This is a genomic window from Serratia sp. CC22-02, assembly GCF_900182895.1.
Lineage (GTDB): Bacteria > Pseudomonadota > Gammaproteobacteria > Enterobacterales > Enterobacteriaceae > Serratia > Serratia nevei.
Window position 1 is genome coordinate 857,608 of the sequence record NZ_FXUD01000002.1, and the last position, 115,343, is coordinate 972,950.

The 115,343-nt window shown below is 59.8% G+C and carries 91 protein-coding genes (2 of these 91 only partly in view); 49 read left to right on the top strand and 42 right to left on the bottom strand.

Annotated elements, in window-relative coordinates:
- On the bottom strand, positions 1 to 801 hold the 5' portion of the coding sequence (locus tag QOL81_RS10995) for a DUF3300 domain-containing protein (RefSeq protein ID WP_283439824.1). The gene continues 726 nt to the left of window position 1, outside the view; 801 of the gene's 1,527 nt are visible here — the first part of the coding sequence; the start codon lies at positions 799 to 801; the stop codon falls past the left edge of the window.
- A gap of 187 nt (positions 802 to 988) precedes the next feature.
- Between QOL81_RS10995 and QOL81_RS11000 the strand changes: the two genes are divergently transcribed.
- Positions 989 to 1,825 carry an N-acetylmuramoyl-L-alanine amidase gene (locus QOL81_RS11000; RefSeq protein ID WP_100396489.1) on the top strand — a complete coding sequence of 279 codons (837 nt, stop codon included), beginning with the start codon at positions 989 to 991 and terminating at the stop codon, positions 1,823 to 1,825.
- On the opposite strand, the gene QOL81_RS11005 is transcribed toward QOL81_RS11000, so the two are convergent.
- On the bottom strand, positions 1,826 to 2,836 hold the full coding sequence (locus tag QOL81_RS11005; protein ID WP_060440301.1) for a 3-beta-hydroxysteroid dehydrogenase: 1,011 nt from the start codon (positions 2,834 to 2,836) through the stop codon (positions 1,826 to 1,828). It lies immediately after the preceding gene.
- A gap of 158 nt (positions 2,837 to 2,994) precedes the next feature.
- Positions 2,995 to 4,434 carry a DUF2867 domain-containing protein gene (locus tag QOL81_RS11010; RefSeq protein ID WP_180548343.1) on the bottom strand — a complete coding sequence of 480 codons (1,440 nt, stop codon included), beginning with the start codon at positions 4,432 to 4,434 and terminating at the stop codon, positions 2,995 to 2,997.
- Between the two features lie 151 nt (positions 4,435 to 4,585).
- Here QOL81_RS11010 and QOL81_RS11015 point away from each other — a divergent pair, with 151 nt between their 5' ends.
- Positions 4,586 to 4,933 carry a DUF1294 domain-containing protein gene (locus tag QOL81_RS11015; RefSeq protein WP_033647462.1) on the top strand — a complete coding sequence of 116 codons (348 nt, stop codon included), beginning with the start codon at positions 4,586 to 4,588 and terminating at the stop codon, positions 4,931 to 4,933.
- Here QOL81_RS11015 and QOL81_RS11020 read toward each other — a convergent pair whose 3' ends face one another.
- On the bottom strand, positions 4,934 to 5,761 hold the full coding sequence (locus QOL81_RS11020) for a MurR/RpiR family transcriptional regulator (RefSeq protein ID WP_060421676.1): 828 nt from the start codon (positions 5,759 to 5,761) through the stop codon (positions 4,934 to 4,936). It lies immediately after the preceding gene.
- A 167-nt stretch (positions 5,762 to 5,928) separates the two neighbouring features.
- On the opposite strand from QOL81_RS11020, the gene QOL81_RS11025 reads away from it, so the two are divergent.
- On the top strand, positions 5,929 to 7,485 hold the full coding sequence (locus QOL81_RS11025; RefSeq protein WP_060421679.1) for a PTS transporter subunit EIIC: 1,557 nt from the start codon (positions 5,929 to 5,931) through the stop codon (positions 7,483 to 7,485).
- Positions 7,482 to 8,177 (top strand): N-acetylmannosamine-6-phosphate 2-epimerase, encoded by a 696-nt coding sequence (locus QOL81_RS11030; protein ID WP_049202202.1) that lies wholly within the window; start codon positions 7,482 to 7,484, stop codon positions 8,175 to 8,177. The genes QOL81_RS11025 and QOL81_RS11030 overlap by 4 nt, the downstream gene beginning before the upstream one ends.
- Before the next feature lie 30 nt (positions 8,178 to 8,207).
- On the opposite strand, the gene ltaE is transcribed toward QOL81_RS11030, so the two are convergent.
- The 5 genes from ltaE to QOL81_RS11055 form a co-directional block, all read right to left on the bottom strand.
- Positions 8,208 to 9,224 (bottom strand): low-specificity L-threonine aldolase, encoded by a 1,017-nt coding sequence (gene ltaE, locus QOL81_RS11035; protein ID WP_060440297.1) that lies wholly within the window; start codon positions 9,222 to 9,224, stop codon positions 8,208 to 8,210.
- A 75-nt stretch (positions 9,225 to 9,299) separates the two neighbouring features.
- Positions 9,300 to 11,021, bottom strand: a complete 1,722-nt coding sequence (poxB, locus tag QOL81_RS11040) for a ubiquinone-dependent pyruvate dehydrogenase (protein WP_049202200.1) — start codon at positions 11,019 to 11,021, stop codon at positions 9,300 to 9,302.
- Positions 11,022 to 11,220: 199 nt separating this feature from the next.
- Positions 11,221 to 12,222 (bottom strand): NADH oxidoreductase, encoded by a 1,002-nt coding sequence (gene hcr, locus QOL81_RS11045; protein WP_070913965.1) that lies wholly within the window; start codon positions 12,220 to 12,222, stop codon positions 11,221 to 11,223.
- A gap of 56 nt (positions 12,223 to 12,278) precedes the next feature.
- Positions 12,279 to 13,928 (bottom strand): hydroxylamine reductase, encoded by a 1,650-nt coding sequence (hcp, locus tag QOL81_RS11050; protein ID WP_060421649.1) that lies wholly within the window; start codon positions 13,926 to 13,928, stop codon positions 12,279 to 12,281.
- Between the two features lie 180 nt (positions 13,929 to 14,108).
- The gene (locus QOL81_RS11055; protein ID WP_060421699.1) at positions 14,109 to 15,005 is read right to left on the bottom strand and encodes a LysO family transporter; all 897 of its coding nucleotides are present in this window, start codon (positions 15,003 to 15,005) and stop codon (positions 14,109 to 14,111) included.
- Positions 15,006 to 15,192: 187 nt separating this feature from the next.
- On the opposite strand from QOL81_RS11055, the gene QOL81_RS11060 reads away from it, so the two are divergent.
- Complete coding sequence (locus QOL81_RS11060) at positions 15,193 to 16,851, top strand: ATP-dependent endonuclease (protein ID WP_038880734.1); 1,659 nt, start codon at positions 15,193 to 15,195, stop codon at positions 16,849 to 16,851.
- Between the two features lie 14 nt (positions 16,852 to 16,865).
- On the opposite strand, the gene QOL81_RS11065 is transcribed toward QOL81_RS11060, so the two are convergent.
- Positions 16,866 to 17,819 (bottom strand): VirK/YbjX family protein, encoded by a 954-nt coding sequence (locus QOL81_RS11065; RefSeq protein ID WP_060421702.1) that lies wholly within the window; start codon positions 17,817 to 17,819, stop codon positions 16,866 to 16,868.
- 194 nt (positions 17,820 to 18,013) lie between these two features.
- On the opposite strand from QOL81_RS11065, the gene macA reads away from it, so the two are divergent.
- Positions 18,014 to 19,129, top strand: a complete 1,116-nt coding sequence (macA, locus tag QOL81_RS11070; protein ID WP_070913962.1) for a macrolide transporter subunit MacA — start codon at positions 18,014 to 18,016, stop codon at positions 19,127 to 19,129.
- Positions 19,129 to 21,075 (top strand): macrolide ABC transporter ATP-binding protein/permease MacB, encoded by a 1,947-nt coding sequence (gene macB, locus QOL81_RS11075; protein WP_047727959.1) that lies wholly within the window; start codon positions 19,129 to 19,131, stop codon positions 21,073 to 21,075. Before macA ends, macB begins: the two co-directional genes overlap by 1 nt.
- 87 nt (positions 21,076 to 21,162) lie before the next feature.
- Here macB and cspD read toward each other — a convergent pair whose 3' ends face one another.
- Positions 21,163 to 21,384 carry a cold shock-like protein CspD gene (gene cspD / locus QOL81_RS11080; protein ID WP_004928349.1) on the bottom strand — a complete coding sequence of 74 codons (222 nt, stop codon included), beginning with the start codon at positions 21,382 to 21,384 and terminating at the stop codon, positions 21,163 to 21,165.
- A gap of 356 nt (positions 21,385 to 21,740) precedes the next feature.
- Here cspD and clpS point away from each other — a divergent pair, with 356 nt between their 5' ends.
- Together clpS and clpA are read left to right on the top strand one after the other, a co-directional pair.
- Complete coding sequence (gene clpS / locus QOL81_RS11085; protein WP_004928347.1) at positions 21,741 to 22,061, top strand: ATP-dependent Clp protease adapter ClpS; 321 nt, start codon at positions 21,741 to 21,743, stop codon at positions 22,059 to 22,061.
- A 27-nt stretch (positions 22,062 to 22,088) separates the two neighbouring features.
- Positions 22,089 to 24,368, top strand: coding sequence for an ATP-dependent Clp protease ATP-binding subunit ClpA (clpA, locus tag QOL81_RS11090; RefSeq protein WP_004928343.1), 2,280 nt, complete (start codon positions 22,089 to 22,091; stop codon positions 24,366 to 24,368).
- 205 nt (positions 24,369 to 24,573) lie between these two features.
- On the opposite strand, the gene infA is transcribed toward clpA, so the two are convergent.
- From infA to trxB, 7 genes are all read right to left on the bottom strand, one after another.
- Positions 24,574 to 24,792, bottom strand: coding sequence for a translation initiation factor IF-1 (infA, locus tag QOL81_RS11095; RefSeq protein WP_002211347.1), 219 nt, complete (start codon positions 24,790 to 24,792; stop codon positions 24,574 to 24,576).
- 105 nt (positions 24,793 to 24,897) lie between these two features.
- Positions 24,898 to 25,623, bottom strand: a complete 726-nt coding sequence (aat, locus tag QOL81_RS11100) for a leucyl/phenylalanyl-tRNA--protein transferase (RefSeq protein WP_197757528.1) — start codon at positions 25,621 to 25,623, stop codon at positions 24,898 to 24,900.
- Between the two features lie 29 nt (positions 25,624 to 25,652).
- Entirely contained in the window at positions 25,653 to 27,392 is a 1,740-nt protein-coding gene (gene cydC, locus QOL81_RS11105; protein ID WP_197757526.1) for a heme ABC transporter ATP-binding protein/permease CydC, read from the bottom strand.
- A 2-nt stretch (positions 27,393 to 27,394) separates the two neighbouring features.
- A complete protein-coding gene (gene cydD / locus QOL81_RS11110; RefSeq protein WP_060421717.1) occupies positions 27,395 to 29,161 on the bottom strand; it encodes a heme ABC transporter permease/ATP-binding protein CydD in 1,767 nt (588 codons plus the stop codon).
- A 175-nt stretch (positions 29,162 to 29,336) separates the two neighbouring features.
- Entirely contained in the window at positions 29,337 to 29,954 is a 618-nt protein-coding gene (gene gstA, locus QOL81_RS11115; RefSeq protein WP_060421720.1) for a glutathione transferase GstA, read from the bottom strand.
- A 93-nt stretch (positions 29,955 to 30,047) separates the two neighbouring features.
- On the bottom strand, positions 30,048 to 30,935 hold the full coding sequence (locus QOL81_RS11120) for a LysR family transcriptional regulator (protein WP_060421725.1): 888 nt from the start codon (positions 30,933 to 30,935) through the stop codon (positions 30,048 to 30,050).
- Between the two features lie 75 nt (positions 30,936 to 31,010).
- Positions 31,011 to 31,982 carry a thioredoxin-disulfide reductase gene (gene trxB, locus QOL81_RS11125; RefSeq protein ID WP_047727946.1) on the bottom strand — a complete coding sequence of 324 codons (972 nt, stop codon included), beginning with the start codon at positions 31,980 to 31,982 and terminating at the stop codon, positions 31,011 to 31,013.
- 654 nt (positions 31,983 to 32,636) lie between these two features.
- On the opposite strand from trxB, the gene lrp reads away from it, so the two are divergent.
- From lrp to serS, 5 genes are all read left to right on the top strand, one after another.
- Positions 32,637 to 33,131, top strand: coding sequence for a leucine-responsive transcriptional regulator Lrp (gene lrp / locus QOL81_RS11130; protein WP_004928318.1), 495 nt, complete (start codon positions 32,637 to 32,639; stop codon positions 33,129 to 33,131).
- A 120-nt stretch (positions 33,132 to 33,251) separates the two neighbouring features.
- Entirely contained in the window at positions 33,252 to 36,893 is a 3,642-nt protein-coding gene (locus QOL81_RS11135; protein WP_060421728.1) for a DNA translocase FtsK 4TM domain-containing protein, read from the top strand.
- A gap of 198 nt (positions 36,894 to 37,091) precedes the next feature.
- Complete coding sequence (gene lolA / locus QOL81_RS11140) at positions 37,092 to 37,703, top strand: outer membrane lipoprotein periplasmic chaperone LolA (protein WP_019454555.1); 612 nt, start codon at positions 37,092 to 37,094, stop codon at positions 37,701 to 37,703.
- A 67-nt stretch (positions 37,704 to 37,770) separates the two neighbouring features.
- Entirely contained in the window at positions 37,771 to 39,057 is a 1,287-nt protein-coding gene (locus tag QOL81_RS11145) for a replication-associated recombination protein A (protein ID WP_060440717.1), read from the top strand.
- Positions 39,058 to 39,166: 109 nt separating this feature from the next.
- Positions 39,167 to 40,459 (top strand): serine--tRNA ligase, encoded by a 1,293-nt coding sequence (gene serS, locus QOL81_RS11150; RefSeq protein ID WP_038880767.1) that lies wholly within the window; start codon positions 39,167 to 39,169, stop codon positions 40,457 to 40,459.
- Positions 40,460 to 40,510: 51 nt separating this feature from the next.
- Here the strand turns inward: serS and QOL81_RS11155 are convergent, their stop codons facing one another.
- A complete protein-coding gene (locus QOL81_RS11155) occupies positions 40,511 to 40,876 on the bottom strand; it encodes a DUF1801 domain-containing protein (RefSeq protein WP_060421731.1) in 366 nt (121 codons plus the stop codon).
- Between the two features lie 163 nt (positions 40,877 to 41,039).
- Here QOL81_RS11155 and QOL81_RS11160 point away from each other — a divergent pair, with 163 nt between their 5' ends.
- Positions 41,040 to 42,191: an MFS transporter gene (locus QOL81_RS11160; protein WP_033637849.1), complete on the top strand. Its 1,152-nt coding sequence runs from the start codon at positions 41,040 to 41,042 to the stop codon at positions 42,189 to 42,191.
- 48 nt (positions 42,192 to 42,239) lie between these two features.
- Here QOL81_RS11160 and pflA read toward each other — a convergent pair whose 3' ends face one another.
- The 4 genes from pflA to ycaO form a co-directional block, all read right to left on the bottom strand.
- On the bottom strand, positions 42,240 to 42,980 hold the full coding sequence (gene pflA / locus QOL81_RS11165) for a pyruvate formate lyase 1-activating protein (RefSeq protein WP_015377324.1): 741 nt from the start codon (positions 42,978 to 42,980) through the stop codon (positions 42,240 to 42,242).
- Between the two features lie 281 nt (positions 42,981 to 43,261).
- Entirely contained in the window at positions 43,262 to 45,544 is a 2,283-nt protein-coding gene (pflB, locus tag QOL81_RS11170) for a formate C-acetyltransferase (RefSeq protein ID WP_016928324.1), read from the bottom strand.
- Positions 45,545 to 45,598: 54 nt separating this feature from the next.
- Entirely contained in the window at positions 45,599 to 46,459 is an 861-nt protein-coding gene (gene focA, locus QOL81_RS11175; RefSeq protein ID WP_019454548.1) for a formate transporter FocA, read from the bottom strand.
- A gap of 461 nt (positions 46,460 to 46,920) precedes the next feature.
- On the bottom strand, positions 46,921 to 48,684 hold the full coding sequence (ycaO, locus tag QOL81_RS11180) for a 30S ribosomal protein S12 methylthiotransferase accessory factor YcaO (RefSeq protein ID WP_060421733.1): 1,764 nt from the start codon (positions 48,682 to 48,684) through the stop codon (positions 46,921 to 46,923).
- Positions 48,685 to 48,832: 148 nt separating this feature from the next.
- Here ycaO and ansB point away from each other — a divergent pair, with 148 nt between their 5' ends.
- The 9 genes from ansB to lpxK all read left to right on the top strand — a co-directional run bounded on the left by ansB (position 48,833) and on the right by lpxK (position 61,139).
- Positions 48,833 to 49,879: an L-asparaginase 2 gene (gene ansB, locus QOL81_RS11185; protein ID WP_060421737.1), complete on the top strand. Its 1,047-nt coding sequence runs from the start codon at positions 48,833 to 48,835 to the stop codon at positions 49,877 to 49,879.
- A 302-nt stretch (positions 49,880 to 50,181) separates the two neighbouring features.
- A complete protein-coding gene (gene serC / locus QOL81_RS11190) occupies positions 50,182 to 51,267 on the top strand; it encodes a 3-phosphoserine/phosphohydroxythreonine transaminase (RefSeq protein WP_033637853.1) in 1,086 nt (361 codons plus the stop codon).
- Positions 51,268 to 51,380: 113 nt separating this feature from the next.
- Complete coding sequence (gene aroA / locus QOL81_RS11195; RefSeq protein WP_060421740.1) at positions 51,381 to 52,667, top strand: 3-phosphoshikimate 1-carboxyvinyltransferase; 1,287 nt, start codon at positions 51,381 to 51,383, stop codon at positions 52,665 to 52,667.
- Positions 52,668 to 52,933: 266 nt separating this feature from the next.
- Positions 52,934 to 53,623, top strand: coding sequence for a (d)CMP kinase (gene cmk / locus QOL81_RS11200; RefSeq protein ID WP_004928270.1), 690 nt, complete (start codon positions 52,934 to 52,936; stop codon positions 53,621 to 53,623).
- A gap of 184 nt (positions 53,624 to 53,807) precedes the next feature.
- Positions 53,808 to 55,481: a 30S ribosomal protein S1 gene (gene rpsA / locus QOL81_RS11205; RefSeq protein ID WP_004928267.1), complete on the top strand. Its 1,674-nt coding sequence runs from the start codon at positions 53,808 to 53,810 to the stop codon at positions 55,479 to 55,481.
- A gap of 62 nt (positions 55,482 to 55,543) precedes the next feature.
- A complete protein-coding gene (ihfB, locus tag QOL81_RS11210) occupies positions 55,544 to 55,828 on the top strand; it encodes an integration host factor subunit beta (protein ID WP_004928264.1) in 285 nt (94 codons plus the stop codon).
- A gap of 276 nt (positions 55,829 to 56,104) precedes the next feature.
- A complete protein-coding gene (locus QOL81_RS11215; protein ID WP_080432942.1) occupies positions 56,105 to 58,375 on the top strand; it encodes a ComEC family protein in 2,271 nt (756 codons plus the stop codon).
- Between the two features lie 35 nt (positions 58,376 to 58,410).
- A complete protein-coding gene (msbA, locus tag QOL81_RS11220; RefSeq protein ID WP_047727931.1) occupies positions 58,411 to 60,159 on the top strand; it encodes a lipid A ABC transporter ATP-binding protein/permease MsbA in 1,749 nt (582 codons plus the stop codon).
- Complete coding sequence (lpxK, locus tag QOL81_RS11225; RefSeq protein WP_060421751.1) at positions 60,159 to 61,139, top strand: tetraacyldisaccharide 4'-kinase; 981 nt, start codon at positions 60,159 to 60,161, stop codon at positions 61,137 to 61,139. The genes msbA and lpxK overlap by 1 nt, the downstream gene beginning before the upstream one ends.
- Positions 61,140 to 61,141: 2 nt before the next feature.
- On the opposite strand, the gene hglS is transcribed toward lpxK, so the two are convergent.
- Positions 61,142 to 62,548, bottom strand: a complete 1,407-nt coding sequence (hglS, locus tag QOL81_RS11230) for a 2-oxoadipate dioxygenase/decarboxylase HglS (protein ID WP_060421754.1) — start codon at positions 62,546 to 62,548, stop codon at positions 61,142 to 61,144.
- 525 nt (positions 62,549 to 63,073) lie between these two features.
- On the opposite strand from hglS, the gene cspE reads away from it, so the two are divergent.
- From cspE to QOL81_RS11260, 6 genes are all read left to right on the top strand, one after another.
- A complete protein-coding gene (cspE, locus tag QOL81_RS11235) occupies positions 63,074 to 63,283 on the top strand; it encodes a transcription antiterminator/RNA stability regulator CspE (RefSeq protein WP_019454537.1) in 210 nt (69 codons plus the stop codon).
- Positions 63,284 to 63,506: 223 nt separating this feature from the next.
- Entirely contained in the window at positions 63,507 to 63,728 is a 222-nt protein-coding gene (locus QOL81_RS11240; protein ID WP_004928241.1) for a cold-shock protein, read from the top strand.
- Positions 63,729 to 63,841: 113 nt separating this feature from the next.
- Positions 63,842 to 65,068 (top strand): winged helix-turn-helix domain-containing protein, encoded by a 1,227-nt coding sequence (locus tag QOL81_RS11245; RefSeq protein WP_197757520.1) that lies wholly within the window; start codon positions 63,842 to 63,844, stop codon positions 65,066 to 65,068.
- A 295-nt stretch (positions 65,069 to 65,363) separates the two neighbouring features.
- The gene (locus QOL81_RS11250) at positions 65,364 to 65,546 is read left to right on the top strand and encodes a Trm112 family protein (protein ID WP_004928237.1); all 183 of its coding nucleotides are present in this window, start codon (positions 65,364 to 65,366) and stop codon (positions 65,544 to 65,546) included.
- Positions 65,543 to 66,292, top strand: a complete 750-nt coding sequence (gene kdsB, locus QOL81_RS11255) for a 3-deoxy-manno-octulosonate cytidylyltransferase (protein WP_004928235.1) — start codon at positions 65,543 to 65,545, stop codon at positions 66,290 to 66,292. Before QOL81_RS11250 ends, kdsB begins: the two co-directional genes overlap by 4 nt.
- A gap of 149 nt (positions 66,293 to 66,441) precedes the next feature.
- Complete coding sequence (locus QOL81_RS11260; protein WP_060421759.1) at positions 66,442 to 67,338, top strand: YcbJ family phosphotransferase; 897 nt, start codon at positions 66,442 to 66,444, stop codon at positions 67,336 to 67,338.
- Positions 67,339 to 67,345: 7 nt separating this feature from the next.
- On the opposite strand, the gene elyC is transcribed toward QOL81_RS11260, so the two are convergent.
- Positions 67,346 to 68,119: an envelope biogenesis factor ElyC gene (gene elyC, locus QOL81_RS11265; RefSeq protein WP_038880809.1), complete on the bottom strand. Its 774-nt coding sequence runs from the start codon at positions 68,117 to 68,119 to the stop codon at positions 67,346 to 67,348.
- Between the two features lie 152 nt (positions 68,120 to 68,271).
- On the opposite strand from elyC, the gene cmoM reads away from it, so the two are divergent.
- From cmoM to QOL81_RS11300, 7 genes are all read left to right on the top strand, one after another.
- Positions 68,272 to 69,057 carry a tRNA uridine 5-oxyacetic acid(34) methyltransferase CmoM gene (gene cmoM, locus QOL81_RS11270; protein WP_015377334.1) on the top strand — a complete coding sequence of 262 codons (786 nt, stop codon included), beginning with the start codon at positions 68,272 to 68,274 and terminating at the stop codon, positions 69,055 to 69,057.
- Positions 69,054 to 70,376 (top strand): chromosome partition protein MukF, encoded by a 1,323-nt coding sequence (gene mukF / locus QOL81_RS11275; RefSeq protein WP_004928228.1) that lies wholly within the window; start codon positions 69,054 to 69,056, stop codon positions 70,374 to 70,376. Before cmoM ends, mukF begins: the two co-directional genes overlap by 4 nt.
- Positions 70,357 to 71,085 (top strand): chromosome partition protein MukE, encoded by a 729-nt coding sequence (gene mukE / locus QOL81_RS11280; RefSeq protein ID WP_033637863.1) that lies wholly within the window; start codon positions 70,357 to 70,359, stop codon positions 71,083 to 71,085. Before mukF ends, mukE begins: the two co-directional genes overlap by 20 nt.
- The gene (gene mukB, locus QOL81_RS11285) at positions 71,082 to 75,530 is read left to right on the top strand and encodes a chromosome partition protein MukB (RefSeq protein WP_060440277.1); all 4,449 of its coding nucleotides are present in this window, start codon (positions 71,082 to 71,084) and stop codon (positions 75,528 to 75,530) included. The genes mukE and mukB overlap by 4 nt, the downstream gene beginning before the upstream one ends.
- Before the next feature lie 220 nt (positions 75,531 to 75,750).
- Positions 75,751 to 77,559: a L,D-transpeptidase gene (gene ldtD / locus QOL81_RS11290; RefSeq protein ID WP_071605332.1), complete on the top strand. Its 1,809-nt coding sequence runs from the start codon at positions 75,751 to 75,753 to the stop codon at positions 77,557 to 77,559.
- Positions 77,560 to 77,739: 180 nt separating this feature from the next.
- Positions 77,740 to 78,288: a peptidoglycan L,D-endopeptidase MepK gene (mepK, locus tag QOL81_RS11295; protein ID WP_025302289.1), complete on the top strand. Its 549-nt coding sequence runs from the start codon at positions 77,740 to 77,742 to the stop codon at positions 78,286 to 78,288.
- A 64-nt stretch (positions 78,289 to 78,352) separates the two neighbouring features.
- A complete protein-coding gene (locus tag QOL81_RS11300; protein ID WP_197757518.1) occupies positions 78,353 to 79,000 on the top strand; it encodes an MBL fold metallo-hydrolase in 648 nt (215 codons plus the stop codon).
- Between the two features lie 72 nt (positions 79,001 to 79,072).
- On the opposite strand, the gene QOL81_RS11305 is transcribed toward QOL81_RS11300, so the two are convergent.
- From QOL81_RS11305 to QOL81_RS11325, 5 genes are all read right to left on the bottom strand, one after another.
- Positions 79,073 to 80,263, bottom strand: a complete 1,191-nt coding sequence (locus QOL81_RS11305; protein ID WP_060440276.1) for an amino acid aminotransferase — start codon at positions 80,261 to 80,263, stop codon at positions 79,073 to 79,075.
- Between the two features lie 245 nt (positions 80,264 to 80,508).
- Complete coding sequence (gene ompC, locus QOL81_RS11310; protein ID WP_060421783.1) at positions 80,509 to 81,633, bottom strand: porin OmpC; 1,125 nt, start codon at positions 81,631 to 81,633, stop codon at positions 80,509 to 80,511.
- A 301-nt stretch (positions 81,634 to 81,934) separates the two neighbouring features.
- Entirely contained in the window at positions 81,935 to 83,335 is a 1,401-nt protein-coding gene (gene asnS, locus QOL81_RS11315; protein ID WP_038874233.1) for an asparagine--tRNA ligase, read from the bottom strand.
- A gap of 213 nt (positions 83,336 to 83,548) precedes the next feature.
- Positions 83,549 to 84,754 carry a nicotinate phosphoribosyltransferase gene (gene pncB / locus QOL81_RS11320; protein ID WP_060421786.1) on the bottom strand — a complete coding sequence of 402 codons (1,206 nt, stop codon included), beginning with the start codon at positions 84,752 to 84,754 and terminating at the stop codon, positions 83,549 to 83,551.
- A gap of 255 nt (positions 84,755 to 85,009) precedes the next feature.
- Positions 85,010 to 86,710 (bottom strand): GGDEF domain-containing protein, encoded by a 1,701-nt coding sequence (locus QOL81_RS11325; protein WP_070913946.1) that lies wholly within the window; start codon positions 86,708 to 86,710, stop codon positions 85,010 to 85,012.
- Between the two features lie 335 nt (positions 86,711 to 87,045).
- On the opposite strand from QOL81_RS11325, the gene pepN reads away from it, so the two are divergent.
- Positions 87,046 to 89,664 (top strand): aminopeptidase N, encoded by a 2,619-nt coding sequence (gene pepN / locus QOL81_RS11330; protein ID WP_060421793.1) that lies wholly within the window; start codon positions 87,046 to 87,048, stop codon positions 89,662 to 89,664.
- 55 nt (positions 89,665 to 89,719) lie between these two features.
- Here the strand turns inward: pepN and ssuB are convergent, their stop codons facing one another.
- The 5 genes from ssuB to ssuE are packed head-to-tail and all read right to left on the bottom strand — an operon-like array spanning position 89,720 to position 94,033.
- The gene (ssuB, locus tag QOL81_RS11335; RefSeq protein WP_060421797.1) at positions 89,720 to 90,493 is read right to left on the bottom strand and encodes an aliphatic sulfonates ABC transporter ATP-binding protein; all 774 of its coding nucleotides are present in this window, start codon (positions 90,491 to 90,493) and stop codon (positions 89,720 to 89,722) included.
- Positions 90,490 to 91,284 (bottom strand): aliphatic sulfonate ABC transporter permease SsuC, encoded by a 795-nt coding sequence (gene ssuC / locus QOL81_RS11340; protein WP_060421801.1) that lies wholly within the window; start codon positions 91,282 to 91,284, stop codon positions 90,490 to 90,492. Before ssuC ends, ssuB begins: the two co-directional genes overlap by 4 nt.
- Positions 91,285 to 91,295: 11 nt before the next feature.
- Entirely contained in the window at positions 91,296 to 92,444 is a 1,149-nt protein-coding gene (gene ssuD / locus QOL81_RS11345; RefSeq protein ID WP_283439825.1) for an FMNH2-dependent alkanesulfonate monooxygenase, read from the bottom strand.
- Between the two features lie 20 nt (positions 92,445 to 92,464).
- On the bottom strand, positions 92,465 to 93,430 hold the full coding sequence (locus QOL81_RS11350; RefSeq protein ID WP_060421805.1) for a sulfonate ABC transporter substrate-binding protein: 966 nt from the start codon (positions 93,428 to 93,430) through the stop codon (positions 92,465 to 92,467).
- Positions 93,431 to 93,454: 24 nt separating this feature from the next.
- A complete protein-coding gene (ssuE, locus tag QOL81_RS11355; RefSeq protein WP_060421808.1) occupies positions 93,455 to 94,033 on the bottom strand; it encodes an NADPH-dependent FMN reductase in 579 nt (192 codons plus the stop codon).
- Between the two features lie 258 nt (positions 94,034 to 94,291).
- On the opposite strand from ssuE, the gene pyrD reads away from it, so the two are divergent.
- Positions 94,292 to 95,302, top strand: a complete 1,011-nt coding sequence (gene pyrD, locus QOL81_RS11360) for a quinone-dependent dihydroorotate dehydrogenase (protein ID WP_060421813.1) — start codon at positions 94,292 to 94,294, stop codon at positions 95,300 to 95,302.
- A gap of 176 nt (positions 95,303 to 95,478) precedes the next feature.
- Positions 95,479 to 96,027 carry a cell division protein ZapC gene (locus QOL81_RS11365; RefSeq protein WP_004928171.1) on the top strand — a complete coding sequence of 183 codons (549 nt, stop codon included), beginning with the start codon at positions 95,479 to 95,481 and terminating at the stop codon, positions 96,025 to 96,027.
- Between the two features lie 6 nt (positions 96,028 to 96,033).
- Here the strand turns inward: QOL81_RS11365 and QOL81_RS11370 are convergent, their stop codons facing one another.
- On the bottom strand, positions 96,034 to 97,137 hold the full coding sequence (locus QOL81_RS11370) for a YcbX family protein (protein ID WP_060421817.1): 1,104 nt from the start codon (positions 97,135 to 97,137) through the stop codon (positions 96,034 to 96,036).
- Between the two features lie 103 nt (positions 97,138 to 97,240).
- On the opposite strand from QOL81_RS11370, the gene rlmKL reads away from it, so the two are divergent.
- From rlmKL to rmf, 6 genes are all read left to right on the top strand, one after another.
- A complete protein-coding gene (rlmKL, locus tag QOL81_RS11375) occupies positions 97,241 to 99,367 on the top strand; it encodes a bifunctional 23S rRNA (guanine(2069)-N(7))-methyltransferase RlmK/23S rRNA (guanine(2445)-N(2))-methyltransferase RlmL (RefSeq protein WP_087762369.1) in 2,127 nt (708 codons plus the stop codon).
- A gap of 5 nt (positions 99,368 to 99,372) precedes the next feature.
- Positions 99,373 to 101,277, top strand: coding sequence for an ABC transporter ATP-binding protein (locus QOL81_RS11380; protein WP_046686785.1), 1,905 nt, complete (start codon positions 99,373 to 99,375; stop codon positions 101,275 to 101,277).
- Between the two features lie 73 nt (positions 101,278 to 101,350).
- Positions 101,351 to 102,667 (top strand): membrane integrity-associated transporter subunit PqiA, encoded by a 1,317-nt coding sequence (pqiA, locus tag QOL81_RS11385; protein ID WP_197757932.1) that lies wholly within the window; start codon positions 101,351 to 101,353, stop codon positions 102,665 to 102,667.
- Positions 102,654 to 104,300 (top strand): intermembrane transport protein PqiB, encoded by a 1,647-nt coding sequence (gene pqiB / locus QOL81_RS11390; RefSeq protein WP_060440264.1) that lies wholly within the window; start codon positions 102,654 to 102,656, stop codon positions 104,298 to 104,300. The genes pqiA and pqiB overlap by 14 nt, the downstream gene beginning before the upstream one ends.
- Positions 104,297 to 104,857 carry a membrane integrity-associated transporter subunit PqiC gene (pqiC, locus tag QOL81_RS11395; protein WP_049272921.1) on the top strand — a complete coding sequence of 187 codons (561 nt, stop codon included), beginning with the start codon at positions 104,297 to 104,299 and terminating at the stop codon, positions 104,855 to 104,857. The genes pqiB and pqiC overlap by 4 nt, the downstream gene beginning before the upstream one ends.
- A 269-nt stretch (positions 104,858 to 105,126) precedes the next feature.
- The gene (gene rmf / locus QOL81_RS11400) at positions 105,127 to 105,297 is read left to right on the top strand and encodes a ribosome modulation factor (RefSeq protein ID WP_004928150.1); all 171 of its coding nucleotides are present in this window, start codon (positions 105,127 to 105,129) and stop codon (positions 105,295 to 105,297) included.
- Between the two features lie 316 nt (positions 105,298 to 105,613).
- On the opposite strand, the gene fabA is transcribed toward rmf, so the two are convergent.
- Positions 105,614 to 106,132, bottom strand: coding sequence for a bifunctional 3-hydroxydecanoyl-ACP dehydratase/trans-2-decenoyl-ACP isomerase (gene fabA / locus QOL81_RS11405; protein ID WP_049200448.1), 519 nt, complete (start codon positions 106,130 to 106,132; stop codon positions 105,614 to 105,616).
- Positions 106,133 to 106,200: 68 nt separating this feature from the next.
- Positions 106,201 to 107,949: an AAA family ATPase gene (locus QOL81_RS11410; protein ID WP_070913943.1), complete on the bottom strand. Its 1,749-nt coding sequence runs from the start codon at positions 107,947 to 107,949 to the stop codon at positions 106,201 to 106,203.
- A gap of 210 nt (positions 107,950 to 108,159) precedes the next feature.
- Between QOL81_RS11410 and matP the strand changes: the two genes are divergently transcribed.
- Entirely contained in the window at positions 108,160 to 108,618 is a 459-nt protein-coding gene (gene matP, locus QOL81_RS11415) for a macrodomain Ter protein MatP (protein ID WP_019454505.1), read from the top strand.
- A 101-nt stretch (positions 108,619 to 108,719) separates the two neighbouring features.
- Here the strand turns inward: matP and ompA are convergent, their stop codons facing one another.
- Together ompA and sulA are read right to left on the bottom strand one after the other, a co-directional pair.
- On the bottom strand, positions 108,720 to 109,799 hold the full coding sequence (ompA, locus tag QOL81_RS11420; RefSeq protein ID WP_060419786.1) for a porin OmpA: 1,080 nt from the start codon (positions 109,797 to 109,799) through the stop codon (positions 108,720 to 108,722).
- 357 nt (positions 109,800 to 110,156) lie between these two features.
- The gene (sulA, locus tag QOL81_RS11425; protein ID WP_047727899.1) at positions 110,157 to 110,663 is read right to left on the bottom strand and encodes an SOS-induced cell division inhibitor SulA; all 507 of its coding nucleotides are present in this window, start codon (positions 110,661 to 110,663) and stop codon (positions 110,157 to 110,159) included.
- A 229-nt stretch (positions 110,664 to 110,892) separates the two neighbouring features.
- Here sulA and QOL81_RS11430 point away from each other — a divergent pair, with 229 nt between their 5' ends.
- Positions 110,893 to 111,549, top strand: a complete 657-nt coding sequence (locus QOL81_RS11430) for a TfoX/Sxy family DNA transformation protein (RefSeq protein WP_060419667.1) — start codon at positions 110,893 to 110,895, stop codon at positions 111,547 to 111,549.
- Between the two features lie 4 nt (positions 111,550 to 111,553).
- Here the strand turns inward: QOL81_RS11430 and yccS are convergent, their stop codons facing one another.
- Complete coding sequence (yccS, locus tag QOL81_RS11435; protein ID WP_060419663.1) at positions 111,554 to 113,689, bottom strand: YccS family putative transporter; 2,136 nt, start codon at positions 113,687 to 113,689, stop codon at positions 111,554 to 111,556.
- A gap of 26 nt (positions 113,690 to 113,715) precedes the next feature.
- Positions 113,716 to 114,168 (bottom strand): YccF domain-containing protein, encoded by a 453-nt coding sequence (locus QOL81_RS11440; protein ID WP_004928120.1) that lies wholly within the window; start codon positions 114,166 to 114,168, stop codon positions 113,716 to 113,718.
- 166 nt (positions 114,169 to 114,334) lie between these two features.
- On the opposite strand from QOL81_RS11440, the gene helD reads away from it, so the two are divergent.
- Positions 114,335 to 115,343, top strand: partial view of a DNA helicase IV gene (helD, locus tag QOL81_RS11445; RefSeq protein ID WP_283439826.1) — the 5' portion only. The gene runs 1,046 nt beyond the window's last position; 1,009 of the gene's 2,055 nt are visible here — the first part of the coding sequence; the start codon lies at positions 114,335 to 114,337; the stop codon falls past the right edge of the window.

Here is a 115,343-nt window from a genome sequence, read left to right on the forward strand (position 1 = left end):
GCTGTTGTGCTGATTGAACAATGAGGCGACCGTGATGCCGACGCCGAAGCTGATCACGCCGGCCGCCAACATGTCGCCGCCGCTGTAGCCCGAAGGCTGATACTGATAGCTGGGGTAGGCGGGGATCGGCGTGCCGTAGGCCACCCAGGGATCGTAATGCGGGACGTAAACCGTATCCGGCTGGCTGGGCTCGATGACGATGGTTTCGCCCGGCGCCGCCACCACGCTCTGACGATAAGACTGTTGCTCCACGTAGCGGGTGGTGGGCGCCACGACGATGCGCTGCTGCGGGGTGTTTTTCAGCGTACCCTGGCTGGCCGCCCGCTGGCGCATCACCTGAATGGCGTTCATCACGTCGGTGGGATCGTTGAGGTAGGCGCTGCCCAGGGCGGTGGTCCAGGGGATGTTCTTCGCCATCTGATCGAGCACGTCGGGGAATTGTACCAGGCCGCGCACGCTGGCATCCCAGGGCTGAGCGTCGGCCGCCGAGCTGAGCGCCGCCGGTTGCAATCCGCGGTTTTGCGCCAGCCAGGCATCCGCGGCGCTGATTTGGTCAGGGTAACCCGCGCCGGCCAACACTTGCGCCAGCAGTTTGTCGGGGAACAGCGCCACCGGGCTGACCAATTGGTAAAGCTGATCGGCGGTCAGCGGCGTATAGGCCGGCGCACTTGCAGTGGCGGCGGGAGCGGCCGGGGGCGGTGTGCTCCCGCCCATCGCACCGGCGACTTTTTGCTGATCGCAGCCGCTGAGCGGCAGCATGGCGGCACAGAGCAACCAGGACAGATAGCGTGGCGTGAACATGTTCGACTCCGCTCTTTCAGCGCAGATGATACTTTGAGACTATCATGGGCGGGAGAGGCCGCCAGCCGGGAGCAACACTCGCTTGCACATCGGCGCTATCTGTCATCATTTCTCGATGAGCGTGATGATTGGATACAGGTTAATCGCGTTACGTTACATCTTTCACGGACGATAATCAGGAGGATAAATGAAAATTTGGCCAGGGATTATCGCCGCCGCGCTGTTGGCGGGGTGCCAAAATCCACAGCAGGATACGCTCGTCGATCGCGGCGCTTACCAGCTCGAAACCCTGCATCAGGCACAGGGCGCCGATCAGCGCATCCGGTTTTTGGTGATGCACTACACGGCGGAAGACTTCCATTCATCGCTGAAAACGCTGACCGACGAGCACGTCAGCGCCCATTATCTGCTGCCGGCGCACCCGCAGCGCGAGCACGGCAAACCGACGGTGTATCGGCTGGTGCCGGAAGCGATGCGCGCCTGGCATGCCGGCGCCAGCGCCTGGCGCGGCCGCAGCAACCTCAACGACACCTCGATCGGCATCGAAATCGTCAACAAGGGCTTCACCCGCAGCATGCTGTTCACCCACTGGCAACCCTATACGGCGGAGCAGATCGCCGTGCTGATCCCGCTGAGCCGCGACATTATCCAACGTTATGGCATCCAGCCGCAGGACGTGGTGGGGCACAGCGATATCGCGCCGCAGCGCAAACAGGATCCCGGCCCGCTGTTCCCCTGGCGGCAGCTGGCCCAGGCCGGCATCGGCGCCTGGCCGGACGAACGAGACGTGCAGCGTTTGCTGGCGGGGCGCGATCGTCATGCGCCGGTACCGATGACGCCGCTGCTCGAAAAGCTGGCGCGTTACGGCTATGCGATCGAGCCGTCATGGGATGCGCGGCAGCAGCGCAACGTGGTAGCGGCGTTTCAGATGCACTTCCGGCCCGACGATGTGCGCGGCGAGCCGGATGCAGAGAGTGAAGCGATTGTCGATGCGCTGCTGGTGAAGTACGGCGCGGCGCGTTGATTACAGGCCGTGCAGCTTACCGTGATCTTTCAGCCAGCGGGCGGTGCGCGCGATGCCTTCTTCCAGCGAGACGATCGGCTGATAGCCCAGCTCTTGCTGCGCGCGGGTGGTATCGAGCGTGAGGTCGAAGTTGAGTTTAGCGACGCCGTAGTGGGTCAGCACCGGCTCCTTCTCGCTTTTGCTGCCGAGGCGTTCCATGCCGCGCGCCATCATATCGAGCATCGGATAGGGGACGGAGCGGATATGGCACTTCATGCCCAGATCGTCGATCAGCTGCTGCACCACGGTGCGTAGCGGGCGCGGCTGCTGGTTAGTGATGTTGTAGGCGCGGCCGGACGGGGTATCTTCTTTTAGCGTCGCCAGCCACATGGCGTGCACCGCATTCTCCAGATAGGTCATGTCCACCATCGCCGCGCCGCCGCGCGGCAGCAGCAGGTTGCCGTAGCGTTTGATCATCTGCAACAGCCGCGGCAGCATCACTTTGTCGTGCGGCCCGAACAATCCCTGCGGGCGCAGAATGGTGAAATGAGTCTGCGGATTGGACAGCGCTAACTGCTGGATCACCTGCTCGCCGGCGGCCTTGCTGCGCGCGAATTCGTTGGCGTAGCGCTGCGGGCGGAAGTCTTCGGTCACGTTGCGGTGATGGTGGTAATCGAAATAGATCGCCGGGGAGGAGATGTGAATGAACTGCGCTACGCCGTAGGCCGCCGCCCATTCGCCGAGGCGGCGGGTGGCGCGGACGTTGGCCAGTTCGAAGGCCTCTTCGGTGCCCCAGGGCGAGGTAAAGCTGGAGCAGTGCCACAGCACGTCAACGTCCGCCAGCATCGCCTTGGCCTGCGAAGAGATCAGATTGGTGAGATCGGCATGAATAAACTCCGCGCCCATTTTTTCCAGCAGGCCGCCCATCGCCTGGTTGCGGCCGGTGGCGCGCACTTTGATGCCCTGGCGGCGCAGATATTCAACGGCGTTACGGCCTAACCCACTGGTGGCACCGGTGACCAATACCTTCATAACGGACTCTATTCTCACCCAAAATCGGAATACCGGCGGGCGCTTGCGGCGCTCCCAGCAAATAAGATGCCATTCTTCCGTGATTTCGTGCGCTATGCAATCGGAAAGCCCCGAAGCACAGCGGCAAACTGTGCGGTTGATCGACAAATGAACGGCGTTCAGCGCTGTTGGCGATCCCGGCTCTCAGCAAGCTCGGCGATGCGCTTCGCCATGCCGCGAAAAATGAACAGGTGTGCGGGCATCATGGCGAACCAATACAGCAGCCCGCTGAAGCCGGCCGGATGCCACCAGGCGCGCACGTCCAGCGTGCGGCGATCGCCGTGATCGGTGATGCTGAAGCTCAGCCGCCCCAGCCCCGGTGCCTTCATGCCGAACAGCAGCGCCAGTTGCCGCAGCGGCTTCAGCGTGATGACTTTCCAGCCGTCGATCTCGTCGCCCAGCGCCAGGGTCGCGCGCGCCGGGCGGCCGTAGACCACCCCGTTGCCGATCATGTCGTCCATGCGAGCGCGGAGCCGCCACAGAATATTGGCGTAGAAATAGCCTTCTTCGCCCCCCAGCTGCTGCACCGTTTGCCACAGGGCCTCGCGGGTGGCGGCGGTGTCCAGCGAACAACCGGCCTGTTTTGGATAGTAACCGTAGCCGGGGCGCCAGCGGGCCCGCGCCGCCGGATCGTAGCCCCAGTCGGCGGAATCGACCACCTCCTGTTCGCGCTGCAGCGTGGTGGCGACCGCCTGATCAAAGGTGTGCAGCCGCTGCGGGATCAGGGCCTGCAGCGGCCGGCCGTCGGCGGGCAGATCGTGCTTCAGCCCCTGGATCAGCGCGCGGGCGATCGGCGGCGGCACCGAGGTGATCAGGCTGATGAACCACACCGAAATCAGCCGCGTCGGCAAAGGGATCGGGATCAGCCAGCGCCGCTTGCCGCTGAGGGCGATAAAGCGTTTGAACATATCCTGATAGCTGAGGTACTCCGGCCCGGCAACGTCGAAGATGCGGTGTTCCTGCGCCGGGTGCGCCAGCAGATCGGCCAGATAAACCAGCAGGTTCTCCAGCGCCACCGGCGACGACTTCGAACGCACCCAGCGCGGCGGCGTCAGCACCGGCAGGTTATAGACCATGTCGCGCATCACTTCGAACGCCGCCGAGCCGGGGCCGACGATGATGCCGGCGCGCAGCTCGGTCACCGGCACGCCGCTCTGGCGCAAGATCTCGCCGGTCAGGCGGCGGGCCGCCAGGTGCGGTGAGCTGTCGTCGTTCGGCTGCAGCGCGCCGAGAAAGATCACCTGTTTGACGCCGGCATTGCGCAGCGCGTCGCGCAGGTTTTCCGCCGCCTGGCGCTCCTTCTCGATAAAATCGTCGCCGTCGCCCATCGCGTGTACCAGATAGTAAAGCGTATCGATCTCCCACAGCGCCGCGCTCAGGGTCTCCGGGCGATACAGATCGGCATACAGGCAGTTGACCTGCGGCCAGTTCCGCTCCTGCAGCCACTCGATGCGCCGCGCGGCGGCGGTAATCTGGTGCCCCTGTTCGATCAGGTGCGGGATCAGGTTCTGGCCTATATAGCCGCTGGCTCCAAGAACCAGTACGCGTTGGGGTGTCATCGGGCCGCCTTGTGCGGTAGAGGATTGGCAGAACGACAGGATGCCAAATTCAGGGTTTAAATGCACTTTTTGTATGGGCATAAGCCGGTTGCATCCATCCTGGCGCAGGTTCACACTACGCGCCCCCTTACCGAACGAAAAACCGGATGTCATGAAGCTCAATGTGATTTGTTACGCCCTGCTGGGCCTGGCGCTGGTCGCCAGCCTGTTCTCGCTGCATCCGGTGTGGATGTGGTTGCTGCTGGCCAACCTGCTGACGTTTCTGATCTACGGCGGCGATAAGCTGGCGGCGCGCAAAGGGTGGCGGCGGGTACCGGAGGCGACGCTGTTGCTGTTCGGCGCGCTGGGCGGATGGTTGGGCGCACTGGTGGCACAGCAGCTGTTTCGCCACAAAACCCAGAAGCAGCCGTTTAAAACCTGGTTCATCCTCAGCGTGGCGCTCAACCTGGTGGCGGTGCTGGGGCTGTGGTACTGGGTTTATGGCCGCTGGATCTTCTGATTACAACAGCAGCGGCAGGGTAGCGCTGGCGGTGGCCTGCATCGCCTGAGCGTAGGCGGGATCGCGCTGAGCCAGTTCGGCGATCATCAACTCCACCAGCAGCATGGCGCCGACCTTGGCCGGCAGGGCGCCGGCGGTCAGCGGCCCTTCCGGTTTGGCCGCCACCAACAGCGTATCCGCCATTTTAGCCAGCGGGCTGCGTTGGGTGTTGCTGATTGCGATCACGCGTGCGCCGCGCCCTTTGGCCAACGCCACCGCATGCAGTACGTCCTTGGTGGAGCCGGAGCTGGAGATGACGATCAGCAGATCCCGCTCACTCAGCGAGGCGGCATTCATCGCCGCCCGGTGCATGTCGCTGAACAGCTGCGCCGGTTTGCCGAGGCGCAACAGTTTGTAGTGCAGAAAATCGCCGATGATGGCGCTGGCGGCGACGCCGTAAATCTGTACCGAAGCGCAACGCTGCAGGCTGTCCGCCGCCTGTTGCAGCGCCTGAGGATCCAACAGCGCGCCGGTATCCCGCAGCGCCTGCACGCTCTCTTCCACCAAATTTTCCGTTGCGCTTTGCCGCGTCGTCGCCTCCGGCTGGTTTTGTTGCAGGCTGAGGGCCAGCGCCATTTTAAATTCGGTATAGCCTTTACAGCCCAGATGGCGGCACAGCCGCGTGACGCTGGCTTCGCTGGTGGCGCTTTCACGCGCCAGTTCGGTGATGGTTAGGTAAACGGCGCGGGAGGGCTCCGCAAGAAGATAGTTGCCGAGCTTTTGCAGCGTGGGGCTGTACCCCGCCAAATCCTGCCGCAGCCGCAATAACAAGTTGCCTGTATTCATCACGTTACCTTTCTGAGTATGCCCGTTTCTATTGTGGCGGAAAGACGCCGCCGCTCGCCAGCAAAATCGACGGATTGTGAAGCCGATCATCGTTATGAATAAAATTTTCATTAAATAAATTTTAATGTGGTAAAAATTTTCATCATAAAAATGATAGCGGGGAAAAATTTATGTCAACACCAGAATTGTCACGCTCCGGCGGCTGGTTCGAAAAAGCCCAGCTGTTCGGCAAATCGTTCATGCTGCCGATCGCCGTACTGCCGGCGGCCGGCCTGCTGCTGGGGATCGGCGGTGCGCTGTCCAACCCCAATACCGTCGAGGCGTATCCCTGGCTCGACGTCGGCTGGCTGCAAAGCGTATTTACGGTGATGGCCAGCGCCGGCGCCATCGTGTTCGCCAACCTGGCGGTCCTGTTCGCGGTCGGCGTGGCGGTGGGGTTGGCCAAAAGCGACAAGGGCACGGCGGGGCTGGCCTCGCTGATCGCCTATCTGGTGATGAACGCCACCATCAATGCGCTGTTGAAAATCAACGGCACGCTGGCCACGCAGAACGCCGGCGCGGTGGGGCAGGGAACGATTCTCGGGATCCAGACGCTGGAGACCGGGGTGTTCGGCGGGGTAGTCATCGGTCTGGTGACCTGGTATCTGCACGGCCGCTACAACAAAATAGCGCTGCCGCCGTTCCTGGGCTTTTTCGGCGGCTCGCGCTTTGTGCCGATTGTCAGTTCACTGGCGGCGATGGCGGTCGGCGCCCTGATGACCGTGGTGTGGCCGCCTTTCCAACGGCTGATCTTCGGCATGGGCGGCCTGGTGGACGCCAGCGGCTATCTCGGCACCTTTATCTACGGCTTCGTGCTGCGCATGCTTGGGCCGTTCGGCCTGCATCACATCTTCTACCTGCCGTTCTGGACCACCGCGCTCGGCGGCAGCGAAGTGATCAACGGACAGCTGGTGGAAGGCACGCAGCGCATTTTCTTCGCCCAGTTGGCCGACCCGAATACGCAGCAGTTCTACATCGGCACGGCGCGTTTCATGTCCGGCCGCTTTATCACCATGATGTTTGGCCTGGTCGGCGCCTGCCTGGCGATGTACCAAAGCGCGCGCCCGGAGAACCGCAAGCGCGTCGGCGGGCTGCTGCTGTCGGCGGCGCTGACCTCTTTCCTGACCGGCATCACTGAGCCTATCGAATTCTCGTTCCTGTTCATCGCGCCGGCGCTGTACGTGGTGCACGCGCTGTTCGACGGCCTGGCGTTCGCGATCGCACACATTCTGCATATCACCATCGGCCAGACGTTCTCCGGCGGTTTTATCGATTTCATGCTGTTCGGCGTGCTGCAGGGCGAAGCGAAAACCCATTGGATGTATGTGCCGCTGGTCGGGGTGCCCTGGTTCTTCCTGTACTACTTCACGTTCCGTTTCCTGATCCTGCGCTTCAATTTCAAAACGCCGGGGCGCGAGGTGGAAACCGTGCCGGAAGCGGTGATGAGCGGCACCGAACGCTCGCAGCAGGTGCTGGCGGCGCTGGGTGGCAAAGAGAATATCGTCGAACTGGATTGTTGCGCCACGCGGCTGCGCGTGACGTTAAAACAGAGCCGGTTGCTGGACGAGGGCGGGCTGAAGGACAGCGGCGCGCGGGCGGTGATCGTTCGCGGCAACGGCGTTCAGGTGATCTATGGCCCGCACGTGACCATTATTAAAAACGAAGTCGAGGAGTTGTTGGATTTATGACGCTTTCCATTTTGCAGCAGATTAAGGGTCGGCTGGTGGTGTCTTGCCAGGCGCTGGACGACGAGCCGCTGCACAGCGATTTTATCATGGCACGCATGGCGCTGGCGGCCGAGCAAGGCGGTGCGGCAGCGATCCGCGCCAACGGCGTCGAAGACGTTAAAGCCATCATGCGCACGGTGGCGCTGCCGGTGATCGGCATTATCAAGCGCGATTATGCCGGTAGCGATGTCTATATCACGCCGACCCTGCGTGAAATCGATGAGCTGATGGCTGCGGCGCCACAGATGATTGCGCTGGACGCGACCGGCCACCCTCGGCCAGGGGAGCTGCAGCTGGCGGCGTTGGTTGCCGCGATCCGCGCCAGGTATCCCCGGCTGCTGCTGATGGCGGACATCGCCACCGTGGAAGAGGCGCAAGAGGCTGCCAGGTTGGGGTTCGACTGCGTGGGCACCACGCTGCACGGCTATACCGCCGAAAGCCGGGGCGCCCGACTGGCGGAGGACGATTTCGGTTTTCTGCGCGCGGTGCTGGCGGCGGTGCCGGTGCCGGTCATCGCCGAGGGCAATGTCGAAACGCCGGCGATGGCCGCACGCTGCCTGACGTTGGGGGCGCATGCGGTCGTGGTGGGCGGCGCCATTACGCGCCCGCAGCAGATCACTCGCCGTTTTGTCGAGGCCATCGGCGGGCGGTGAAGGGCTCCCCGGCGCGCCGGGGAGGAGGGATCAGGCGTGTTGCTGGAGGAACTCCCGCCACAGCTCGACCACCCGCTGCAGATCCTGACGGCTGACGTCGAGGTGGGTCAGAATGCGCGTCAGCGGGCCGCTGCTGATCAGCACGCCGCGTTCGCGCATCCACGGGCCGAATTTGGCCGCCAGCGCCGGCGATTGGCGCAGGTACAGCACGTTGGTCTGTGCGCCGGGTTCGGCGATCTCTACGCCGATCTGCCGCAGCTGTTGCTCCAGCCAGACCGCGTTGTCATGGTCTTCGCGCAGCCGCGCGACGTTATGCTCCAGCGCGTAGAGGCCGGCTGCCGCCAGGATGCCGGCCTGACGCAGCCCGCCGCCGGTCATCTTGCGCCAGCGCAGCGCGCGCTGAATGAAGGCCTCGCTGCCGCACAGCAGCGATCCGACCGGCGCGCCCAATCCTTTTGACAGGCAAATGGTGAAGGTGTCGCAGTATTGCACGATCTCTTTCAGCGGCAGGTTCAGCGCCACGGCGGCGTTGAAGATGCGCGCGCCGTCGATATGCAGCGCCAGCTGCCGCTCGCGGCTAAACTGCCACGCCTGCTGCAGGTAGGCCTGCGGCAGAACTCGGCCGCTGATGGTGTTTTCCAGGCTCAGCAGCCGGGTGCGGGCGAAGTGGATATCGTCGGGTTTGATGGCGGCGGCGAGCTTATCCAGCGGCAGCGTGCCGTCCGCGTCGGCCTCGATCGGCTGCGGCTGGATGCTGCCCAGCACCGCCGCGCCGCCGGCCTCGTATTTATAGTTGTGCGCCTGTTGGCCGACCAGATACTCGTCGCCGCGCTGGCAGTGGCTCAGCAGCGCCACCAGGTTGGCCTGGGTGCCGCTGGGCAAAAACAGCGCCGCTTCTTTACCTGACAGGCGTACCGCCTCGGCCTCCAGCGCGTTGACCGTCGGGTCATCGCCGTAGACGTCGTCGCCGACCTCTGCCTGAGCCATCGCCTGGCGCATGGCGGCGCTGGGGCGGGTGACGGTGTCGCTGCGTAGATCGATAAGCATAGGGTTCCTGGAATGTAAGGGAGAGGAAAAGGGTACATGGCATCATATACCCTTATTTTACCGGGGGCAGCTTGCTTAGCGCAGCCAGTTGGTCTTCGCCAGCTCGACCACTTCGTCGCCGCGGCCGTTGATGATGGCGCGCAGCATGTACAGGCTGAAGCCTTTCGCCTGTTCGAACTTGATCTGCGGCGGCATCGCCAGCTCTTGCTTGGCGGTGACCACGTCCAGCAGCGCCGGGCCGGGGTGCGCCAACATCTCCTGCAGCGCCCCGTCCAGCTCCGAGGCTTTTTCCACGCGGATGCCTTTGATGCCGGCGGCGTTGGCGATCGCCGCGAAGTCCGGGTTATGCAGGTCGGTGCCGTCGGTCAGGTAGCCGCCGGCCTTCATCTCCATCGCCACGAACCCCAGCACGCTGTTGTTGAACACCACGATTTTCACCGGCAGCTTGAGCTGCGCCAGCGACAGGAAATCCCCCATCAGCATGGTGAAGCCGCCGTCGCCGCACATGGCGATCACCTGTTTATCCGGCGCGGTGGCCTGGGCGCCGATCGCCTGCGGCATGGCGTTGGCCATCGAACCGTGGTTGAACGAACCGAGCAGGCGGCGCTTGCCGTTCATTTTCACGTAGCGGGCGGCCCACACCGTCGGCGTGCCGACGTCGCAGGTAAAGATGGCATCGTCGCTGGCGTACTGGCTGAGCTGCTGCGCCAGATACTGCGGGTGGATCGGCTGGTCGTCGTTGGCGGTCGCCAGCCCGTCGAGATCCTTACGGGCGTTGCGGTAATGCTCCAGCGCCTTGTCGAGGAACGCCCGGTCGCGCTTGGGCTCCAACTGCGGCAGAAGGGCGGTGAGGGTGGTGTGGATATCGCCCACCAGCGCCATGTTGACCGGGCAGTGCGCGCCGATGCTGCCGGGGTTGATGTCGATCTGAATGATATTGGCGTTGGTGGGGTAGAACGCGCGGTAGGGGAACTGGGTGCCGAGCAGCACCAGCGTGTCGGCGTTCATCATCGCGTGATAGCCGGAGGAGAAGCCGATCAGCCCGGTCATGCCGACGCTGTAGGGGTTATCCCATTCGATGTGCTCCTTGCCGCGCAGCGCGTGCACCACCGGCGCCTGCAGCAGCTCGGCCAGCTTGACGACCTCATCGTGCGCGCCGGCGCAGCCGCTGCCGCACATCAGGGTGATGTTCTTCGCCTGATTCAGCGTCTCCGCCAGCTTGTTCAGCTCGCTCATCGGCGGCTGCACCAGCGGCAGCGCCGGGGTATGCCAGGTCAGGGTCGCGTCTTCCGGCGCCATGCGCAGCGCCACGTCGCCCGGCAAGACTACCACCGAGACGCCGCGGTTGAGGATCGCTTTGCGCATGGCGATCTCCAGCACGCGCGGCAGCTGTTCCGGGTTGGAAACCAGCTCGCAATAGTGGCTGCATTCGCGGAACAGCTCCTGCGGATGCGTTTCCTGGAAGTAGCCGCTGCCGATTTCGCTGGAAGGAATGTGTGCGGCGATCGCCAGCACCGGCACATGGTTGCGGTGGCAGTCGAACAGCCCGTTGATCAGGTGCAGGTTGCCGGGGCCGCAGGAACCGGCGCACACCGCCAGCTGGCCGGTGAGCTGGGCTTCGGCGCCGGCGGCGAAGGCGGCCACCTCTTCATGGCGGGTGCCCAGCCATTCGATGGTGCCCATGCGGTGCAGGCTGTCGCTCAGGCCGTTGAGCGAATCGCCGGTCACGCCCCAAATGCGTTTTACGCCGGCTTGATCCAGCGTTTTGGCGATCAGTGTGGCTACGGTTTGCTTCATGGTTCCCCCAAACATGGTTTGAAAAACGATGTGTACTCGATCCGGTGAGTGGCAGCAGAACAACTGCAAGCATAGCTTACCGGCTGTGGACGAGATGCGGTCAGGAAGGGTAAAGAGCGTAGGACGGAGGAAAGTGTAACCGGGCGGGGATGAGGGAGCTTGCCGATAAATGCCCCATCGCGGCGATGGGGCCAGGGGATCACGCCAGCGTGACGTCGCCCTGCAGCTGGCAACTGCAGGCCAGCACATAGCCCTGAGCTACCTCTTCCGCGCTCAGCGTCATGGTGCTGGTGGTGGTGTAGTCGCCCTCGAGGATGCGGGTTTTGCACGAGCCGCACACCCCGGCGCGGCAGGCGGCGTTGACCGGCAGGGCATTGGCCTCCATCGCCGCCAGCAGCGTGCTGCCGACCGGCACGCGGAATTCGCGCAGCGGGCGGGCAGCGCGCAGCGTCAGCCCTTCAGTAGCATCGGCCTGCGTTGTCGGCGTGTGGAACTGCTCTTTATGGAAACGCTCGGCCGGCACGCCGAGCCGGCGGCAAAGCTGCTCCACCTGTTCCATGTAGGGCGCAGGGCCGCAGGTCATCACCGTGCGTTCGGCGATATCCGGCGCCGCCTGCCGCAGCGTCTGTTCATCGATGCGGCCGCTGAGGTAGCCGGGTTGCAGATCCCGCTCGGCCATCAGCGTCAGGCGCAGCTGCGGATGAGCGGCGCACAGCGCGCGCCATTGATCGGCGAAAATCGTGTCGGCGGGGGTGCGCACGTTAAAAATCACGGCGATATCGCAGGCCGGACGGTTGGCGGTCAGCCAGCGGCACATCGAGACGATCGGCGTCACGCCGCAGCCGGCGGCCAGCATCAGATAACGATCGGCCGGATGGCGCTCGCAGCTGAACTCGCCCTGGGCATCGGACAACCACAGCGTGTTGCCGGGCTTGACCTCTTGCGTCAGCCAGCGCGACCCGACGCCGTCCGGCAGGCAGCGCACGCTGATGCTGAGAAAGCGGCTCTGGCCGGGCGAGGAGGAGAGCGTATAGGCGCGCAGCGTCTCCTCGCTGTTGCGGATGCTGACCAGCGCAAACTGGCCCGCCTGATAGGGGTAGAAAACGTCGCAGATCAGGTTCAGCGTCCAGACGTCGGCGGTTTCACGCCGGATGGAATGCACCTGCATGCGGTTTGGGCAAAGCGGAGTGGGTTGAGTCATCGGGGCACCTCAAAAAGCAAAGGGGCCGGCGCAGGCGGCCCCATAACGTAACGGCATCAGGCGAGCAGCGCGTTGATATCCTGCTCGACGGTGGTGATCGGACGCAGGCCGAATTTCTCGTTGAGGATCGCCATCAGGTTGTCGGTCAGGAAGCCCGGCGCAGTCGGGCCGGTAACGATGTTTTTCACCCCCAGCGACAGCAGCGTCAGCAGAATGACGATCGCCTTCTGTTCAAACCAGGACAGCACCAGGCTGAGCGGCAGCTCGTTGACGCTGCAGCCGAGCGTGTCCGCCAGCTTGACCGCCAGCATGATGGCGGAGTAGGCGTCGTTGCACTGGCCGACGTCCAGCAGGCGCGGCAGCCCTTCCAGGGTGCCGAAGTCCAGCTTGTTGAAACGGTACTTGCCGCAGGCCAGCGTCATGATCAGGCAGTCTTGCGGCACGCTGCGGGCGAAGTCGGTGAAGTAGCTGCGCTCGTCGCGGCTGCCGTCGCAGCCGCCGACCAGGAAGACGTGGCGCAGTTTTTTCTGCGACACCAGATCGATCACCGTGTCGGCGGCGTTCAGCAGCGTCTGGCGGCCGAAGCCGACGGTGATCAGGTGCTCAATCTCGGTGTAAGGGAAGCCGTTCATGCCCTGCGCCTGGCGGATCACGGCGCCGAAGTCGTCGCCTTCCAGATGGTTGACGCCCGGCCAGCCGACGATGCTGCGGGTCCAGATGCGATCGCCGTAGTTGCCGACGTTCGGATCGATGATGCAGTTAGAGGTCATCACGATCGGGCCGGGGAATTTGGCGAATTCCGTCTGCTGGTTCTGCCAGCCGCTGCCGTAGTTGCCCACCAGATGCTTGAATTTTTTCAGTTCCGGATAGCCGTGCGCCGGCAGCATTTCGCCGTGGGTGTAGACGTTGACGTTTTGCCCTTCGGTTTGTTCGAGCAGCATGCGCAGATCTTTCAGATCGTGGCCGGAGATCAGAATGGCTTTCCCGGCCACCGGGCGCACGTTGACCGCGCTGGGCTGCGGATCGCCGTAGGCCTGGGTTTCGCCGCGATCGAGGATCGCCATCACGTTGAAGTTCATCTTGCCGATGCCCATGGCGTTGTTCAGCAGGGTATCGACGTCGCGCGGCCGGGTGCCGAGCCAGGCCATAAAGGCGTGGTAGTCGGCATAGAGCTGCTCGTCGAACTGGCCGAGCACGTGCGCGTGTTCCATATAGGCCGCCGCGCCTTTCAGGCCGTACAGGCACAGCATGCGCAACCCGTGGACGTCGTCGCCTACCTCGGCCTTGTCACTGTTGAGGGCAAACTGCGCCGCCTGTTGCAGCAGCGCAGGCATATCGTCACCGGCCAGCTGCAGCGCCGCCATCGGGTGATCGACGCGTACGCCGGCGTCCAGCAGCCGGCAACGGGCGGCCAGCGAATCGCGCAGCAGCAGGGTTTCGCGCGCGTAGCCGATGATGCGCTGAGAGTCGAAGTTAACGTTGGTCAGGGTGGAGAAGAAGGCGCGCGGGGCGAAGCTGTCGATCTCGTGGTCGACGATGCCCAGCGAACGCGCCTGCAGCGCCCAGGCGGAAAGCCCCTGCAGCGCCGCCACCAGCAGATCCTGCAGATCGGAGGTTTCCGCCGTCTTGCCGCACATGCCCTGAGCATACGCGCAGCCGTTGCCTGCCGGGGTACGGATGGTTTGTTCACATTGCACACAGAACATAGTCGCTTCCTTTTATTTTTAAAGTTGCATTTGTAATGCTTGTTTAAAAGCATAGATCGGCGATCGGGGTTGCAAAAGGCTTTTGTGCGACTACTGCGGGCAAGTTTGATTTAGCGCAATTTTGCCGTGCGGATGGGAATTATTACGCTTTGGGGGCCGGGCGGCCCCCAGGGGAAAGGATCAGGAGAACAGGGCGATCAGCACCGGCGCCAGCAGGCTGAGCAGGAAGCCGTGCACGATGGCGGGGGGCACCATGTCCAGCCCGCCGCTGCGCTGCAGCACCGGCAGGGTGAAGTCCATCGAGGTGGCGCCGCACAGGCCGAGGGCGGTGGAGCGGCTGCGGCGCACCAGCGTCGGGATCAGCATGATCGCCACCAGCTCGCGCGCCAGATCGTTGAAGAACGCGGCGCTGCCCATCACCGGGCCGTAGGCGTCGGTGATCAGAATGCCCGACAGCGAATACCAGCCGAAGCCGGAGGCCATCGCCAGCCCGGCCTTGACCGGCAGCCCCAGCAGCTGCGCCGCCAGCGCGCCGCCGGCCAGCGACGCGACGGTCACCACCAACGCCACCAGCGTGCCACGGCGGTTGAGCACGATCTGGCGCAGCGTCATGCCGCTGTTGCGCAGCTGAATACCGACCAGCAACAGCAGGAAGATCAGCGCATATTCGCTGCCTTTATGGGCGAACTGCAGCCATTGCCACTGCGTCAGGCCGAGCAGGAAGCCGCCGAGCACCACGCCGCACAGCTTGAGCGACTCCAGCGCCATGTGCACGCGCGAAGGCAGCTTTTCCTGTTTATGGCTGCTGCGCCACGGCATGCGCCGCTCCAGCAGCGTCAGCAACAGCAGATTGGCGCAGAGAATGCAGAAGAAGAACACCGCGCTGTACTGGAAGATCAGCACCAGGTTACTGCTGAGATCTTCCATGAACGCCAGGCTGATACCCATGAAAAACAGGATCACGTACACCATCCAGCTCAGCAGCCGGTTGATCAGCACCAGCAGCGGGCGATGGCGTAAGGGAATGAGGTAACCGACAATCAGCGGTAACAGAATAATCAACAGTCCTGAGTACATGGTGCAGCTTGTGTCCTTGAGTTTTGAAGCGCGCCGAACGGCGGCGAGGAGCACACGCTAACCAAAAGCCCGGCTGGAGTAAAGCGGCAGATTTGACGTTGGCCGCTTGACCTGCAAGGGGTTTTTTGACCATGCTCTGTGAAGGTCACCTCATTGAAGAGGCGACGGCGCGCACGGGAGGCGGCGGATGTTCTTGGAGCGTATCGAAATTGTAGGTTTTCGCGGCATTAATCGGCTGTCCCTGATGCTGGACGACAACACGCTGTTGCTCGGCGAAAACGCCTGGGGTAAATCCAGCCTGCTGGATGCGCTGACGCTGCTGCTGGCGCCGGAGCAGAAGCTGTATCGGTTTGAAGCGCACGACTTTCATTTTCCCCCCGGTGAAGAGTCGGCCAAAGAGCGCCACCTGCAGGTGGTGTTCACCTTCTGCGAAAAAGACATCGGCCATGCGCACCTGCCGCGCTATCGCCACCTGACGCCACTGTGGGTCAAGGGCGAGGATGGCCTGAGCCGCATTCATTATCGCTGCGAGGGCGAGCTGGCCGACGACGGCACGGTGTGCACCTGGCGCGGTTTTCTCGACGCCGACGGCAACGCCTTTCAACTGCACCATATCGAACAGCTGGCCCACGCCATCATCCGCATCCACCCGGTATTGCGCCTGCGTGACGCGCGCTTTATTCGCCGCCTGCGCCCCAGCAGCCTCGGCGATGAACGCAAACCCGATACCCAGGCGCTGGCGCAGCAGCTGGATCAGCTGACGCGCGAGCTGGTGCGCAATCCGCAGAAGCTGACCAACGGTGAGCTGCGCCAGGGCCTGGCGGCCATGCAGCAGCTGCTGGAGCACTATTTTGCCGAGCAGAGTTCGCAGGTGGCGCGGCCGCGCCGCCGCGGCGGCGAACCGGAGCAGGATGCCTGGCGTGCGCTGGACGGCATCAACCGCATGGTGGCCGAACCGAACAGCCGCAGCATGCGCCTGATCCTGCTCGGGATGTTTTCCACCCTGCTGCAGGCCAAGGGCGACGTCAAGCTGGATCCGCATGCCCGGCCGCTGCTGCTGGTGGAAGACCCGGAAACTCGCCTGCACCCGATCATGCTGTCGGTGGCCTGGGGGCTGCTCAATCAGCTGCCGCTGCAGCGCATCACCACCACCAACTCCAGCGAACTGGTGTCGCTGGTGCCGGTGGAGCACGTCTGCCGGCTGGTGCGCGAGTCGGGGCGGGTCGCGACCTACCGTCTCGGGCCGCGCGGGCTGAGCGCCGAAGACGGGCGGCGCATCGCGTTTCACATCCGTTTCAACCGGCCGTCGTCGCTGTTCGCCCGCTGCTGGCTGCTGGTGGAAGGCGAGACCGAAGTGTGGCTGCTGAACGAGCTGGCGCGCCAGTGCGGCTACCATTTCGAGGCGGAAGGGGTGAGGGTCATCGAATTCGCCCAGTGCGGCCTGAAGCCGCTGCTGCGCTTTGCCCGCCGCATGGGCATCGAGTGGCATGCGCTGGTGGACGGCGACGAGGCGGGAAAAAAGTACGCCAATACCGTGCGCAGCCTGCTGGACAATCATGAAGACAACGAGCGCGATCGGCTGACCGCGCTGCCGGCGCCGGACATGGAGCACTTCATGTTCCGCGAAGGGTTCGGCCCGGTTTATCACCGGATGGCGTCGGTGCCGCTCAACGCGCAGATGCCGGTGCGCAAGGTGATCCTGAAAGCGGTCCACCACTCGTCGAAGCCGGATCTGGCGATCGAGGTCGCGATGCAGGCCGGCGAATGGGGCACGGACTCGGTGCCGCCGCTGCTGAAGAAAATGTTCTCACGGGTGATCTGGCTGGCGCGCGGCCGGGCGGACTGACGGCCAGCCGGGCGTTATCGGGCGCAGAAATGCGCCGCCAATCCTTGTTCCAGCTCGTCCAGCAGCTGATAGCGGCGGCGATACTCGGCGCGCTTCTTGCTGGCAATCTCTTCGATCGGCTTGCGAGCGATGCGTTCGGGCAGCAGGAAATAGCCGCTGTCGAGCGGTTTGGCGCCCATCGACAGCCAGAACTGATCGTAATCGGCGTGCAGTTTGTCCTTCTTCTTACTCTGGTAACGCCAGTTTTGATAGATATGGGTGGCGTTGCCGACCGCCACGATCTGGCGGATACCGAGGTGCCGCGCCAGCGTGCAGATGCCTTCCAGCACCAGGCGTTTGGGGAACAGGCCGTGACACTCTTTGGTGGTGTGCTGGATCTCGGCGTGCGGCACCTCATGGTTGGCGCCCTGCAGGCCGCCGATGAACAGCGTGGGTTGCTGCTGATAATGCATCAGCGCAAAGGTGATCTCCGCCAGCATCACGCCGTTGGCGTTGCGCAGCAGCAGCGTGGCTTCCCCTTCCTTATTCAGCTTGTCGATCGCCGCCAGTTCCAGCGCGATCGGCGCTTCGTTTTTGCCCATCGCGCTGGCCAGCACGAAAGACTGCGGGCCGAGGTGGCCGAGGCGCATCTTCAGCGGCATGCGCTGCGCGATGAGATCGTAATGATCGCGCAGGGCGAACAGGCATTCGATCTTGCTCATGTTGGCCGCCAGATACGGGCGATGCAGTTTGCACGGCAGGTTCGGCTGCGCGCTCAGGATCTCTTCCAGCAGCGGGTTGCTGGCCAGGGTGCTGAGCAGGCCGCTGGTAGTGCGCCAGTTGAGCAGCGAACGGCCGAGAAACTTCAGGCGAAACGAGGTTTTTTTCCAGGCGTTGCTCGGTGCCTTTTCGCCATTGATCAGCGCCGTCATCAGTTGCCAGCCGTTAAGCGGCCGGGCGGAGGCGAGTGGGTAGCTGAGCTGTGACATGATGAAATCCTTGGCTGTATTGAATGGCGCTATTTCATCAAGGCTTCACTAAACGGGAGTTCAATGCTGAACTGTAACCAGGCGTGTCTCCACATTGTGTTGAGCTAAGGTTTAGTTATTCCCTACGGTGCGTGCTAATTTAGCTCCGCCGCCGCAATGGGCGGTTGATATTCACAAGCACAGGCAGGTCAATTTTGACAGGGTTTAAAGGACATAAACGCCGCTGGATACTCGTTCTGGCGGTCATTGCGGCGCTTGCCGCGGCGGCCGTTTGGCACTTTCGCCATCCGGCGCCAACCGATTTCAAAACGGTAAAGGTCACCAAGCGCGATCTGCAGCAGAACGTGTTGGCGACCGGCCAACTGGACGCGGTGCGCAAGGTCGACGTCGGCGCGCAGGTCAGCGGGCAGCTGGAAAAGCTGTATGTCGAGATCGGCGACAAGGTGAAGAAAGGCCAGTTGCTGGGGGTTATCGATCCGCAACAGGCGCAGAACAGCATCCGCGAAGGCGAGGCGACGCTGCGTGAACTGCATGCGCAACTGCTGCAGGCGCAGGCCGAACAGCAGCTGGCGGCGGTCACGCTGCAGCGCAACCAGGCGTTGGCCAAGCTGCAGGCGGTGTCGCGCCAGGATCTGGATCAGGCGGCGACGCAGCTGGCGGTGAAGAAGGCGCAGGTGGGCACCATCAATGCGCAGATCGCGCGGAACCAGGCCAGCCTGGATACCGCCAAGATCAACCTGGCCTATACCCGCATCGAGGCGCCGATGGATGGCGACGTGGTGCAGATCACCACGCTGCAGGGCCAGACGGTGATCGCGGCGCAGCAGGCACCGAACATTCTGACGCTGGCGGATCTCGGCACCATGCTGGTGAAGGCGCAGGTATCGGAGGCCGACGTCATTAATCTCAAGCCGGGTCAGAAGGCCTGGTTCACGGTGCTGGGCGATCCGACCCGGCGCTTCGACGGCGTGCTGAAAGACATTCAGCCGACGCCGGAAAAGGTCAACAACGCCATCTTCTATTATGCGCGTTTCGAAGTGCCCAACCCGGAAAGGTTGCTGCGCTTGCAAATGACGGCGCAGGTGCATATTCAGCTGGCCGGCGTCGAGCAGGCGCTGGTGATCCCGCTGGCGGCGCTGGGCGATCAGATCGCCGACAATCGCTACCACGTCTCGGTGCTGAAACAGGGCAAGGAAGAGAAGCGCGAGGTGGCTATCGGCCTGCGCAACAATATCGACGTGCAGATCCTCAGCGGCCTCGAGGCGGGCGATGAGGTGATCGTCAGCCGCGGCGGCGTGGAGGCCGGCTGATGGCGGCGCTGTTGCAGCTGAGCGGCATCCGCCGCAGCTACCGTTCCGGCGAGCAGACGGTGGAGGTGCTGAAGGGGATCAGCCTGAGCATTGAAGCCGGTGAAATGGTGGCGATCATGGGGGCCTCCGGCTCCGGCAAATCGACGCTGATGAACATTCTCGGCTGTCTGGACAAGCCGAGCGCCGGCGTGTATCGGGTGGCCGGGCAGGATGTGGCCACCCTGAGCGACGATGCGCTGGCGCAGCTGCGGCGCGAGCATTTCGGCTTTATCTTTCAGCGCTATCATCTGCTGCCGCACTTGAGCGCGGCGCACAACGTCGAAGTGCCGGCGGTGTACGCGGGGCTGGGCAAAGCGGCGCGGCGCGAACGGGCGGTGGCGCTGTTGCGGCGTCTGGGGCTGGGGGAGCGCGTCAACTACCGGCCGAGCCAGCTTTCCGGTGGCCAGCAGCAGCGCGTCAGCATCGCCCGCGCCCTGATGAATGGCGGGCAGGTGATCCTGGCGGATGAACCGACCGGCGCGCTCGACAGCCACTCCGGCGAAGAAGTGATGGCGATCCTCAAACAGCTGTGCGCCCAGGGCCACACCGTGATCCTGGTGACCCACGATCCGGCGGTAGCGCGCCAGGCGGAGCGGATCATCGAGATCCGCGACGGCGAGATTATCGCCGATTCGCGTCCGGCACCGCAGGAGAATGCGCAGGCCAAGCCGCTGGCGCTGGCCGCGGCGGCGGCTTCCTGGCGGCAGGTGGGCGGCCGTTTCCGCGAGGCGCTGGTGATGGCCTGGCGTGCGATGGCGGCCAACAAGATGCGCACCGCGCTGACCATGCTTGGCATCATTATTGGCATTGCCTCGGTGGTGTCGATCCTGGTGATCGGCGACGCCGCCAAGCAGATGGTGCTGGCGGACATCAAATCCATCGGCACCAACACCGTCGACATATACCCCGGCAAGGACTTCGGCGATGACGATCCGACCTACCGGCAATCGTTGAAATACGGCGATCTCGATGCGCTGCGCGAACAGCCTTACATCAGCGCGCTGTCGCCGAGCATCAGCAGCAGCATGCGGCTGCGCTTGGGCAACGTCGACGCGGCGGCCAACGTCAACGGCGTCAGCGAGCAGTTCTTCCGCGTGTACGGCATGAGCTTTACCCAAGGCGTCGGCATCGATCCGCTGCAGGTGCAGTCGCAGGCGCAGACGGTGGTGATCGACGCCAATACCCAGCGGCGGCTGTTCCCGCACCAGAAGAACGTGGTGGGCGAGGTGATCCTGGTAGGCAACATGCCGGCGACGGTGGTCGGCGTGGCCAAGGAGAAGCAGTCGATGTTCGGCAGCAGCAAGACGCTGAACGTGTGGGTACCTTACAGCACCATGGCCAACCGGCTGATGGGCAACAATTATTTTGACTCGATCACCGTTCGCATCCGCGACGGCTACGACAGCAAGGAAGCGGAACAGCAGCTGTCGCGCCTGTTGACGCTGCGCCACGGCAAGAAGGACTTCTTCACCTATAACATGGACAGCCTGGTGCAAACCGCCGAGAAAACCACCCGCACGCTGCAGCTGTTCCTGACGCTGGTGGCGGTGATTTCGCTGGTGGTCGGCGGTATCGGCGTGATGAACATCATGCTGGTGTCGGTGACCGAACGCACGCGCGAGATCGGCATCCGCATGGCGGTGGGGGCCCGTTCCGGCGACGTGTTGCAGCAGTTCCTGATCGAGGCGGTATTGGTCTGCCTGGTGGGGGGCGCGCTGGGGATTACGCTGTCGTTCGCCATCGGTCTGGCGGTGCAGCTGGTATTGCCGGGCTGGCAGATCAGCTTCCCGCCGGCGGCGTTGCTGAGCGCGTTCCTTTGTTCCACCGGCATCGGGGTGGTGTTCGGCTATCTGCCGGCGCGCAATGCCGCGCGGCTGAATCCGATCGATGCGCTGGCGCGCGAGTAAGTAAAAGGCATAAAAAATGCCAGTCACACGGCGGCTGGCATTTTTATCGCAGTCACGGTCAATGCAGCGCGACGCTGCCGGAAGCGTTTAGGACAGCGCCTCGCTTTCCACCGGCACAATAAGGCTGGCATGGTTCCCTTTTGGCCCTTGATGCACGTCGAAGCTGACCTGCTGGCCCGCCTTCAACGTTCTGTAACCATCCATCTTGATGGTGGAATAATGCGCGAAAATATCTTCGCCACCGCCGGCTGGGCAGATGAAGCCAAAACCTTTGGCGTTGTTAAACCATTTAACAGTACCCGTCTCCATGCTTTTACATCCCTCGCAACGCTATTTTAAGTGAGATGAATAACTGATTTCGCACCCGCCGTGGGCGGGTAGCAGCGTGGACAAAGGGTGGTTAAAAGACCACCAGCCACGAATTTACACTCTAGAGCAAATGATCGGGCCGTCAAGGGATCGGCTTTTGTCGGCGGGGAGCAGTTCACCAAAGTTTGAAGCAGGTAACGCTATTGCCACGATTCAGTCACAATTGGCCCGTTTTTTTGCGCACGTTACAGTGCGGCGGGACGAAGCCGAAGATGATAAAATAGTAACTATCCCCCACTTTGAATAACCGAAACCTGCCCCCATATAAGAGGGCAGAGCAGAGAAGATGAGCAGCGATGGGCAATAACAACGACTGGCTAAACTTTGAACACTTGGCCGAAGAAAAACAAATCGATGCGGTAAAACCGCCGTCTATGTATAAAGTTATACTTAACAACGACGATTACACACCGATGGAATTTGTGATTGACGTTCTGCAAAAGTTCTTTTCTTATGATATTGAACGCGCAACGCAACTGATGCTCACGGTCCACTATCAAGGCAAGGCGATCTGTGGTGTTTTTACCGCCGAGGTGGCGGAAACCAAAGTCGTCCATGTGAACCGGTACGCAAGGGAGAACGAGCATCCGTTGCTTTGTACGCTGGAAAAAGCCTGAATAAGGCAATCTATTGGGGAGGTGCTTATGCTCAATCAAGAACTGGAACTCAGTCTCAACATGGCTTTCGCCAGGGCGCGTGAGCACAGACACGAGTTTATGACCGTGGAGCACCTGTTGCTGGCGTTGCTGAGCAACCCTGCCGCGCGAGAAGCGCTTGAGGCATGTACGGTGGATCTGGCCGCGTTGCGCCAGGAGCTGGAAGCCTTCATCGAACAAACCACACCGACGCTGCCCGCCGGCGAAGAAGAGCGCGACACTCAGCCGACGCTCAGCTTCCAGCGCGTGCTGCAGCGCGCGGTCTTCCATGTGCAATCTTCCGGCCGCAGCGAAGTGTCCGGCGCCAACGTGTTGGTGGCCATCTTCAGCGAGCAGGAGTCGCAGGCGGCCTATCTGCTGCGCAAACACGACGTCAGCCGTCTCGACGTGGTGAACTTTATTTCACATGGCACGCGTAAAGACGAGCCGGGCCAAGCGCCGAATGCGGAAAACCCGGTGAACGAAGAGCAGTCCGGAGGGGAAGACCGTATGGAAAACTTCACCACCAACCTCAATCAGTTGGCCCGTGTGGGCGGCATCGATCCGTTGATCGGCCGCGATCGTGAGCTGGAGCGCGCGATTCAGGTGCTGTGCCGCCGTCGTAAAAACAACCCGCTGCTGGTCGGCGAATCCGGCGTCGGCAAGACCGCCATCGCCGAGGGCCTGGCCTGGCGTATCGTGCAGGGCGACGTGCCGGAAGTGATGGCGGACTGCACGCTGTATTCGCTGGATATCGGTTCACTGCTGGCCGGCACCAAATACCGCGGCGACTTCGAGAAGCGTTTCAAAGCGCTGCTCAAGCAGCTGGAACAGGATCAGAACAGCATTTTGTTCATCGATGAAATTCACACCATCATCGGCGCCGGCGCGGCTTCCGGTGGGCAGGTGGATGCCGCCAACCTGATCAAACCGCTGCTGTCGAGCGGCAAGATCCGGGTGATCGGCTCGACCACCTACCAGGAGTTCAGCAACATCTTCGAAAAGGATCGCGCCCTGGCGCGCCGTTTCCAGAAGATCGACATCACCGAGCCGACGGCGGAAGAGACCGTTCAGATCATCAACGGCCTGAAGGCCAAGTATGAAGCGCACCACGACGTGCGTTATACCGCCAAGGCGATCCGCGCCGCGGTGGAGCTGTCGGTGAAATACATCAACGATCGTCATCTGCCGGACAAGGCGATCGACGTGATCGATGAGGCGGGCGCCCGCAGCCGGTTGATGCCGGCCAGCAAGCGCAAGAAAACCGTCAACGTGGCCGATATCGAATCCGTGGTGGCGCGTATCGCTCGCATCCCGGAGAAAACCGTGTCGGCCAGCGATCGCGACGTGCTGAGAAACCTGGGCGATCGCCTGAAGATGCTGGTGTTCGGCCAGGATCAGGCGATCGAAGCGTTGACCGAAGCGATCAAGATGAGCCGCGCCGGTCTGGGCCACGAGCGCAAGCCGGTCGGTTCCTTCCTGTTCGCCGGGCCGACCGGGGTCGGGAAAACCGAGGTCACCGTACAGTTGGCCAAGGCGATGGATATCGAGCTGCTGCGTTTCGACATGTCTGAGTACATGGAGCGGCATACCGTCAGCCGTCTGATCGGCGCGCCTCCGGGCTATGTCGGTTACGATCAGGGCGGGCTGCTGACCGATGCGGTGATCAAGCATCCGCATGCGGTGGTGCTGCTCGATGAGATCGAGAAGGCGCACCCGGACGTGTTCAACCTGCTGCTGCAGGTGATGGACAACGGGACGCTGACCGACAACAACGGCCGCAAGGCGGACTTCCGCAACGTGATCCTGGTGATGACCACCAACGCCGGGGTACGGGAAACCGAACGCAAGTCGATCGGCCTGGTGCAGCAGGACAACAGCACCGACGCGATGGAAGAGATCAAGAAGGTGTTTACGCCGGAGTTCCGCAACCGTCTGGACAACATCATCTGGTTCAACCATCTGTCTACCGAGGTGATCCAGCAGGTGGTCGACAAGTTCATCGTCGAACTGCAGGCGCAGCTGGATGCGAAGGGCGTCTCGCTGGAAGTGAGCGACGAAGCGCGCGACTGGCTGTCGGTGAAGGGCTACGACCGTGCGATGGGGGCTCGCCCGATGGCGCGCGTCATGCAGGAGAACCTGAAAAAACCGTTGGCCAACGAACTGCTGTTCGGCTCGCTGGTGGACGGCGGTTCCGTGAAGGTCGAGCTGGACAAGGACAAGAAACAGCTGACCTACCACTTCCTCAGCGCCGCCAAACGCAAGGCGGACGAGGGCGCGGTACACTAAGGCTGCCTTCAGGCAAAGAAAAAGCGATGCTTCGGCATCGCTTTTTTTATGGGTGAGATTCACCGTACAACAGAAACGAGTGAGCCCTCTCAGTTTACCTGCGCACCTGCAACCCGTTGTGTAACGTCGCTGCGGGGGTAAACGGAAAGGGCTCCCGAGGGATTACATCCTCGATGCCGCCAGCGTGTGGCGCGCGGTGAGCCGATTAACGGCTACGGAAGACAATGCGGCCTTTGCTCAGGTCGTACGGGGTCAGCTCTACAGTGACTTTGTCGCCCGTCAGGATGCGGATATAGTTTTTACGCATTTTACCGGAGATGTGTGCGGTTACCACGTGCCCGTTTTCCAATTCAACGCGGAACATGGTGTTCGGCAGCGTATCAAGAACGGTGCCCTGCATTTCAATATTGTCTTCTTTGGCCATCGAATCCTCTAGGTCTAACTACCTTAGTTTTTAACCGGCAAGATAATGCCGAAAAACCCCCATTATGTAAAGATGTGTCGGTGAACATTGCACCGTTTCCACCAATTAGTTTACTGGAGAGGGCGGTTCAACCGGCTGTGGGGATATGACTTGCTGCTCCCAGCACGCCAGCGCCAAAGGCCGCCGTTGAAGGGTGCTGAGCTGCTGCAAAAATTGACGGCGCGGAATTTCACGCGCGCCAAGGCGGGCAGTGTGAGCGTTCAGCACCTGGCAGTCAATCAATTCCCCGCCATAAGCGGCAAAATGGCGGCAAAAGGCCATCAATGCGCATTTTGAGGCGTTGGTGACGCGGCTGAACATCGATTCGCCGCAGAACAACGCGCCCTGCGCCACGCCGTACATGCCGCCGACCAGTTGATCATTCTGCCACACCTCCACCGAGTGCGCGTAGCCGAGGCGGTGCAGATGCTGATAGGCGCGCTGTACCTCCGGGCCGATCCAGGTGCCTTCATCCGGCCGATGGGCGCAGGCGGCGATCACCGCGGCGAAGTTGTGGTTGAGCGTGATGCGAAACGGATCGTGGCGCAAAAAGCGTTTCAGGCTGCGGTTGAGATGAAACTCTGTCGGGAACAGCACCGCACGCGGATCGGGCGACCACCACAGAATCGCTTCCCCCGGCGAGTACCAGGGGAAAATGCCGCGCTCGTAGGCCGCCAGCAGCCGCGGCGCCGTCAGGTCGCCGCCGATAGCCAGTAGGCCGTTAGGGTCGCGCAGGGCACCCTCAGGCGAGGGAAACGCCAGCGACTGGGGGGAAAGTTTAACGATGCGCATACAGGCTCTCTGCGTCCTCTACGGGCCGATTACGGCGCCAGGTTGCTGATACGGTTGCGAAAGCGGGCATAGCGGCCCTGCCGGCGCATCAGGGTGGCGTGATCGCCCTGTTCGACAATCCGGCCGTCGTCCATCACGCAAATGCGGTCGAGATGCTCCAGGCCGTACAGACGGTGCGTCACCAGGATCAGCGTTTTGCCCTGACAATGCCGGCGCAGCAGCGCCAGGATCTGCTGCTCGGTTTCGGCGTCCAGCCCTTCGGTCGGTTCGTCGAGCAGCAGCAGCGGGGCAGGGTGCAGCAGCGCGCGGGCGATGCCAAGACGGCGCTGTTCGCCGCCGGACAGCTGCCGGCCGCCTTCGCCCAGCCAGGCGTTCAGCCCGCCGTCGCTGTCCAGCAATTTGCCGAGCCCCACCTGCTGCAGCACCTCGCTCAGGCGAGCGTCGTCGGCGTCCGGTGCGGCCAGCCGCAGGTTTTCCCGCAGCGTATCGCTGAAGATATGCACACGCTGGCTGACGACCGTGGTCATCCGACGCAGCGTGGTTTCATCATAATCCTCCAGCGGTTCGCCGTTGAGCAGAATGTTGCCGCCGTCGGTGCGCCAGGCGCGGGTCAGCAGCTGCAGCAGGGTGGACTTGCCGCAGCCGGTGCGGCCGAGCAAGGCGATGTGTTCGCCGGCCGCGACCTCGAGCGTGACGTCGCGCAGCATCGGCTGCGGCTGGTCGGGGTAGGTGAAACTCAGCTGCCGCAGGCTAAGCTGAGCCCGATCGGCGGCGGCCGGGCCGGTGGCCGGGAAGGTGACCTCCGGCTGACGATCGATGATCTGTTTGACCCGCGTGGCGGAGGCGATCACCTGGCCGAGATGCTGGAAGGCACCGGCGACCGGCATCAGCGCTTCGAACGACGCCAGCGCGGCGAAGACGAACAGTGCGATCAGCGCGCCGGGTTGGGTATCGCCGCCGATGCCGGCGGCGGTCAGCCACAGCAGCAGCGTCACCGTCAGCCCGCTGGCGAGGATCATCAGCGCCTGCGCCTTGCCGCTCAGCGAGGCTTGCTGCCACTGGCGGCGTTGCCACCGCTGTTCGGTGGCGTTTAGCGTCTGGCGGAAGTCGTTGACGGCACCGAACACCACCAGCTCGGCCTGCCCCTGCAGCCAGGCGGTCAGGTCGGTTCGGTATTGGCCGCGCAGGGCGGTAAGCTGGCCGCCGATCGGTTTACCGGCGCGATAGAACACCGGCGGCACCAGCAGCAGCAACAGTAACAGAATGCCGCCCAGCGTCAGGGCGAGCGCAGGATCGAGCCAGCTCAGGCCGTAGGTGACCACCAGGATCACCACCGCCGCGCTGATCAGCGGCGAGATCACCCGCAGATAAAGATGATCCAGCGTGTCCACGTCCGCCACCAGGCGGTTGAGCAGGTCGGCCTGGCGGAAGCGGGCGATGCCGCCCGGCGTCAGCGGCAGGATCTTGCTGAAGGTGAACACCCGCAGATGCGACAGCACGCGGAAGGTGGCGTCGTGGCTGACGACTCGCTCGGCATAGCGCCCGGCGGTGCGGAAGATTGCCGCGCCGCGCACGCCGGCGGCCGGCAGCATGTAGTTGAAGGTCAACAGGCCCGCCAATCCGGCCAGCGACGAGGCGGCCAGGAACCAGCCGGAGAGTGCCAGCAGGCCGATGCTGGCCAGCAGAGTGACGATCGCCAAAAGGATGCCCAGGCTAATCAACAGGCTATGGCGGCGATACAACGCCAAAAACGGCAGCAAAACGCGCATGATTAAAGCTCCCCGCGGCGATGGGCGATCAGAGTGGCAAACAGGCCCGGTTGGGCGCTGAGGGTGGCGTAATCGCCCTGTTGCACGATGCGCCCGTTATCCATCACCCAAATCTGATCGTAGTCTTCGGTATCTTCCAGCTGGTGCGTCACCAGCAGGGTGGTTTGCTGATGCGAAGCGGCATTCAACGCCTGCATCACCCGCTGTTCGCTGTGGGCATCGAGGCTGGCGGCCGGTTCATCCAGCAGCAGCAGGCGGCGCGGACCGATCAGCGCCCGGGCGACCGCCACGCGCTGCGCCTGGCCGACCGACAGGCGAGCGGCGTTGTCGCCCACTTCGGTGTCGAGCCCCTGCGGCAGATAAGGGAGCAGTTCGCTGACGTAGGCGAGTTCCACCGCCTGCTGCAGCTGCGCTTCGTCGGCCTGCGGGCAGCCCAGCAGAATATTGGCGCGCAGGGTTTGCGCCGGCAGATGCGGGTTCTGGCCGACCCAGCTCAGCTGCTGGCGCCAGGTTTCGGCGGACAGTTCACGCAGCTCAATGCCGTTGACGGTCAACGACCCGCGATAGGGCAGGAAGCCGAGCAGCAGATTCAGCAGCGAGCTTTTACCGGCGCCGCTCAGCCCGACCAGCGCCACGCGCTGCTGCGGTTGCAGGGTGAAGCTCAGCGGCCCGGCCAGCAGTACGCCGTTCGGCGACAGGATTTCCAACGCGTTCGCCTGCAGCGTCAGCGGTTGATCGGCGGGCAGTTGCCGCGTGCCGTTGCCCATCTGCTCGCCTTCGGCGCTGAGGAAGGTTTCCAGCGCTTCCGCCGCGCCGATCGCCTGCGCTTTGGCATGGTAGAAGGTGCCGAGATCGCGCAGCGGTTGGAAAAACTCCGGTGCCAGAATCAACACCAGAAAACCGGAAAACAGCGTCACGCCGAGGCCGTAGCTGCCGAAGTTGAGTTCACCGAGGTAGGAAAAGCCGAAGTACACCGCCACCACGGCGATGGAGATCGAGGCGAAGAACTCCAGCACGCCGGAAGAGAGGAAGGCCAGGCGCAGCACTTCCATGGTGCGGCTGCGGAAGTCTTCGGAGGATTTGGCGATCTGCGCGGTTTCGGCCTGCGCGCGGTCGAACAGCCGCAGGGTGTCCAGGCCGCGCAGGCGGTCGAGGAAGTTGCCGCTCAAGCGCGCCAGCGCCACGAAGTTGCGGCGGTTGGCGTCGGCGGCTCCCATGCCGACCAGCGCCATAAACAGCGGGATCAGCGGCGCGGTTGCCAGCAGAATGATGCCCGCGGCCCAATTGATCGGGAAGACGGCGATCAAAATCAGCAGCGGGATGAAAACCGCCAGATACATCTGCGGCAGATAGCGCGAGTAATAGTCCTGCATATCCTCGATCTGTTCGACGATGATGCTGGCCCAGCTGCCCGCCGGTTTGCCCTGGATCCAGGCCGGGCCGAGCTGCTGCAGCTTATCCAGCACCTGTTGGCGCATGCGCTGGCGGATCACCTGCCCACACAGGAAACCAATCCGTTCCCGCAGCCAGCTTAACAGCGCCCGCAGCGCGAACGCGGCGGCCAGCCAGATAAACGAAGGGATCAGCTGTTCGCGCGGGGTATGTTCGATGATCAGGGCGTGCAGCAGGCTGGCCAGCAGCCAGGCCTGCGCCACGATCAGCAGGCTGCTGAACAGCCCCAACAGCATGGAAAGGCGCAGCCAACGCTGCGCTAACGAACTCTGGGTTTTAAGCCAACGGGTTAACTGTTGCTGTCTGGTTTTTTTCATCAGATATGCGTCTGCATCGCCGGCGCCCGTTTGTTACGGGCTGGGTTAACGTACTGTTAAATAATAGTGTTTGGCGCAATCGGCGGCAAACAAGCGAGGTCCCATGTTACCTCGTCACCCGGCAGACTGAAAATAATAAAGCGGCCAAATGTGGCTATAACAGACGCGTTACCGACTATTTGACTTCCTCACTTGCGGCCTCGGCTTCCAGAGCGGCGCACACCGACGCTCGCTCTGCGATCCGCGCCACATAATGCTGGAGCGGCGGCCACTCGCTCAGCGAAATCTCGAAGCGCGCCATCCAGCGCAACACGGTAAATAGATAAGCGTCTGCGACGCTGAAATGCGTTCCCAGCAGATAAGTTTGTGGTGCCAAAGCTTGCGCGATATAACCCAATCGCCGCCTCAACTTGTCGCGCAGCAACGCCTTGGCGCCGTCGGGCAGGGCGTCATTGAATAAAGGGGCGGCGCCGGCATGGATCTCGCTGGTGATGAAATTAAGCCATTCCTGCAGCCGTACCCGCTCAAAGGCCGTCGGTGGCGGCGCCAGCCGGCGCTCTGGGCGCAGGTCGGCGAGGTATTGAACGATAGCGGAGCCTTCGGTGATCACATTGCCATCGTCCAGTTGCAGGGCGGCGACGTAACCTTTGGGGTTGATGCGATAGAAATCCTCACCGTCGGCGCAGCGCTTGCTGCGATTGTTCACCCTGATCAGGGTGAAGGGGAGCGCTAATTCGCGCAGGACGATATGTGGGGCAAGCGAGCAGGCATCGGGAGCAAAATACAGCTTCATGCTATTTCCTTGTGGGTCAATGAGAACGCTTGCCACAGCATGCCGACGCGGGCACCGGCGGGAAAATGGAAATTTCAGAAAGCCGCTATTAGCTCAGCGACTGGCCAGAGTTTGCTCCTGTTCTCGCAGGTAACTCAGCAGGGTTTGGACGGGGAGCCGGGCCGCCGCCTCGGATGAGCACGCGAGGCCGAAACGGCGATAAATCGGCGCAACGAGCGGCAGAGCGCAAACCCCAAGCGCGTCGGGCGGGATCACGGACGCGGGCATCAGCGCGACGCCCGTGCCTTCCCTGACCAGCGTCAATGCCGTTTGCCAATCGCTGACGGTGGCGCGGATATCGGCCAGCGCCAGGCCCGACTGCTGCGCCAAGCTTTGCGCATTCAGATCGCACCCGCCGGTCGCCAGGATAAAAGGCAGCCGGAACAGGGCATCCAGCGCCACCGGCCGCCGCGCTCGCGCCAGCGGATACGCGCTGGGCACGACCGCCAGCCAGGCATCCTCTCCCAAAGGGAAGCACTGCCGCTCCGGCGCCGGATTGAGCACCACGCCGATGTCTGCCGTCGCCGATGTTAACCAGCTCTCCACTTCGTGATCGGTGCCCTCGAGCGTAATCAGCTCAATGTCGGGGTACAGACGGCGAAATTTACGCAGCAGCGGCGGCAACAGCTTGCTGAATGCCGACGGGAAACTGGCCAGGCGTATTTTGCCCGCGTGTGCGTTGCCGGCTTGTTGCGCACACTGCTGAATGGCCCGCAGTGCTTCCAACATCGTGCGGGCATGGGCGACGATCTGCTGGCCGCTTTGGGTCAGGACGACATTGTGCGGTTGGCGCACCAAAAGCCGGGTGCTCAGCATTGTCTCCAGTTGAGCGATGGCCTGGCTGGCGGCAGACTGCGTCATACCGCAGATCGCCGCAGCCTGAGTGATGGTGCCGTTGTCGGCGACGGCAACCAGCAGGCGCCAGTGAAGAAGATTATGCATCGGCGTGCATCCTCTTGAGGAGCGAAGACAAAAAAAGCGGCTCGAGAGCCGCTTTTTGCTGGTGGCGAGAAAGTCTTAGCAGACTTCTGCGCCGGCGATGCCGTCCAGGTAACGCTCTGCGTCCAGCGCCGCCATACAGCCGGTGCCGGCGGAGGTGATCGCCTGGCGGTAAATGTGATCCATCACGTCGCCTGCGGCGAAGACGCCGGGGATGGTGGTTTGGGTCGCATTGCCGTGAATGCCGGACTGCACCTTGATGTAGCCGTTTTCCAGCTCCAGCTGGCCGCCGAAGATGCCGGTGTTCGGGCTGTGGCCGATGGCGATGAACACGCCGGCCAGTTCCAGTTCGCGGGTTTCGTTTTCCGCTTTGGTGCTGCGGATACGCACGCCGGTCACGCCCATTTCATCGCCCAGCACTTCGTCCAGCGTATGGTCGGTGTGCAGCACGATATTGCCGCTTTTCACTTTTTCCATCAGCCGGTCGATCAGGATCTTCTCCGAACGGAAGCTGTCGCGGCGGTGGATCAGGTGAACCTCGGCGGCGATATTGGACAGGTACAGCGCTTCTTCAACGGCGGTGTTGCCGCCGCCGACCACGGCGACTTTCTGGTTGCGGTAGAAGAAACCGTCGCAGGTCGCACAGGCGGAAACGCCTTTACCCTTGAACGCGTCTTCGGAAGGCAGGCCAAGGTAGCGGGCGGAGGCGCCGGTTGCGATGATCAGCGCGTCGCAGCTGTATTCACCGCTGTCGCCGAACAGGCGGAACGGACGCTGCTGCAGATCGACGCTGTTGATGTGATCGAAGACGATTTCAGTCTGGAACTTCTCCGCATGCTCGCGCATGCGCTCCATCAGCGCCGGGCCGGTCAGGCCTTCGGCGTCGCCCGGCCAGTTTTCCACTTCGGTGGTGGTGGTCAGCTGGCCGCCTTGTTCCATACCGGTGATCAGCACCGGGCTCAGGTTGGCGCGCGCCGCGTAAACGGCGGCGGTGTAACCGGCCGGGCCGGAGCCCAGAATCAGTAATTTGCTATGTTTAGCCGTGCCCATGAATAACCTCTTTATTCCACAATGGCGGACAATGGAACCGATTGTAGGGAAAATGGCGCAGTAAAAAAAGCGCCGGGCGACGTTGTTAACGATTTGTATGATAGTTGTCGCCTATTAATGCACCCGCTGTCGGCAAATCGTACGCTGAACGCAGAAATTTACCTTATCAAAGCCGCATTCGGCTGCCGAATCGCCAACCGCGCAAAAACGGCGCATTCTGCGACTTCAGCCGCTCCCTGCCGGGGTTTATCTGCCAGCGATTCATAACCAAAAATGGGATGCAGACTTTTCGTGACGGTACGTTGTTCTGATTTTGCTTCTTTTACTTTGACAATCCGCTGCGCATTTGCGAAAACATCATAGGAAGAAGAAATTATCCCCGTAACACCAGCAAATCGTACGTATTTGCGCCGCGAGGCGGCAATGCGCGGTGGATGTGCGGAGCAGGGCGCGCAAGCGTTTGCAGATTTTTTCTCGACCTAAACGTCGTTACCGGCGTCGCGCGGGGTTGGACAGACAGGCTGCGCGGCGTGGAATGATGGTAGTGAAGAAGCATATGACAGGCATCGGGTCTTCGCTTGGAACGAACCCTTACACATTGACGTTGGCTAGGGTGTGGCAAGTGCACGGAAGAAAATAAGAGAGACAATAATAATGGCAGACAACAAGAAACGCCCGGGTAAAGATCTTGACCGTATCGACCGCAACATCCTGAATGAGCTGCAGAAGGATGGGCGTATTTCGAACGTCGAGCTTTCGAAGCGCGTGGGGTTATCCCCGACACCATGTTTAGAACGCGTGCGCCGTCTCGAGCGCCAGGGTTTCATTCATGGCTATACCGCATTGCTCAACCCGCATTATCTGGATGCGTCCCTGCTGGTTTTCGTGGAGATCACGCTGAACCGCGGCGCGCCGGATGTGTTTGAGCAATTCAACTCGGCAGTGCAGAAGCTTGAAGAAATTCAGGAGTGTCATCTGGTTTCCGGCGATTTCGACTACCTGTTGAAAACCCGCGTACCGGACATGTCGGCTTACCGCAAACTGTTGGGTGAAACCTTGCTGCGTTTGCCGGGGGTCAACGACACCCGTACCTACGTAGTGATGGAAGAAGTGAAACAGAGTAACCGTCTGGTTATCAAAACACGGTAAGGTGCAGGTGCAAAACCTGATTAAATTGGTTACACTCCTGTTTATTCATACAGTTTCGGCGCCGGGGAAGCTTCTCGGCGCTGTTGCTATGTCAGCTAACAGGAACCTGGAGAGCCTTTCTTGAGCCAGGAATATACAGAAGATAAAGAAGTTACCCTGAAAAGACTCAGCAGTGGCCGGCGTTTGCTGGAAGCTGTGCTTATCGTGGTAGCGATTTTTGCCGTTTACCTCATGGCTGCGCTGGTCAGCTTCAACCCGTCTGACCCAAGCTGGTCACAGACCGCATGGCATGAGCCGATTCACAATTTGGGCGGCGGTGTTGGGGCCTGGTTGGCCGACACGCTGTTCTTCACCTTCGGGGTGCTCGCCTACGCGATACCGCCGATCATGCTGGTCCTGTGCTGGGCGGCCTATCGCCAGCGCGGCAACAGAGACTACATCGACTATTTCGCGCTCTCCCTGCGCCTGATCGGCACCCTGGCGTTAGTGCTTACCTCCTGTGGGTTGGCGGCGCTGAACGTTGACGATCTCTATTACTTCGCTTCCGGTGGCGTGCTCGGCAGCCTGCTGAGCAACGCCATGTTGCCGTGGTTCAACGGCATCGGCGCCACGCTGGCGCTGCTGTGCGTGTGGGCGGCGGGGCTGACGCTGTTTACCGGCTGGTCCTGGCTGGTGATCGCCGAGAAGATCGGCGGTGCTGTGCTGGGCGTCGCGACGGTGATGACCAACCGCTCGCGCCGCGAAGAGCGCTATTTCGAGGATGACGAACGTTACGTTGACGACGAGCCTGAGCAGGCAGGGAAGGGGGCCGCCGCCGCGGTTGCCACCAGCGCCGCGGCCGCCGATGACGACGTGCTGTTCTCCGCGCCTTCGGTCACCGAAAGCGCCAAAGAGGCGGCGGAAGACGCCGCCGATCCGTTGCTCAGCGGCCTGCGAGCCGACGATGGTGAGGTTGAAGCCGACGCCGCGCCAATCGCGCCGGCGGCTTCGCCTGCACCGGCGGTGACGGCAGAGATCCACGAGCCCGTTGCCGCACCGATCGCCACACAGGCGCCGTCGGTAACGGTGGCGCCGGCCGCGCCGACCTCGGTCAATCAGCACCCGGTGAGCGCCCCGGCGCAAGACGCCACGCCGCCGCTGTATTCCTTCGAAATCCCGGAAGAAACGCCTGCGCCTAAGGCGACGCGTCCCGTCGACCCTTATCGGGACGACGATGAGCCGCGCCTGGGCAATTGGCAAGAGCCGGCTGCGCCGCAGCCGCCGGCGCGTTCTCCCTTTGATTTTACTGCCGCGCAGCGCGACAGTGCCGACGTCAGCGGAGCGGGTGGTTTCAGCGCCACCGGCGCCAAGCCACAGCTGGATACGGCAGCCGCTGCCGCTGCGGGCGCCGCAGCGGCGACCTTCATGCCGGCTTTCACGGCCACCAGCGACGGCAATCCGCAGGTTAAACAGGGCATCGGCCCTGAGCTGCCTCGGCCGAATCCGGTACGTATTCCGACGCGCCGCGAGCTGGCTTCTTACGGCATCAAGCTGCCTTCGCAGCGTGCGGCCGAGCAGGAACAGCGCCAGGCCGAGGTGGAGCCTCAGCAGCCGACGGCGGTGAGCCCGCAGGAAGAAGAGGCGCTGCAGGAAGCGGCGCTGCGTCAGGCGTTTGCCGAGCAGCAAAGCCAACGCTACGGCGAAAGTTACGCGCCGGAGCAAGATGACGAGAGCGCCCTGCAGGAAGCCGAGCTGAGCAAGGCGTTTGCCGAACAGCAGAGCCAACGTTACGGCGAAGGTTATCAACAGAACGACGAAGAGGCGCTGCAAGAGGCCGCGCTGCGCCAGGCGTTCGCCGAGCAGCAGCAGGCGCGTTACGGCCAGCAAGAACCGGCCCCGCAGGCGCCGGCTGCCAGTCCGGTCGATACCCGCAATGCTTTCAGCTTCTCGCCGATGGCGGATTTAGTGGACGATGGCCCGAGCGAGCCGATGTTCACGCTGTCCCCGCAGCTTGAAGAGCGCATTGAACAGCAAAGCGAGCAAGAGGACGACGTGCCGTTCGGCCAGTTTGAGCCTGCGGCGCCGGTTGCCCAACCTCAGCAACCGCACTCGCAGCCTCAACAGTACCAACAGCCGCAGCAACAGCAGTATCAACAGCCGTCGCAGCCGCAATATCAGCAGCCCCAGCAACCGGTGCAGCAGCCGCCTCAGCAAACTCAGGCCGAGCAACATCCGGCGATGGACAGCTTGATTCACCCGTTCCTGATGCGTAACGATCAGCCGCTGCAGAAGCCGACCACGCCGCTGCCGACGCTGGATCTGCTGACCGAAGCGCCGAAAGAGGTGGAGCCGGTCGACTCCTTCGCGCTGGAACAGAAGGCGCGCCTGGTGGAGGCCAGCCTGGCCGATTACCGCGTGAAAGCCGATGTGGTGGACATCCTGCCGGGGCCGGTCATCACCCGCTTCGAGCTGGATCTGGCGCCGGGCGTTAAAGCGGCGCGTATTTCCAACCTGTCGCGCGATCTGGCGCGCTCGCTGTCGACTTCGGCGGTGCGCGTGGTGGAAGTGATCCCCGGCAAGCCTTACGTCGGTCTGGAGCTGCCGAATGCCAAGCGGCAGACGGTGTACCTGCGCGAAGTGCTGGATTGCCCGGCCTTCCGTGACAACCCGTCGCCGCTGTCCATCGTATTGGGTAAGGACATCTCCGGCGAGCCGGTGGTGGCCGATCTGGGTAAAATGCCGCACTTGCTGGTCGCCGGTACCACCGGTTCCGGTAAGTCGGTCGGGGTCAACGCCATGATCCTGAGCATCCTGTATAAAGCCACGCCGAAAGAAGTGCGCTTTATCATGATCGACCCGAAAATGCTGGAGCTGTCGGTTTACGAAGGCATTCCGCACCTGTTGACCGATGTGGTCACCGACATGAAAGACGCCGCCAATGCGCTGCGTTGGTGCGTGGGTGAAATGGAACGCCGCTACAAGCTGATGTCTGCCCTGGGCGTGCGTAACCTGGCTGGCTACAACGAGCGAGTCGATCAGGCCGAAGCGATGGGGCGCCCGATCCCGGATCCGTTCTGGAAGCCGACCGACAGCATGGACATCACGCCGCCGGTATTGGAGAAAGAGCCGTACATCGTAGTGATGGTCGACGAATTCGCCGATCTGATCATGACGGTCGGCAAGAAGGTCGAAGAGTTGATCGCTCGCCTGGCGCAGAAAGCGCGTGCGGCGGGTATCCACCTGGTGCTGGCGACCCAGCGTCCGTCGGTGGATGTGATCACGGGTCTTATCAAGGCCAACATCCCGACGCGTATCGCCTTTACCGTGTCGAGCAAAATCGACTCCCGCACCATCCTCGATCAGGGGGGCGCCGAGTCCTTGCTGGGTATGGGTGACATGCTCTATCTGGCGCCGAACTCCTCGATTCCGGTGCGCGTACATGGCGCATTCGTGCGCGATCAGGAAGTGCACGCGGTGGTCAAGGATTGGAAAGCGCGCGAGCGGCCCCAATATAAAGAGGGCATTCTTAGCGGCGGCGAAGACGGCGAGGGCGGTGCCGGCGGCGGTATGGACGGTGACGAAGAGCTGGATCCGTTGTTTGACCAGGCGGTGGATTTCGTGGTGGATAAACGCCGTGCCTCCATCTCCGGCGTGCAGCGCCAGTTCCGCATCGGTTATAACCGCGCGGCGCGCATCATCGAACAGATGGAAGCGCAGGGCATCGTCAGCGAGCAGGGGCACAACGGCAACCGCGAGGTGCTGGCGCCGCCTCGGCACGATTGATGGTCGTTTAGCCATTGCAATTCAATAAGAAAGGGCCGCTTAAGCGGCCCTTGTGCAAAGAAGCGTAAACCCGTTTCTTCTCGGAACATTGGCCTACCGGCCGATCGCCGGCTTCGGGTAAAGTAAGCGGGTAAAGGGTTGATTTGACCCGCACGGCGTCGCCCTGCGGTTAACGCATTTCATAAGGTATCTGGAATAATGAAAAAACTGTTAGTTGCCTGCTGTCTGCTTTCGGGATTCGCTTCTACCTCCGTGCTGGCCGATGCCGCGCAGGATCTGCAAAGTCGCCTGGCGAAGGTGAACAGTTTCCACGCCAGCTTCTCACAAACCGTGACCAGCGCCGACGGCGCCGCGGTGCAACAGGGGGAAGGCGAGCTGTGGGTGAAGCGGCCAAACCTGTTCAACTGGCATATGACGTCGCCTGATGAGAGCGTGCTGGTCTCCGATGGCCAGACCCTGTGGTTCTATAACCCGTTCGTCGAGCAGGTGACGGCGACCTGGCTGAAGAACGCCACCGGCAATACGCCGTTTATGCTGATCACCCGCAATAATGCCAGCGACTGGAAACAGTACAACGTGAAGCAAAAGGGCGATGATTTCGAGCTGACGCCGAAGTCCGCCAGCGGCAACCTGAAGCAGTTCGCCATCAGCGTGACCAACAGCGGTACCATTCGCAGCTTCGCTGCGGTGGAGCAGGATGGCCAGCGCAGTTCCTACACGCTGAAAAGCCAGCAGAACGTCGCCGCCGATCCGGCCAAATTCAAATTTACCCCGCCGAAGGGGGTGACGCTGGACGACCAGCGCCAGTGAGGTGCAAGTGAGTAATAATCTGTCGCTCGATTTTTCCCAGAACGAGTTCCAGCCGTTGGCCGCGCGTATGCGGCCGACCACGCTGGCGCAGTATATCGGCCAGCAGCACCTGTTGGCCGCCGGCAAGCCGCTGCCGCGCGCCATCGAGGCCGGGCAGCTGCACTCGATGATTTTATGGGGGCCGCCGGGCACCGGGAAGACGACGCTGGCAGAGCTGATCGGCCGTTACGGCCAGGCAGATGTCGAACGGATCTCCGCCGTGACCTCCGGTATCAAGGAGATCCGCGAGGCGATCGAGCGGGCGCGGCAAAATCGCGACGCCGGCCGCCGCACCATCCTGTTCGTCGACGAAGTGCACCGCTTCAATAAGAGCCAGCAGGACGCTTTCCTGCCGCACATTGAAGACGGCACCATCACCTTTATCGGTGCCACCACCGAAAATCCGTCGTTCGAGCTGAACTCGGCGCTGTTGTCTCGCGCCCGCGTTTATCTGCTGAAGGCGCTGACCGCCGAAGATATCGGCCAGGTGCTGGATCAGGCGATGGGCGACAAGGCGCGCGGTTTTGGTGCCCAGAATATCGAGCTGCCGGCGGAAACGCGCCGCCTGCTGTCGGAGCTGGTGGGCGGCGACGCGCGCCGGGCGCTGAACAGCTTGGAAATGATGGCGGACATGGCGGAGTTAGACGCCAAAGGCGTGCGGGTGCTGACACCGGAGCTGCTGAAAGAGGTGTCGGGCGAACGCAGCGCGCGCTTCGACAACAAGGGCGACCGTTATTACGACCTGATTTCCGCGCTGCATAAATCGGTGCGCGGCTCGGCGCCGGACGCCGCGCTGTACTGGTATGCGCGCATCATTACCGCCGGCGGCGATCCGCTCTATGTGGCCCGCCGTCTGCTGGCGATTGCCTCTGAAGACGTGGGTAACGCCGATCCGCGCGGCATGCAGGTGGCGATCGCCGCCTGGGATTGCTTCACCCGCGTGGGGCCGGCGGAGGGCGAGCGCGCCATCGCGCAGGCGATCGTTTATCTCGCCTGCGCGCCGAAGAGCAACGCGGTCTACACCGCGTTCAAGGCCGCCATGCGCGACGCCAAAGAGCAGGCCGATTATGACGTGCCGGAGCACCTGCGCAACGCGCCGACCAAGCTGATGAAAGAGATGGGGCTGGGGGCGGAGTACCGTTACGCCCACGACGAACCCAACGCCTACGCCGCCGGCGAGAACTATTTCCCGCCTGAAATGGCCCATACGCGCTACTATCAACCGACCTCGCGCGGGCTGGAAGGGAAAATCGGCGAAAAGTTGGCATGGCTGGCTGAGCAGGATCAAAATAGCCCGACAAAACGCTACCGCTAGCGAGGCCGTTGCGGTAAGGTTAGCGGGTATCACTCTTCTTTTATGCGGCTATAAATCAGCCGCATAGAACAACAACACTTCTTTCAATAACAACAAGCACAGGATTAGCATGCTCGATCCCAATCTGCTGCGTAATGAGCTAGACGCAGTCGCCGTCAAACTGGCTCGCCGAGGCTTTAAACTCGATCTGGATCTGCTGCGTTCGCAGGAAGAACGCCGCAAAGTTCTGCAGGTAGAAACTGAAACGCTGCAAGCGGAACGCAACTCCCGATCGAAATCCATCGGCGCGGCCAAAGCGCGTGGGGAAGACATCGAGCCGCTGCGTCGCGAAGTGAACGAGCTGGGTGACAAGCTGGATGCCGCCAAGGCGGCGCTGGATGCGCTGCAGAGCGAGATCCGCGATTACGCCCTGACGCTGCCTAACCTGCCGGACGACGCCGTGCCGGATGGTAAAGACGACAGCGAAAACCTGGAAGTGACCCGCTGGGGCGAACCGCGCCAGTACGACTTCGCGGTGCGCGATCACGTCGATCTGGGTGAAATGGCCGGCGGGCTGGATTTTGCCGCTGCGGTTAAGCTGACCGGTTCGCGCTTCGTGGTGATGAAAGGGCAAATCGCCCGCATGCACCGCGCGCTGTCCCAGTTCATGCTGGATCTGCACACCGAGCAGCACGGCTACCTGGAGGCCTACGTGCCTTACCTGGTCAACCACGCCACGCTGTACGGTACTGGCCAGCTGCCGAAGTTCGGCGAAGATCTGTTCCATACCCGTCCGCTGGAAGAAGAAGCCGACAGCAGCAACTATGCGCTGATCCCAACGGCGGAAGTGCCGCTGACCAACCTGGTGCGCGACGAGATCGTGGAAGAGGAATCTCTGCCGCTGAAAATGACCGCACACACGCCATGCTTCCGTGCGGAAGCCGGTTCTTACGGCCGTGACACCCGCGGTTTGATCCGCATGCACCAGTTCGACAAGGTCGAGATGGTGCAGATCGTTCGTCCGGAAGATTCGATGGATGCCCTGGAAGAGCTGACCGGCCACGCGGAAAAAGTGCTGCAGCTGCTGAACCTGCCTTACCGCAAGGTGCTGCTGTGCACCGGCGATATGGGCTTCGGCGCGTGCAAGACTTACGATCTGGAAGTGTGGCTGCCGGCGCAGGATACCTACCGCGAAATCTCGTCCTGCTCCAACATGTGGGACTTCCAGGCACGCCGCATGCAGGCGCGCTGCCGCAGCAAAGCCGACAAGAAGCCGCGTCTGGTTCACACCCTGAACGGCTCCGGCCTGGCGGTTGGCCGTACGCTGGTGGCGGTGCTGGAAAACTACCAGCAGGCCGACGGCCGCATTCAAGTACCTGAAGTGCTGCGTCCATATATGGGCGGCCTGGAATACATCGGCTAAACGACAAACCACGAAAAAAGCGCCTGCGGGCGCTTTTTTTATGCCGAGAGTTCAGCCCGTCGCCAGCGTATAAGCCTGTTGAATGTAGTCCGCCAGATGCTTGCTTTTCACCTCGTCGGGCGAGTGGAGCTTGATGTGCCGCCGATACTGGCCGTTGCCTTCGAGCTGGAGATAACGATCTTCCAATCGGTAGCCGTGGCCGAACTCCACCGTGACGTGGTGGCGATAGGCGAAAACGCCGCAGAAAAATTGGCTATGCGAGAACATGATGCCGCCGTATTTGACCGATTCGGTGACGCCGTTGCCGCTCGCCGCAGCGATCCGCCGCACCTGCTGCACAATAGCCAGCAGGTCACCTTGCGTACTGCCGATGTCCGCCAGCAGGGCCTCTACCGCCGCATCATTTGCCTGACTCATCTTGCCTCTTTGTCGTCAAATTCGCTCTGCGCTGAGCATAGCGCTTTTTCAGCCAGTTAGCCGGAAACAAATCGTGCGGTGGAATGATAAGAGGCGATTGACTTTTTTATCGCCAGTGGCATGATGCGCGCACTCTCATTGCGCGTTCGGTCACAATTTCACTATGTCCGCATACTCCCGCCCAGTGCTCTTATTGCTCTGCGGTCTCTTGCTGCTCACGGTATCCATTGCCGTTTTGAATACGCTCGTGCCTCTTTGGTTAACCCATGCTCAGCTGTCGACCTGGCAGGTGGGAATGGTCAGCTCCTCTTATTTCAGCGGCAACCTGTTGGGCACGCTGGTGGCGGGCAAACTGATCCAGCGCGTCGGCTTTACCCGCAGCTATCATCTTTCTTGTCTGGTGTTCGCCGCCGCGACCGCCGGCATGGTGCTGTCGATCGATTTTTGGAGCTGGCTGGGCTGGCGCTTCTTCGCCGGCGTCGGCTGCGCCTGGATTTGGGTGATCGTGGAAAGCGCGCTGTTGCGCAGCGGCAATCTCAGCAACCGCGGCCAGCTGCTGGCGGCCTATATGATTGTCTATTACCTCGGTACGGTGACCGGCCAATTGCTGTTGAGCATGACCTCGACGGAATTGCTGCACGTGGTGCCGTGGGTGACTGCCATCGTGATCAGCGCGATGTTGCCGATGCTGTTTGCGCGGGTCAACCGCCATGAAGACGAGCCGCAGCAGGCGGCGGTGTGGACAATGCTGAGACGCCGCAGCGCGCGCCTCGGCATCAATGGCTGCATCATTTCCGGCATCGTGCTCGGTTCGCTGTACGGCCTGATGCCGCTGTACCTCTCCCATCAGGGCATGAGCGACGCCAACGTCGGTTACTGGATGGCGCTGCTGGTCAGCTCAGGCATCGTCGGCCAGTGGCCGGTCGGGCGGCTGGCCGATCGTTACGGGCGCCTGCTGGTGCTGCGCATTCAGGTGTTCGTGGTGATCCTCGCCAGCGTAGCGATGCTCGGCAACTACGCCATGGCGCCTTCGCTGTTCATCCTCGGCTGCGCCGGCTTTACCCTGTACCCGGTGGCGATGTCCTGGGCCTGCGAGAAGGCGCTACCGCACGAGTTGGTGGCGATGAACCAGGCACTGCTGATGAGTTACACCATCGGCAGCCTGCTGGGCCCGTCGATGACGGCGCTGCTGATGCAAAACTACTCCGATCGCGTGCTGTTCGTGATGATCGCCGCCGTGGCGCTGGTTTACCTGCTGATGCTGCTGAAGAAGCAGAAGCCGGATCACCATCACACGCCGTTCGCCGCCGCCTGAGCATAAAAAAACCGGCTATGAGCCGGTTTTTCTTTGGCGCTGCGCCAATCAGTAAATGACTTTGTGGCCGTAGCTTTCCAGGATGCCTTTGACGCGATCCATGGTCTCGGCCTTCGGCGGATGAACGCCGTCCAGCTTGTACTCTTCCCCCATCGCCACCCATTTGTGCTTGCCCAGCTCGTGGTAGGGCAGCAGCTCGATTTTCTCGATGTTGGTCATGTCTTTGGTGAACTCGCCCAGCAGGTGCGCCGACTTATCGTCGTCTGACCAACCCGGCACCACCACGTAGCGGATCCAGGTGCGCTGATTGCGTTTCGCCAGGTAGCGGGCGAATTCCAGCGTGCGGTGGTTGGAGACGCCGACCAGGTTCTGGTGGATCTCGTCATTCATCTGTTTCAGGTCCAGCATCACCAGATCGGTGGTGTCCAGCAGCTCGTCGATCACCGGATCGTAGCGGCGCACGAAGCCATTGGTGTCCAGGCAGGTATTGATGCCTTCGGCGTGGCAGGCGCGGAACCAGTCGCGCACGAATTCAGCCTGCAGGATCGCCTCGCCGCCGGACGCGGTCACGCCGCCGCCGGAGGCGTTCATGAAGTGGCGGTAGGCCACCGCGTCTTTCATCAGCTCTTCGACGGTCACTTCTTTGCCGCCGTGGGTATCCCAGGTGTCGCGGTTATGGCAATAGAGGCAGCGCATCAGGCAGCCCTGGAAGAAGACGATAAAGCGGATCCCGGGCCCGTCGACGGTGCCGCAGGATTCGAAGGAGTGGATGCGACCAGTTACTGACATTGCGGGGTTTTCTCCAATATTGACTGTCAAACGCAGTCTAAAAATAGGCGCGTGGCCGCCGGCCAGGTATCTGCGATGCAGTGGCGGGGTGAGCCCGCCACCGGGGGTAATGATGCCTGTCGGCCGGTCAGTTGCCGGATAACTGTTTTGCCGGCTATCCATTCAGTATAGATGTCCGGCAAAACAGACTCGTACAGAGTCAGGGGAGAGCGGTGGGAGAAAAGGGCCGGCAGAACCGGCCCCGACGTTGGCACCGGGCGGTTTCCCGCCCGGTTGGCGTATTACATCGTTTGAGTGAAGGTACGAGTAATGACGTCCTGCTGTTGCTCTTTGGTCAGCGAGTTGAAGCGCACGGCGTAACCGGAAACGCGGATGGTCAGCTGAGGGTATTTCTCAGGGTTTTCCATCGCATCCAGCAGCATTTCGCGGTTCATCACGTTGACGTTCAGGTGCTGGCCGCCTTCGATGGAGGCTTCATGGTGGAAGTAACCATCCATCAGGCCCGCCAGGTTGGCTTTACGCACGTCGTCGTCTTTACCCAGCGCGTTCGGCACGATGGAGAAGGTGTAGGAGATCCCGTCTTTCGCGTAGGCAAACGGCAGTTTGGCTACCGAGGTCAGGGAGGCTACTGCGCCTTTCTGGTCGCGGCCGTGCATCGGGTTGGCACCTGGGCCGAACGGTGCGCCTGCGCGGCGGCCATCCGGGGTGTTACCGGTTTTCTTACCGTACACCACGTTGGAGGTGATGGTCAGTACGGACTGAGTCGGTACCGCATTGCGGTAGGTGCGCAGTTTCTGAATTTTCTTCATGAAACGTTCCACCAGGTCGCAGGCGATGTCATCGACGCGAGCGTCGTTGTTACCGAACTGCGGATACTCGCCTTCCACTTTGAAGTCGATGGCCAGGCCGTCTTCGTCGCGAATGGTGGTGACTTTCGCGTACTTGATGGCAGACAGGGAGTCGGCCGCCACGGACAGACCGGCGATGCCGCAAGCCATGGTGCGATAAACGTCACGGTCATGCAGCGCCATCAGCGCAGCTTCGTAGCTGTACTTGTCGTGCATGTAGTGAATGATGTTCAGCGCGGTCACGTACTGCTTGGCCAGCCAATCCATAAAGTGGTCCATGCGCGCCATGACTTTGTCATAGTCCAGCACTTCGTCCATCATCGGCGCTTCTTTCGGGCCGACCTGCATTTTCAGTTTTTCGTCAACGCCGCCGTTGATGGCGTACAGCATGGTTTTCGCCAGGTTGGCGCGGGCGCCGAAGAACTGCATTTGTTTACCGACGATCATCGGGCTGACGCAGCAAGCGATGGCATAGTCATCGTTGTTGAAGTCAGGGCGCATCAGGTCGTCGTTTTCGTACTGAACGGAAGAGGTGTCGATGGACACTTTCGCCGCGAATTTCTTGAAGTTCAGCGGCAGCTTCTCAGACCACAGGATGGTCATGTTCGGCTCCGGAGACGGCCCCATGGTGTACAGGGTGTTCAGGAAGCGGAAGCTGTTTTTGGTGACCAGGGTACGGCCGTCGACGCCCATACCGGCCAGGGATTCCGTTGCCCAGATTGGGTCGCCGGAGAACAGCTCATCGTACTCAGGGGTACGCAGGAAGCGCACCATACGCAGTTTCATCACCAGGTGGTCGATCAGTTCCTGCGCTTGCTCTTCGGTCAGTTTGCCCGCCTTGATGTCGCGCTCGATGAACACGTCGAGGAAGGTGGATACGCGGCCGAAGGACATGGCGGCGCCGTTCTGGGATTTCACCGCGGCCAGGTAGCCGAAGTAGGTCCACTGCACCGCTTCTTGCGCGCTGGTGGCCGGGCCGGAGATGTCGTAACCGTATTTAGCGGCCATCTCTTTGATCTGAGCCAGAGCGCGGTGCTGTTCAGCGATCTCTTCGCGCAGCTGGATGGTCATTTCCAGATCTTCGCCGTTTTCCAGTTTTTCCTGCAGCGATTTGAACTGGTTCAGTTTGTCGGCCATCAGGAAGTCGATACCGTACAGCGCCACGCGGCGGTAGTCGCCGATGATGCGGCCACGGCCGTAGGCATCTGGCAGACCGGTCAGCACGCCGGACTTACGGCAGTTCAGGATGTCTTTGGTGTAAACGTCGAATACGCCCTGGTTGTGGGTTTTACGGTATTCGGTGAACACTTTTTTCAGCTGCGGATCCAGTTCGCGGCCGTACACTTTGCACGAACCTTCGACCATTTTGATGCCGCCGAACGGGATCAGCGCGCGTTTCAGAGGGGCGTCGGTCTGCAGACCTACGATGGTTTCCAGCTCTTTGGCGATGTAACCCGCGTCGTGAGAAATGATGGTTGAAGCAACGTTGGTGTCGAAATCAACCGGCGCGTGAGTGCGGTTTTCCAGTTTGATCCCTTCCATAACCTTGTCCCACAAGGTGGTGGTGGCTTGAGTTGCGCCAGCCAGGAAGGATTCGTCACCCTCATAAGGCGTGTAGTTTTTCTGGATGAAGTCACGAACGTTGACTTCATTCTGCCAGTCACCCTTGCTGAAACCTTCCCAAGCGTTGGCTAATTTCTCGTTAAGTTCGGTCATTGTACACCTACCTTTGATTGTGGATTTCTAACTCTGCGCGCGGTAACTCACAGCTTAGTGCTGTTCGCGGCCCCCGCGCAGATAAATTACCCAGTAAGTCAACCCAACCAGCAGACCGCCGCCGATGATGTTGCCGATGGTGACCGGAATCAGGTTGTCGATGATGAAATTGCTTACTGTCAGATGAGCGAATTGCTCAGGTACCGCCCCTACGGCTTGCCAGAACTCCGGCGTGGCGAAGTGTTTGACCACGATGCCCATAGGGATCATAAACATGTTGGCGATGCTGTGTTCGAAGCCGCTGGCGACAAACATCCCGACCGGCAGCACCATGGCGAGCATCTTGTCGGTCAGAGTGCGGCCGGAGTAGCTCATCCAGACCGCCAGGCAGACCATCAGGTTAGCCAGAATGCCGAGGCACACGGCTTCGATAAAGGTGTGATGCAGCTTGTGGTCTGCGGTTTGCAGGACATTCAGGCCCCACTGGCCGTTGGCGACCATATACTCGCCGGAGAACCAGATCAGCGCCACGAAGAACAGCGCGCCGACCAGATTGCCGAGATAAACGTTCAGCCAGTTGGCACCCAGCTGGCCCCAGCTGATGCGGCCGCTGGCCTTGGCGATGACGATAAGTACGGTAGAGGTGAACAGGTCAGCGCCCGACACCACCACCAGCATTAACCCGAGAGAGAAGCAGATGCCGCCGACCAGTTTCGCCAGCCCGAAAGGCACGCCGGCGGTGCCGGTGGTCGCCGTGATGTAGAAGACGAAGGCGATGGAAATGAAGACACCGGCGGTGATCGCCAAATAAAACGTTTTCAGCGGATGTTTGGTGGCTTTATACACGCCGGCATCTTCAGCGATTTTCGCCGTGGCCGCAGGTAAAATCAGATCGAAGGGGCTGTCAGTTTTCAAACTAACTCTCGCTCTTAAGGGTTAAAACAACGCAATGAGATACTAGCAAAGCAGTATAGGGGAAAATTTGATTTGGATCATAAGGCGGGGAAGTAGAGCGGCAAAATGGCGTGTTTTTTGTGTGGTTTTTATGGTTAATTTATTGATTTTTAAGTAAAAACATTTTTTTAATGTTTGCAAAATTTTTTGAATTCACCGGGTGGACGGCGTAGGGTAAAGTTAAATTTTTAGGCGTTTTGTCGCCGCGCAGCGCTGAAAGTTTAATTATCGGTTAATTATTATTTCACCGTCCGGCAACAATTGACGGTTTATTTATTTTTATGGTCGTTTAACCGCCAATTTTCCGGCGAGAAAATAAAAGCGAATGCGTTGAAATACACCGCAAAAATGAAAACGCCGCAGCGAAGTGCGGCGTTTGGCAGCAGGGGTACTCCCAAAGTGGCAGTACCCCCTGATGATGCTTAGGCCTTGGCCCAGTGGCGGCGTTTGGCCGCCTGCAGCTTCTCGTAGGCCGCCAGCAGCGCCTGATGGGCCGGCAACGCCTTCAGATCGGCATCGACGGCGAACAGCCCGTTGAAGCGCGCTTCACCGCTGATGGCGGCGGAGGCGGCGTCGACCGCTTCCTGGCCGTACATCTTCACGAACGCGGTGTAGTACTGCGCCGCTTCGCGTTCAGGCTCCTGCGCCAGCAGCAGCAGCGTTTGCAGACAGCGGTAGTAGTTGCTGCGCGCCGGGCTCAGCACCGAGGCGTTGAAGTCCTGCGTCCATTCGGTCCAGATCAGCGCCTGATCCAGATCGCCGCCCGCCAGCGCCAGCATCGACTTCAGCTCGCCCACGCGCAGGGTATGCCAGGCGTTGTCTTTGCCGCTGGCAATGCCCAGCAGTTCGCGTACGCGGGTGAAGTCGTCCAGCCCTTCGTCGTCCAACTGCTCGATCAGCGCCAGGTACTCTTCCGGCTCCCACTCGCTGCCCGGCAGCGCCAGCAGCGTATCGCGCAGGTGCGCGCCCATGCTGTTGTTGGCCAGCAGCAGGTCTTCCGCCGGATAAATGTCGGACATGCCCGGCACGATGATGCGGCAAGCGTAGACGCCCAGGTGCTCGTAGTCGGCGATGTACACTTCCGCGTCTTCTTTGTCGAAGATGCTCATCAGGGTGGCGAACTCTTCCTGCGTGCTGCCGCTGAAGTTCCAGTCAACGAACGGGTAATCGGCGTCCTGTTTGAACAGATCCCAGGAGATCAGGCCGCTGGAGTCGATGAAGTGCGTTTCCAGGTTGGTGTGTTCCGCCACTTCTTCGTCATCGAAGGTCGGTGCGGTGAACACGTCGAGATCTTTCAAGCTGCGGCCCTGCAGCAGTTCGGTTACCGTGCGCTCCAGTGCCACGCCGAAGTCCGGGTGCGCGCCGAACGAAGCGAAGCAGGTGCCGTTGGTCGGGTTGAACAGCACCACGCAAATGACCGGGTAGTTGCCGCCCAGCGAGGCGTCATAGGAGAGGATCGGGAAACCTTCCTCTTCCAGCTTGGCGATGGCTTCCACCACGCCCGGGTAACGGTTCAGCACGTCGTCCGGGATCGCCGGCAGGCTGATGGATTCGGCGATGATGCGGTTTTTCACATAGCGCTCGAACACTTCCGACAGGCCCTGCACGCGCGCTTCGTTGGCGGTGTTGCCAGCGGACATGCCGTTGGAAACATACAGGTTGCCGATGATGTTCATCGGGATGTACACGGTTTGCTGATCGGACTGACGGGTAAACGGCAGCGCACACACGCCGCGATCGGCGTTGCCGGATTGCAGATCGACAAGATCGCTGGCGCTCAGCTCTTGCTGCGGATCGTAGAAGGCGTGCAGGCGTTCGTCGAGGATGCCGGCCGGCAGCGCGTCGTCTTCAGGGATCGGGAACCATTTCTCATTCGGGTAGTGCACGAAATCGCCTTCGGCAATCTGCTTGCCCAGATAGAAATCGGCGAAGAAGTAGTTGGTGGACAGGCGCTCGAAATATTCACCCAGCGCGGAGGCCAGCGCGGCTTTTTTGCTGGCGCCTTTGCCGTTGGTGAAGCACAGCGGGCAATCGCGATCGCGAATGTGCACTGACCACACGTGCGGCACCGGGTTCAGCCAGGAGGCTTCTTCGATGTTGAAACCGAGATCGCTCAGTTTCTGCTGGAAACGGGCGATGGAGTCTTCCAGGGCGGCGTCTTTACCGGGGATAAAAGTTTGCGTCATTGTCTTCACTTTTTGCGCGTACTAAAAACGCGCAATGATACGGGGTTTTACGCTGGAGCTCCACGTATTCCTAAAGCGGCGGCAAAGTCACAGTTTTTTTAAGGATAAAGGCCATAATTCAGCGAGTTATCTGTCACGGAGAAATCTAATGAAATCAGTGAAACTCAGCGCGTTACCCCTCCTGTTGACCGGCTTCAGCGCCTCGGCGCTGGCGCTGCCCAACATCACTCTGCTGGCGACCGGCGGCACCATCGCCGGCGGCGGCGATTCGGCGACGAAATCCAACTATACGGCGGGCAAGCTGGGCGTCGAGGCGTTGGTCGATGCGGTGCCGGCGCTGAAAAACATCGCCAACGTGCAGGGGGAGCAGGTGGTGAACATCGGTTCGCAGGACATGAACGATCGGGTCTGGCTGACGTTGGCGAAGAAAATTGACGCCGACTGCGGCAAGACCGACGGCTTCGTCATCACCCACGGCACCGATACGCTGGAAGAGACGGCCTACTTCCTCGATCTGACGGTGAAGTGCGATAAGCCGGTGGTGCTGGTGGGGGCGATGCGGCCGGCGACGGCGATGAGCGCCGACGGCCCGTTCAACCTGTATAATGCGGTGGTGACGGCGGCGGATCCGCAATCGGCCAACCGCGGGGTGCTGGTGGCGATGAACGACACCGTGCTGGATGCGCGCGACGTCACCAAGACCAACACCACCGCCGTGCAGACCTTCCAGTCGCCAAACTACGGCCCGCTGGGGTATATCCACAACGGCAAGATCGATTACCAGCGCTCGCCGCAGCGTAAGCATACCCGGGATACGCCGTTCGACGTCAGCAAGCTGAACGAACTGCCGAAGGTCGGCATCGTCTACAACTATGCCAACGCCTCCGATGCGCCGGTCAAGGCGCTGATCGCCGAAGGCTATCAGGGCATCGTCAGCGCCGGGGTCGGCAACGGCAACCTGTATAAAACGGTGTTCGACACCCTGGCGACGGCGGCGCACAACGGTGTGGCGGTGGTGCGTTCATCGCGCGTGCCAACCGGCGCCACCACCGAAGATGCGGAAGTGGACGACGCCAAGTACGGCTTTGTTGCCGCCGGCACGCTGAATCCGCAAAAAGCGCGCATTTTGCTGCAGCTGGCGCTGACGCAAACCAAAGACGCGAAGCAAATCCAGCAGATGTTCAATCAGTACTGATCGTTTTCTCTTCTGCGGGGGCCGGCCGGGCTCTCGCAGCCATCTTGGCTGAATACAGCATAAAACACCGCGTTAACCCGATGAATTTCCCCATGTCGCAGGGTTTTATCGTCCAAACAATCGCGACGGCCGCAGAGCCTGTCATCACCCGGCGCGGCCGTTTGCCGCCGACGGGTGAATAAGCGTTGCAGCCATGGGGCGTGAGTGATAAAACCGATGGGTTGGTTAACGCGAGCGTTAACTTCGGGCGTCTTTTCGACAGGTCGCTTTTCTGCGGCGAACAGTGAATGTGGTGAGGGGAAATGACTCAGGTTTATAATTTTAGCTCTGGCCCGGCGATGCTGCCGGTGGAAGTGTTGCGTCGTGCGGAACAGGAACTGTGCAACTGGCACGGTTTGGGCACGTCAGTGATGGAGATCAGTCACCGCAGCAAAGAATTCATCGCCGTTGCCGAGCAGGCGGAACAGGATCTGCGCGATCTGCTGAAAGTCCCCTCCAACTATAAAGTGCTGTTTTGCCACGGCGGCGCCCGCGCGCAGTTCGCCGCGCTGCCACTGAACCTGCTGGGCGACAAGGCCACTGCCGACTATATCGACGGCGGCTATTGGGCGCACAGCGCCATCAAGGAAGCGGAAAAGTATTGCGCCCCGAACGTCATCGACGTGAAAACCCGTATCGACGGCCTGAGCGGCATCAAGCCGATGAAAGAGTGGCAGCTCAGCGACGACGCGGCTTATGTCCACTATTGCCCGAATGAGACCATCGACGGCGTGGCCATCGATGAAACGCCGGACTTCGGCGACAAGGTGGTAATCGGCGATTACTCCTCGACCATCCTGTCCCGCCCGCTCGACGTCAGCCGTTTCGGCGTGATTTACGCCGGCGCGCAGAAAAATATCGGCCCGGCCGGCCTGACGCTGGTGATCGTACGCGACGATCTGCTGGGTAAGGCGCGCAAAGAAGTGCCGTCGATCCTCGACTACACCGTGCTGGCCGAAAACGACTCGATGTTCAACACCCCGCCAACCTTCGCCTGGTACCTGTCCGGGCTGGTGTTCAAATGGCTGAAAGAGCAGGGTGGCCTGGTGGAGATGCAAAAACGCAATCAGGCCAAGGCCGAACTGCTGTACGCGACCATCGATAAATCCGACTTTTACCGCAGCCAGGTGGCGATCGCCAACCGTTCCTGGATGAACGTGCCGTTCCAGCTGGCCGATGCGGCGCTGGACAAGGTGTTCCTCAGCGAAGCCGAAGCCATCGGCCTGCAGGCGCTGAAAGGCCACCGGGTAGTTGGCGGGATGCGCGCTTCTATTTACAATGCCATGCCGCTGGCCGGCGTGCAGGCGCTGACCGACTTCATGGCCGACTTCGAACGTCGTCACGGTTGATTCCGTCAACCCGCCCGACGCGGGCTGCTCAGGCTGTTGTCCTTTTGCATTAAAGCGGCTCCGGCATTATTCCGGAGCCGTTTCGTTTATCAGAATTGGAGAGTTTTGTTCACATGGTGGATTCCCTGACGTTACACCCGGTCGCCCTGGTCAATGGCACCGTCAACTTACCCGGCTCCAAGAGCGTTTCTAACCGCGCTCTGCTGCTGGCGGCGCTGGCGAAAGGAACGACCCGGCTGACCAACCTGCTGGACAGCGACGACGTGCGTCATATGCTGAACGCGCTGCAGGCGTTGGGCGTGAACTATCAGCTTTCCGCCGATCGCACCGTGTGCGAAGTGACTGGCGTGGCCGGGCCGCTGGTGGCCGGCCAGCCGCTGGAACTGTTCCTCGGCAACGCCGGGACGGCGATGCGCCCATTGGCGGCGGCGCTGTGCCTCGGCGAAGGCGACGTGGTGTTGACCGGCGAACCGCGCATGAAAGAGCGCCCGATCGGCCATTTGGTGGACGCGTTGCGCCAGGGCGGGGCGCAGATTGATTACCTCGAGCAGACCGATTACCCGCCGATTCGCCTGCGCGGCGGCTTCCAGGGCGGCGACGTCACCGTTGACGGCAGTGTCTCCAGCCAGTTCCTGACCGCGTTGCTGATGACCGCGCCGCTGGCGCCGCAGGATACGCAGATCCACATCAAGGGCGAGCTGGTTTCCAAGCCGTACATCGACATCACGCTGCATCTGATGCGCACCTTCGGCGTATCGGTGAGCCACGACAACTACCGGGTGTTCCATATCCAGGGGCGTCAGACGTATATCGCGCCGGGCGATTACCTGGTTGAGGGCGACGCTTCTTCCGCCTCTTACTTCCTGGCGGCGGCGGCTATCAAGGGCGGCACCGTGCGCGTGACCGGCATCGGCCGCAAAAGCGTGCAGGGCGACACCAAGTTTGCCGACGTGCTGGAGAAAATGGGCGCGCGCATTACCTGGGGCGACGATTTCATCGAATGCAGCCGCGGTGAACTGCGCGGCATCGACATGGACATGAACCACATTCCGGACGCGGCGATGACCATCGCCACCGCGGCGCTGTTTGCCGAGGGGCCGACCACCATCCGCAATATCTACAACTGGCGGGTGAAGGAGACCGACCGCCTGGCGGCGATGGCCACCGAGCTGCGTAAAGTGGGGGCGGAAGTGGACGAAGGCGAAGACTACATTCACGTCGTGCCGCCGGCCAAACTGCAGTTTGCCGAGATTGGCACCTACAACGATCACCGCATGGCGATGTGTTTCTCGCTGGTGGCGCTGTCGGATACTCCGGTCACCATTCTCGATCCGAAATGCACCGCGAAAACCTTCCCGGACTATTTCGAACAGCTGGCGCGCATCAGCCAGCCGGCGTAACCCGTCAAACCGTTTATTTTAAGGCCCCTTTGTGGGCCTTTATCATTTTTAACCTTTGGCGACCGGCGTTTCTTCTATACTTTTTCGCGGTTGTGCGCTTATTTTCAACAACCGGACAGTTCCAGGGTAACAGATCGCCGTAGGGCAGCGTATAATACGCCACCGTATTTGCCCCTGATTGGGCAGGTGACAGAGAGTGCGGCGCGCGGGCCTTGAGCCGAAGCGCACCGTGTCTCTGTGAGGTTTTCTACCTGAAGGAGAGAGAAATGACGGCTACAGCCCCGGTGATAACCGTTGATGGACCAAGTGGCGCAGGCAAAGGCACGCTGTGTAAAGCGTTGGCCGAGTCCCTTGGTTGGCGTTTGCTGGACTCCGGCGCGATCTATCGCGTGCTGGCGCTGGCGGCGTTGCATCATCAGGTGGATATCACTTCTGAGGAAGCGCTGGTTCCGCTGGCCGCACATCTCGATGTTCGCTTCGTTGCCCAGGACGGCAAGCTGCAGGTGATTTTGGAAGGTGAGGACGTCAGCAATGAGATCCGCACCGAAACCGTCGGCAACACCGCGTCGCAAGCGGCGGCGTTTCCGCGCGTGCGCGAGGCGCTGCTGCGCCGCCAGCGTGCATTCCGCGAGGCGCCCGGCCTGATTGCCGATGGCCGCGACATGGGCACGGTGGTGTTCCCGGACGCACCGGTCAAGATTTTCCTCGACGCCAGCTCGGAGGAGCGCGCGCACCGCCGCATGCTGCAGTTGCAGGAGAAGGGCTTTAATGTTAACTTTGAACGTCTTTTAGCCGAGATAAAGGAACGGGACGACCGTGACCGTAATCGGCCTATCGCGCCTCTGGTGCCCGCTTCTGACGCCCTCGTGCTGGATTCTACCAGCATGTCGATCGAAGAAGTGATCCGGCAGGCGTTGACGTATGCACAGAAAGTGTTGGCGTTGCCGCAGCAATAAGCGCGGCGGCGCTATTGGCTTTTTGTCATATTTGTCATAGCGGTATCGCAATATATCGGGTAAAATTTTACCCCTGTAACCTTAAACCCTGTCGGCATGGAGCCAATGGCGGGGTATGTGAAACAACCCCATTCGGCGGGACGCTAAATGGACGTTAAACTAAAGAACCCTGAAGATTAACAACATGACTGAATCTTTCGCTCAACTCTTTGAAGAATCCTTAAAAGAAATCGAAACCCGCCCGGGTTCCATCGTTCGTGGCGTCGTTGTTGCTATCGACAAAGATATCGTACTGGTTGACGCCGGTCTGAAATCTGAGTCTGCCATCCCGGCTGAGCAATTCAAAAACGCCCAGGGCGAGCTGGAAATCCAGGTTGGTGACGAAGTTGACGTTGCTCTGGATGCTGTTGAAGACGGCTTCGGTGAAACCCTGCTGTCCCGTGAGAAAGCTAAGCGTCACGAAGCTTGGATCACGCTGGAAAAAGCATACGAAGAAGCTGAGACTGTAACCGGTGTTATCAACGGCAAAGTGAAGGGTGGCTTCACCGTCGAGCTGAACGGCATCCGCGCGTTCCTGCCAGGTTCCCTGGTTGACGTGCGTCCGGTACGTGACACTCTGCACCTGGAAGGCAAAGAGCTTGAGTTCAAAGTCATCAAGCTGGATCAGAAGCGCAACAACGTTGTCGTTTCTCGCCGTGCGGTTATCGAATCCGAGAACAGCGCTGAGCGCGATCAACTGCTGGAAAACCTGCAGGAAGGCATGGAAGTTAAAGGTATCGTTAAGAACCTCACTGACTACGGTGCATTCGTTGATCTGGGCGGCGTAGACGGCCTGCTGCACATCACTGACATGGCTTGGAAACGCGTTAAGCACCCAAGCGAAATCGTCAATGTTGGCGATGAAATCACTGTTAAAGTGCTGAAGTTCGACCGCGAGCGTACTCGTGTATCCCTGGGCCTGAAACAGCTGGGCGAAGATCCATGGGTTGCTATCGCGAAACGTTACCCAGAAGGCACCAAGCTGACTGGTCGTGTAACCAACCTGACTGATTACGGCTGCTTCGTAGAAATCGAAGAAGGCGTTGAAGGTCTGGTACACGTTTCTGAAATGGATTGGACCAACAAAAACATCCATCCGTCCAAAGTTGTTAACGTGGGCGACGTAGTGGAAGTGATGGTTCTGGACATCGATGAAGAGCGTCGTCGTATCTCCCTGGGCCTGAAGCAGTGCAAATCCAACCCATGGCAGCAGTTCGCAGAAACCCACAACAAGGGCGACCGCGTTGAAGGTAAAATCAAGTCTATCACTGACTTCGGTATCTTCATCGGCCTGGACGGCGGCATCGACGGCCTGGTTCACCTGTCTGACATCTCCTGGAACGTTGCAGGCGAAGAAGCAGTACGTGAATACAAGAAAGGCGACGAAATCGCAGCGGTTGTTCTGCAAGTTGACGCAGAGCGCGAGCGTATCTCCCTGGGCGTGAAGCAGCTGGCTGAAGACCCGTTCAATAACTACCTGTCTATGAACAAGAAAGGTGCTATTGTTACTGGTAAAGTCACTGCAGTTGACGCCAAAGGTGCTACAGTTGAATTGGCAGGCGGCGTAGAAGGTTACCTGCGTGCATCTGAAGCCTCTCGCGACCGCATTGAAGATGCAACTCTGGTTCTGAACGTAGGTGACGAAGTTGAAGCTAAATTCACCGGCGTTGACCGTAAGAACCGCGTTGTAAGCCTGTCCGTACGTGCTAAGGACGAAGCTGACGAGAAAGACGCCATCGCAACTGTTAACAACAAACAGGAAGAAGGCAACTTCTCTAACGCAATGGCTGAAGCTTTCAAAGCGGCTAAAGGCGAGTAATGACGGGGGGCGGTTTCTGACCGCCCCGATACGGTAGTTTAGCTGCAAAGCTTGGAGGTACTATGACCAAGTCTGAACTTATTGAAAGACTTGCTGGCCAGCAATCTCATATTCCGGCGAAGGCCGTTGAGGATGCAGTGAAAGAGATGCTTGAGCACATGGCCGCAACGCTGGCCGAGGGCGAACGCATTGAGATCCGCGGATTCGGCAGTTTTTCTCTTCACTACCGTGCCCCGCGTGTAGGCCGCAACCCGAAAACCGGTGACAAAGTTGAGCTGGACGGCAAGTACGTTCCTCACTTCAAACCCGGCAAAGAGTTGCGTGACCGCGCCAATATCTATGGCTAGTCGCTGACTGCTCATAGCGTTGTTGCTTGTAAAGAATATAAAACGGTGCCTTTAAGGCGCCGTTTTTTTTCGCCTGCGATTCTCCATGACACGCAAGTGAATTGCGTACTGCGCCGCATTTGCGGTGTGGCTGCTGCATAGGCCTCTCTTATCCTGCCATGCTCACCGCATCTTCGTTAAAGCCCGCTGGCGGCGACATATCGCCTCAATGATCCTGCTTGCTTGCCGTGACGCGTTTTTGCTCATGGTGGAGCCGATGGGAGAAGAGCGATCAAAATTTCGCTGGATCTGGCGATATTCGCCGTTATCTGCGGCATTCTGCCGCTGCTGGTTTTACCGCGGTTGCCAGAGCCATGGCTGTTGTGGCCGATGCTGTTTGTCGCCTGTTTACTGCTGCGCACCCGTTGGCCGATCTGCCGTTATTTGGCCTGTCTGGGTTTGGGATTCATATGGGCGGTTTTCAACGCCGGAAGCCTGCTTGGGCAAATGGAGCGCCTAAGCCGCATGCCGGATGTAACGGCGGTGGCGCAGGTGAGCAGTGTCGCACTGGAGCCTGCCGCCAGTAAGCAGACGCTGATGCGCATCGAGCGAGTCGACGGCCATTGGTTGGTGCCTGCGCTGGCGTTTACTACGACGTGGGCCCCAGAACGGCAGCGGCTGTGCGCCGGGCAGCGTTGGCAGTTGAAACTGCGTTTACGGCCGGTGCACGGCAAGCTCAATGAAGGCGGCTTTGACAGCCAGCGTTGGGCGATCGCGCAGCGCCAACCTTTGACCGCGCAGGTCAGGCAGGCTCGTTTGCTGGATGGCGATTGCGGCCTGCGCCAGCGCATAATCAGCCATGCGGAAACCAACATCGGTGAATTGCGTTACAAGGCGGTGTTGCTGGCGCTGGCGTTTGGGGAACGCACCGCACTGGAACAGGCTTTGCGCACGCTGATGCTGAAAACCGGCATTGCGCACCTGATGGCTATTTCGGGGCTACATGTGGCGATGGTCGCCATTTTGTTTTGGGCGGTGCTGCGTGCGCTGCAGTTTTTTCTTCCCGCCCATCTGATTGGTTATCGCTTTCCGCTGGTCGCGGGCTGGGTGGCGACGCTGATCTATGTCTGGTTGGTGGGCGCCCAGCCACCGGCGGTACGCACCGCGCTGGCGATGACGCTGTGGATGCTGCTGCGCTTGCGCGGCGTTCATTGTTCTTCCTGGCAAGTGTGGCTGTGGTGCGTCGGGCTGATTTTGTTGTGCGATCCGCTGGCGGTATTGTCAGACAGTTTTTGGCTGTCGGTGCTGGCAGTAGGGTGTTTGATTTTTTGGTTCGAATGGGCGCCGCTCGGCGAGCGATTTCGTTCCGCCTGGTATTGGGCGCCGGTACGCTGGCTGCATATTCAGCTGGGCATGACGCTGCTGTTGGTGCCGATGCAGGTCGCGCTGTTTTTAGGCCTGACGCTGACCTCGTTGCCGGCCAATCTCTGGGCGGTGCCCATCGTCTCATTGGTGACGGTGCCGTTGATTTTGCTGGCGGTGATTGGCGGCGTCTTCCCCTCGCTAAGTTACGGGCTTTGGTGGTTGGCCGATTTCACGTTGAGCGGGGTGTTTGTGCCGCTGCATTACCTGCAGCGCGGTTGGGTGGATTTGGGGGCTGCCTCGCTGCTGGCCAGCATAGCGGGATGGCTTATCGTTATCTGTTGGCGCTTTCATTGGTGGTGGCGCTATGCGCCGGGCCTGGCGACGATCGCGATATGCTGCGTGCTGTGGCGAGGAAAAGAGCCGGGATACCGCTGGCGCGTCGATATGCTCGATGTCGGGCACGGCCTGGCGATGGTGATAGAGCAAAACGGCAAAGGCATATTGTATGACACCGGCGATCGTTGGCCTGCAGGCAGCGCCGCCGAGCGGCATGTTTTGCCGATGCTGAACTGGCGGGGCATTGAACTGGAACAGATCATCATCAGCCATGCTCATCTCGATCATATCGGCGGGCTGTCGACGGTACAGAGTGCGTTTCCACAGGCGACGGTGCGCAGCCCGATACGCGGGGAGGGGCACTTGCCCTGCGTCGCCGGAGAGCGTTGGCGATGGCAGTCGTTGCAATTCGAGGTGTTGTGGCCGCCGAAAACGCTCAAAAGGCCGGTCAATGACGACTCCTGTGTGATTCGCATCGACGACGGGAAATACAGCCTGCTGCTTACCGGCGACGCGGAAAAGAAGGCGGAGGCACAGCTGATTCGATTGCGCCGCGACCGTTTGGCGGCCACGGTATTGCAGGTGGGGCACCATGGCAGCAGAACGTCTTCGACGCCGCCGTTTCTGCGCGCGGTCAATCCTGAGGTGGCGCTGGCGTCAGCATCTCGTTACAACAAATGGCGATTGCCGGCGCGTAAAGTGGTCGCCAGATACCGGGCAAATGGCATTACATGGCGTGATACGACGCGCTCCGGCCAGTTATCGGTACTTTTTTTCGACAACGATTGGCAAATTAAAGGCTTTCGCGAACAATTAATGCCCCGTTGGTACCATCAGCGGTTTGGCGTAGAGGGTGATAATGAGTAAAATAGGCCGCTATTTCTTCCGATGCTGGTATTTGCATGATGAATGATAAAGATCTCTCGACCTGGCAGACGTTCCGTCGACTCTGGCCGATGATCACTCCTTTTAAGACCGGGCTGATTGTGGCCGCCATTGCGTTGATTATGAACGCAGCGGGGGACACGCTGATGCTGTCTCTGCTTAAACCGCTATTGGACGATGGGTTTGGAAAAACCGACAGCAGCGTGCTGGTGTGGATGCCGCTGGCGGTGATTGCGCTGATGCTGATGCGTGGCGTGACCAGCTTTGTTTCAAGCTACTGCATTTCCTGGGTTTCCGGCATGGTGGTGATGCAGATGCGCCGCCGCCTGTTTGGCCACATGATGAGAATGCCGGTGGCCTTCTTCGATCAGCAGTCTACCGGGACGCTGTTGTCGCGCATTACCTATGACTCCGAGCAGGTGGCTTCCTCCTCTTCCAGCGCCCTGGTGACCGTGGTGCGTGAAGGGGCCTCGATCATTGGCCTGTTCATCATGATGTTCTACTACAGCTGGCAGCTGTCGGTGATCCTGATCGTGCTGGCGCCGATCGTCTCCATCGCCATTCGCCTGGTGTCCAAGCGTTTCCGCAACATCAGTAAGAACATGCAGAACACCATGGGACAGGTGACCACCAGCGCCGAGCAGATGCTGAAAGGCCATAAAGAAGTGCTGATCTTCGGTGGCCAGCAGGTGGAAACCGAGCGCTTTAACTCGGTCAGCAACCGCATGCGTCAACAGGGCATGAAACTGGTCTCCGCGTCTTCGATTTCCGATCCGATCATTCAGCTGATCGCTTCGCTGGCGCTGGCGTTCGTGCTGTTTGCCGCCAGCTTCCCAAGCGTGATGTCAACCCTGACCGCCGGTACCATTACCGTGGTGTTCTCGTCGATGATCGCGCTGATGCGCCCGCTGAAGTCGCTGACCAACGTCAATGCCCAGTTCCAACGCGGGATGGCGGCATGCCAGACGCTGTTCTCCATTTTGGATATGGAACAGGAAAAAGACACCGGCACCCGCGAAGTGAAGCGTGCGAAAGGCGATATCGAATTCCGCAACGTCACCTTCTACTACCCGTCCAAGGAAACGCCGGCGCTGCGTGATATCAACCTGAAAATCGCCGAAGGCAAGACCGTCGCATTGGTGGGCCGTTCCGGTTCGGGCAAATCCACCATCGCCAACCTGTTGACGCGTTTCTACGATATCCAGGAAGGCGAAATCCTGATGGACGGCCACGATCTGCGTGAATATACCCTGGCCTCACTGCGTAATCAGGTGGCGCTGGTCTCGCAAAACGTGCACCTGTTCAACGACACCATCGCCAACAACATCGCCTATGCGCGCGAGAGCGAATACAGCCGCGAGCAGATTGAGAAAGCGGCCGAAATGGCGTACGCGATGGACTTCATCAACAAGATGGAGAACGGCCTGGATACGGTGATCGGTGAGAACGGTGTAATGCTATCCGGCGGCCAACGTCAGCGTATCGCCATCGCGCGTGCGTTACTGCGCGACTGCCCGATCCTGATCCTGGATGAGGCGACTTCTGCGCTGGATACCGAGTCCGAACGTGCCATCCAGGCTGCGCTGGACGAGTTGCAGAAAGACCGTACTTCGCTGGTGATCGCGCACCGTCTGTCGACGATTGAGAAGGCGGACGAGATCCTGGTGGTGGAGGACGGCCGCATCGTCGAACGCGGCGAGCACGCCGAATTGCTTGAACGGCAGGGCGCCTATGCGCAGCTGCACCGCATGCAGTTTGGTCAATAATGATTGAGCGCATCTGGTCCGGCGGTTCGCTGCTTTATCTGGCGCTGCTGCCGCTCTCCTGGCTGTATGGCCTGCTCAGTTGGCTGATTCGCCTCAGCTATCGCTGTGGCCTGCGCAAAAGCTGGCGCGCGCCGGTGCCGGTGGTGGTGGTGGGCAACCTCACCGCTGGCGGCAACGGCAAAACGCCGATGGTGATCTGGCTGGTGGAACACCTGCAGCAGCGGGGCTATCGCGTTGGCGTGGTTTCGCGCGGCTACGGCGGCAAGTCGGCGGTCTATCCCCTGGTGCTCAATCAGAATACCTCGACCCGCGAGGCGGGGGATGAGCCGGTGCTGATTTATCAGCGCACCGGCGCGCCCGTGGCGATCGCGCCCAAGCGAGCCGAGGCGGTACAGGCCTTGCTGCAACAACAGCCGCTGGATGCGATCATCACCGACGACGGCTTGCAGCACTATGCCTTACAGCGTGACTTCGAGCTGGTGGTCATCGACGGCGTGCGCCGTTTCGGCAATGGCTGGTGGTTACCGGCCGGGCCGATGCGCGAGCGTGCCGCGCGGCTTGGCAGCGTCGATGCGCGCGTCGCCAATGGCGGCGTGGCGCAGGCGGGGGAGATTGCCATGCGCCTGCAGGCGCGTGACGCGGTGAACCTGCTGAGCGGTGAACGTCGCCCGGCGGCCGAGCTGCCGCGCGTGGTGGCGATGGCGGGCATCGGTCATCCGCCGCGTTTCTTCGCGACGTTGGAAAAGCTGAACGTCGAGGTGGTGCAGGAAGTGGCGTTTGCCGATCATCAGGAATATCAGCAGCCGCAGCTGACGGCGCTGGTTGCAGCCGATCAAACGCTGCTGATGACGGAGAAGGACGCGGTGAAGTGCCGCGCCTTTGCCCAGCCTAATTGGTGGTATTTACCGGTTGATGCGGTGCTACCGTCCGCTCAGGCTGAGCAACTGCTGCAGGGTATCGAATCTCTGCTGACCAAGTAACCTCAGGATGCCAGCGTGACAAGCCCCAGGGCTTGCGCGCAGGCCTCCAGCGAACGCTGCTGGGTTTGCTGATACAGCGCCAGCTCGTCGATCACCTCACTGCCCAACGCTTGTTCAAACGCAGCCCGGCTGGAAGCGGCATTGTACTGCGCGTGGCGGCTGTCCCCCAGATTTGACTGGAAAATCCCCGCTGCGCTGACCGGCAGAAAATCTTCATACACCAGCGGCTGGAAGCGAACGTGTTCTTTCTCGATCAGTTGCTCCAGGGTACTGTGCTTATCCAGCGACTCTTTGGCCGCCAGGCCGCATTCGGTCGGGAAATAGCGGAACCACGCCAGCTGTTGCTCGCGCAGCGTGGCGTAATCATCCGGAAACGCCCGGAAGTTTTCCTCCAGCAGTTGATAGTAGCGCTCGGCGTTCTTCTCGCTTGGCGGTGCCTGCAGTGCATCGTTGGTCGCCTGCAGCAGGCGGTCGTAGAGGGCGCGCCCTTTAGGCGTCAGCGCCACGCCGCGCTGTTCGATCTCGCCGAAGCGCGCGGTATGGTGGCCGGCGATGGCGTGGCCGTCGTGCTCAACGAAATCGACGCTTTCTTCCAACGCCTTGAAGCTGGTCTGGCGCAGCAGGATTGCACGGCGGCGGCGCGGCGGGCCCTCGATGACCGCTTTGGGCGTAATGCCGCGGCCGGGCATCGCCTGTTGAACGCGATCGATATCCAGCGTGCGCGGCGTCAGGTGGTTGATATGCGGCCCTTTAAACGCTACGACGTCGGCGATCAGGCGATGCTGATCGTGCAACTGCCGGTATTCTTCGGCGCTGACCGTCGCCTGATTGTGCCAGCGGAAGGTCTCCAGCGCTTGTTCGACAAACTCTTGCGCCTGCGCTGCATTCAATCCGCCTTGCGCTTCCTGCAGCGCGATCAGTTCCAACGCGCGATCGGTAAATATGCGGCGGCGCGCCAGCAAGCGCTCGGCCAGCTCACGCAGCGCGGGATCTTCTATCAGTTCCAGGCGCAGCAGGGAGGTGAACACGCGGAAAGGACTGATCTGCAGCGCGTCTTCATGTACGGCGCGAAAAGCGGTAGAGTGCACCGGAACGCCCGCTACCGACAGGTCATAGTAACCGACCGGCGCCATGCCCATCACCCGGAACAGGCGGCGCAGGGTGGCCAGCTCATCCGCGGTGCCGACCCGGATCGCGCCGTGGCGCTCCATGGCGAGGCGCTCTATCTCGCCGGTGATTTGCAACTGATGAGCCAGTGCGGCGTCTTCGCGCAGAACCTGTCGATTGGTTTCCGCCACCAACTCCAGCAGATCGCCGTACAGCGGTACCTCCTTTTGGTACATGTCCGACATCGCGTGGGAGAATCTGGCGCGGATTTCATTAGGTGAAACGAACTGCTGGGCGGTCATGCGCATAGCTCCTTGATTCAGCATAATCTGAAAAATCGTGTTTTTAGCGGCAAAAGTGCTGGCGAAAAAGCCGTCTGCCTTGTTTTCCCCTCAAGTTTAGCCATCTGATTTGGGATTTGTTATAGAGGCGCCAAGCATATTAGAGTTTTATGCGTTAGCTCTCATTTGCAGCGCACAGACGGACAAATGATGCGCCGGCCTGGGGGAAGAGGCGGTGGATGGGCTGCGAAGAACGGTAAATTAATTCATGTGTATTCAGGGGGATAAAAATAAATTCGGCGTAATGGCGAATTTAATGCAATAAACCTCTTGTGCATTCACCAGATTTATGAGTAAATGCAAGTCGGCCTGTAATCCAGACCTATTTATGTTCGAGTTTAGAGTTAAGCAGTTCCTCCAAAAACGTTATCATCCGATTCCGCTTCAAAGACGAACCTTCTAAGTACCTCCCATAAGTAATGTTTCTGAAATGGCCCCAATTGCCTCTTATGGCAGGTTTTGTAAATATATTTAAAGGTAAATGTAATGTCTAAGAAGACTGGTCAGGTTAAGTGGTTCAACGAAAGCAAAGGTTTTGGTTTCATTGAGCAGAACGACGGCGGCAAAGATGTATTCGTACACTTCTCCGCAATCATGACCGACGGTTTCAAGACCCTGGCTGAAGGCCAGCGCGTCGAGTACACCATCCAGGACAGCCCGCGCGGGCCGGCTGCCGCCAACGTAGTTGCTCTGTAAGATTACAGGGAACGCGTATAAGAGATCTTAATACAACCATGGTGACGCTTTAGCGCCGAGTCATGCGGAAGATATTAAGTTCAACAAGCCCGCCTTAGTGCGGGTTTTTTATTTTTTTTGCTCACGAGAGGTTTGTTACGAAAAACTTTAGGATGGGCTGGTAGCGTCCAGACAATATAAAAAATGACGTTGTCAAGGATGCTCAAGTAAAAGGATATAAGTTATGTTTAAAAATACTGTGTTAAAAATGGGCCGCGTGAAATGGTTTAATCAGGCCGAAGGCTATGGTTTTATTTCACCGGTAGATGGCAGCGACGAAATCTATGTCAATCGCAACGCTATCGCCAACACCAAAAATAAGTCGTTGAACGAAGGTCAGAACGTTGAGTTCTCGATCTATCGCAGCTCGCATGGGCTGTCCGCGGCAGACGTTATCGCGTTCTGATCGCACCCTCCTTCCTCGCCAGTGCCGGTGTCGCCACCCGCAAGCACTGGCGAAGATAAATCCCTCGATATCCACTATTATCAGGCCACTGCCTACTTGCCACGGATATCAGGATGACCACCCCGATAATTTCCCTTACCGCCGCTCGCGCGCTGCACCTTGCCGCCCAGGGGCTGCTTTCTCCGCTTAAACGACAGGCTAAGCCCGATGACGTCGTGAGCGCGATCCAGCGCATGGGGCTGTTACAAATCGATACCATTAGCGTCGTCGCCCGCAGCCCGTATCTGGTGCTGTTCAGCCGTTTGGGCGCCTATCAGTCGGAATGGCTGGAGCAGGCGCTTGCCGGCCGCAAACTGTTCGAATATTGGGCGCACGAAGCCTGTTTCCTGCCGATTGAGGATTTTGGTTTGCTGCGGCACCGCATGCTGGCGCCTCATGATATGGGCTGGAAATATTCCGCCGACTGGGTGCAGCAGCACCAGGCGGCGATGGACAGCCTGCTGCGGCACATCGAACAGCAGGGGCCGGTGCGCTCCGCCGATTTCAGCGCCGAGAAAAAGGGCAACAGCGGATGGTGGGACTGGAAACCGGAGAAACGACACCTGGAGATCCTGTTTACCGCCGGCAAGCTGATGGTAGCCGAACGCCGCAACTTCCACCGGGTTTACGATCTGACCGAAAGGTTGCTGCCGGCCTGGGACGATGCGCGTCATACGCTGCCTGCGGAGCGGGCGCGCAGGCAGATGCTGCGCCGCACCTGCCGCTATCTGGGTATCTTTCGCGCTGAATGGTTGGCAGATTACTATCGGCTGAAACGCGTGGCGCCAAAAACCTTGCTGGCAGAGCTGCAGGAGCAGGGGGAGATTACGCCAGTGCAGGTAGAGGGGCTGGAAGGGCCGTTCTATGTGCATGAATCTCTGGCGGAACTGCTGCCGCTGGCGGAACAGGGCAAACTCAAATCGACGGTCACCAGCCTGTTGTCCCCCTTTGATCCGGTGGTTTGGGATCGGCGGCGGGCGCTGGAGCTGTTCAACTTTGACTATCGGCTGGAGTGTTATACGCCGAAAGAAAAACGCCGCTATGGGTACTTCACCCTGCCGGTGCTGCACCGCGGTGAGCTGGTGGGGCGCATTGACGCCAAGGCGCACCGTCGCCAGGGGGTGTTCGAGATCATCAGCTTCCATGCGGAGCCGCAGGTGCGCTTCGGCAAACAGCGGGCGCAGGATATCCGGCAGGCCATCGCGCGTACGGCAAAATGGCACGGTGCGCAACGCGTCGCGCTGGGCGACATTCCGGCGGCGTTGGCCGCTGAATGGGGGGCCGGCTGGGAAGTGGAATAACGAACGACGCCGTCGGTGGGTAAAACGAAGTTCAGCGCCGCTCGTTACAAAGGGGCTCAGTGGCTGAAGTTAGCGAACAGAGCGATGATTTTATGCAGACGTTTGATCACGTATCACGGCCTTTTTGTGATTTGTATCACAAAATTCTACGCTGGGATGCGCCCCAGTTCAAGCGGTTGCCCCCGCGCGATGAGGAAATATCGGTGGGTTGGCGCCACCGGTGATTAACCTGAGGCCGGGCGTTATGCTATCCTCACAGCCTTTCCCAGATGACCTATCCCCTTACGGAGGATGCATGGACCACCGTTTACTCGAAATCGTTGCCTGCCCGGTATGCAACGGCAAACTCTATTTCAATAAAGAAAACCAGGAACTGGTGTGCAAAGCGGACGGGTTGGCTTACCCCCTGCGCGACGGCATTCCGGTGCTGTTGGAAAATGAAGCGCGTGCGCTGTCGCTGGATGAGAAACACGCATGAGTTTTATCGCTATTATTCCCGCCCGCTACGCCTCGACCCGTTTGCCGGGTAAACCGCTGGCCGATATTCACGGCAAGCCGATGGTGGTACACGTCATGGAGCGCGCCCGCGAGTCCGGCGCCAGCCGCGTCATCGTGGCGACCGATCACCCTGAAGTCGCCAAAGCGGTGGAAGCCGCCGGTGGCGAAGTGTGCATGACCAGCCCGGATCACCATTCCGGCACCGAGCGGCTGGCGGAAGTGATCGCGCACTACGGCTTTGCCGACGACCAGATCATCGTTAACGTGCAGGGCGATGAACCGCTGATCCCACCGGTGATCGTGCGTCAGGTCGCAGAGAACCTGGCGGGCAGCCAGGCCGGTATGGCGACGCTGGCGGTGCCGATCGAGAGCGCCGAAGAGGCTTTCAACCCCAATGCGGTGAAGGTCGTGATGGACGCGCAGGGCTACGCGCTCTATTTTTCACGCGCCACCATTCCGTGGGATCGTGAGCGTTTCGCCGCGTCGAAAGAGAGCATCGGCGACAGCCTGCTGCGTCATATCGGCATCTACGCGTACCGCGCCGGCTTCGTGCGTCGCTACGTCAGCTGGGCGCCGAGCCAGCTGGAACAGATCGAGCTGTTGGAACAGCTGCGCGTGCTGTGGTACGGTGAAAAAATCCACGTGGCGGTCGCGAAAGCGATCCCGAGCGTGGGGGTCGATACGCCGGAAGATCTCCAGCGCGTGCGCGACAGCATCCAACCCTGAGCCTGAGTTCGTCGGCGCGCCGCGCAACGCGCCGACGATGCAACACCCCCCATGATTGTTCCCCGTTTTGTTGATCTGCGTTGAAGAATTTTTCTGCTCACCGTTCGATGATGTTACGTACCCCCTTATTAGCCTGAGGTGAATGCCTTATGGAGCAGTTACGCGCCGAACTGAGCATTGTGCTGGGTGAGTCCATCAGCCGGCTGGAGCGGGTGAGCGAGCAGCCTTATGCGCATATGTATTCGCTGTACGATCGGCAGGGCAACGCGATCCCGCTGATGGCGAAAAGCTTTATCTGTCAAGGCATCGCCCAGCAGGAGGCTTACAAGCTGTCGATGCTGGCGCGCGACGGGGATATTCGGCTGCCCACGGTGTACGGCGTGGTATGTACTCAACAGACGCCGTATAAGGAAATCCTGCTGATCGAGCGCCTGCGCGGCGTGTCGGCTGAAGCGCCGACGCGCTCGCCGGATCGCTGGAACATGCTGATGGAACAGATCGTTGACGGGATATTGGCCTGGCATCGCATCGACAGCCACGGCAGCGTCGGCAGCGTTGACAGCACGCAGGAGAACGACTGGTTTTGCTGGTATCAACAGCGGGTCGAAGTGCTGTGGGCGACGGTAGTCAATCTCACCACCCCGCAGCTGACCATGGCGGATCGGCGTTTGCTGTACCGCACGCGCGAAGCGCTGACCCATTTCTTCGTCGGCTTCGACGATCCCTGTGTTCTGGTGCACGGTAACCTGTCGCTGCGCAGCATGCTGAAGGATCCCAAAAGCGATCAGCTGCTGGCGATGCTCAATCCCGGCGTGGTGCTGTGGGCGCCGCGCGAATACGATCTTTTTCGCCTGTGCGAGGCGGGTATGCCCAGCCAACTGCTGTTCCGCTATCTGCAGCGCGCGCCGGTCGCCGACGCTTTCCTGGCACGGCGCTGGCTGTATGTGGTGTGGGAAGCGGTAGGGCGCTTGGTTCATACCGGCAAGCTGGAGCGGCGGCCGTTCGACTATGCATCGCAACAGCTGCTGCCCTGGCTGGCCGGTTGAACGGGCCTTACTCGGCGCCGGCGCGATCCGCGCCTTTCAGCCACTGCCACAGGCTGCCCAGCGTTTCATACCAGGCACGTTCGGTATGGCCGAGGAACATCGAGGACGGTGTGGCGCGATCCCAGATATTCAGCGGCGAGTCGATCGCCAACTGGTTGGCCGGCGCCGGGATCGGGTGCAGGCCTTTCGCCTCGAAGAAGCGCATGGCGCGCGGCAGATGGTTGGCGGAGGTCACCAGAATGAACGGTTGCTCGCCGACCAACTTGGCGACCTGAGCGGCTTCTTCCTCGGTATCGCGCGGTTCCCTCAGGATCACCATATCGCTGCGCGGCACGCCCAGGCTTTCGGCCACCAGCGCCGCCGTGGCGGCGTTGCTTTGCATGCTGCCGGCGGATGCGCCGGTAAACACCATTCTGGCGCCGGGATGCGCAAGGTAAAGCCGCACGCCTTCCGTCACGCGCGGCAGGCTGTTGCCGAGCAAATTCGAGCTGGGTGCCCAATCGGGATTGTAGGTATAGCCCCCGCCCAACACCACGATGTAACTGACCGGATCGTTGCCGCGATAAGTCTGGTATTGGGCTTCGATCGGCCTCAGCAGCCGGTCGGCCACCGGCTGCAGGCTGAAAAGCAGTAAAAACAGCCAGCTCAGCGTAAAAATCGTCTTACCGCTTTTTTGCCAGCGGGTGAACCACAGCAGCAGCAGCGCCAGCCCCATCAGCAGCATCAACAGCGGCAGCGGCATCAGCATGGCGCCAAAGAACTTTTTCAGGTTGAACAGCATCGAAAATCAGATCCTTTTGGGTGAAAAAGCGGCATCCAGGCATAAACAGGCCGCAAGAAGATACATTCTAAGCCAGTCTGTGCCAAAATAGCAGGTTTGAATGGGCGTGCGCTTTGCCGCCGACAAGAATGAGATCAGCGGAGCCGTTGTCCATGCAGGATCGCAATTTTGACGATATTGCTGAAAAATTTGCGCGTAATATTTACGGCACCACGAAAGGAAAAATCCGCCAGGCGGTGGTTTGGCAGGATCTGACCGGGTTGCTGGCGCAGTTGCCGCAGCGGCCGCTGCGCATCCTCGACGCCGGGGGCGGTGAAGGCCATATGGCCTGCCAGCTGGCAGAATTAGGACATCAGGTGTTGTTGTGCGATCTTTCTGGTGAGATGATCCAGCGCGCCGCGCAGCTGGCGGAACAGAAAGGTGTGAGCCAGAACATGCAATTCGTACAAAGTTCTGCGCAGGATATCGCTCAACATTTGGAACAGCCGGTTGATCTGATATTGTTTCATGCAGTGCTTGAATGGATCGCCGAGCCCGAAGCGGCGCTGCAGGCGTTGTATGACTGCCTGACGCCGGGCGGCGCGCTGTCGCTGATGTTCTTCAACGCCAACGGCCTCTTGATGCGCAACGTGGTGTTGGGTAATTTCCAACTGGTGGATCCCGAGGTCAGGCGGCGCCGCAAGCGTTCGCTGTCGCCGCAATATCCGCACGATCCGCTATTGGTCTACGGTTGGCTGGAACAGCTGGGCATGCGTATCGGCGGTAAAACCGGCGTGCGGGTGTTCCACGACTATCTGCAGAGCAGACAGCTGCAAACACAAAAATTTGAAGAGTTACTGGCGCTTGAACAGCACTATTGCCGGCAGGAGCCGTACGTGAGTTTGGGGCGCTATATTCACGTCATGGCGCATAAACCAAACCTGAAGGACGAACTATGAGTGAATTTTCCCAGACAGTACCCGAACTGGTCGCCTGGGCACGGAAAAATGATTTCTCTATTTCGCTCCCTACGGAGCGTCTCGCATTTCTGCTCGCCATCGCCACCCTGAACGGCGAACGGCTGGACGGCGAGATGAGCGAAGGTGAGCTGGTTGATGCATTTCGCCATGTCAGCAAGGGTTTTGAACAGACGCATGAAACGGTGGCGATGCGCGCCAACAATGCGATCAACGACATGGTGCGCCAGCGCCTGTTGAACCGCTTTACCAGCGAACTGGCGGACGGCAATGCGATTTACCGCCTCACGCCGCTGGGTATCGGCATTACCGATTACTATATTCGCCAACGCGAATTCTCCACGCTGCGTCTGTCGATGCAGCTGTCGATCGTGGCGCAGGAACTCAAGCGCGCCGCCGACGCCGCCGACGAGGGCGGCGACGATTTCCATTGGCACCGCAACGTGTTCGCGCCGTTGAAATATTCGGTGGCGGAAATCTTCGACAGCATAGACATGACCCAACGCGTGATGGACGAGCAGCAGCAGAGCGTGAAAAACGACATCGCGGCGCTGCTGAGTAAAGACTGGCGGGCGGCGATCTCCAGCTGCGAGATGCTGCTGTCGGAAACCTCGGGCACCCTGCGCGAGCTGCAAGATACGTTGGATGCGGCGGGCGATAAGCTGCAGGCCAACCTGCTGCGCATCCAGGACGCGACCCTCGGCAACGTGGAGCTGGGCTTCGTCGACAAGCTGGTGTTCGATCTGCAGAGCAAGCTGGATCGCATCATCAGCTGGGGCCAGCAGGCGATCGACCTGTGGATCGGCTACGATCGCCACGTACATAAATTTATCCGTACCGCTATCGATATGGATAAAAACCGCGTGTTCGCCCAACGCCTGCGCCAGTCGGTGCAAACCTATTTCGACCACCCGTGGGCGCTGACCCATGCCAATGCCGATCGTCTGCTGGACATGCGCGACGAAGAACTGGCACTGCGCAGTGAGGAAGTGACCGGGGAACTGCCGCCGGATCTGGAGTTCGAAGAGTTCAGCGAAATTCGCGAACAGCTGGCGGCGATGATCGAAGAGGCGCTGAAGGTGTATCAGGAACAGCAGATGCCGCTCAACCTTGCAGCGGTGATGCGCGATTATCTGGCGCAATATCCGCGTGCGCGTCATTTCGACGTGGCACGCTTAGTGGTCGACCAGGCAGTGCGCCTCGGTGTGGCTGAAGCAGATTTCTCAGGGTTGCCGGCGGAATGGCAGGCAATCAATGATTACGGAGCCAAGGTCCAGGCCCATGTCATCGACAAATATTGAACAAGTAATGCCAGTCAAGCTGGCCAAGGCACTGTCCAACTCGCTGTTCCCGGCGCTGGACAGCCAACTGCGTGCGGGTCGTCACATCGGTATCGATGAGCTGGACAACCACGCCTTTTTAATGGATTTCCAGGATGAGCTGGAGGAATTTTACACCCGTTACAGCGTCGAGCTGATTCGGGCGCCGGAAGGTTTCTTCTATTTGCGCCCGCGCTCCACCACGCTGATCCCGCGTTCGGTGCTGTCCGAGCTGGATATGATGGTCGGTAAAATCTTGTGCTACCTGTATCTCAGCCCCGAGCGCCTGGCGCATGAGGGTATTTTCAGCCATCAGGAGCTGTACGACGAGCTGCTGAGCCTGGCCGATGAGAACAAGCTGCTGAAGTTCGTCAACCAGCGCTCCACCGGCTCGGATCTCGATCGGCAGAAGCTGCACGAAAAGGTGCGCACCTCGCTGAACCGCCTGCGCCGCCTCGGCATGGTCTACTTCATGGGCAATGACAGCAGCAAGTTCCGCATTACCGAGGCGGTGTTCCGCTTCGGCGCCGACGTGCGCAGCGGCGACGATCCGCGTGAAGCGCAGCTGCGCATGATTCGCGACGGCGAGGCGATGCCGGTTGAAACCAGCCTGTCGCTGAACGATGAGAATGAGGCTGAGGATCAGCAGGTTGATAACGCTCCTGACGGTGCAGAGGATGAACAGGAATGATTGAACGCGGTAAATTTCGCTCGCTGACGCTGGTTAACTGGAACGGTTTCTTCGCCCGCACCTTTGATCTGGATGAGCTGGTGACCACGCTGTCCGGCGGTAACGGGGCAGGGAAATCCACCACCATGGCGGCCTTCGTCACCGCACTGATCCCCGATCTGACGCTGCTGCACTTCCGTAACACCACCGAAGCGGGCGCCACCAGCGGCTCGCGCGATAAAGGCCTGCACGGCAAGCTGCGTGCCGGCGTGTGTTACTCGACTCTCGACGTCGTCAACTCGCGCCACCAGCGCGTGGTGGTGGGCGTGCGCCTGCAGCAGGTGGCGGGGCGCGATCGCAAGGTCGACATCAAACCGTTCACCATCCAGGGCCTGCCGACCGCGGTTCAGCCGACCGAGTTGCTGACCCAGACGGTGGGTGAGCGCCAGGCGCGCGTGCTGTCGCTGCAGGAGCTGAAGGATCGCGTGGAAGAGATGGAGGGAGTGCAGTTCAAGCAGTTCAACTCCATCACCGATTACCACTCGCTGATGTTCGATCTGGGCGTGATCCCGAAACGTCTGCGTTCGTCCGCCGATCGCAGCAAGTTCTACCGTCTGATTGAAGCGTCGCTGTACGGCGGTATTTCCAGCGCCATCACCCGCTCGCTGCGCGATTACCTGCTGCCGGAAAACAGCGGCGTGCGCAAGGCGTTCCAGGACATGGAAGCGGCGCTGCGCGAAAACCGCATGACGCTGGAGGCGATTCGCGTCACCCAGTCGGACCGCGATCTGTTCAAACATCTGATTTCCGAGGCCACTTCCTATGTGGCGGCGGACTATATGCGCCACGCCAACGAACGCCGCATCCATCTGGACGGCGCGCTGGCGCTGCGCAGCGATCTGTTGGGCAGCCGCAAGCAGCTGGCCGCCGAACAGTATCGCCATGTGGAAATGGCGCGTGAGCTGAGCGAACAGAGCGGTGCCGAATCCGACCTGGAAACCGATTACCAGGCCGCCAGCGATCACCTGAATCTGGTGCAGACGGCGATGCGTCAGCAGGAGAAGATCGAACGCTATGAAGCCGATCTGGAAGAGCTGACCTACCGTCTGGAAGAGCAGAACGAAGTGGTGGCCGAGGCGAGCGAGCAGCAGGCCGAAAACGAAGCGCGCGCCGAAGCGGCCGAGCTGGAAGTGGATGAGCTGAAGAGCCAGCTGGCCGACTACCAGCAGGCGCTCGACGTGCAGCAGACCCGCGCCATTCAGTACCAGCAGGCGCTGCAGGCGTTGGAACGCGCACGCGCCCTGTGCCAACTGCCGGATCTGACCGCCGATAACGCCGAACAGTGGCTAGACACCTTCCAGGCCCGCGAACAGGAAGCGACCGAAGCGTTGCTGATGCTGGAACAGAAGCTGAGCGTGGCCGACGCCGCGCACGGCCAGTTCGAACAGGCCTATCAGCTGGTGGGGAAAATCGCCGGCCAGGTCAGCCGCAGCGAAGCCTGGCAGTGCGCGCGCGAATTGCTGCGCGACTGGCCTTCGCAGCAGCACCTCGCCGAGCGCGTTCAGCCGCTGCGCCTGCGCCTGAGCGAACTGGAACAGCGCCTGCGCTCGCAGCAGGACGCCGAGCGTCTGCTGCAAGAGTTTTGCAAACGCCATGGCCAAGAGTACCAGCCTGACGATCTCGATATGCTGCAGCAGGAGCTGGAAGAGCGCCTGGAAGCGCTGTCGCAGAACGTCAGCGAAGCCGGCGAACGCCGCATGGAGATGCGCCAGGAGCTGGAGCAGATCCAGCAGCGCATCCGTGAGCTGACGGCGCGCGCGCCGGTGTGGCTGGCGGCGCAGGACGCCCTGGGCCAGCTCAGCGATCAGAGCGGAGAGCCGCTGGAAAACAGCCAGCAGGTGACCGAATACATGCAGCAGCTGCTGGAGCGCGAGCGTGAAACCACCGTCGAGCGCGACGAAGTGGCGGCCCGCAAACGTGAAGTGGAAGCGCAGATCGAACGTCTCAGCCAGCCGGGCGGCGCGGAAGATCAGCGCCTGGTCACGCTGGCCGAACGTTTCGGCGGCGTGCTGCTGTCGGAAATTTACGATGACGTCACCATCGACGACGCGCCTTACTTCTCGGCGCTGTACGGCCCTTCGCGCCACGCTATCGTGGTGCCGGATCTGTCGCTGGTGCGTGAGATGCTTGAAGGGCTGGAAGATTGCCCGGAAGATCTTTACCTGATCGAAGGGGATCCGCAGTCGTTCGATGACAGCGTGTTCGCCGTTGAAGAGCAGGACAAAGCGGTGGTGGTGAAAATCGCCGATCGCCAGTGGCGTTACTCCCGTTATCCGGAAGTGCCGTTGTTCGGCCGCGCGGCGCGCGAAAACCGTCTGGAAGTGCTGCATGCCGAGCGTGAAACGCTGGCGGAGCGCTACGCCACGCTGTCGTTCGACGTGCAGAAAACCCAGCGCTCGCACCAGGCTTTCAGCCGCTTTATTGGTACCCATCTGGCGGTGGCGTTCGACGCCGACCCGGAAGCGGAGATCCGCGGCCTGAACGCCCGTCGTGGCGAGATCGAACGTGCGCTGAACAATCACGAAGCGCAGAACCAGCAGCAGCGTCAGCAGTACGAACAGGCCAAAGAGGGCATTTCCGCACTCAACCGCCTGATGCCGCTGGTGTCGTTGCTGAACGATGAAACGCTGCAGGACCGCGTCGACGAGATCCGCGAAGAGCTGGAAGAAGCGCAGGACGCCGCGCGTCATATCCAACAGCACGGCGTGTCGCTGACCAAGCTGGAACCGCTGCTGTCGGTGCTGCAGAGCGATCCGCAGCAGCATGAACAGCTGCAGCAGGATTACGCGCAGGCGCAAAGCGTGCAGCGTCAGGCTAAACAGCAGGCGTTCGCGCTCACTGAAGTGGTGCAGCGTCGTGCGCACTTCAGCTACACCGATTCTGCCGGCATGCAGAATGCCAACAACGATCTGAACGATAAGCTGCGCCAGCGTCTGGAGCAGGCGGAAGCCGAACGCGCCCGCGCCCGTGAGCAACTGCGTCAGTATCAAACCCAGTTCACCCAGTACAGCCAGGTGCTGGCCTCGCTGAAAAGCTCGTACGACGCCAAGCGCGACATGCTGAAAGAGCTGAGCCAAGAGCTGGTGGACATCGGCGTGCAGGCCGACGCCAATGCCGAAGCGCGCGCCCGTGCGCGTCGCGACGAACTGCATGCGGCGCTGAGCAACAACCGCGCTCGCCGCAACCAGCTGGAGAAGCAGCTGACCTTCTGCGAAGCCGAAATGGACGGCCTGCAGAAGAAACTGCGCAAGCTGGAACGCGATTATCATCAGCTGCGTGAGCAGGTGGTGACCGCCAAGGCGGGCTGGTGCGCGGTGATGCGCCTGGTGAAAGACAACGGCGTGGAACGCCGCCTGCACCGCCGCGAGCTGGCGTATATGGATGGCGACGAGCTGCGCTCGATGTCGGATAAGGCGCTCGGTGCGCTGCGTCTGGCCGTGGCGGATAACGAACACCTGCGCGATGTGCTGCGCCTGTCGGAAGATCCGAAGCGGCCGGAGCGTAAGATTCAGTTCTATATCGCGGTCTACCAACACCTGCGCGAGCGCATCCGTCAGGACATCATCCGCACCGACGATCCGGTCGAGGCCATCGAACAGATGGAAATTGAGCTGGGCCGTCTGACCGAAGAGCTGACCGCGCGCGAGCAGAAGCTGGCGATCAGTTCGAAAAGCGTGGCCAACATCATTCGCAAAACCATTCAGCGCGAACAGAACCGCATTCGCATGCTGAACCAGGGTCTGCAGGCCGTTTCCTTCGGCCAGGTGAAGAGCGTGCGCCTGAACGTCAATGTGCGCGAAGCGCATGCCACCCTGCTGGATGTGCTCTCCGAGCAGCAGGAACAGCATCAGGATCTGTTCAACAGCAACCGTCTGACCTTCTCCGAAGCGTTGGCCAAGCTGTATCAGCGCCTGAATCCGCAGATCGACATGGGGCAGCGCACGCCACAGACCATCGGCGAGGAGTTGCTGGACTACCGCAACTACCTGGAGATGGAAGTGGAGGTATACCGTGGCTCCGACGGCTGGCTGCGTGCGGAAAGCGGCGCGTTGTCTACCGGTGAAGCCATCGGTACCGGGATGTCAATCCTGGTGATGGTGGTGCAGAGCTGGGAAGAAGAATCCCGCCGCCTGCGCGGTAAAGACATCTCGCCGTGTCGCCTGCTGTTCCTCGATGAAGCGGCGCGTCTGGATGCCAAGTCGATCGCTACGCTGTTCGAACTGTGCGACCGTCTGGAAATGCAGCTGATCATCGCGGCGCCGGAAAACATCAGTCCGGAGAAGGGCACCACCTATAAACTGGTGCGTAAAGTGTTCCAGAACCACGAGCATGTGCACGTGGTGGGGCTGCGCGGTTTCGCCGGTGAGCCGCCGGCGCTGGGTACTGCGCCGGTTGAAACGCCGTAACGCAGAAAAACGCCCTAAAAATCTGAAAATAGCCGCCGCAGGGTGGCTATTTTTTTGTGCGCGTGGATGATAGTCCTGCTTTTTTATCCGTTGAAAAGCGGTTAGTTTAATCACATAAACAGTTATTCGACGCCCGCAGGGCGAAACGGCCTTTCTGTTTGTATACTGAAACTATATGCAGTTTTTGACGTTTTTTTTGTGAGCATACAGGGGGCAAGGGATGTTGCTTAAAAAGGGAAACTCTCTACGACGTTTGGCGCTGAGTGGCGCTATCGCCTGTAGTCTTGTGTCGTCGTTTTCCGCATCGGCTACCGTTACGGCGTTGCCGGTGGCATCAGCAGGCATGTCCGTTGCGCAGAGCCGTTCTGAGCTGCTGGCCGCGTTGCCGCGCGGCATGGATTTGCACTACCTTTCTACGCTGGCACCGCTGTATGCGGCGAATCACATGCAGCCGATGTGGCAGGATCGCGAAGCCGTTCAGCAGTTTCAGCAGCAGCTGGCCGAACTGGCGATGTCCGGCGTGCAGCCGCAGTTTACCCAATGGGTGAAGATGTTGACCGATCCGGCGCTCAGTGAAGCGGGCCGCGATGCGGTGCTGTCCGATGCGATGCTGGGCTATTTGCAGTTCGTCTCTGCCATCGGTGCCAACGGCAACAACTGGCTGTACAGCAATATTCCCTACAAGCTTGGCTTGCCGCCCACCGCGGTGATCAACCAATGGCAGCTGGCGGTGCGCCAGGCGCGTACCCTGAGCTATGTGAATTCGCTCGCGCCGCAGCATCCGCAATACGCCAAGATGCATCAGGCGCTGCGCGACATGCTGGCGGACAATCGTCCGTGGCCACAGGTGGGCAGCGGCCCGAGCCTGCGCCCAGGCCAAATGAGCAACGATATCCCGGCGCTGCGTGAGATCCTGACGCGTACCGGCATGCTGGCCGCCTCGGCGCCGGAAGCGGAGCCGGAACCGGCGGTGGTTTCGGCGAAGAGCAATGAGCCCGACGACGGCGGGCTGACGGTAGACGAAGAGAAAAGCCGCGTGACGGTCAGCCCATCGGCGGCGCCGGTAACGGAGTTGACTGCGGAGCAGACGCCGCCGCAGATTGGCAGCGTGGTGAGCGACAATCTTTATACCAATGAGCTGGTGGAGGGCGTCAAGCGCTTCCAGAAATGGCAGGGGTTGACGGCGGACGGCGTGATCGGCGTGCGCACCCGTGAGTGGCTCAACGTGTCACCGAAAACCCGCGCCGCGCTGCTGGCGCTGAATATACAACGCCTGCGAATTTTACCGGGGCATGTCGGCACCGGCATTATGGTGAACATTCCCAACTACTCGCTGACCTACTACCAGAACGGCAATGAAGTGCTGTCTTCCCGCGTTATCGTCGGGCGGCCGAGCCGTAAGACGCCGCTGATGAGCAGCGCGTTGAACAACGTGGTGGTCAACCCGCCGTGGAACGTGCCGACCACGCTGGTGCGCGAGGACATTGTGCCGAAGGCGATGCGCGACGGTAATTACTTCCAGAAACACGGCTATACGGTGCTGTCGGGTTGGAGCAACGATGCGGAAGTGATCAACCCGGCGATGATCGACTGGAGCATGGTTTCTGCGCGCAATTTCCCGTATCGCGTCCGTCAGGCGCCGGGTGCCACCAACTCGCTGGGGCGCTTCAAGTTCAATATGCCGAGCTCGGACGCCATCTACCTGCACGATACCCCGAACCACAGCCTGTTCCAGAAAGATATCCGTGCGCTCAGCTCCGGCTGCGTGCGGGTGAACAAGGCTTCCGATTTGGCGAATATGCTGCTGCAGGACGCCGGCTGGAACAACAGCCGCGTGTCTTCCACGCTGAAAGAGGGGAATACAACTTATGTGAATATTCGCCAGCGTATTCCCGTAAAACTGTATTATCTGACCGCCTGGGTTTCGGATGACGGCCAACCGCAATTCCGTACAGATATTTACAATTATGATAATACGGTGCGATCGGGCGCACAAATTTTGGCTCAGGCCAAAAAATTAATGCAGTAAATGCAGTAATTATAAATAAATAACGGTCAGAATGTTTGGCTATACCGCAGGCCCTCGTCGCCGGGGGCCTGTAAACCTAGGCGTATCGCGGGTTGACTCAGCATACGCAGGCGGTTATGGTTCGGACAGTGCGCTGCTTTGTGCATTTATTTTGACATTCTTGCCGGGTTTAACAGAGTCATGGACAAAATTGATCATCACCGCCGTAAATGGCTGGCGCTAGGTGGCGCCGCTATGGGCATAGCGCTGCTTCCAGGGCAGGCGTTTGCCAGTCTTTCCACCGCTCGACCGCGTATTTTAGTGCTGAATAACCTGAATACCGGTGAATCTATTAAAGCCGAGTTCTTTGACGGCAAAGGTTACAATAAAGAAGAGTTGGTGCGGCTAAATCATCTGTTCCGCGATTATCGCGCCAACAAGGTTAAATCGATCGATCCCCGCTTGTTTGATCACCTCTATCGCCTGCAGGGGCTGCTGGGCACCAGCAAGCCGGTGCAGCTGATCTCCGGATACCGTTCCGTAGATACCAACAACGAACTGCGTGCGCATAGCCGCGGCGTGGCCAAGCACAGCTACCACACCAAAGGCCAAGCGATGGATTTCCATATCGAAGGCATCCAATTGAGTAATATCCGTAAAGCGGCGTTAAAAATGCGCGCCGGTGGTGTAGGATATTACCCACGTAGCAACTTCGTACACATCGATACCGGCCCGGTTCGGACCTGGTAATCGCTGTGCCATCAGTGAATAACGCCGCCCCTTGCGGATGCGGCGTTATTGTCGTTGGAGCCTTATGAAATACCATCTTATTCCCGTTACCGCCTTTAGCCAGAATTGCAGCCTGATTTGGTGCGAAAACACGCAGCAGGCGGCGTTGGTCGATCCCGGCGGTGAAGCCGAGAAAATCAAAGCGGAAGTCGCGCGGCAGGGGGTGACGATCACTCAGATTTTGCTGACGCACGGCCATTTGGATCACGTCGGTGCGGCGGCGGAGCTGGCGGACCATTATCAGGTGCCGATCTACGGCCCGGATAAAGAAGACGCGTTTTGGCTGGACGGTTTGCCGGCGCAGAGCCGGATGTTTGGACTGGAAGAGTGCGCGCCGCTGACGCCGACCCGCTGGCTGTTGGAAGGCGATGAGATGCAGTTGGGCGAGATGACGCTCAAGGTGCTGCACTGTCCTGGGCATACGCCGGGCCACATCGTCTTTATCAATGAGCAGGCGCGTTTGGCGCTGGTGGGCGACGTGCTGTTTAACGGCGGCGTGGGGCGCAGCGACTTCCCGCGCGGAGACCATCAGGCGCTGATTGCCTCTATTCGTACCAAACTGCTGCCGTTGGGCGACGACATGCGCTTTATTCCCGGCCATGGCCCGATGTCGACCTTCGGCCACGAGCGCCAGACCAACCCGTTCCTGCGCGAAGAGCCGGCGGTGTGGTAACGATTATTTCCCGGCAGGAAAAATCAAGGGGCGCATAGAGCGCCCCTTTTTTTATGACCTGCGTCGATGCTTTTAGAGCACGGCGACTATGGCTTCACACAGCGGCGCCATGTTGTCCGGCGTCATGCCAGCCACGTTCACCCGGCCTGAGTTCACGGCGTAGACGCCGAACTCTTCGCGCAGACGCAGCACCTGTTCTTTGGTCAGGCCGCTGAACGAGAACATGCCGTTCTGCTGGATGATGAAGCTGAAGTCCTGCTGCGCGCCTTTCTCCTGCAGGGTGTTCACAAACAGCTGACGCATGCGGTGAATACGCTGGCGCATATCGGTCAGTTCCTGCTCCCACATCGCGCGCAGAGCGTCGTTGCCCAGAATGGTAGCGACCACGGCGGCGCCGTGTGACGGCGGGTTGGAGTAGTTGGCGCGAATCGCCGCTTTCACCTGGCTAAAGGCGCGGTCGGCGGTTTCGGCATCGGCAGCCACAATGGTGCAAGCGCCGACGCGCTCATTGTACAGACCGAAGTTTTTCGAGTAGGAACTGGCGACGATCAGCTCTTTATGTTTGGCGGCGAAAATACGCAGGCCCTGCGCATCCTCTTCCAGTCCATTGGCGAAGCCCTGATAAGCGAAGTCGAACAGCGGCAGCCAGCCGTTGGCGACGGAAAGTTCGGCCAGCTGCGCCCACTGCTCCGCCGTTGGATCGATACCGGTCGGGTTATGGCAGCAGCCGTGGAACAGCACCACATCGCCGGCCTGCGCCTGTTTCAGGCTGTTCAGCAGGCCGTCGAAATCCAACGCGTGGTTGGCGGCGTCGTAGTAAGCGTATTCCAGCACTTCCAGGCCCACGGCGCTAAAGACGTTCTTGTGGTTCGGCCAGCTTGGGTTGCTAATCCAGATGCGTTTGGCGCTGGTCTGGTTAGCGATAAAGTCTGCCGCCACGCGCAGGCCGCCGGTGCCGCCTGGCGTCTGTGCGGTGCGCGCGCGACGATCGGCGACGATCGGGCTCTCTTTGCCGAACAACAGCGCTTGCGTGCAGCTGGCGAACGCCGGGATGCCTTCAATACCGAGATAGTTTTTGGTGGTCTCATTTTCCAGCAGATACTGCTCAGCTTTTTTTACGCTGGTCAGCACCGGGGTTTTACCGGTTTCGTCTTTATAAACGCCAATCCCTAAATTGATTTTATTCGGGCGGGCGTCGGCGCGGAAAATGTCGGTCAGGCCCAGGATCGGGTCGGCGGGTGCGGCGGTGATTTTTTCAAACATGTCAGGTGCTTCCAAATCTCGGAGTTAAGCAGACAGAAACATCAGGGTAACGCCAGTTACCGGCTTTGCCAACCGTTTGCGACAAAAACACCGCGATCTTGCGAAGGGGGAGTATTAGGCAGAAAAAATGATGGGGAAGGAGAAATTGGCAGGATAAAAAGTTACCGGCTGACACAAACAAAAACAGGGCCGAGGCCCTGTTTTTTTAACTTAGCCGACGGTAAACCGCCGTTAAGCGAGACAACTTAGAACTGGTACACCAGACCAACAGCTACGATATCGTCAGTAGCGGTGCCGGTTGCTTTGGTGAACGCGTTGTCATCCAGCAGGTTGATTTTGTAATCAACGTAGGTGGACATGTTTTTGTTGAAGTAGTAAGTGGTACCAACAGAAACATATTTAACCAGATCCTGGTCAGAACCCGCGCCTGGGACGTTCAGGTTTTTACCTTTAGACTGCAGGTAAGACACTTCTGGACGCAGACCGAAGTCGAACTGGTACTGAGCAGTCACTTCGAAGTTCTGAGTTTTGCTGGCGAAGCCGCCGCATTTTTCAGAAGCAGCACAGGTGTTAGTGAAGTCACCGCCGCCGAATGGAGTCATGTTACGGGTTTCTGCATACATGGCCGCCAGGTAAACGTTGTTGGCGTCGTATTTCGCGCCCACGGTCCATGCGTCAGCCTTGTCGCCACGCTCGTTGGAACGCAGTTTCTGATCGTCGGTACGGTTGGAAGAAGCGTATGCAGCGCCGAAGCTTACGCCTTCGCCGATGTCATAAGTAGAGGAGATACCCCAGCCGTCGCCGTTCTGTTTCTTAACGTCACGACCGTCGTTCTGGTTCTTGCCCTGGTATTGCAGAGCGAAGTTCAGGCCGTCAACCAGACCGAAGAAGTTGTTGTTACGATAGGTCGCAACGCCGTTGGTACGGCCAGTCATGAAGTTGTCGGTGTAGGTGTAGGTATCGCCACCGAACTCTGGCAGCATATCGGTCCAGCCTTCCACGTCGTACAGTACGCCGTAGTTACGGCCGTAGTCGAAGGAGCCGTAGTCAGCGAATTTCAGACCGGCAAAGCCCAGACGGGTTTTGGTGCCTTCGGTGCCCTGAGACTCGGAGTGGTTGGACTGAACGTTGTATTCCCACTGGCCGTAACCGGTCAGTTGGTCAGTAATCTGGGTTTCACCTTTGAAGCCAAAACGAACATAGGTCTGATCGCCGTCATTACCTTTGTCTTTGGAGAAGTAGTGCAGACCGTCAACTTTGCCGTACAGATCCAGCTTGTTGCCGTCTTTGTTGTAGATTTCAGCTGCGTTTGCTGCACCAGCAGCCAACAGAGCCGGGATAACCACTGCAAGAATGTTGCGCTTCATCATTATTACCCTCATTGGTGTTATTCGGACACCTTTGCCACTGCCGCCAATAATTCTTTGGGAACTATTGTTGATAGATTGGTGTCGTCCTGTGTCTGAACGCAGTGTTCCATTCACAGGCGGGTTAATCTAGGACGAAAATGATACCAATGTCCCAATCAGGTTGCAAAAAGAAAGTATTTGTAACTAAATGTAATTTTTAGGGAACTTTGTGACGTGCGTCAATATTAAAAAATGCGAAAGGCCAGCAATGCTGGCCTTTGTTTTGTAACGAAATCGTTTAAAAAACGTTTGATCGTATAAATTAGAAGCTTGCGTTACGTGGCGTGCGCGGGAATGGAATCACATCGCGCACGTTTTGCACGCCGGTGACATAGGCGATTAAACGTTCAAAGCCCAGGCCGAAACCGGAATGCGGCACGGTGCCGTAGCGGCGCAGATCGCGATACCACCAGTAGTCTTCTTTATTCAGCCCCATCTCTTCCAGACGCTGATCGAGCACGTCGAGGCGTTCTTCACGCTGCGAGCCGCCGATGATTTCGCCGATGCCCGGTGCCAGAACGTCCATGGCCGCGACGGTTTTGCCGTCTTCGTTCATGCGCATATAGAACGCTTTGATGTCTTTCGGGTAGTTTTTCACCACCACCGGCGCCTGGAAGTGTTTCTCAGCCAGGTAACGTTCATGCTCGGAAGAGAGATCGATGCCCCAGGAAACGGGGTTTTCGAAGGTTTGGCCCGAGGCCAGCAGGATCTCGATGGCATCGGTGTAGTCCACCTGCGCGAAATCGGAAGAAACGAAACGCTCCAGACGAGAGATTGCGTCTTTATCCACGCGCTCGGCGAAGAATTTCAGGTCATCGGCACGTTCATCCAGCACCGCCTGGAACACATACTTCAACATACTTTCGGCCAGGCCGGCAACGTCGTCCAGCGTCGCGAAGGCCACTTCTGGCTCGATCATCCAGAATTCCGCCAGGTGGCGGCTGGTGTTGGAGTTTTCGGCGCGGAAGGTTGGGCCGAAGGTGTAAACCTTGGACAGCGCACAGGCGTAGGTTTCGCCGTTCAGCTGGCCGGAAACGGTAAGGAAGGCTTCTTTACCGAAGAAGTCTTCGCTAAAGTCGACGGTGCCCTTGTCGGTGCGCGGCAGGTTTTCCAGATCCAGCGTGGACACGCGGAACATCTCGCCGGCGCCTTCGGTATCGGAAGCGGTGATCAGCGGGGTGGACACCCAGAAATAGCCGTTTTCATGGAAGAAGCGGTGGATCGCCTGCGCCAGGGTATGACGCACGCGCGCCACGGCGCCGATCAGGTTGGTGCGCGGGCGCAGGTGAGCCACTTCGCGCAGGTATTCGATGCTGTGGCGCTTGGCCGCCATCGGGTAAGTGTCCGGATCGTCGACCCAGCCGACCACTTTGATCGCGGTGGCCTGCAGTTCGAAGCTCTGGCCTTCGCCCGGTGAGGCGACGACCTTACCGGTCACTTCAACTGAGCAACCGGTGGTCAGGTGCAGTACTTCATCCTGATAATTCGGCAGAGAATTATTAACGACGGCCTGTAACGGATCAAAGCAGGAACCGTCATAGACGGCCAGGAAGGAGATACCAGCTTTTGAATCTCTCCGGGTACGTACCCAGCCGCGTACGGTGACTTCACTGTCAACCGCAGCACGACCTTGCAGTACGTCGACTACAGGCACTACGCTCATAGATTTCTCTCTTTAATAATTTGGTTTAGAAATAGCTTACAACCCAAGAATATGGGGGTAATGGCTATGTTACTTGCCGCGGTGCAGAGCACAAGCAGAAATCATCGGATTGGCGCAACATTTATCGTGGCTGGCTGAAAAGAGGGCGTTCGGGATAAAAACAAAAAAGCCGGCGCGTGAATCGGGCCGGCTTTCTCTCTATATAAAGAAGGATCAGCTGGCTTTTTTCACCAGCGGCAGATCGAAGGCTTTGCGCAGGGCCCTGACGAACGCCTGATCCTGACAAATGGTTTTGCCGGGGCTGTCGGAGAGCTTGGCCACCGGTTTGCCTTTGCACTCGACCAGTTTGATCACGATATTCAGCGGCTTGACGTCGGGAATATCGCAGGTCAGGCGCGTGCCGATGCCGAATCCGAGGTTGATGCGTTGATAGAAGTGGCGGTAGAGCGCCAGCGCTTTGTCCAGATCCAGGTTGTCCGAGAACACCAGCGTTTTGCTCATCGGATCGATGCCCAGTTTCTCGTAGTGGGCAATGGCCTTTTCACCCCACTCGACGGGATCGCCCGAATCGTGGCGCAGCCCCTGATAACGCTCGGCGAACTGCGGGCCGAAGTCGCGCAGGAAGGCATCCATGGTGATGCAGTCGGTGAGCGCGATGCCAAGCTGGTCCGGGTATTCATCCAGCCAGGCTTGCAATGCGGCGCGCTGGCTGTTGGCCAGCACCGGGCTTATCTGCTGGTGCGCCTGGAACCATTCATGCGCCTGCGTGCCGACCGGCGCCAGGCCGAGCTGGTGAGCCAGATCGTAATTGCTGGTGCCCGACAGGTACGGGAATTCGGCCTGCAAGGTGCTGACGATGGCCTGCTGAACGCCCTGAGAGAAACGGCGACGGGTGCCGAAGTCCATCAGCTTGAAGCGCGAAAGGTCCAGATCGCCCGCCAGCGTCTTGAACTGTGCCAGCTTGGTCTGCAGATGTGCCACCGCCTGTTCCGGCGTCACCTGCGCAGAGCGGCGGCGATGCACCACTTCGCTGATCACCGCCAGCAGCGGCACTTCCCACATGATCACTTCGCGCCACGGCCCGGCGATGCGGATGTGCAGCTTGCCGTCGCGGTTCTCGACGATCACCTGCTGCGGATCGTAGCGGAACGTCCGCAGCCAGTTCAGATAATCCTGACGGAAGAAGGGCAGGCCCGAGAGGTAAGCGAATTCGGCGTCGGTCAGCGCCAGCCGGCTCATCAGCGCCACCTGCGCGCGGATCTCGTCGGCATATTCGCCCAGCAGTTCGTCGCCGCGGCAGCGGAATTCCGCCGCCACGCTGATCGCGGGATAGCGATGGAACACTGCTTGCTGCATATGAAGCTTATAAGCATCGGTATCAAGCAGTGATGTCAAAATCGGGGAAGCGTATTGAGTCATAGCGCGTTACAGCATCCTCGTCAGGCGCGTGTCCAAATCCGGATAATCATAAAAGTGGGGGTGGAGTATACCCGGATTATCCTGTTATTGAAGCTGCATCACACCATAAATCACCAAAGCGGGTCGAGGATTAAACGTGCCTTTATGGCGGCCTGGCGGCGGCGGGGAAGAAAAAAAGCCAGATATGCCTGTAAGGTGAATGACTTAGCCTAATTAGTCATAAAAATTATAATGTTAATTATTTTAAACAGCGAATCAGATAAACCCGACCTGAGTGTGTACGCTGACCCGATCCTTGCCGTTCTTTTTGCAAAAATAGAGCGCTTCGTCCGCCTGTTTGATCGCCGCCTGCAGCGCGGTGAACGCGTTGACCGGCGCAATGCCGCAGCTGGTGGTGAAACGCACTTGCCGTCCGTCGGTCAGATTTAGCGTCAGGCGATGAGTACGGGTGCGCAATTGCTCCATGATGTCCCGCGCGTTGTCCAACGAACAGTTGCCCAGCAGCACCGCGAACTCTTCGCCGCCGTAGCGGCAGAAAATGTCGCTGGCGCGGAACGCGCGTTGCAGCAGGTGGCCGAATGCCACCAGCGCCCGGTCGCCCACGTCGTGGCCATAGCTGTCGTTGAGCTGTTTGAAGTTGTCGATATCGATCAGGCAAAAGGCCTGTGGATAGCTGCTGTCACCCAGCAGCTGACATTCAAGGAAGAATTTACGGCGGTTATAAATATTGGTGAGCGGATCGAGGAAGGAAGAGGCCTCGAGCTCTTTAATCAACAGTTGCTTCTCACTTTCCAGCGAGACCTTGTCCAGCTGGTATTGCCTGAGCTGCTGAATGGCGTCGCTGATGGCGATCAGTTCCCGGCTGTAGAAGGCGTCGTTGCGATCGATATTCATCTCGCCGCGCGACAACCGAACGATATTGTTGTGAGTCTTGGTCAGCCAACGGTTGATGTTGGTGCAGAACACCAGCGCCGGCAAAATGAACAGCAACACCACCAGGCCGGCGAGCGCGATCATGCCGTAAATGGTGGTCTGGCTATCGTAAATTTTGTGACGCGAAGCGACGGTTTCCAGCTCGAAGCTGCGTTGATACAGCGCCTGCGAAAGCCCGCTCAGCTCGTCGACATAGCGCGAAATAAGCGCTGCGGGATAGGGTTTTTGAGTATTGATGGCGGTGTATAACCCATCGGTGATCTGCTTGAGACGTTCGGCCGACACCAGGGTGAGCAACTGATTGACGAGCTCGGTGGTTTGCACGTCGTCGTAGTTGATCTTCATGAAGATCAATCGGGTGCTCAGCGCGTTCAGCACGCCGGTCAACTGAATGGACTTCAGGTAGGCGTCTTTGCGATCGATCGGGTTGACGTTGACGTCGATAATCTGATCGCTTAACTCCGTCAGTGACATATTCAGCCGGTTGTTGAGGCGAATGGCCTCGAGAAACATAAAGGAATCGGTATCCACCATCCGGGTATCGTAGGTGTAGCGGTAATAGCTCTTGCTGGTTTGCGAGATGTAATAGGCGCTGTTGATGTTGAACAGATTGGCATTGGCGTTGTTGACCTGCGAAAGCTGCAGGTTGTCGTTATCCAACAGCTGTTCCATCAGGCCGATCATCGACAGCGCGGCGATTTTTTGCCGCACCCCGAGCTGCCTGGCGACCGGATCGTTCAGATGCTCGCGGATCCGGGTAATTTTCTCACGCGCCACCCGATCGGCGGCCAAACATTGCGCGCGGGTGATTTGCGGATCGATCAGGCTCAATCGTTTGAGGCGGTGAGCCTGCAGCGAAGCCTGGAAGGCCTCGGAGATTTCTTTGGCGCGATCGATCTTATACAGGTTGAGCTGGTTATCGCGGTAGTCGGTATGGGCTTCGAGCAGCTCCTCGACGATGAAAAGCGAGAAGGAGGTCATCAGGCACAGGGTAAAAAAATAGATTGCGTATTTGATTTTCATAGTGCGAGTCATCCCTGGGCCTGATTCGGCAATTATACCACTATGCCGCCTGTGCCGCCTCAACTATGCCGGCGCGCCCGGACGGCGGTTTTTTAGCATTAAATGCTGATTTCTATTTAGCCATTGGTCACCCGCGCTGTCGTCTGGCGGGCGATTTATGATTTGCCTCTGATTTCTCTCTCGTGGTCGCCCGGCGGCTCTGGGCTTTTCGGCCAGCTGTGATACAGTTTATTCACAATCAGGTCTGCCGTGCGCCGCAGGGGAACACACCGGCTGCGGCGCGGAGGAGAAGAGCGGCCTGCACCTATAACTCACTGAGACGTTTAAGGGTTTTTATGACACAACAGCCACAGGCAAAATATCGCCACGATTATCGCGCGCCTGATTACACCACGACCGATATCGATTTGGACTTCAGTCTGGACGCGGAAACCACGCGCGTGACCGCCGTCAGTAAAATCAAACGTCAGGGCACGGCCGGCGCCCCGCTGGTGCTGGATGGCGAAGATCTGACGCTGGTGAGCATTCAGGTCGACGGTCAACCGTGGAGCGCCTATCGTCAGCAGGATAACCAGCTGATCATCGAAGAGTTGCCGGCACAATTCACTCTTACCATCGTCAACGACATTCACCCGGCGAAAAACACCGCCCTGGAAGGGCTGTACCTGTCCGGCGATGCGCTGTGCACGCAATGCGAAGCCGAAGGCTTCCACCACATTACCTATTATCAGGACCGCCCGGATGTGCTGGCGCGCTTTACTACCCGCATCGTGGCCGACAAGGCGCGCTATCCGTTCCTGCTGTCGAACGGCAACCGCATCGGCCAGGGCGAATTGGCCGATGGCCGCCACTGGGTGCAATGGCAGGATCCGTTCCCGAAACCTTGCTACCTGTTCGCGCTGGTGGCGGGGGACTTCGACGTGCTGCGCGACAGCTTCACCACCCGCTCCGGCCGTAAGGTCGCGCTGGAGCTGTTCGTCGATCGCGGCAACCTGGATCGCGCCGACTGGGCGATGACGTCGCTGAAGAACTCGATGAAGTGGGACGAGACCCGCTTCGGCCTGGAATACGATCTCGACATTTATATGATTGTGGCGGTCGATTTCTTCAATATGGGCGCGATGGAGAACAAAGGGTTAAATATCTTTAACTCCAAATATGTGCTGGCGAAGGCGGAAACCGCCACCGACAAGGACTACCTGAACATTGAAGCGGTGATCGGCCACGAATACTTCCACAACTGGACCGGTAACCGCGTGACCTGCCGCGACTGGTTCCAGCTCAGCCTGAAAGAGGGGCTGACGGTGTTCCGCGATCAGGAGTTCAGTTCCGATCTGGGATCGCGCTCGGTCAACCGCATCGATAATGTGCGCGTGATGCGCGGCGCGCAGTTCGCCGAAGACGCCAGCCCGATGGCGCACGCCATCCGCCCGGACAAAGTGATCGAGATGAACAACTTCTACACCCTGACGGTGTATGAAAAGGGTTCCGAAGTGATCCGCATGATGCACACCTTGCTGGGGGAAGCGAATTTCCAGAAAGGGATGCAGCTCTATTTCGAACGCCACGACGGCAGCGCCGCCACCTGCGACGATTTCGTGCAGGCGATGGAGGATGCGTCCAACGTCGATCTGTCGCGCTTCCGCCGTTGGTACAGCCAGTCCGGCACGCCGCTGTTGACGGTGCGCGACGAATACGACGCACAAACCCAGCAGTATCGCCTGCATGTCAACCAGAAAACCGCGCCAACCGCCGATCAGCCGGAGAAGTTGCCGCTGCATATCCCGCTGGATATCGAACTGTACGACAGCGAAGGCAACGTCATTCCACTGCAAAAGGGCGGTCTGCCGGTCAACAACGTGCTGAACGTCACCGAAGCGGAGCAGACCTTCGTGTTCGACGGCGTGGCGCACAAGCCGGTGCCGTCGCTGCTGCGCGAATTCTCCGCGCCGGTGAAGCTGGACTATCCGTACAGCGACCAGCAGTTGACCTTCCTGATGCAGCACGCGCGCAATGAATTTGCGCGCTGGGATGCGGCGCAGAGCCTGCTGGCGACCTATATCAAGCTGAACGTGGCGCGGCACCAGCAGAAGCAGCCGTTGTCGCTGCCGCTGCACGTGGCCGATGCGTTCCGCGCGGTGCTGCTGGACGAAAAACTGGATCCGGCGCTGGCGGCGCAGATCCTGACGCTGCCGTCGGAGAACGAAATCGCCGAGCTGTTCGCCACCATCGATCCGGAAGCGATCGCTGCGGTGCACGAAGCGATAGTACGCTGCCTGGCGCGTGAGTTGGCCGATGAGTGGCTGGCGGTGTATCACGCCAACAAGACCGACGGCTACCGCGTGGAGCACGCCGAGATCGCCAAGCGCGCTTTGCGCAATGTGTGCCTGGGCTACCTGGCGTTCGGCGAAGATGTGGCGCTGGCGGATCAGCTGGTGAGCGAACAGTATCGCCAGGCGGATAACATGACCGATTCGTTGGCGGCGCTGTCCGCCGCGGTCGCGGCCCAGCTGCCGTGCCGCGATGCGCTGCTGGCGGCGTTCGACGAGCGCTGGCATCAGGATGGCCTGGTGATGGATAAATGGTTCGTGCTGCAGGGCAGCAGCCCGGCGGCAGACGTGCTGAGCAAGGTGCGTGCGCTGTTGCAACACCGCTCGTTCAGCCTGAGCAACCCGAATCGCACCCGCTCGTTGATCGGCGGCTTCGCTTCCGGTAACCCGGCGGCGTTCCATGCGGCGGACGGCAGCGGCTATCAGTTCCTGGCGGAGATCCTCAGCGATCTCAACCAGCGTAACCCACAGATCGCCGCGCGCCTGATTGAACCGCTGATTCGCCTGAAGCGTTACGACGCGGGCCGCCAGGCACTGATGCGCAAGGCGCTGGAACAGTTGAAAGGGTTGGAAAACCTGTCCGGCGATCTGTACGAGAAGATCAGCAAGGCGCTCGACGCCTGATTTTTCACGCTGAATAGATCAAGGGACGGCTTTTGCCGTCCCTTTTTTTATCCGTTCAATTCGCCGCCTGGCGCGGGCTGGCCCCGGTAGCCAGCGGCGATAATACCCGTTCCAGCACTTCGGCTTCCAGTTCCGCCAGCCGGGCCGAGCCTTTGCGGCGCGGCCGCGGCAGATCGAGGGAGAGATCCAGCCCGATGCGCCCCTCTTCGATCAGGATCACCCGATCCGCCAGCGCGATGGCTTCGCTGACGTCGTGCGTGACCAACAGCACGGTAAAACCGTGCTGTTGCCACAGCGTTTCTATCAGCCCCTGCATCTCGATGCGCGTCAGGGCATCCAGCGCCCCGAGCGGTTCGTCCAACAGCAGCAGGCGAGGGCGGTGGATCAGCGCGCGCGCCAGGGCGACCCGTTGCTTTTGCCCGCCGGACAGCGCCGCCGGCCAGTCGCGGGCGCGATCCGCCAAGCCGACCGCGTCCAGCGCCTGCAGCGCCGCATCGCGCCACTGGCCGCGCAGCCCCAGCCCCACGTTGTCGATCACCGTTTTCCACGGCAGCAGGCGCGCATCCTGAAACATCAGCCGGGTATCCTCTTTAACGGCGGCAAGCGGCGCGTTGCCGCTGAGCAGCACGCCGTTGCTGGCCTGTTCCAGGCCGGCCAGCAGGCGCAGCAGGGTGCTTTTGCCGCAGCCGCTGCGACCGACTACCGCCACGAACTGCCCGGCGGAGATGTGCAGCTGAATATTGTCCAGCACCGTGCGGTTGCCGTAACCTTTGCCGATGGACTCCAGCGTCACCGGCGTGCCTTGCGCAAGGCGAGCGGGAAGGGTCATAGTGCTTCTCCCTGTTTCAGTTGATAGGCCGGATGCCAGCGCAACCAGACGCGCTCCAGCAGCTGCGCGCCCACGTCCGCCAGCTTGCCGAGCAGGGCGTACAGCACGATGGCCACCACTACCACATCGGTTTGCAGAAATTCACGCGCGTTCATCGCCAGATAGCCGATGCCCGAATTGGCCGAGATGGTTTCGGCGACGATCAGCGTCAGCCACATGAAGCCGAGAGCGAAACGCACGCCGACCATAATCGACGGCAGCGCGCCCGGCAGCACCACCTGTGTAAACAGGTGGAAACCGCTCAGGCCGTAGCTGCGGGCCATCTCCAACAGGCCGCGATCGATGTTTTTGATGCCGTGGTAGGTATTGAGATAAATCGGGAACAGCGTACCGAGCGCCACCAGAAAGATCTTGGCGGATTCATCGATGCCGAACCACAGGATCACCAACGGGATCAGCGCCAGGTGCGGCACGTTGCGGATCATTTGCACCGAGCTGTCCAGCAGGCGTTCGCCCCAGCGCGACAGCCCGGTAATAAAGCCGAGGGTAAGCCCGATGCTGCCGCCGATGGCAAAGCCGATCAACGCGCGCTGGCTGCTGATGCTCAGATGCTGCCACAGTTCGCCGCTTTGGCTCAGGCTCCAGAAGGCGGCCAGCACTGCGCTCGGCGCCGGTAAAATGCGGTTGGACAGCCAGCCGGTTTCGACAGCGATCTGCCAGAGGATCACCAGCGCCAGCGGCAGCGCCCAGGGGGCCAGCCGATACAGGATGCGTTGCGCGTTCTTTGCCATCGGGGCGCTCCTCAGCTCTGCGACACTTTTTGCGGAACATAGATGTTGGCCACCACTTCGCCCTGCGGGCGCACCGGCTGAAGGCGCACGGGCGTTTCCTCCTGCTCCAGATCGAGGTGCGGGAACAGCAGTTCGCCGACGCGGTAGGCCTCTTCCAGATGCGGATAGCCGGAGAGAATAAAGGTGTCGATGCCCAGATCGGCATATTCCTGCATGCGCGCCGCGACCGTCGGGCCGTCGCCCACCAGCGCGGTGCCGGCGCCGCCGCGCACCAGGCCGATGCCGGCCCACAGGTTCGGGCTGATCTCCAGGTTATCCTTTTTGCCGCCGTGCAGCGCCGCCATGCGCCGTTGGCCGACGGAGTCGAAACGCGCAAAGGCCTGCTGCGCGTTAGCGATGGTTTCCTCATCGAGGTGCGCGATCAGCCGGTCGGCGGCGCGCCAAGCCTCTTCGGTGGTTTCCCGCACGATGACATGCAGGCGGATACCGAAGCGTACCTGGCGGCCTTTCGCCGCTGCTTTGGCGCGCACCTCTTCGATCTTCTCTTTAACCTGCGCCGGCGGCTCTCCCCAGGTGAGATACAGTTCTACCTGTTCGGCGGCCAGATCCTGCGCGGCGGCGGAGGATCCGCCGAAATAGAGCGGCGGGCGCGGCTGCTGCACCGGCGGGAACAGCAGTTTGGCGCCTTTCACCTGAATATGCTTGCCGTCGAAATCGACGGTTTCGCCTTCCAGCACCCGGCGCCAGATATGGGTGAACTCGGTTGAGGCTTCGTAGCGCTCTTCATGGTTCAGGTGCAGCCCCTCGGCCGCCAGCTCTTCCGGATCGCCGCCGGTGACCAGATTGAACAGCGCACGCCCATTGGACAGGCGATCCAGCGTCGCCGCCTGGCGCGCCGCCAGCGTAGGGGAGATGATGCCCGGCCGCAGCGCGACCAAAAACTTCAGCCGCTGGGTGACCGGGATCAGCGAGGCGGCCACCAGCCAGGAGTCTTCGCACGAGCGGCCGGTGGGGATCAGTACCCCACCGAATCCCAGCCGATCCGCCGCCTGGGCGATCTGCTGCAAATAACCGTGATCGACGCTGCGCGCGCCCTGTGCGCTGCCAAGATAGTGGCCGTCGCCGTGGGTGGGTAAAAACCAGAAAACGTTCAGGCTCATCGTTAATCTTCTCCCATGAGTTATTGTGCGCTTGGGCGCCAGATGCGTTGCGAGATGTCAACCTTCACCGGCACCAGCCGGTTGGCGTAAAACAGGTCGGCGGTTTGCTGCTGCGCGGCGATCGTCCGCGCATCGAGCGGTGTGATGGCGGTCGGCGGGCGGTGATCCAGATAGCTGGCGATCACCGGTTCCGGCAGCCCCATGGCGTTAGCCAGCAGGGTCACGCTTTGCGCCCGGTCGCTGCGGGTGAGCGCATCGGCCTGGGTCAGCACCGTCAAGACCTGGCTGATAAAGGCGCCGTTGGCTTCGACATAGGGGCGCGCCGCCAGATAGAAGGAACCGGTCTGGTTCAGATCGGTGCCGTCGCCGAGCACTCGCACGCCGCCCTGTAGCAACGCGGCGGAATAATAAGGATCCCAGATGGCCCAGGCGTCGACGTTGCCCTGTTGGAAGGCGGCGCGCGCATCGGCGGGCGTCAGATAGGCGGGCTGGATATCGGTGAACTGCAGGCCGGCCTTTTGCAGCGATCGCAGCAGCAGATTGTGCGAACTGGATCCTTTCTGGAAGGCGACCTTATGGCCTTTCAGATCGGCGACGTTTTTTATCGGGCTGTTTTCCGGCACCAGGATCACTTCCGCCTTGGGTTTGGGCGGCTCAACGCCGACATACAGCAGGTCAGCGCCGGCCGCCTGCGCGAAGATCGGCGGAATATCTCCGGTGCTGCCCAGATCTATGCTGCCGACGTTCAAGGCCTCCAGCATCTGCGGGCCGGCGGGAAACTCGATCCAGCTGATGCGGGTGGCGGGGAAACGTTCCTCCAGCAGCCGGTGGCTCTTCGCCAGCACCAGGCTGACCGATCCTTTTTGGTAGCCGATGCGGAACTGCGCCGGATCCTGCGCAGCGGCGGCATTGGCCCAGACCAGCGACAGCAGGCCAGTGAGGGTAGCGGCGCTCAGCCAGCGCCGTAAAGCGATGCGTTTTTTCATTCAGGCTCTCCTTTTCCAGGCCTTTCAGGCGGTCTGACGCGCCGCCAGCGGCGAGGCGACGCGCAGCGCGGGCGGTTTGCGGCGGCCAAGCGCCAGATAAAAACTGGCCAACGCCTCTTCCAGCCGGGTAGCGACGGCGTCGGTGAGCGTGGCGCCTTCACCGGTCAGTTGGACCTGGCTGTCGTCGGCGAATACGCCGTGCAGCACTTCCTGCGCTTTCAGCGCTGCCAGCACCGGTTTGAGCGCATAGTCCACCGCCAGCATGTGGCCGATCGAACCGCCGGTTGCCAGCGGCAGCACTACCTTATGATCCAGAGCGCGTTCCGGCAGCAGATCCAGCAAGGTCTTCAGCGCGCCGGAAAACGACGCTTTATAAACCGGCGTGGAAATCAGCAGGCCGTCGGCCTGCGCCAGCTGGTCGGCAAACGCCTTGATCGCCGGGCTGTTGAAGTTGGCATACAGCAGGTCTTCGGCATCGAAGTTGTGCAGGGTATAAGCCGTCACTTCCACCCCTTGCTGCCGCAGCCAGTTCTGGCTCAGCGCGAGCAGTGCGGCGGAACGTGATGGGATGCGTGGGCTGCCGGCCAGTGATATAACGCGCATTGCCACTCCTTATAACTAAAAGTTAGGTTTAATTAGAAAATCAACAGGAAGTGTTTTAAACCTACCAGCAATCGGGCGCGTTTTTTAAATCTCATTTTTTGATTTCGATATGCGCAAAAGCGGATTGGCGCCGATTTGGCGGCGAAGCGGGAAAACGGTTGCGTAAAAACCGCTTTTTTTGCCTTTAATCAATTCCAATTGGGCGGGGGATACCGGATAATACGCCCCCGGTTTGCAACCGGGAAATCAGGAGAGTCCATGTACTACCCCCTCATCAGGAAAGCGTTGTTCCAGCTCGATCCGGAACGTGCGCACGAAGTGACCTTTCGTCAGCTCAGCCGTATTACTGGCACCCCATTAGCGTTTCTTGTCCGTCAGTCCGTGCCGACCAAACCGGTCAGCTGCATGGGGCTGTCGTTTAAAAACCCGCTGGGATTGGCCGCCGGTCTGGATAAAAATGGCGAGTGCATCGATGCGTTCGGCGCGATGGGCTTCGGCCATGTGGAAGTCGGCACCGTGACGCCGCGCCCGCAATCGGGCAACGACAAGCCGCGCTTGTTCCGCGTGGTTGAGGCGGAAGGCCTGATCAACCGCATGGGGTTCAATAACCATGGCGTGGACAATCTGGTTGAAAACGTTAAGAAATCCCATTTCGGCGGCATTCTTGGGATCAATATCGGCAAGAATAAAGACACCCCGGTCGAACAGGGCAAAGACGATTATTTGATCTGCATGGATAAAGTTTATCCGTATGCCGGTTATATCGCGATTAACATCTCGTCACCGAATACGCCGGGGTTACGATCCTTACAGTATGGCGAAGCGCTGGACGATCTTTTGGCGGCGATTAAAAATAAGCAGCAGGAATTACATGCGCGCCATCACAAATATGTGCCGGTGGCGGTAAAGATCGCGCCGGATCTTTCAGAAGAAGAATTGATCCAAATTGCCGATAGCCTGGTGCGGCATAATATCGATGGCGTGATCGCCACCAATACCACGTTGGATCGAAAATTGATCCAGGGGCTGAATTACTGCGAACAAGCGGGCGGGTTAAGTGGGCGTCCGTTGCAATCACGCAGCACCGAAGTGATCCGTCGTCTCTCCACCGAACTGCAAGGGCGCCTGCCGATTATCGGCGTGGGCGGCATCGATTCGCTGACGGCGGCGCGCGAAAAAATGGAGGCCGGCGCGAGCCTGCTGCAAATTTATTCCGGATTTATCTATCACGGCCCGCGTTTGATTAAAGATATCGTTACCCATATCTAATATTTTTCCTCTCATTTTATTCCGGGGGTTTATTTCTGCCCCCGGCTCGTCTATATTTTGTTCGTTAGCATAAATATCGTTCGCGGAATTATCCGATGTTTAAGCTATTTTATCGGTGATAAAATCGCCTTTTAGGGTGAGTGCGGCGTTGGCATAGGCAGCGAGAAGGATACGAAATGAAGATAAAACCTGACGATAATTGGCGTTGGTATTTTGATGCCGAACACGATCGGCTAATGCTGGATTTAGCTAATGGTATGATCTTTCGTTCACGTTTCCCGGCCAAAATGTTAACGCCGGACGCCTTCGATGAATGCGCTTTTTGCGTGGACGACGCCGCCCTTTATTTCACCTATGAAGAACAGTGCAAACAGGTCAAACTCAGCCATGAGCAGCGCGCCGAGCTGGTGTTGAATGCGCTGGTCGCCTACCGCTTCCTGAAACCACTGATGCCGAAGAGCTGGCATTTCTCGCAGCAGCATTACCCGTTGCAGCCGAAAAATGGCGAGCTGGCGGCGGTGAAAGTGATGGAAAGCGGCGCGGAAGCGCGCCTGCTGGTGGTAGAGGCCGGGGATAACGCCAGCCTGTGCCTGCTGGCGCAAAATCAGCTGACGGTCGCCGGCCGCACCATGGTATTGGGCGATGCCATCAAGGTGATGCACGATCGGTTGAAACCCTGTGCGCAGGATGAAAGCGCCGCCCCGGCTTACGACAGGGCGGTATAAGGCGGATTACGCCAGGGTCAAATCACTTTTCGGGATGCAGCTGCAGCACAGGATGGTGCCGTTGTCGCCCAGCGCGCTTTTCTTCAGGGGCGCGACTTCACCGCTCAGCAACGTAATGCGGCAGCTGCCGCAAATCCCGGCACGGCAGGAGTAAGGTATGCGGATGCCTTGCTGTTCCAGCTGCTCGAGCAAGATCTGCTGGTTATTGCCGGTAAACACCTTTCCTTCGTATTCGATAGTGACGCTGTGCTCGCTGTCTTGCGGCGCTTGCACGCTCTCCACCACTTTCCCGGCGCCATAAGGGCGCGGCGGCTTGGTCGACAGAACTTCCACCGTATCGCCCACGCGAATGATGCCGCTGTTACGCGCGATCATATTCTGGCCAAAATCGATGTCGCCGTTGTCGGCGGAACGGAATTTTTGCAGCGTGCTCAGCGGTTCGCCGCTCGGGTGCTTGCGGCCGCGCTCGGTGCTGACGGTGGTGAGCACGCAGCGGCTGCAAGGTTTCACCAGATCGAACATGACGTCGCCGACGCGGATCACCTGCCAGCCGTCCTCGGCCCAGGCGGTTGCGCCGCTCACCACCAGATTGGGGCGGAACTGCTCCAGCTTGATGCTGCCGGGGCAGCGCTGCTGCAGATCGTTGAACGAAGCTTGGTTAATCAGCAGATAAGGATAGCCGTCGGCAAACGTCAGCGGGATTTCGGGGTGCTTTTTCACTCGGCGGGTCAACTCCGGCCCCAGCCAGCGCAGCTGCACGTCACGCTGGAAATAGCCGCTCAGCCAGCGGTTGATCTCATCCGGCGCGATCAGCGCGGTGAAATGGTTGCCCCATACCTCGGTCGGCTGCGGCGCGGCGGCGAAGTCGCTGAAGCGAATGGCGGCGTTTTCGCCGTCCGGCGCGGTCAGGAATAGCCCGTCCGGCAGCAGCGCCGGCGTGAACAGCACCATCTGCGGGTATTGGCGCGCGGTAATAAAGGTGCCATCCGGCTCGGTGATCATAAAGTTGCGGTCGAAGGCCAGACCGCTGCTGCCGACCTGGGCGTAAGAAAGCTGCAGACCGCGCAGTGATTTAACCGGATGGACGTAGAGTCTGGAAAGCGTGATCACCCTTATCTCCGTGCGATTATTAAATAGAAGGGAGCAACTTTATGACAAGCGGTGCGGATTAGCTATAATGCGCAACAATTTTCTTTTTGGTGATAAGCACGATATGAACTCTCTGTTTGCCAGCACGGCGCGTGGATTGGAAGAACTGTTAAAAAGCGAGCTGGAAGCGCTTGGCGCTCACGACTGCAAAGTGGTGCAGGGTGGGGTACATTTTCAGGGTGACGATCGTCTTCTGTACCAAAGCCTGCTGTGGAGCCGCCTGGCTTCGCGCATTCTGTTGCCGCTGAACGAATTCCGCGTGCACAGCGATCTGGATCTGTACCTCGGGGTGCAGGCGATCGACTGGCCGAGCATTTTTGGCGTGGATAAAACCTTTGCCGTGCATTTCAGCGGCGTGAACGAAGAGATCCGCAATAGCCAGTACGGCGCGCTGAAGGTGAAAGACGCCATCGTCGACAGCTTTACCCGCAAACTTGACCAACGCCCGACGGTCGCCAAGCAGCAGCCGGATATTCGCGTTAACGTCTTCCTGCAGCGCGATATGGCCAGCGTGGCGCTCGATCTGAGCGGTGAAGGCCTGCATCAGCGCGGTTACCGCGATCTCACCGGCCAGGCGCCGCTGAAGGAAAACCTGGCGGCCGCCATCGTGCTGCGTTCCGGCTGGCAGCCGGGCACGCCGATGCTCGATCCGATGTGCGGCTCCGGCACGCTCTTGATCGAAGCGGCAATGATCGCCGCCGATCGCGCGCCGGGCCTGCACCGCCAACACTGGGGCTTCAGCGCCTGGAACGGCCACAACGCCGAACTGTGGCGTGAAGTCACCACCGAAGCGCAGGTGCGCGCACGCCGCGGCCTGCAGGAAACCGCCTCTCGCTTCTTCGGCTCCGATATCGATCGTCGGGTGATTGAAATGGCGCGCGGCAACGCCCGCCGCGCCGGCGTCGCCGAGCTGATCACCTTCAACGTCGGCGACGTGGCGCGGTTGACCAATCCGCTGCCGGAAGGCCCGCATGGCACCGTGATCAGCAACCCGCCGTACGGTGAGCGTCTGGAAAGCGAACCGGCGTTGATCGCGCTGCACAACATGCTGGGCCGCGTGATGAAAAGCGCCTTCGGCGGCTGGCAGCTTTCGCTGTTCAGCGCCTCGCCGGAGCTGTTGAGCTGCCTGCAGCTGCGCGCCGAGCGCCAGTTCAAGGCGAAAAACGGCCCGCTGGAGTGCGTGCAGAAAAACTATCAGCTGGCGGCGAACCCGGCCGGTGCCACTACCGGCGGCGTGCAGGTGGCGGAAGATTTCGCCAACCGTCTGCGCAAGAACTTGAAGAAGCTCGACAAGTGGGCGAAACAGCAGGGCATTGAATGCTACCGCCTGTACGATGCCGATCTGCCAGAATACAACGTCGCGGTGGACCGCTACGGCAGCAAGGTGGTGGTGCAGGAGTATGCGCCGCCGAAAACCGTCGATGCGCAAAAAGCGCGTCAGCGCCTGTTCGATGTGATCAACGCGACGCTGGCGGTGCTGGAATTGCCGTCGAATCAGCTGATCCTGAAAACCCGCGAGCGGCAGAAGGGTAAGAACCAGTACGAGAAACTGGCGCAGAAAGGCGAATTCCTGCTGGTGGAAGAGTATAACGCCAAGCTGTGGGTCAACCTGACCGACTATCTCGATACCGGCCTGTTCCTCGATCACCGTATCGCGCGCCGCATGCTGGGCGAGATGAGCAACGGCAAGGACTTCCTCAACCTGTTCGCCTATACCGGCACCGCCAGCGTGCACGCCGGGCTGGGCGGCGCGCGCAGCACCACCACGGTGGACATGTCGCGTACCTATCTGGAATGGGCGGAGAAGAACCTGCGCGCCAACGGCCTGACCGGCCGTCAGCATCGGTTGATCCAGGCCGACTGCCTGTCGTGGCTGAGCAACGCCAACGAACAGTTCGACGTGATCTTCATCGATCCGCCGACGTTCTCCAACTCCAAGCGGATGGAGAACACTTTTGACGTGCAGCGCGATCATCTGGCGCTGATGAAAGATTTGAAACGGTTGCTGCGCCGTAACGGAACCATCATGTTCTCGAACAACAAGCGCGGTTTCCAAATGGATATGGCAGGGCTGAGCGCGCTGGGCCTGGAGGCGAAAGAGATCACCGCCAAGACGCTGTCGCAGGACTTTGCCCGTAACCGTCAGATCCACAACTGCTGGCTGGTGACTCACGCCGGCGAAGGAAAATAATTACTATGTCGTTAATCAGCATGTCCGGCGCCTGGCTTTCTTTCAGCGATGCGCCGCTTTTAGACAACACCGAAATTCATATCGAAGACAACGAGCGCGTGTGTCTGGTCGGGCGCAACGGCGCCGGTAAGTCCACGCTGCTGAAGATCCTCGGCAAAGAGATCCCGCTGGACGACGGCCGGGTGATCTACGAACAGGATCTGATCGTGGCGCGCCTGCAACAGGATCCGCCGCGCAATATCGGCGGCAGCGTGTTCGACTTCGTGGCCGAAGGCGTCGCGGAGCAGGCGGAACACCTGAAGGCGTACCACGCGATCTCCCACCTGGTGGAAAGCGATCCGAGCGAGAAAAACCTGGCGCGCATGGCGCAAATCATGGAGATCCTCGACCACCAGGGGCTCTGGCAGCTCGACAGCCGCATCAGCGAAGTGCTGCTGCAGCTGGGGCTGAACGGCGACGCCGAGCTTTCCTCGCTGTCCGGCGGCTGGCTGCGTAAAGCGGCGCTGGGCCGCGCGCTGGTGAGCTCGCCGCGCGTGCTGCTGCTCGACGAACCGACCAACCACCTGGATATCGAAACCATCGACTGGCTGGAAGGCTTCCTGAAAGAGTTTGACGGCAGCATCGTCTTCATCTCGCACGACCGTTCGTTTATCCGCAACATGGCGACGCGCATCGTCGATCTGGATCGTGGCAAGCTGGTTTCCTGGCCGGGCAACTACGATCTGTATCTGCAGAGCAAAGAAGAAGCGCTGCGGGTGGAAGAGCTGCAAAACGCCGAGTTCGATCGCAAGCTGGCGCAGGAAGAGGTCTGGATCCGTCAGGGCATCAAAGCGCGCCGTACCCGTAACGAGGGGCGCGTGCGCGCGCTGAAGGCGCTGCGCGTCGAGCGTTCAGAGCGCCGTGAAGTGATGGGCACCGCCAAGATGCAGGTGGAAGAGGCGACCCGCTCCGGCAAAATCGTATTCGAGCTGGAAGACGTCAACTATCAGGTCGGCGAAAAAGTGCTGGTGCGCGGTTTCTCCGCTCAGGTACAGCGCGGTGACAAGATTGCGCTGGTGGGGCCGAACGGCTGTGGCAAAACTACGCTGCTGAAACTGATGCTCGGTCAGCTGAAAGCCGACAGCGGCCGCGTGCACTGCGGCACCAAGCTGGAAGTGGCTTACTTCGACCAGCACCGCGCGGATCTCGATCCGGAGCGCACGGTGATGGACAACCTGGCGGAAGGCAAGCAGGAAGTGATGGTCAACGGCCGTCCTCGTCACGTCTTGGGCTACCTGCAGGACTTCCTGTTCCACCCGAAACGTGCGATGACGCCGGTGAAGGCACTTTCGGGCGGTGAGCGTAACCGCCTGCTGTTGGCTAAGCTGTTTCTGAAACCGAGCAATCTGCTGATCCTCGATGAACCAACCAACGATCTCGACGTCGAAACGCTGGAGCTGCTGGAAGAGCTGATCGACGGCTATCAGGGCACCGTGCTGCTGGTCAGCCACGATCGCCAGTTCGTCGACAACTCGGTGACCGAGTGCTGGATCTTTGAAGGCAACGGCGTGATCAACGCCTTCGTCGGCGGCTATTACGATGCGCATCATCAGCGCGCCACGGCGAAACCGATTCGTCAGGCGGCGCCGAGCGCGAGCAAACCGGCGGCGGAGAAAAAGGCCGAACAGCCGAAGAAAGCGGCGGCCAAGCTGAGTTACAACCTGCTGCGCGAACTGGAACAGCTGCCGCAGCGGCTCGAACAGCTGGAGGCGGAAATCGAAGCGCTGCAGGCGCAGATGAGCGATGCCGACTTCTTCACGCGGCCGCACAGCGAAACGCAAGAAGTGCTGACGGCGCTGGCTAACGCAGAGCAGGCGCTCGAGCAGGCCTTCGCCCGTTGGGAAGAGCTGGAAGCGATGAAAAACGGCTGACCGTTGCGATACCGCCCGCGCGCTGCTGCGGGCGGTATCGACGTGCCGGTGAGCAACGTTATTGAGGAGGAATATGGTGTGTTCCCACAACAATCATCAGCAGCATAGTCATTCCGTACCTTCGGCGGAGCACCAGGATAACCTGATGCTGTGCCCGCAGTGCGACATGCTGGTGGCGCTACCGCCGCTGGCCTATGGCAGCAAAGCGGTATGCCCGCGCTGCAAAACCACGCTCAGCGTCCGCTGGGACGAACCGCGCAAGCGGCCGATCGGTTACGCGCTCAGTGCCTTGTTCATGCTGGTGCTGGCCAACATTTTCCCGTTTATCAACATGCGCGTCGCCGGCCTCGGCAACGAAATCCGGCTGATTCAAATCCCGGAGGTCATGGTGGCGGAAGATTACGCCAGTATGGCCACCTTGTTTATGGTGTTCGTGCAGCTGATCCCGGCGTTTTGCATGGTGGCGATCGTTCTGCTGTGCGCCAAAGTGCGCTTGCCGCTGGGGCTCAAAGAGTGGATGGCCCGAGTGCTGTTCCAGTTCAAAACCTGGTGCATGGTGGAAATTTTCCTCGCCGGGGTGCTGGTCAGCTTCGTCAAGCTGATGGCCTACGGCGATATCGGCATCGGCAGCAGCTTCGTGCCTTATTGCCTGTTCTGCCTGCTGCAGGTGCGCGCCTTCCAGTGCGTGGATCGGCGCTGGCTGTGGCAGGACATCGAACCGGCGCCGCGTCTCGAGCGTCCGCTGACGGTGGGGCGCACCGGCATGCGCCAGGGCGTGCGCTCCTGCGCCTGCTGCACGGCGATCCTGCCGGCCAATCAGGTACGCTGCCCGCGCTGCCACACCAACGGCTACGTGCGCCGCCGCCACAGCCTGCAGTGGACGCTGGCGCTGCTGGTGACCTCCATCATGCTGTATATCCCGGCCAACCTGATGCCGATCATGGTGACCGAGGCGCTGGGCAACAAGATGAACTCCACCATCATGGCGGGGGTTATCCTGCTGTGGGGGGACGGCTCTTATCCGGTGGCGATGGTGATTTTCATCGCCAGTATCATGGTGCCGTCGCTGAAAATGCTGGCGATCGGCTGGCTGTGCTGGGATGCCAACGGCAGGAAGAAGCCGCGTGCCGACAGCGAGCGGATGCACCTGATTTATGAAGTGGTCGAGTTCGTTGGCCGCTGGTCAATGATCGACGTATTTGTGATCGCCGTATTGTCGGCGCTGGTGCGAATGGGGCAGTTGATGAGCATTTATCCTGCGACGGGCGCCGTGCTGTTCGCGCTGGTGGTGATCCTCACCATGTTCGCCGCCATGACATTTGATCCCCGGCTGACCTGGGATCGCGCAAGTGAAACAATCAACAAGGAGCCGCAAGGTGACGGAAAATAATCATAGCGTCGCAGACGTTGAGAAGATCAAACGCTGGTCGCCGGTGTGGATCATTCCCATCGTGACCGCGCTGATCGGCGCCTGGATCCTGTTTTACCACTTCAGCCATCAGGGGCCGGTGGTGACGCTGGTCACCACGACGGCGGAAGGGCTGGAAGCGGGTAAAACCAAAATCAAAAGCCGCAGCGTGGACGTCGGCGTGGTGGAAACCGTCACGCTGAGCGATGATCTGAGCAAGGTGATGGTACAGGCGCGTCTCAATTCCGGCATGGAGAAATTGCTGCGTCAGGACTCCGCCTTCTGGGTGGTGAAGCCGCAGATCGGCCGTGAAGGCGTCTCCGGGCTGGGCACGCTGCTGTCCGGCGCCTATATCGAACTGCAGCCGGGCAGCAAGGGCAAAGACGGCAAAGACAACTATCAGCTGCTCGACGCGCCGCCGCTGGCCTCCCCGGACGCCAAGGGGCTGCGCATCGTGCTGGACAGCGAGAAATCGGGCCAGCTCAACGCCGGCGATCCGGTGCTGTTCCGCGGCTATCGCGTCGGGTCGGTGGAAACCAGCTACTTCGATCCTAAAGAACGCGCCATGCGCTATCAGCTGTTCATCACCGCGCCTTACGACCAGCTGGTCACCACCAACGTACGCTTCTGGAAAGACAGCGGCGTGGCGTTCGACATGTCGGCGCAGGGCATGCGGGTGGAGATGGGATCGCTGACTACCCTGTTCAGCGGCGGCGTCAGCTTCGACGTGCCGGACGGCTGGGATCGCGGTGAACTGGCGAAAGAGAAGGCGGAGTACCAGCTGTTCGACAACCAGCGCAGCACGCAGGATTCGCTGTATACCGTGCATAAGGATTACCTGCTGTTCTTCTCTGATTCGGTACGCGGCCTGCAGCCGGGCGCCCCGGTCGAGTTCCGCGGCATCCGCCTGGGCACGGTGGCGCAGGTGCCGTTCTATAAAGAGGGCATGGCGCAGCGTCTGGATAACGACTACCGCATTCCGGTGCTGATCCGTATCGAGCCGGATCGCTTCCAGAAACAGCTGGGCGGTAATTTCGATATCGAAGGGCACTTGAAAGACGCCGAGTCCCGCGGCATGCGCGCCTCGATGAAGTCCGCCAACCTGCTGACCGGTTCGCTGTATATCGATCTCGACTTCTATCCGCAGGAGAAACCGTGGAAAGGGCCGCGCGAGCTGTTCGGTTATCCGCTGATGCCGACCACCAGCGGCGGGCTGGCGCAGATCCAGCAGAAACTGATGCAGACGCTGGACAAGATCAACGCGATGCCGATCAATCCGATGATCAATGAAGCGACCAAGACGCTGGCGGAAAGTCAGAAAACCATGAAGTCGACTCAGCAGACCATGAAGTCGTTGAACGACATCATCGCCAGCAAAGAGATGCAGGCGCTGCCGCAGGACATGCAGAAAACGCTGCTGGAGCTGAACCGCAGCATGAAAGGGTTCCAGCCTGGTTCACCGGCTTACAACAAGATGGTGGGCGATATGCAGCGCCTCGACCAGGTGTTGCGTGAGCTACAACCGGTGCTGCGCACCCTGAATGAGAAGAGCAACGCGCTGGTGTTTGAAGCCGCCGGCAGCACTGACCCTCAGCCGAAGAAGGCCACGAAATGATGAAATGGATCCCGGTAGCCCTGGCGCTGTTGCTCAGCGCCTGCAGCAGTTCGCCACAGAAGACCTACTATCAGTTGCCGGCGCTGGGGGCGCCGGCCGCTGCCAGCAGCAGCGGCGCTTCCACGCGCCAGCTGTGGCTGGAGCACGTGAGCGTGGCGGATTATCTGGCGCAGAGCGGCGTGGTGTATCAAACCAACGACGTACAGTATGTGATAGCCCAGAACAACCTGTGGGCCAGCCCGCTCGACCAGCAGCTGCAGCAAACGCTGGTCACCAACCTGAGCAGCGCGCTGCCAGGCTGGGTGGTTTCTTCGCAACCGATGAGCAGCGATCAGGATGTGCTGAACGTGACCATCAGCGGTTTCCATGGCCGCTTTGACGGCAAGGCGATCGTTCGCGGCGAGTGGGTGCTGAACCGCCAGGGGCGCTTGATCAAACGGCCTTTCAGCCTGGAGTTGAAACAGGGTGAGGACGGCTATGATGCCCTGGTGCGCACGCTGGCGCAGGGCTGGCAGCAGGAAGCCCAGGCTATCGCAGCACAGATGGGCGGCATTTAGTCATAATTTGGTCTAAAATTGTCTAATCCCTGTCAGCGTGAAAAGTCTTTTTTCTCCCTGGCAGGGATTTCTTTTTCATTTCAAAAAGTTAAACCCTTTCCCGGCAGATCAGCCACTTAGCACTTTCCTCGGGCGTAGCTCACAAATATGACATTGGCGTGAATTTTGCGCATTGATCTTCTCTTCTTTTAGCGCTATTGATAACTCGTGGCTGCGCAAAAAGCAGCCATTGTTTTCTTTCCACCAGACCAAAATGAGGGAAACGAGGCATGAAGAGACAGAAACGCGATCGTCTGGAAAGGGCGCATTCGAGAGGGTATCAGGCAGGTATTTTAGGGCGTTCCAGGGAACATTGTCCCTACCAATCATCAGTGGACGCCCGGTCTCAATGGCTGGGAGGTTGGCGAGAAGCCATGGAAGACAGGGCTGTGACCGCTTAAGCGGCTCCCTGTCAAATAAAAGGAATAACCTCCGCCTTTGGCGGAGGTTTTTGTTTGTGGCCTCTGAGGTGGCATCACCCAGGGCGCTCTCAGCGGGGTTATTGCTTCTCGCTGGCCTGACGAGGAGCGAGAAAGCGTGATTCGTATAGACGAGGCACGCTTTAGGCGCTCTGGCGGTGGGTAAACAGGAGATCCTTAAAGGGAGGGCGGAGGCGGTGCAAGGCATTGAGGGATAAAAGAAATGCCGCCACGAGAGACGTGACGGCATGCGCGATCGTTGGAAAAGAAGGCGGCGGCCGTCTTCTCGTCAGCGTGATTAGAACGCTGCGGTATCCTTGAACAGGCCCACTTTCAGATCGGTGGCGGTATAGATCACTTCGCCGTCAACCAGCACTTCGCCATCGGCGACGCCCATGATCAGCTTGCGGGTGATAACGCGCTTGAAGTTAATGCGGTAAGTCACCTTCTTGGCGGTTGGCAGCACCTGGCCGGTGAACTTGACTTCACCGACGCCCAGCGCGCGGCCTTTGCCTTCGCCGCCCAGCCAACCGAGGTAGAAACCGACCAACTGCCACATGGCATCCAGGCCCAGGCAACCAGGCATGACCGGATCGCCGATAAAGTGGCAACCGAAGAACCATAGGTCCGGATTAATATCCAGCTCCGCTTCCACATAACCTTTGTTGTGAGTCCCGCCGTCTTCGCTCATTTTGACCACGCGGTCCATCATCAACATGTTACCTGCCGGCAACGGTGGGCCACCGGCGCCGAACAGCTCGCCACGGCCGGATGCTTCGAGGTCTTCTTTCGTATAGGAATCGCGTTTATCTACCATGTTCTCAGTAAGCCTTATTTTAATGAAGGACGCAGGTTAGCTAACACGTGTACGCTGAACAAGTCCGATCAGCCGTGGTTGAACCAGTTGAGCCAGCGCAGCGGCCATGGACGACGGCGTTCCTGCAGGCTCACCTGCGCAATCCGTTCCTGAATGGCCGCCAACAAATTCGGCTGTTGTTCATCAGAGTAGAGGCAACCTGTAAGCAAAGGCAAGGCTTCCGCCGCGCTCTCTACCGCCCACAGATGGAATTGCCCCTCGCGTACCGCGTCGACGACATCTTGACGCAGGCACAGGTGGCGCACGTTGGTCACGGGCAATACGACGCCCTGTTTGCCCGTCAGGCCGCGGCGTAAACAAACTTCGAAGAAACCTTCGACCTTTTCATTAACGCCGCCTATCGGCTGTACGTTGCCGAATTGGTCGACGGAGCCGGTGACGGCGATCTGCTGTGTGATTGGCTGCTGCGACAGAGCGCTGACCAAGGCGCACAGCTCGGCGAGCGAGGCGCTGTCGCCGTCCACTTCACCGTAAGATTGTTCAAAGACGATGGAAGCGGAGAAGGGCAACTGCTGATCCAAATCCAGTTCGGCGATAAGGAACGCCTGCATGATCATCATGCCTTTAGCATGCAGGTTGCCGCCCAGCTCGGCTTTGCGCTCGACGTCGGTAAACTCGCCGTCGCCAAGATGCACGACGCAACTGATGCGCGAGGGCTCGCCGAAGCTGCGCGGATGGCCGGGATAATCCAGGACTGACAGGCCGTTGATCTGCCCGATCACTTCACCCTCGGTCTCAATCAGGATCTGACCCAGCTCAATCTCATCCTGCATACGCTCGGCCAGATAGCTTTCGCGCCATTCGCGGGCATTCAACGCTGCCTCAAACGCTTTGGCGGTAATGCGCTCCTCTTCGGCATACAGTGCAGCCTCGGACAGCTGCTGGCTAAGCCAAACCGGCGAGAGTGGCAGGATGCCCTGATCGCCGGTGTAACGCACAGCCTGGACGATCAGCGGCGGCCAGGCGTCGGCCGCTAACATCGGCAACTGCCGATCGGCAATCACGCCGTTGACGTAGCCGCACCACTGCGCCATATCATCGACTTCGGTCAGCTGCAGATCGTCTTCGTATTCGCCGTAGACCGCTTGTTCGCTCAGTTCCGGCTCGATATCGTGGAAATCGGCCAGGCCGTGACGGTCGCCGACCACAATCAGCCGCAGGTCCAGCGGCATCGGTGGAATGGCTACCGGCAGCGGGCGGGTTTCGTCTGGCGAAACCCAATGGAACTGGCGCTGGCCGATCATCTGCTTCAGCCGCAGCCATAGCAATGGCTGAGCCAGCAGCGCCCGAGCCGACAGGATCAGGACGCCGCCGTTGGCCTGGTGCACCAGACCCGGTTGCAGGGTAATGTCGCCATTGTGGATCCGTACGCAACCAAACAGCTGCTCCGGTTCAATCCACTCCTGGAACAGACAAGCACCGCCGGCGGCGAAAGGCTCATCGCCACGGCTGGCCGGCTCTATGCTGACCTTGCCATCCTGAATGGCATAGTGGCTGCCGCGGCATGCCGTATTCTTAGCCAGCAGTGGTGTGACGGCGTGAGCGATCAGTTCCAGGTACTCTCGCGTTTCTTGCGCTTTCAACAGCATGAAACGCGGTGGCGATTGAGGGTGGCAAAATAGCGTCAGGGCATTTTCCAGCCGAGGCTGAATGGCGGAAAAGGGCACGGGTGCCAACTGAGCGGCGGTATCAAATATCGCCTGATAAGGCGTTACGTCCGGCAATAAAGATTGCCATTCAAGTCGGTTATTGGTCAAAGTGTTAGATGCAATCGTTAAAAAGGGAAAGGGCGATTATACAAGAATAACGGCGGCTTGATACATGTGGAGTGCCAGTTGGCGTCAGGGAGTTTGACATCGCGCGATGACTGTGCAAAAAACAGTCTAAAAGACGGCTTAATTGCCGGGGAAATTCGGCGCAAAGCTGTTATGCTTATTTGAAGTTACGCGGTCACTGAAGAGCTCAAGATGAAATATCAGCAACTGGAAAATCTGGAGAGCGGTTGGAAATGGAAGTACCTGGTGAAGAAGCACCGGGAAGGGGAACTTATTACCCGCTACATTGAAAACAGCGCTGCTCAGGAGGCGGTTAACGAGCTGCTGAAGCTGGAAAATGAGCCGGTCAAGGTACTTGCATGGATTGCCGCTCATATGAATCCGGAGCTGGATAACCGGATGAAACAAACGATCCGCGCCCGCCGCAAACGTCATTTTAACGCAGAACATCAGCATACGCGTAAAAAATCTATCGATCTGGAGTTTTTGGTTTGGCAACGCTTGGCTGCCCTGGCGCGCCGTCGTGGCGTCACGCTATCGGAAACGGTTGTGCAGCTTATCGAAGATGCTGAGCGCAAAGAGAAGTATGCGAATCAGATGTCGTCGTTGAAAGAAGATTTGAAGGCGATTCTCGGTAAAGAACCTAAGTAAACGGGGCAGAGCGCCTTAGTTACACTGGGTCTTGAATGTTCTGATAACAGCAGGACGAAAAAAAACCCCGCAATGCGGGGTTTTTTATTAGGCGAGTAAACTTAGCCCTGAGGCTGAGTTACAACGTCTTTGATACCTTTAACTTCGATCTCTACGCGACGATCTGGTGCCAGGCAGTCGATCTGAGCTTTGGTAGCGCGGCCAGCTTTGTAGCCACAGGTGTTGCCAGTAACTGGATCAGCTTTGCCCATGCCACGTGCAGAGATTTTGTCTGACGGGATGCCTTTGGAGACCAGGTAGTCAACAACGCTTTGTGCGCGTTTTTCAGACAGTTTCTGGTTGTACTGAGCAGAACCAACGGCGTCGGTGTAACCCAGAACAACTACGGAACCGTCTTTAGGATCCATGGAGCTCAGCTGGGAGTACAGCTGATCCAGAGCCTGCTGACCTTGTGGCTTCAGAGTTGCTTTGTTGAAGTTGAACAGCACGTCAGACTTCAGAGTGAAACGCTTGGTTTCAACAACTGGAGCCGGAGCTGGAGCTGGAGCAACTGGAGCAACTACGTCATCCTGACCGAAGCGATAAGAAACGCCCAGGCTCAGCATGGTGTTGTCTGGACGTGCGCCAACGGTACCTGCGTCACCGATGTTGCTTACGAACTGGTAGTCCAGGCGGGTAGCCCAGTTTTTGGTCAGTGCGTATTCAACACCAACAGCAGCCAGCGGAGAAACGCCGGTGTCGTGGTCGCTCAGGCGAGTGCCGTTGCCGTAGTTAGCTTTGGAGTCTGCACGCCATACCATACCACCCAGACGAGTGTAGATGTCCAGATCGTCAGCAATTGGGTAGCTCAGTTTAGCGGCCAGTTGAACGCCCTGCGCTTTGAAAGCACCGTTGTTCACGCTGCCTTTGTAAGGCATACGGCCAAGCCAGTCATAGCCCAGTTCGAAGCCCAGGTATTGGTTTGCCTGGTAGCCCAGGAACGCGCCGGCACCCAGCTGATCTTTGTGGGTTGGGCCGTTGCCGATACCGTTCTGGTAACCGTTACCGTAGAAACCAGTGTCGTGGTACTGGGACCAGCCCAGTTTAGCACCGGTGTACCAGGTGTTATCTTTTGGAGCGGCTTGCGCTACGGTAGCGAAACCTGCCAGTGCCACTGCTAATGCGATAGCTGTCTTTTTCATTTTGCGCCTCGTTATCATCCAAATAGGCAATGAGCTTTAAAGCTGTTTTAAGCCCTTGGTTAAATTCCTTCGCCAAGGTTTAAGCCCTCGTTTGTTACTCGCCAGTTTTTCTGACGTTATAGAGCAACCTTGGCGATGTAAAGTCTACAACGTGGCGCGAAAGTTACAAGTGTGATGTGATAAGGCTCTAAAAAAAAACGCGGAATCGTACATATTTGCTAACATTCTTAGCCTAAAAAAACGGCGATTCATCGGGCGTTTTTGCTTGTCAAACCGCAGCCGGACTAGCTTTGTGCCTTATCCCGCAAAGGTTCCCTCTACGGGGTGCGAAAATGATGGGAAAAATCCTAAATTTACTTAATGATACAAAGAAGAGTGAATTTTTAGGGTGGAACAGTGTCCGTGAGTCGGGTCAATGTCACGTTGAGGACGCATGATAAACCCGTAGGCATTACCCAATTCTGCCGCACGTCTCAATTTTAGACGATCCTCCTCCGTTAGCTCGGGCAACCAGCCGAGAACCACGCTGTAGTTCCCCGTTTGCAGCGCTTTTTCCATTGCCTCAACCGTATTCACCGGGCTGATTTGGCTCAACTGCACCATTTTATCCACCGGCAGGCCGGATTGCTGCAGCCATTGCTTGCTTAACTTTTGCTGCGGCGTCAGCCACAGAAGCCAGCGAGACTGCTTGCCCAGTTGCTGGAGCAGGGGCAACAGCAGTTGAGCCACTGCGGGCTGGCGCTCGTTGTAAACAAGTTCACTGATCAAGCCATTCTCTTTGCCGACATTTGTGTTCTTCGCAACGCTGTTCGCGGTAAAAGAGCCATGGCTAAAATGAGGTTGGTAGAGTGATTGAGTACGCATAAAGTTCCCGCCCGTCGTGTTACTGTATGTTTATACAGTATCCCTGATTTCGGATAAGATCAACCCAAATTTTCGTAGCGGCTCGCATAATTGCGATCATTTTTTGTACCGGTGTTTTTTGTGATTGGCATGCAGACGGATAGTGCGTATTTTTCTAATTAGTTGTTCACGTTACTTTTTTCATTGATGAGAGAAATAATACGACCGGAACCTAAAAAGGAGGAACGCTATGAAAAGGATGTCGACGAGAAGAATCACGCAGGCTAAAAGTTGCTTCGCGGCGCTGGGCACCATCACCACGCGGTCACAGTTTGGCGGCTATGGGCTGTTGGCTGAGGGGGTGATGTTTGCAGTGATAGCGGAAGGCGAGCTGTATTTGCGGGCTACGGCGAGCATGGAACCGGCCTTTCGCGCTCGGGGCATGGTCAATATGGTCTATTCCAAGCGCGGAGTGCCCATCACTTTGCGCTATTACTGGGTTGACGAGTCCCTGTGGCGGGAACGTAACGAATTGGTGGGGCTGGCTTGGCAAGCTGTCAGGGAGGCCCGTCGGGAACAGCGGCTCAAGGCCGGCGACCACGGCAGATTGAAGGCGCTGCCGAATATAGATGTCAATATGGAGCGGCTGTTGTGGCGAGCGGGTATCCGCAACGCCTATGACCTGCGGTTGCAGGGCGCGAAACGCAGCTATCTTAGCCTGCTGCAACAACAGACCAATCTGGGATTGCGAGTCCTGTTGTCGCTGGGCGGTGCGATAGCCGGTTATCATCAGGCGGCATTACCGGCTGAATTGCATAACGAATTGGTGCGCTGGTTCGATCATATGATGGCGATGCGCCGCCATGGACATGAGCCGGTGATTCAGGGCCCGTCGAGCGGGCCCTGAATGATTAGGCTGTCTTATTGATTTGGGTGTGCAGCGCGGTGAGTTCCGGCAGAAGTTCGAGCACCAGCCCCACCTGCTGCAAAACCAGCTGTTCTTTGCTTTCAGGTTCCGGAACGACTTGGCGAATACGCTCCGCCAGCTGTTCCAGCGCCTGAGCAATGCGCTGGCTGTTCTGTTCTTCCTGATGCAGGGCGCCGTCCACGTAACACACGGCATCATTGAGCAGGTCGAGCGTGGCAGGGGTATTCAGCCGCTCGCGGTGCGCACCCAACGCCGAGATATAACTCAGGAGTGTGTGGTTCAGGCAGAGCAGGCGGAAGGCGGCTTCCTGCAGCGCCTTGTCGGCCTTGGGATCGGCGGACATGTTGGAGATGACCGAAGCCAGCTCGGCATCGCTGTTGTGGGCATCTCGCCGCGCAATGCGGTAGGCGAGGCCGTTATCCTTACCCTGGTGGTATTGCACCAGAATGGCGTCCAGATAACGGCAGTTGGCATTCAGCGTTTTATCCACCACCGCCGGCAGTTGGCGGAACTTCCAGTCCGGCCAGATAAAGCTGACTGCCGCCCAGGCGATGGCGCAGCCTAGCAAGGTATCGTAAACGCGCGGAGCTGCCACTTCGAATCCTTCACCCAACAGGTTAAAGCACAACAGCACCAGCAGCGTGATGAACATCGTCGCGTGCGCATATTGTACGGTGCGGAAAGCGAAGAACAGAACGCCGGTGATGACGATCAACACCAGCTGTCCTTCCAGTGAAGGCACGAAATAGAGGATTGGCAGGCCGATAAGAATACCGGCCAGGGTGCCGATGATGCGCAATGCCAGGCGTCGGCGGGTGGCATTGTAGTTCGGTTGGCAGACGAACAGGCTGGTCAACAGGATCCAGTAACCGTGCTGCATGCCGGTGAATTGAATGAAGGCGTAACCCACGCACAGCACCACCGACATGCGGATCGCGTGGCGGAACAGGGCCGACTGGGGCGTCAAATGGCGGCTGATGCGCAGCCGGATATCGCTCCAGCCAGTTAAGCGGTCATCGGCCAGGCTGTTCTCTTCCGCTTGCCCGCTGGCCAGCGTCTGCTCTGATTCGATATTGGCCAGCTGCGCATCGATCGCATGCAGGTTTTTCAACAGATGCGCCAGCGCCTTGGTCTGCTCGGTATTGCCCTGGGTTTCGGCGATGCGCGCCAATGCCTCCTGAATGCGGCTGAAAGCCGGTTCAAAGCGCGGGTTGTGCTGGTACTTTTGCCGCAGCAGGATCGATTGCGCCAATTGGCGGCAGGCGCGCGCCTGCATGCTCAGCAAACGCTGGAAGCGGAACAAAATGTCGCTGTGGCGGAATTGCCGGCTGAGTGCGTGGTACTGAACGTGGGAAGAGCTGGCGCGTTCGTGGATATCCTGCGCGACAAAATAGTAGTGCAAGGTGCGGCGGGTGCCACGCTGGCCGCGATCGCCTTTCAGGCGCGTCAGCAGCGAGGCTTTGGTTTGGTTAAGCAACGCGACCAGGGCGCTGTTGGCCATCGCGACATCCATCCAGGGCAGATCGGCGTCGCGCTCGGCATCGGGATCGAACAGATTGGCTTTGGCATCCAGATAGTTGGCCAACTGATCGTAGCAGCGCGCCAGGTTCTCTTGCAGCGGCCGGATAGGGAACAGCAGGTGGCCCGCCAGCGTCAGCAGGTTGTACCACAGTGCGCCGATCACCAACAGCAGCGGCTGCTGATACCAGGCATCGTACATGGCGGTGCCGAGCATGGTATAAACCGCGATCAGCAGCGCGCCGAAGGCGATGGTGGCGTAACGTTGCCCCAAGGCACCGAGCAGGATAAAACCGCAGGTCGACGTGGTTAAGCCAAGGGCGAACAACCAGGGGTAGGGGAACAGCAGCTCGATTGAAGCAGAGGCGACAAAGAAGCACACCAGCGTGATCAGCAGGTTGCGTAACCTGCCGGCCAGGCGGTCATCCAAATCAGTCAGGGCCGCCGCCACGACGCCCAGCGTTAGCGGGATGGTCAGCTTGGGAATGCCCAACCACCAGGGAACGGCGGTGGTGCCGATCAGCGCAATAAGGATGCGCAGGTGATACAGCAGGTTGCTGTTGTAGGTATAACGACGAACTGCGGGTGCAAAAGAGAGCACGAAAAACTCCTCAAACGGAGAAAAAATTAACGCTGATGATAGTGGCGGCGAGCATTCTCAATACGCGCTTGCTGGGCCATTTCTACCGAGACGACGCGGCGCCCCACCGGCCACAGCGCGATGGCGGCAATTTTGAAATTGGCGATGCCGACCGGAATGCCGATGATCGAAACGCACTGCACGATGCCGGCGGCGATGTGTGACAGGCATAGCCACCAGCCGAACAGCACCAACCAGATAATGTTGAGCAGCGAACCGCCGGCGGAGAGCAGCGCATTGCTTTTTTCCGGGTAGAGTTCATCGACGTGAATTGCCTCATTGCCGAAAGGCACCAGCGACAGCTTGGTGATTTCCCAGCAGGAGCGGGTGAGCGGCAGCGTGATGACCAGCAGCACGCTGAACACCGTGGCGATGAGCCAACCCAGCGTGGTGAAGAAACCGCCCAACACAAAATTAAGAATATTCAGTACAGTACGCATAGACGTCATTCTGCTCTAATGATGGCCAAACCGCGATGCGGGCGTATTCACGATAAAAACGCAAAATCTATTCTACCCTTTTTTTAGCGCTAGAGTGCCACTGCTTATCACAGGTAAACTGGCAGATATCCGTTATTTAATCTCAACATAGTCATGGCGCGACGATATGGAACTTAAAGCGACATCGCTGGGGAAACACCTGGCTCAGCACCCTTATAACCGCGTGCGGTTGCTGCACGCCGGCGTTGAGGTGAGCGGGGAAAAACATGAATACCTGATCCCCTTCAATCAATTGATTCAGGTCAGGTGCAAGCGCGGCATCGTCTGGGGCGAGCTGGAATTTGAATTGCCGGACGAAAAAGTGGTGCGGCTGCACGGCACCGAATGGCAGGAAACGCAGCGTTTTCATCATTATCTGCAGCAGGCCTGGCAGCAGTGGAGCGCAGAAATGAGCGAGGTCAGCGCCGGCGTGTTGCAACAGCAGGTGGCGCAGATCCAGCGCATCGAGCAGCAAGACAAATGGTTTAAAAAGTCTGAGCTGGGCAAGCTGCAGCAGCAAATCCACGAGGCTTTCTCCGCGTTGCCGATGCCGGTGGCGCGTCTGGATGAGTTTGATAACTGCCGGGCTGATTATCATCTGTGTCTGCAATGGCTGCAGCAGGGGCTGCGCAGCGTCGAACAACGCAACCGGCAGTGGACCGAGCGCATGCTGGAGCAACATCACGACTTCTTCCAGACCGTCGAGAGTTCACCGCTCAATGACTCTCAGAGCCGTGCGGTGGTCAACGGCGAGGATTCCGTTCTGGTATTGGCGGGGGCCGGCAGCGGCAAAACGTCGGTGCTGGTGGCGCGCGCCGGCTGGCTGCTGCGCCGTCAGGAGGCGGAGCCGGGCCAAATTTTGCTGTTGGCGTTCGGCCGTCAGGCAGCGAGTGAGATGAATGATCGCATCAAAGCGCGTTTGGGCGATGTCGGCATTCAGGCCAAGACATTCCATGCATTGGCGCTGCAGATCATTCAACAGGGCAGCCGCAAAGCCCCGGCCATCAGCCGATTGGAAACCGATGCCAAAGCGCGCAAAGCGTTGCTGATTACCCATTGGCGCCAGCAGTGTGCAGAGAAAAAAGCCCAGGCCAAGGGGTGGCGTCAATGGTTGAGCGACGAGCTGGAATGGGAAG

Excerpts from the sequence above, each read along its gene's own strand:
- QOL81_RS11060 (WP_038880734.1), top strand. The coding sequence starts at position 15,193 with ATGTTCTTGGAGCGTATCGAAATTGTAGGTTTTCGCGGCATTAATCGG.
- ssuB (WP_060421797.1), bottom strand. The coding sequence starts at position 90,493 with ATGACCCTTCCCGCTCGCCTTGCGCAAGGCACGCCGGTGACGCTGGAG.
- lpxK (WP_060421751.1), top strand. The coding sequence starts at position 60,159 with ATGATTGAGCGCATCTGGTCCGGCGGTTCGCTGCTTTATCTGGCGCTG.
- pflB (WP_016928324.1), bottom strand. The coding sequence starts at position 45,544 with ATGACCGAACTTAACGAGAAATTAGCCAACGCTTGGGAAGGTTTCAGC.
- matP (WP_019454505.1), top strand. The coding sequence starts at position 108,160 with ATGAAATATCAGCAACTGGAAAATCTGGAGAGCGGTTGGAAATGGAAG.
- rlmKL (WP_087762369.1), top strand. The coding sequence starts at position 97,241 with ATGAACTCTCTGTTTGCCAGCACGGCGCGTGGATTGGAAGAACTGTTA.
- pqiC (WP_049272921.1), top strand. The coding sequence starts at position 104,297 with ATGATGAAATGGATCCCGGTAGCCCTGGCGCTGTTGCTCAGCGCCTGC.
- QOL81_RS11120 (WP_060421725.1), bottom strand. The coding sequence starts at position 30,935 with ATGCATAATCTTCTTCACTGGCGCCTGCTGGTTGCCGTCGCCGACAAC.
- QOL81_RS11000 (WP_100396489.1), top strand. The coding sequence starts at position 989 with ATGAAAATTTGGCCAGGGATTATCGCCGCCGCGCTGTTGGCGGGGTGC.
- ompC (WP_060421783.1), bottom strand. The coding sequence starts at position 81,633 with ATGATGAAGCGCAACATTCTTGCAGTGGTTATCCCGGCTCTGTTGGCT.
- gstA (WP_060421720.1), bottom strand. The coding sequence starts at position 29,954 with ATGAAGCTGTATTTTGCTCCCGATGCCTGCTCGCTTGCCCCACATATC.
- QOL81_RS11025 (WP_060421679.1), top strand. The coding sequence starts at position 5,929 with ATGTCAACACCAGAATTGTCACGCTCCGGCGGCTGGTTCGAAAAAGCC.
- clpA (WP_004928343.1), top strand. The coding sequence starts at position 22,089 with ATGCTCAATCAAGAACTGGAACTCAGTCTCAACATGGCTTTCGCCAGG.
- QOL81_RS11030 (WP_049202202.1), top strand. The coding sequence starts at position 7,482 with ATGACGCTTTCCATTTTGCAGCAGATTAAGGGTCGGCTGGTGGTGTCT.
- macB (WP_047727959.1), top strand. The coding sequence starts at position 19,129 with ATGGCGGCGCTGTTGCAGCTGAGCGGCATCCGCCGCAGCTACCGTTCC.
- QOL81_RS11240 (WP_004928241.1), top strand. The coding sequence starts at position 63,507 with ATGTTTAAAAATACTGTGTTAAAAATGGGCCGCGTGAAATGGTTTAAT.
- elyC (WP_038880809.1), bottom strand. The coding sequence starts at position 68,119 with ATGCTGTTCAACCTGAAAAAGTTCTTTGGCGCCATGCTGATGCCGCTG.
- cspE (WP_019454537.1), top strand. The coding sequence starts at position 63,074 with ATGTCTAAGAAGACTGGTCAGGTTAAGTGGTTCAACGAAAGCAAAGGT.
- QOL81_RS11350 (WP_060421805.1), bottom strand. The coding sequence starts at position 93,430 with ATGAAAAAACGCATCGCTTTACGGCGCTGGCTGAGCGCCGCTACCCTC.
- ycaO (WP_060421733.1), bottom strand. The coding sequence starts at position 48,684 with ATGACGCAAACTTTTATCCCCGGTAAAGACGCCGCCCTGGAAGACTCC.
- hcr (WP_070913965.1), bottom strand. The coding sequence starts at position 12,222 with ATGACTCAACCCACTCCGCTTTGCCCAAACCGCATGCAGGTGCATTCC.
- cmk (WP_004928270.1), top strand. The coding sequence starts at position 52,934 with ATGACGGCTACAGCCCCGGTGATAACCGTTGATGGACCAAGTGGCGCA.
- lolA (WP_019454555.1), top strand. The coding sequence starts at position 37,092 with ATGAAAAAACTGTTAGTTGCCTGCTGTCTGCTTTCGGGATTCGCTTCT.
- ansB (WP_060421737.1), top strand. The coding sequence starts at position 48,833 with ATGAAATCAGTGAAACTCAGCGCGTTACCCCTCCTGTTGACCGGCTTC.
- serS (WP_038880767.1), top strand. The coding sequence starts at position 39,167 with ATGCTCGATCCCAATCTGCTGCGTAATGAGCTAGACGCAGTCGCCGTC.
- ssuC (WP_060421801.1), bottom strand. The coding sequence starts at position 91,284 with ATGGCAAAGAACGCGCAACGCATCCTGTATCGGCTGGCCCCCTGGGCG.
- QOL81_RS11260 (WP_060421759.1), top strand. The coding sequence starts at position 66,442 with ATGGAGCAGTTACGCGCCGAACTGAGCATTGTGCTGGGTGAGTCCATC.
- pflA (WP_015377324.1), bottom strand. The coding sequence starts at position 42,980 with ATGTCAGTAACTGGTCGCATCCACTCCTTCGAATCCTGCGGCACCGTC.
- kdsB (WP_004928235.1), top strand. The coding sequence starts at position 65,543 with ATGAGTTTTATCGCTATTATTCCCGCCCGCTACGCCTCGACCCGTTTG.
- ltaE (WP_060440297.1), bottom strand. The coding sequence starts at position 9,224 with ATGCTTATCGATCTACGCAGCGACACCGTCACCCGCCCCAGCGCCGCC.
- QOL81_RS11145 (WP_060440717.1), top strand. The coding sequence starts at position 37,771 with ATGCGGCCGACCACGCTGGCGCAGTATATCGGCCAGCAGCACCTGTTG.
- cmoM (WP_015377334.1), top strand. The coding sequence starts at position 68,272 with ATGCAGGATCGCAATTTTGACGATATTGCTGAAAAATTTGCGCGTAAT.
- QOL81_RS11250 (WP_004928237.1), top strand. The coding sequence starts at position 65,364 with ATGGACCACCGTTTACTCGAAATCGTTGCCTGCCCGGTATGCAACGGC.
- QOL81_RS11300 (WP_197757518.1), top strand. The coding sequence starts at position 78,353 with ATGAAATACCATCTTATTCCCGTTACCGCCTTTAGCCAGAATTGCAGC.
- mukF (WP_004928228.1), top strand. The coding sequence starts at position 69,054 with ATGAGTGAATTTTCCCAGACAGTACCCGAACTGGTCGCCTGGGCACGG.
- QOL81_RS11325 (WP_070913946.1), bottom strand. The coding sequence starts at position 86,710 with ATGAAAATCAAATACGCAATCTATTTTTTTACCCTGTGCCTGATGACC.
- rpsA (WP_004928267.1), top strand. The coding sequence starts at position 53,808 with ATGACTGAATCTTTCGCTCAACTCTTTGAAGAATCCTTAAAAGAAATC.
- pncB (WP_060421786.1), bottom strand. The coding sequence starts at position 84,754 with ATGACTCAATACGCTTCCCCGATTTTGACATCACTGCTTGATACCGAT.
- cspD (WP_004928349.1), bottom strand. The coding sequence starts at position 21,384 with ATGGAGACGGGTACTGTTAAATGGTTTAACAACGCCAAAGGTTTTGGC.
- fabA (WP_049200448.1), bottom strand. The coding sequence starts at position 106,132 with ATGGTAGATAAACGCGATTCCTATACGAAAGAAGACCTCGAAGCATCC.
- QOL81_RS11365 (WP_004928171.1), top strand. The coding sequence starts at position 95,479 with ATGAAGATAAAACCTGACGATAATTGGCGTTGGTATTTTGATGCCGAA.
- ssuE (WP_060421808.1), bottom strand. The coding sequence starts at position 94,033 with ATGCGCGTTATATCACTGGCCGGCAGCCCACGCATCCCATCACGTTCC.
- QOL81_RS11305 (WP_060440276.1), bottom strand. The coding sequence starts at position 80,263 with ATGTTTGAAAAAATCACCGCCGCACCCGCCGACCCGATCCTGGGCCTG.
- QOL81_RS11430 (WP_060419667.1), top strand. The coding sequence starts at position 110,893 with ATGAAAAGGATGTCGACGAGAAGAATCACGCAGGCTAAAAGTTGCTTC.
- QOL81_RS11065 (WP_060421702.1), bottom strand. The coding sequence starts at position 17,819 with ATGTCACAGCTCAGCTACCCACTCGCCTCCGCCCGGCCGCTTAACGGC.
- rmf (WP_004928150.1), top strand. The coding sequence starts at position 105,127 with ATGAAGAGACAGAAACGCGATCGTCTGGAAAGGGCGCATTCGAGAGGG.
- QOL81_RS11245 (WP_197757520.1), top strand. The coding sequence starts at position 63,842 with ATGACCACCCCGATAATTTCCCTTACCGCCGCTCGCGCGCTGCACCTT.
- QOL81_RS11015 (WP_033647462.1), top strand. The coding sequence starts at position 4,586 with ATGAAGCTCAATGTGATTTGTTACGCCCTGCTGGGCCTGGCGCTGGTC.
- hglS (WP_060421754.1), bottom strand. The coding sequence starts at position 62,548 with ATGACCGCCCAGCAGTTCGTTTCACCTAATGAAATCCGCGCCAGATTC.
- msbA (WP_047727931.1), top strand. The coding sequence starts at position 58,411 with ATGATGAATGATAAAGATCTCTCGACCTGGCAGACGTTCCGTCGACTC.
- ssuD (WP_283439825.1), bottom strand. The coding sequence starts at position 92,444 with ATGAGCCTGAACGTTTTCTGGTTTTTACCCACCCACGGCGACGGCCAC.
- mepK (WP_025302289.1), top strand. The coding sequence starts at position 77,740 with ATGGACAAAATTGATCATCACCGCCGTAAATGGCTGGCGCTAGGTGGC.
- trxB (WP_047727946.1), bottom strand. The coding sequence starts at position 31,982 with ATGGGCACGGCTAAACATAGCAAATTACTGATTCTGGGCTCCGGCCCG.
- aroA (WP_060421740.1), top strand. The coding sequence starts at position 51,381 with ATGGTGGATTCCCTGACGTTACACCCGGTCGCCCTGGTCAATGGCACC.
- cydC (WP_197757526.1), bottom strand. The coding sequence starts at position 27,392 with ATGCGCGTTTTGCTGCCGTTTTTGGCGTTGTATCGCCGCCATAGCCTG.
- pqiA (WP_197757932.1), top strand. The coding sequence starts at position 101,351 with ATGGTGTGTTCCCACAACAATCATCAGCAGCATAGTCATTCCGTACCT.
- aat (WP_197757528.1), bottom strand. The coding sequence starts at position 25,623 with ATGCGCATCGTTAAACTTTCCCCCCAGTCGCTGGCGTTTCCCTCGCCT.
- serC (WP_033637853.1), top strand. The coding sequence starts at position 50,182 with ATGACTCAGGTTTATAATTTTAGCTCTGGCCCGGCGATGCTGCCGGTG.
- asnS (WP_038874233.1), bottom strand. The coding sequence starts at position 83,335 with ATGAGCGTAGTGCCTGTAGTCGACGTACTGCAAGGTCGTGCTGCGGTT.
- clpS (WP_004928347.1), top strand. The coding sequence starts at position 21,741 with ATGGGCAATAACAACGACTGGCTAAACTTTGAACACTTGGCCGAAGAA.
- hcp (WP_060421649.1), bottom strand. The coding sequence starts at position 13,928 with ATGTTCTGTGTGCAATGTGAACAAACCATCCGTACCCCGGCAGGCAAC.
- pepN (WP_060421793.1), top strand. The coding sequence starts at position 87,046 with ATGACACAACAGCCACAGGCAAAATATCGCCACGATTATCGCGCGCCT.
- ldtD (WP_071605332.1), top strand. The coding sequence starts at position 75,751 with ATGTTGCTTAAAAAGGGAAACTCTCTACGACGTTTGGCGCTGAGTGGC.
- QOL81_RS11440 (WP_004928120.1), bottom strand. The coding sequence starts at position 114,168 with ATGCGTACTGTACTGAATATTCTTAATTTTGTGTTGGGCGGTTTCTTC.
- pyrD (WP_060421813.1), top strand. The coding sequence starts at position 94,292 with ATGTACTACCCCCTCATCAGGAAAGCGTTGTTCCAGCTCGATCCGGAA.
- QOL81_RS11055 (WP_060421699.1), bottom strand. The coding sequence starts at position 15,005 with ATGTACTCAGGACTGTTGATTATTCTGTTACCGCTGATTGTCGGTTAC.
- QOL81_RS11155 (WP_060421731.1), bottom strand. The coding sequence starts at position 40,876 with ATGAGTCAGGCAAATGATGCGGCGGTAGAGGCCCTGCTGGCGGACATC.
- QOL81_RS11160 (WP_033637849.1), top strand. The coding sequence starts at position 41,040 with ATGTCCGCATACTCCCGCCCAGTGCTCTTATTGCTCTGCGGTCTCTTG.
- QOL81_RS11005 (WP_060440301.1), bottom strand. The coding sequence starts at position 2,836 with ATGAAGGTATTGGTCACCGGTGCCACCAGTGGGTTAGGCCGTAACGCC.
- QOL81_RS11380 (WP_046686785.1), top strand. The coding sequence starts at position 99,373 with ATGTCGTTAATCAGCATGTCCGGCGCCTGGCTTTCTTTCAGCGATGCG.
- lrp (WP_004928318.1), top strand. The coding sequence starts at position 32,637 with ATGGCAGACAACAAGAAACGCCCGGGTAAAGATCTTGACCGTATCGAC.
- sulA (WP_047727899.1), bottom strand. The coding sequence starts at position 110,663 with ATGCGTACTCAATCACTCTACCAACCTCATTTTAGCCATGGCTCTTTT.
- ompA (WP_060419786.1), bottom strand. The coding sequence starts at position 109,799 with ATGAAAAAGACAGCTATCGCATTAGCAGTGGCACTGGCAGGTTTCGCT.
- QOL81_RS11010 (WP_180548343.1), bottom strand. The coding sequence starts at position 4,434 with ATGACACCCCAACGCGTACTGGTTCTTGGAGCCAGCGGCTATATAGGC.
- ihfB (WP_004928264.1), top strand. The coding sequence starts at position 55,544 with ATGACCAAGTCTGAACTTATTGAAAGACTTGCTGGCCAGCAATCTCAT.
- mukE (WP_033637863.1), top strand. The coding sequence starts at position 70,357 with ATGTCATCGACAAATATTGAACAAGTAATGCCAGTCAAGCTGGCCAAG.
- poxB (WP_049202200.1), bottom strand. The coding sequence starts at position 11,021 with ATGAAGCAAACCGTAGCCACACTGATCGCCAAAACGCTGGATCAAGCC.
- infA (WP_002211347.1), bottom strand. The coding sequence starts at position 24,792 with ATGGCCAAAGAAGACAATATTGAAATGCAGGGCACCGTTCTTGATACG.
- cydD (WP_060421717.1), bottom strand. The coding sequence starts at position 29,161 with ATGAAAAAAACCAGACAGCAACAGTTAACCCGTTGGCTTAAAACCCAG.
- mukB (WP_060440277.1), top strand. The coding sequence starts at position 71,082 with ATGATTGAACGCGGTAAATTTCGCTCGCTGACGCTGGTTAACTGGAAC.